A 112,338-nucleotide genomic window follows, 5' to 3' on the forward strand; every position below is an offset into this window, starting at 1 on the left:
AGCGCAGGTCGGGAAGACGGGCGGCCGCAAGGGCGCTCGTTTAGATAGATAGTGCGGCCTCGCGGCCGCCCGTCCGGTGTCTTAAGGCTTCAAACCGCTCCGCTTTCATCGACCCGCCGTGTCCCCTCACAGGCTCTCCGAAAAGATGCCGCTGCTAAGGTGAGGGCGACGCTCGGCAGGCCTAGCGCGTCCCCTTTCAACGCTGCACAGGGCGCAACCGGCCCCTTCGTGGGGGAGCAGCCAAACCTCCCCGGAACAAGACCACGTTAGCCTCGCCTCCGGGGCACCGGCCCCTTCCCACGCAATCACCGTCATGACCGGTACAGAGCCGGCAGCACGGAAAGCAAAGTGGACAGGATCGNGCCCCTTCGTGGGGGAGCAGCCAAACCTCCCCGGAACAAGACCACGTTAGCCTCGCCTCCGGGGCACCGGCCCCTTCCCACGCAATCACCGTCATGACMGGTGTTCCCGGCGGAAGGGACAGAGGCAGATTATGCGTGGGGTCGCGAAGGGTGTGGATGAACCGGCGCGAAATTTCTTGCAAGGGCGAGTACAATCAAAGGATTGCTGCGGTGAAGGGCATGAAATTGTCCACGCCCTGCCCTCAAATCCTAACCGGACGTGCCGTTACTCTTCCACCTCGCGGCTCAGCCACAAGAGTGCCGCGATCAGCACCAGCCCGCCAAGCGCAACCCACGGCAGCACCTGCTGCATGAACTCGATTTCGCCGCTGCGGACGGGAATTTCCTGGGCGGCGCGCCGGGCAATCTGGACTTGCGCAATGGCTTCCGGAAGGAGGCGCCATGAGAACGCCAGAGAGATTGCCGTAGTCGCCAGTGCCGCAAATGTCGCCAGTTTGGCGCCACGCACAAATTGCAGGACCAGCGCACCGGCAGCGACATAGAGCGCGCCCGTTGCCATCAGGATGCCTGCCTTCAGCGGCGTCGTGCCGACCATGCCGAAGACCGGAATGACGGCTTCAAGTTCCGTCCAGCGCACCATCTGCTTGAAGCCGTCCAGCATGAGGAAAGTGCCGAGGACGAGATTGGGCCACAGGCGCGGGTGCATCTCGTCATCGGCCAGATCCGCCGCCGGCTCGAGCAGCCACTCGCCAGCCGAAAGGCCCAGCGCGCGGCCAAGGCCCACCAATGCAAACGAGACACCCAGCTCGGCATACCAGGGCGTGCCTTCGCCGGAGATGTAGTTCCATGCCTGACCAAGGAAGAAGCTTGCCAGCCCGACGACCGCATTGACGATGATGAAATCGATATAAAGCGCGAGCAAAGGCAGGACGTAGCGGCGCATCGGGAGCTTCCGTTTGTGGAGCCAGCAGACCGGGAAACGATACGACGAAGAAATGAACAGGGCTTTTTCACAAGCTGGGCAATTTGATTGGCCTCTTCTGACGCCCTTGCCGCAAGCTTTGAGACAGAGAGGTCGGAATTGTCTTGGGAGAAACCGCAACCGGCCTTAAACTGAGATGCAAACGACCGGCTGGACTGTCATCGCCATGACTGCCGTACCAGACAAAGCTGCCGCCCAGGAGGTCGGGCGGGAACAGCATTGGAACAGCGCCTACCGAACCAAGGGCGAAACCGGCGTAAGCTGGTTCGAGGAAACGCCGGATTTGTCGCTGCAATTGATACTCGAAACCGGAGCCGGGCCGGAATCTCCGCTGATCGATATCGGCGGCGGAGCCTCGCGCATTGTCGATGCATTGCTGCGGAAAGGCTGGAGTTCGCTTGCCGTGCTCGACGTGTCACGCGCAGCGATCGAAACGGCGCAGGCGCGCCTTGGCAGGGACGCCGCGAAAGTCGACTGGGTCGTCGCCGACGTGACAGGCTGGACACCGGAGCGCAGCTATCGGGTCTGGCACGACAGGGCGGCCTTCCACTTCCTCACCCAGCCTGCGGAACGGGAAGCCTATGTCGAGCGCTTGCGTCTGGCGCTGGCGCCGGGCGGCCACGCCATCATTGCAACCTTCGCGCCGGATGGGCCGGAGCGGTGCAGCGGCCTGCCGGTGCAGCGCTACGCCCCGCAAACGCTGGCCGACACCATTGGCAAGGGATTCGAACTTGCCGGGTCCCGCCGCCATGTCCATACAACGCCATGGGGCTCGACGCAGGCGTTCCAGTTCAGCCTATTGCGCCGCGTCTAGAGCGTCTCGCAGCGGAGCCTAGAGCGTTTCACGGCTAGATGGAATCATTCTGTTTGTCGTGCGGCGAGGTGATCCACGCGAAGGGTTGCGAAGGTCGATGTGGTTCATCGGCCGAGCAGGCCGACAAAGTGAGCGCCCGCCGCAGGCAAACCCGAAGGGCCCGGCAGGTTTGGGCCAAGTCCTTCGGCCTTCGTCTCGACCGCACCACCAGTGCGCTCTTCGCCGAAGTCCTCGACCTTGCCCCAAACCATCACCGGCAGAATGGTTCTATCTAACCATGAAACGCTCTAGTGGAGAACAAGCACGTCGCCGGACGAGAAGCTGATCTCGGCCTTTTCGCCGACCACCGGAGGCGGCGTGGTCGAATTGTTGAAGGTGTCCAGCGAGACGCTGCTTTCCCCGATGCCGACGCGCACGCGGATGACGGAGCCGAGGAAATGAACGTCGGAAATCTGACCCGACAGGCTGGCGTCGTTGCCGGGCCGGCGTCCAAGTGAAATCGCTTCGGGGCGAAGCGCCAGCGAGAGCATGTCGCCGGTCTTGGAGCCGTTGAGCTTGCCCTTCAGCGAAATCTCCTCCGTGTTGACCTTGACCTTGCCGCTGGCCGCATCGCTGACGGTGCCTTCGAGCACGTTCAAGGTGCCGACGAAATTGGCGACGAACTTGGTTGCCGGGCGGTTGTAGATCTCGAACGGCGCGCCGACCTGCTCTGCCTTGCCGCCGTACATGACGGCGATGCGGTCGGAGATGGAGAGCGCCTCTTCCTGGTCATGCGTGACGAAGATGGTGGTGATGCCGAGCTGCTTCTGGATGGAGCGGATTTCCTCGCGCAGCGACACGCGCACCTTCGCATCGAGCGCCGAAAGCGGCTCGTCGAGCAAGAGCAGCTTCGGCTTGGGAGCGAGCGCACGGGCAAGCGCGATGCGCTGCTGCTGGCCGCCGGAAAGCTGGTAGGGATAGCGGTCGCCGAACTGCGGCAGCTTGATCATTTCGAGCATCTCGGCGACGCGCTTGTCCGCATCCGCCTTGGCCACGCCTGCGACCTTCAACCCGAAGCCGATGTTTTGCGCGACCGTGAGGTTGGGGAACAGCGCGTAGGCCTGGAAGACCATGCCGACATTGCGCTGGTTCGGCTTGAGATAGGTGATGTCCTTGCCGCCGACATAGATGCTGCCGGCGGTTGGCTCTTCAAAGCCGGCAACCATGCGCAGCACCGTGGTCTTGCCGCAGCCGGACGGCCCGAGGAAAGAAACGAACTCGCCACGCTCGACGTCGAGGTTGAAGTTTTCCACCACCGTGGTTTGACCGAACGCCTTGCTGACGCCCTGGATGCTGAGAAACGGATCGGCCATGGGTCAATATCTCCGGATCAGTTCGGACGGTTAGCCGACTTGGGGGCAAAGCGCGACAGAACCTGGATGACCGACATGCAGCCCCAGGTTATGGCAAAGGCGATGATGGCAAGCGCCGCAGGTTCATAGGCCCGGTTGGCGCCGACGAGCTGCATGTAGGGACCGAAGGCCGGGCGGTTGAGCAGGCTGGCAAGCGTGAATTCGCCAATGACGATGGCGAAGGTGAGGAACGCTCCCGACAGAACCGCGATCAGCACATTTGGCAAGATGATGCGGCCGATGATCGTGGTCCAGCCGGCGCCAAGGATCTGCGCAGCTTCGGTAAGCGTCCTGACGTCGATGGTTCGAAGGCCGGTGTCGACGGCGCGGTACATATAGGGCAGCGCCAGCGTCGCATAGCCGATGATGAGCAGGACATCGGTGCCGCGCGCCGAAGCGAGGAACGGCAAGGGCGAGTTGGAGCCATACATGCGGATATAGCCGAACACGATGACGATCGCCGGGATGATGAGCGGCAAAAGCGTGATGAACTCGACGATGGGGCGCAGGTGCGGCATGCGCAGCCTGATCCAGTACGCGGTCGGCACCACGATCAGCACGCCAAGGATGATGGTGAAGACGGCCACGATGACCGAGTAGCTGAAAGTCTGCTGGAAACGCGCATCGCCCAGCACCACCGAATAGGCGTCGAACGAATATTCGCCGCGGCGCATGCGCAGCGAGAACTCGAACGTCGCGATCAGCGGAATGAAGAAGTAGCAGGCCCCGAGGATGAAGGTCACCCAGGCCCAGAAGCGGCCGGTCTTCATTTGAGCCACCTTTCGCTGCGCACGCGGAACCAGATGTAGAACACGTTGGCGATGCCGGTGATGACGATCATGCCGAAGGCAAGCGCGTAGCCGAGGTTCGGGTTGTGCAGCACGTCGCCGCGCATCTGGGCATAGAGCTTGATGGGGACGATGCTGAGCGAGGAACCGGTGAAGGCATAGGCCGTTGCGATGGCGCCGAACGCGTTGGCGAACAGCAGGATGACCGTGCCGAGGAAGCTCGGCCACAACACGGGGATGACGACCATGCGCCAGTATTGCCAGGTTGTCGCGCCGAGGGTGGCGGCGGCCTCGCCCCATTCCTTCTTCAGCCCGTCGATCGCCGGCGTGATGATGACGATCATCAACGGTATCTGGAAATAGAGGTAGACGGCGATCAGGCCCCACGAGGTCAAAAGGTTGAAACCCATGCCGTAGATGTTGAGGCCGAACACGTCGCGCAAGATGACGGTGACGAGGCCGAGCCGTCCGAGCGTGGCAAGAAACGCGAAGGCCAGCGGCACGCCGGCGAAATTGGAGGCGACGCCGGAAAAGGTCATGGTGGTGGAGCGCACCCAGTTGGGCAGCCCCCCGCGCACGATGGCGATCGACATGGCAAGGCCGATGAAGGCGCCGATGGTCGCCGACCAGAAACTGATCTTGATAGACACCCAGTAGGACAGGCGGATGCTTGGGTCTTGGAACAGGAGCCAGATGTTTTCGAGCGTGTATTCGCCCGCCGCGTTCTGGAACGCGCCCATGACGAGGTAGAGCGTAGGCAGGATCAGGAACATCAGCGCGAAGATGAAGAACGGCGCCACGCCGATCCATTGCGTCGCCATGCGCAGGCTCGAACGCCTGGCGGGCGGCATGACCCCGGTGGTTTCGCTGGTCGCGGTTGCGCTGATGTTCGCCATCCTGGTATCCGGCCCGCCGGGAAATGGAGAGACCGGGCGGCGCTGGCCGCCCGGTCTCCGGTTGCATTACTGCACGTTGGCGCCGACCACCGAATCCCAGTTCTTGGTGATGGCTTCCTTGGCGGCACCCTGCTCATCGAGAGTGGGGAACACGGCAGCTTCATAGGCTGCTGCCGGCGGCAGCTTGTCGAGCAGGTCCTGCGGGATCACGCCGCGCTTGGCCATGTCGTTGAAGCGGATCGGGTGGCAGTAGCCCTTGAGCCAGCCGAGCTGGCCTTCGTCGGAATAGAGATACTCCATCCACAGCTTGGCGGCGTTCGGGTGCGGCGCATAGGCGCTGATGGCCTGAACGTAGACGCCCGCGACAACGCCCGTGGCGGGAACGATGACGTCGACCGGCGGGTTGCCGTTCAGCGTGTCGCGACCGGACAGCGCGTTGTAGTCCCAGGTGATCAGGATCGGGGTCTGGCCCTGGGCCAGCGTTGCCGACTTGCCGATGACCGGCACGAAGTTGCCCTTGGCGTTGAGCTCCTTGAAGAACTCGAGGCCGGCGGTACCGGCGGCTTCGCCGGCTGCGGCACCCTTCGACAGGCCGGCGGCGTAGACGCCCTGGATGGCCTGGTTGGAGGCGCGCGGATCGCCCGCGAGTGCAACCGAGTTGGCATATTCCGGCTTGAGCAGGTCGGCCCAGTCCTTCGGCGCTTCCTTGACGAGGTCCTTGTTCACCTCGAAGGCGAGAACGCCGTAGTAGTCGCCGTACCAGTAGCCTTCGGCGTCCTTGGCCGAATCGGGGATCGAATCCCAGGTCGAGACCTTGAAGGGCTGGATCAGGCCGTCGGCCTTGGCCTGCGGGCCATAGGACAGGCCGACGTCGATGACGTCAGGCGCCTGCGGGCCCTTGTTGTCCTTGTTGGCCTTGATGGCTTCAACCTCGTCGCTGGAACCAGCGTCCGGGTTGAGTTCGTTGATCGTGATTTCCGGATACTTCGCTTTGAAGCCCGCGATCACGTCGCCGTACCCGCACCAATCGTGCGGCAGGGCGATGGTCGTGAGCTGACCTTCCGCCTTAGCGGCGGCAACCAGTTCGTCCATCGACTGGGCGGACGAAATGGCCGAGGTCACCATGAGGGTGGCCGCCGAAAGGGAAAGCACCTTCCCCGCAAACTTGAACATTGTGTTCTCTCCGTTGAACTGACGCCGTAAGACGCCTGCGATGCGGTATCGGGTTCATGTGACGGTTAGATGAAACCTAAATGAAGCCAACCCGCCGCAGTACGAAAATCTAACTCTATTTAAGCGGTTGTAGCAATTAGCCCGGGCTTATTTTTCCGGCTAATTGTTTATGATCCTCCCCTATCACCTTTCGTTGATTTTCGTTTTGACTGGCAGGCACTCAGACCGTGCCCTCGATTGCCTTGTCGAGCAGCGTAAGCGCGGCCTTCTTGGTGAGCTTGATCGGGTTGCCGCCGGCGGTCGGATCGACCACCGCCATGTCGGCGATCAGGCTCTTGCGCTTCTTGTCCATGTCGAGACCCTTGATGAGGCCCGGCAGGGCATGCGGCACCTTGAGTTCCTTCCTCAGCTTGATGATCGCCTTGGCAAAACCGTCGAAGCCGCCCTTGATGCCGCAATAGGCGGCAAGGCGCACGATCTTGTCCTCGATGGCGTCGCGGTTGAAGGCGATGACGTAAGGCATGAACACGGCATTGGTCATGCCGTGGTGGGTGTCGTAGAGCGCGCCGATGGGATGCGACAGCGAGTGGATCGCGCCAAGGCCCTTCTGGAACGCGGTTGCGCCCATGGCGGCGGCGGCCATCATGTTGGCGCGCGCGGTCAAATCCTTGCCGTTGGCAAAGGCCTTGGGAAGGTTCTCGAACACCAGCCTGACGCCTTCGACGGAGATGCCGTCGGCCATCGGATGGAAGCCCGGCGCGCAATAGGCTTCGAGGCAGTGGGCCAGCGCATCCATGCCGGTGCCGGCGGTGATGAAGGGCGGCATGCCGAACGACAGTTCGGGATCGGCGAGCACGATGCCGGGCAGCATCTTGGGATGGAAGATGACCTTCTTGGTGTGGCTTTCCTCATGCGTGATGACGCCGGCGCGGCCGACTTCCGAACCGGTGCCGGCAGTGGTCGGTACCGCGACGATCGGGGCAATGGCGTCGGAATTGGCGCGCGTCCACCAGTCGCCGATGTCCTCGAAGTCCCACACCGGGCGGGTCTGGCCGGCCTGGAAGGCGATGAGCTTGCCGAGGTCGAGCGCGGAGCCGCCGCCGAAGGCGATGACGCCGTCATGCTTGCCTTTCTTGAAGGCGGCGATGCCGGCGGTGAGGTTGGATTCGACCGGGTTCGGCTTGACCTCGGAGAAGACGCCGTAAGGCACCTTGGCGTCTTCGAGGATCTTCAGCGTCGAGGCAACGACGGGAAGCTTGGCAAGGCCGGGATCGGTGACGAACAGCGGCCGCTTGATGCCGGTGGCGGCAAGTGCATCGGGCAGTTCCTTGATGCGGCCGGCGCCGATGCGGACGGTGGTCGGGTAGTTCCACTTGGAGACAAATTTGGACATGTCTTTTTCTTTCGACAATCAGATCGTTTCGCGCAGGTGATAGGATTTCGGCCTTGTCAGGTAGTCGTAGCCGATGGCCGAGAGCGCCGCGCCCTTGCCGGTGTCCTTGACGCCGGTCCAGACGAGCGCCGGATCGAGATAGTCGCAGCGGTTCATGAATACGGTGCCGGTCTCGACGCGGTCGCCGATAGCCACCGCATGGTCGGTATCGCGCGTCCAGATCGAGGCGGTCAGCCCATAGGGACTGTCGTTCATCAGGGCGATGGCTTCCTCATCGTTGCGCACCTTCATGATGCCGACGATCGGGCCGAAACTTTCCTCGCGCATGACGCTCATCTGGTGATCGACGCTGGTCAGCACTTCGGGCGCGAGATAGGGCGAGCCGGCGACGTCCTTGTCGACCTTCATGTTGATGTGCGCCTTGGCACCCTTGCGCAGCGCCTCGGCCTTTTGCTCGCGGATCAGGTCGGCAAAGCGCGCCTGCGCCATCGGACCCATCGTGGTGGCCTGTTCCAGCGGATTGCCGACGACATAGTTCCTGGTCTCGGCGATGAAGCCTTCGACGAACTCGTCATAGACCTTCTCGTGCACGTAGACGCGCTCGATGCCGCAGCAGCACTGGCCGGAGTTGAAGAAGGCGCCATCGACCAGATTGGCGACGGCGTGGTCGAGCCTGGCGTCCGGCAGGACATAGGCCGGGTCCTTGCCGCCGAGTTCGAGGCCAAGCGTCATGAAGGTGCCTGCCGCAGCCTTTTCGATGGCGCGGCCGCCGGCAACCGAACCGGTGAAATTGACATGATCGATCTTGCCCGAGCCGAGCAGCTTTTCGGTCTGGGCGTGATTGAGGACGAGGTTCTGGAAAACATGCTTCGGCAGCCCGGCCTTTTCGAAAGCCTGGGCGAAACGTTCGCCAACCAGAAGCGTTTGCGCAGCGTGTTTCAGGATGACGGTGGAACCGGCCATCAACGCCGGGACGATGGTGTTGACGGCGGTAAGGTAAGGATAGTTCCACGGCGCGATTACCATGACCACGCCAAGCGGGTCTTTCCGCACATACCGGCGGAAGCCGTCCTTGGGGTTCGACGCCAGCACCGGCTTCAAGGCCTGCTCGGCGATTTCGACCATGTAGTTGACGCGTTCCTTGACGCCGCCGAATTCGCCGCCATAGCGGACCGGCCGCCCCATCTGCCAGGCGATCTCGGGAACGATGTCATCGGTCATGGCGACAAGGTTTTCCAGCATGGCAAGCATGTACTTGCCGCGCTCGGCAATCGAGGTCTGCGCCCAGGCAAACTGCGCGGCGCGGGCGCGTTCGACCGCTGCATTCACGGCCTGATCCGTCGCAACCGGGCGCTCGACATAGATCGAGCCATCAATGGGGGATTTCAGCTTGACCGTTTCGGCCATGTTTTTCGTCCTTCAGTCAGTGTTTGGGGCAGTTGGGGAGGCGTTGGCTGCCCAGTTCCATTGATCAATCAATAGCGCTCGAAGCCGCGATGCAATTCCCAGTCGGTTATGCGGCGATCGTATTCGAGCTGTTCCCAGCGCGCGGTATGAACGTAGTGCTCGACCACTTCGTCACCCAGGGCCTGCCGCAGCATCTTCGACCTGGAGAATGCTTCGGTTGCGTCGCGCAAAGTCTTCGGGATTTCCGGCAGGCGAGCAGCCTGATAGGCATCGCCGACGAACGGCTTTTGCAATTCCAGCTTCTCGTCGATGCCGGCAAGACCGGCGGCGATAAGTCCGGCAAATGCAAGATACGGATTGAGGTCCGCGCCACCGATACGGCATTCCATGCGGATGCCCTTGGTGCCCTCCCCGCACAGGCGGAAGCCCGCGGTGCGGTTGTCTTCCGACCACATGATCTTGGTCGGGGCAAAGGTGCCGGACTGGAAACGCTTGTAGGAATTGATGTAGGGCGCCAGAAGCAGCGTAAACTCCCTGGCATACCTAAGCTGCCCGGCCGACCATTGCTGGCCGAGTTCCGACAGCGTCCAGGGCGCGCTCTTGTCGAAGAACAGCGGCGTCTTGCCGTCGGCGCTCCACAGCGAATTGTGGATATGGCTGGAATTGCCGGCCAGCCCGTAATTGTACTTGGCCATGAACGATACGGCCTTGCCCTCGATGTCGGCGATTTCCTTGGCGCCGTTCTTCAGGAACACATGCCGGTCCGCCATCTCGAGAGCTTCGGCGTAACGGACGTTGATCTCCTCCTGACCGGGCCCCCACTCACCCTTGGAATTCTCGATCGGAATGCCGGCAGCGTTCATGTCGTTGCGCAGCCGGCGCATATAGCCTTCTTCCTTGGTGGTGATGCTGATGAGGTAGTCACCGATATAGGGAGAGGCAGTGTTGAGGTTCTGCCAGTGCTTGGCCCGAGCGGATTCATAGGTTTCGGAAAACAGGTAGAATTCCAGCTCCGAGGCGAAGAAGCCCATATAGCCGCGCTCGGCGAGCCGCTTGATCTGCTTCTTCAGGATGCCGCGCGGCGAGTGGGGCAGGTCGTCGTGGGTGTGGTGGTCGAGCACGTCGCACAGCACGAGCGCCGTCTTTTCCAGCCACGGCACGAGGCGGATGGTGGAAAGATCCGGCTTGAGGACAAAGTCGCCATAGCCCTTCGACCAGCTTGCGGCCTTGTAGCCCGGAACCGGCTCCATATCGATGTCGTCGGCCAGCAGATAGTTGCAGCCATGCGTTTCATCATGCGCGGACTCAACGAAGAACGAGGCCAGAAACCGCTTGCCGATCAGGCGACCCTGCATGTCGGCGGCGCAGGCCAGAACCGTGTCGACGGCTCCGCCGGCAACCGATTTCTTCAACTGATCGAAAGTGACGTTTCCGGTCATTCTTTTCCTGCTCCGGCGCCAGCCTGGCGCATCGAGTTTCAACACGAGAGCCGGCCGCTGGAGCGGCCGGCCTGCACTTTCAAATCAGAATCGCATCAGCTGTAGCGATACGGAGCGCCAGCCTTGACCATGGATTCGTTGTACTTCTTGATGATGTCGACGACCTTGGCCGAACGCGGGCTCTGGCCGGCGACCTCATCCCAGAACTTCACGGCTTCGTCTTCCACCTGTTTCCACTCGGCGTCAGGTATCGTCGTCAGTTCCAGCTTGCCCTCGTTGCGGTACCTGGCTTCACCGGCCCAATACCAATGCTGGCGATAGTAATGCGAGCTGTCGATCGCCAGGCGATAGAGCTGCTGCAGATGTTCCGGAACGGCATTCCACTTGTCGGTGTTGACGAAGTAGGAACCGGCCCAGGCACCGGAGACAGGGTTGGTGAGGTAGTACTTCAACACATTGGCCCAGCCCACCGTGTGCATTTCGGTGATGCCGCACCAGCACACGCCGTCGAGCTCGCCGGTTTGCATTGCCGGCTCGACGTCTTCATAAGGCAGCGAGACCGGCACGACGCCGAACTTCGACAGGAACTGGCCGCCGGTCGGGAAGGTGTAGACGCGCAGGCCCTTGAGGTCTTCCAGCGACTTGATCGGCTTGGTGGTGCCGAAGTTGCAAGGATCCCATGCGCCGGAGCTCAGCCAGGTGACGCCGGGGATTTCGGCGTAAGCCTCCTCCCAGATTTCCTTGAGGCCGTGCCAGTGCCACAGCGCCGGAACGTCGAGCGAGTAACGCGAGGCAAGCGGGAAGTAGGCGCCGAAAACCTTGACGTCGACCGGGGCGGCGGCGGAGTCATCGTCGCTCTGCGCGGCATCGATGGTGCCCGACTGGACGGCGCGGAACAGTTCGCCCTGCGGCACAAGCTGGTCGGCGGTGTAGAGCTCGATCACCATCTCGCCGTTGGCGGCCTTGTTGAACCAGTCGATCGAGTTCTTGATGACATGCTCGGCAAGGGCCGGGCCGGCATAGGTCTGCAGGCGCCACTTGATGGGGCTCTGCGCCTTCACGTAAGGCGTGGCCAATGCGGTGGCGCCGACTGCGCCGGCACCCGTCAGGATCGATTTGCGCAGGAAATCGCGTTTGTTAAGAGTGGTTTTGTCGGTCATCTCACAAGTCTCCCGTTGTTAGTCAGGTTAGATTTCGAAAGGAGGCGGAATACCCGCCTCCCGGCGCTTCTGTGTGTCGTGCATCGATCCCCTTTTTTCTTTTTGTCTTGTTGTCGGCGTCCGTCGCTACTGACCCTTGTAGACCTGGGGCAGCCACAGCGCGATCTCCGGAAAGATCATGATAATCACCAGCGACAGCACCATGAGGAAGAAGAATGGAATGATCGAGCGATAGATGTCGATCAGCGTGACCTCGGGAGGCGCCATCGCTCGCATGAGGAACAGGTTATAGCCAAAGGGCGGCGTGATGTACGCGATCTGGCAGGTGATGGTGTAGAGGATGCCGAACCAGATCGGGTTGAATCCGAGGCTGATGACCAGCGGGATGTAGAGCGGCGCGACGATGACCAGCATCGCCGTGTCGTCCAGGAACATGCCCATGACGACGAAGGAAAGGAGCATCAGGATCAGGATGGTCCAGGGCGAGAACTCCCAGGTGTCGAGCAGCAGCGTCTTGACCGCCTTCACCGCGCCCAGCCCGTCATAGACCGAGCTGAAGCAGAGCGCGCCGAGGATGATCCACATGAACATGCACGAGATACCCAGCGTGTTGCGCGTGGAATCTTCGAACACCTTCCAATTGAGATTGCCCGCCCACCAGGCGGCCAGCATCGAGAGCGCGGCGCCGACGGCCGAGCTTTCGACGAGGCTCGTTGTGCCGGACATGAACAGGCCCATCATGACGAAGAAGATGGCAAGCGGCAGGATGCCCTGGCGCAGCAAGGTGAACTTCTCGGCGCGCGTGATCTGCGCCCGCTCCTCTGCCGGCAACGCCGGGCCGATGTCGGGCTGCAACAGGCAGCGGATATAGACATAGGCGCCGAAAATAAGCGCCATCAACAGGCCGGGGCCGACGCCGGCGAGCCACAGGTCCAGCACCGGCTGGCGCGCGATCATGGCGAAGAGCACGAGCACGACGCTTGGCGGGATGAGGATGCCGAGCGACGATCCGGCCTGGATGACGCCGGTGACCATGACCTTGTCGTAGCCGTGGCGCAGCAGCTGCGGCAGCGCGATGGTGGCGCCGATGGCCATGCCTGCGACCGACAGGCCGTTCAGCGCCGCGATCAGGACCATGAGGCCGATTGTGCCAAGCGCAAGGCCGCCGCGCACCGGTCCGAACCAGACGTGGAACATGCGGTAGAGCCCGTTGGCGATGCCGGATTCCGACAGCATGTAGCCCATGAAGATGAAGAAGGGCACGGTGATCAGCGGATACCAGTTCATCACCTGGAACGAGGCGTTGAAGGGCATCTCGAAAGAGCCCTGCCCCCATAGCCAGAGCGCTGCGGCGGAACCGACGAAGCCGATGACGCCGAACACGCGCTGGCCAGTCATCAACAGCACCATCATGGTGCCGAACATGAAGAGTGTGATGAATTCGGAACTCATGCGATCGGCTTTCCGCGCGCGATGGCGACATCCTTGATGAAGGTGGAGATGAGTTGCAGAAGCATCAGGAAGATGCCTCCCGTCATCACGACCTTGATCGGCCACAAAGGCGGGGCCCAGGCGGTGTAGTTTTTCTGGCCATAGACGATGGCGTAGTTCGTGCTCGACAGGCCGCCGCCGACCAGCACCACCAGATAGAAGATCACGAAAAGGATGGTGATCGCATCGGTGACTGCGCGCCGGCGTGCCGAAAGCCGGCCATAGAACAGGTCCATGCGCACGTGCTGGTCGAGTTGCAGTGCGTAGGCGCCACCAAGAAGGTAGTAGGCCGAGAGCAGGAACTGCGACATCTCGAGCGCCCAGTTGATGGGTATGCCGATCGCAAGGCGCGAGATCGTGGAAGCGAGCAGGATCGCACCCATGACGTAGAACAGGTACATCGCAACCCGGCCCACCCGGTAGTTGAGGGCATCGACATATCTGACGAAGAGCTGAGCCATCCTGGTCTTTCTTGTCGCCTAGACGGTTGACGGGCGTTTGTGCTTCTCGGCCGCATCGGCCGGCGGCGGTCGCGACCGTTCCGATACGGGCGGAGCCTTGTCGGTCGCGGCAATGCTGATCTTCGGCAGGATCGCAGCCAGAAGCTCGGCCCATTTGGCCTGTCCTGCCCCGGCGGCGATTTCGTTGTTGCGGATTTCTATCATGGCGCAGGCCAGCCCGCGTGATCGCGCATGGCGCTCGAGCGTATAGTAGACCAGATCGGCCGGCGAATAGGGTTCGTTGGCGCCGACGACGATGCCGGCGACGGCATTGAGCGCCCGCAGCAGCGGCACCGCGACGCGCTCGTCCTCGTCATGGATGATGCCGATATGCCAGGGCCGCGCCTTTGAGAGGTAGACTGGCGTGTAGGAGTGCACCGAAACCAGGCGCGTTTCGCGGCCCGCGGCGATGCGCGCGTCGATGGTGCGCTCGATGGTGTCATGGAACGGACGCCAGGCCAGATCGATGCGGGCCTGCCGCTCGGCCTGCGTGAGATTGGCGTTTGCCGGAATACTCGTGGTCTCGCTGACCTCCGAAATCAGGTTCGGCGCATCAAGCGGACGGTTGCAGTCGATGACGAGGCGGGAAACGCAGGTCTCGATCAAGGTGGCGTCGAGCGCCTGCGCCAGAAGCTGCGCAACGGGCAGCGCGCCCGGGTCCCAGGCGATGTGTCGCGTGAGCTCGCTCGGGTCGAGGCCAAGCGTGCCGAATTCAGCCGGAATGAAATTGGAAGCGTGGTCGCAGGTGAACAGATACGGGCTCGATCCGCCCGGATTCGTCACCTTGACCGTCGCGGCCGCTGCAAGGCTGTCTGGCTCTCTCCCCATAGCCAAATAGTCTCCCGAGGCGCCGTATCATATGTTACGTATTTTGTTCGGTTGCGCCACTGTGGATGATTTCATACACATTGTTCGAGTTTGTCAAATGTGTTTTGTGGGAATGGGGCCATGATCAGGGCCCTATGCAGCGGGAACGGGACAACATGGCCTCCAGTATCGCCGAACTGATAGCCGAACGCCTCGATGCGATGCCCGCCGGAGAAAGGCGGGCGGCGCAGACGCTGATTGCCAACTACCCGCTGATCGGCCTCAAGACCGTGGCTGATTTCTCGCAGCAGGCGGGCGTATCGTCGCCGACGATCCTGCGCTTCGTCGCCCGGCTTGGTTTCCACAACTATCCCGAGTTCCAGTCGGCCCTCCAGGACGAACTTGCCGCACAATTGCAGTCGCCGGCATCGCGGACGCTGGCACCTGCCGCCTCGGGCGGGGGAAAGGCATCGCCCATGCTGGAAGCCACGCTGGACAATCTGCGCGAGACGTTCCGGCACGTTTCAGACCGCCAGCTGACCGATATCGCCACGAAACTTTCCGACCGGCGCGGCCACATGTTCCTGATCGGCGGGCGCTTCACCGATCCGCTCGCCCGCTACATGGCGGCGCATATGGCGATCATACGCCCCAACGTGTTCCACCTTTCAGGACAGGAGAGCATCTGGCGCGACCGGCTGATCGACATGGGCAAGCACGACGTGCTCCTGATCTTCGACATACGCCGCTATCAGGAAAGCCTCGTCCGCTTTGCCGAAAAGGCGCACCAGCGCGGGGTGCAGATCGTGCTGATAACTGATCAATGGCTGTCGCCCATCGCACGCTTCGCCAGGCATGTGATCGCCGGACGCACCGCCATGCCCTCGGCCTGGGATTCCTCTGCCTCGCTGTTCGTCATCGCCGAAACGCTGATCGACGCGGCGACGCGCCAACTCGACACCGAAGGCACGCGCCGCATCCGCGAGATGGAAGAACTGCGCTGAGACACGCGCGCCAACCTTACGCAGAATTAATGTGCTTTGAGACGGGACAATTGTCATAACGGCTCTGTGCCGCGCATTAATCGCGATTTGCCGGTATAATGCGTCGTTGTATTTCGGTGTTACGAACCGGCGAACGCAATATCAGATTGCATACCGGAGCCCCGATGACCGCCTGGAAGCAGCTATTTTTGGCCCTTGTGATCCTTGCCGCGGCGGCCGCCGCCTGGGTCAGCTTTTTTCCGGGCGCCCCCGAAGTGCTGGCCCGCTGGGGCATAGAATGGGCGCATGCCTCGACGCCGAGGACCGAAACCGGTTCAATTCGGCGTGATCCGCAAGGCGGAAATACGGATCGCCAGCAGGTCATGGTCGTCGCCGCGCCGGCAACCGCCGCCACCATCAACGACCGCCTGCAAGCCATCGGCACTGGCCGTGCCAAGGCAACCGTTGCCGTCACGCCCTATGGGTCGGGGCGCCTGACGGAAATCCTCGTCCAGTCCGGCGCACATGTCGAAAAGGGCGAGATTATCGCCGAACTGGATTCGGCAACCGAGGAGATCGCCGTCGAGCGCGCCAAGGCCGAACGCGACGACGCCGTGGCCAAGGCCGAGCGCATGCGCCAGCTGCGTGCCTCCAATGCGGCTACGCAGGTTCAGTTGACCGACGCCGAACTGGCACTGCGCAACACCGAGCTTTCGCTGCACGACGCGCAAGTGGCGCTGGAGCGGCGCTCGATCACCTCGCCTATTTCGGGTGTCGTCGGCATCTTGCCGATCGAAGCCGGCAACTACGTCACCAGCCAGTCGTCCATCGCCACCATCGACGACCGGTCGAGCATTCTTGTCGATTTCTACGTGCCGGAGCGCTTTGCCGCCGCGATCAAGATCGGCGCTGCGATCAACGCAACGCCGCTGGCCAATCCGGACAAGCAGTATGACGGTTCGGTTTCGGCCATCGACAACCGCATAGACGAGAAAAGCCGCACTTTGTGGGTGCAGGCCACCATCGCCAATCCGTCGGATTCGCTGCGCGCCGGCATGGCTTTCCAGATCGGCATGCAATTTGCCGGCGACACCTATCCGGCGGTCAGCCCACTGGCCGTGCAGTGGGGCACCGATGGCGCCTTCATCTGGACAGTGGATGACGGCAAGGCCAAGCGCGTGCCGGTGCGCATCGTCCAGCGCAACACCGAAAGCGTGCTCATCGACGGCCCGATCAAGCCGGGCACCATCGTCGTGACGGAAGGCGTGCAAAGCGTTCGCGATGGCGGCGGCGTGAGCGTTGCGGCAGGCGGCGCATCGCCAGCCGCCGAAGCCGACGGCTCGTGAGCGGAAAGCCGCGATGAAGGAAGAAACCAAAAACGGCGAAACGGGACTGACGGCGCTCTTTATCCGCCGCCCCGTGCTGGCCTTCGTTCTCAACACGCTGATTGCCGTTGCCGGCCTTGCCGCCTTCTACGGCGTGGAGGTGCGCGAACTGCCCGACGTCGACAGGGCTGTGATTTCGGTCAACACCAACTTCACCGGCGCAGCCGCCGAAACCGTGGACCGCGAACTGACCGACATCGTCGAGGGCGCGGTTGCCCGCGTATCGGGCGTCAAGTCGATCTCGTCCCGCTCGACCTTCGGCTCCAGCCGCGTGACCATCGAGTTTAACGACGGTGTCGATCTCAACGTAGCGGCCTCGGATGTGCGCGATGCCGTCGGGCGCGTCGCCAACCAGATTCCGGAGGAAGCCGACCCGCCGCGCATCGTCAAGGCGGACGCCAACTCCGATGCCGTGATGCGGCTGGCGGTAACCTCCGACACCATGTCTGTCGAGGATATGACGGCGATCGTCGAAGACCAGATCGAGGACACGCTGGCAGCGGTGCCGGGCGTTGCCGACGTGCAGGTCTATGGCGACCGCGAGAAGATTTTCCGCATCGACGTCAACCAGGCCAAACTTGCGAGCCTCGGCTACACCGTTGCCGACCTGCGCCGCGTGCTGGCCTCGGTGGCCTTCGATTCCCCATCCGGCTCGATCACCACCAGCGATCAGAACCTGATCGTGCGCACCACCGCCGACGTGACCACGCCCGAAGCTTTCGAGCAGATCGTCATCGACGGCACGACCCGTATCGGCGATGTCGCGACCGTCACGCTCGGCCCCGACATCGGCCAGAGCACATTGCGCTCGGACGGCAAGGCCGGCATCGGCATCGGCATCGTGCGCGCGGCGGAATCCAACACGCTCGACATCTCCAACGGCGTGAAGGCAGTGGTCGCCAAGCTTCAGCAAAGCCTTCCGCAGGGCATGAACATCAAGGTCACCAGCGACGACGCGGTGTTCGTCAACGGCGCCGTGCACGAAGTCGAGATCGCGCTGATGCTGGCTGTTTCGATCGTGCTGATCGTCATCTACGTGTTCCTGCTCGACTGGCGCGCAACGCTGATCCCAGCCCTGTCGATGCCGGTGGCGATGATCGGAACCATCGCGGCGATCTACCTTGCCGGCTTCTCGATCAACATCCTGACGTTGCTGGCGCTGGTGCTGGCGACAGGTCTGGTCGTGGACGACGCCATCGTGGTGCTGGAAAACATCGTGCGCCGCCGCAACGAAGGGCTGGGACCCCGCGCTGCCGCCGTGCTGGGCGCGAAGGAGGTGTTCTTCGCCGTCATCGCCACCACGGCCACGCTGGTCGCCGTGTTCGTGCCGATTTCGTTCCTGCCCGGCCAGACGGGCGGCCTGTTTCGCGAGTTCGGTTTCGTGCTCGCCATGTCGGTGCTGCTGTCCTGCGTCGTGGCGCTGACGCTTTGCCCGATGCTGGCGTCGCGCATGCTGAGCGGCGCTTCGCTACACCAAGAAGGCAACCGCGGCATTGGCGGCAGGATCGGCAAGAAACTTGGCGATCTCTACCGCCGCAGCTTGCGCATGTGCCTCAACGCACCGTGGCTGGTCGTGCTGGTGGCGCTGCTGTTTGCCGGCACCGCCTTTGCGCTTTTCGGCACCATACGGCAGGAATTGACCCCCACGGAAGACCGCTCGGTCGTGCTCTTGCGCATCAATGCGCCGCAGGGCGTGAGCCTCGACTACACCGCCTCGCAGATGCGCGAGATCGAAGCGCTGATGCAGCCGATGCGCCAGTCGGGCGAGATCCAGAGCACCTTCCAGTTCGCCGGCAACAACGGTGCCTACAACAGCGGCTTCATGGTGGTGACGCTGGCGCCGTGGAACGAGCGCACGCGCAGCCAGCAGCAGATCATGGCCGAGATACGCAAGCTTGCGGAACAGGTTCCCAGCCTGCAGGTGTTCCCGGTCCAGCCGAACAGCCTTGGCATACGCGGCGCCGGCAACGGCTTGCAGTTTGCGCTGGTAGGCAACGACCGCGCGGCGCTCAGCCAGGCGGCGAACAAGATCATCGATGCCTTGCATGACGATCCACGCTTCGAGCAGCCCCGGCTGTCTGTCGACCCGACCCAGCCGCAACTGGCGGTCGCCATCGACCGGCAGCGCGCCTCGGACCTCGGCATCGACATCACCGGCCTTGCCAACACCATGCAGGCCATGCTGGACGGCAACGACATCGGCGACGTCTATATCGGCGACCGTTCCTTTGGCGTGAAGCTGGTATCCACGACCAATCCGATCAACGACCCGACCGATCTCGAAAACGTATTCCTCAAGACCGGCGACGGCCGCTACGTGCCGATGTCGACCATCGCGACGCTGACGGAAAAGGCGGTTCCGCCGACGCTGGAGCGCGAACAGAAGCAGCCTTCGGTCGCCGTCACCACCAACCTTGCCCAGGATTTCGCACTGGGCGACGCGCTGAACACGGTTGAGGACATCGCCAACCCGCTGCTGCCGGCCGGCGCGCGGCTGCTGCCGCTTGCCGAAGCGGCAACGCTCGGCGAAACCAACAGCGGCATGATCACCATTTTCGGCTTCGCGCTCGTCATCATCCTGCTGGTGCTGGCGGCGCAGTTCGAAAGCTTCGTTTCAGCCGTCATCATCATGGCGACGGTGCCGCTGGGCCTGGCCTGCGCCATCATCGCGATGATCATGACCGGCACCAGCCTCAACGCCTACAGCCAGATCGGCCTGGTGCTGCTGGTGGGCGTGATGGCGAAGAACGGCATCCTGATCGTGGAGTTCGCCAACCAGTTGCGCGATCGCGGGCTTGGCGTGCGCGAGGCGATCGAGGAAGCGTCCAACATCCGGCTGCGGCCAGTGATGATGACGATGATCTGCACCGTGCTTGGCGGCTTGCCGCTGGTGCTGGCGAGCGGCGCGGGCGCGGAGGCGCGCATTGCCCTTGGCTGGGTGATCGTCGGCGGCCTCGGCCTTGCGGCGGTCTCGACGCTGTTCCTGACGCCTGTCGCCTACCTGCTGCTCGGCCGGTTCGTGCAGCCGAAGTCGCATGAGGAAGCGCGCCTGAAGCGCGAACTCGAGGAAGCGGCCTACACCAACATGGAGCCGGCGGAGTAGGGTCGGCATACCCGGATTTCCGTTGCGCCGGATGACAAGCCCGGCGCAACCCTCTATTGGTGCCCGCGCAAGCGACAGGGCCCAAGAAGAGAAGCGATCCGAATGACCCCGATCACACTTGAGCAACTTCTCGACAGCGTCGGCAAGGAAGTCGGCGTATCCCCCTGGCGCGTGGTTTCCCAGACCATGATCGACCAGTTCGCCGACGCGACCGATGACCATCAGTTCATTCATTGCGACCCCGAGCGCGCGGCGCTGGAGACGCCGTTCGGCGGCACCATCGCCCACGGCTTCCTGCTTTTGTCGCTGCTGTCCGCAATGACGTTCGAGACGCTGCCGCCGCTGGAAAAGGGCAAGATGGGCGTCAACCACGGTTTTGATCAGATCCGCTTCCTCGCCCCGGTCAAGACCGGCTCGCGCATCCGCGCCCGTTTCCTGCTTGCCGACGTAAAGGCCCGCCCCTCCGGCTGGGTGCAGGTGACGCATGACGTGACCATTGAAATCGAAGGCGCCAGGAAGCCGGCGCTCAACGCCCGGTGGCTGACCCTGACCTTTGCCGAACCTGAAGCCCGGCAGTCTTGACGCCACTTTTTGAAAACAGGTTGATGCGCATCAACCATGTTCCCCTACGGCATCTTGCCCCCTCTCCCACGGCCTTTATATAGGAATCCGGCGGCGGGAATGAGAAAGGTGACCGGGTGTTGCATAACGCCAAGCAGCGTCGCGAATTGCACAAGGTGAATCTACGCTCCGAACTGATCGCCGCTGCGCATAAACTCGTGCAGGAGGAAGGCTACGACGCCTTGACCATCCGCAAGCTGGCGAAGCGCGCCGGCATGGCCCCGATGTCGGTCTACTCCTATTTCAACGACAAGCAGGAAATTCTCTACGCGCTGGCCGAAGACGCCTTCTACGCGCTGGCGCAACGCATCGAGCGAAACCAGCCTGACGACCCGCTGGAAGCGCTGCGCGCAGTGATGGTTGAATACGCCGCATTCGGGCTCGGCAATCCGAACGAATACCGCATCGTGGCATGCACCGAACAGGTAACGCCGCCCGAGAAGCTGGAACCCGGACAGCCGGACGAGCGCAACCCTGCAATGGAACTTTTGATCGGACGCATAGAAGCCTGCGTGAAGGCGGGCAAGCTGAGCGGCGACCCACGCGCCATCGCAACCATGATGTGGGCGATCGGGCACGGCACGATATCGCTGCTGATCTCGTTTCCGAACTACAAGTTCGGTGATCCGCAGGCATTTGCCGAGCGCATGTACGACCTGGCGCTGGCAGGGTTCAGCACCCAGCACATCCCCCCGTTGAGCGACGAGCCGGCAAGCTGCTGAGCACGTAAAGACAGGCCGCGTTCCCAAGCTGCCTGCGGGGCCGATCTCCTGACCCTTCATCTTTGGACATGCGTTGCGCAACGCCTCGTTGCCGTTGCGTAAGGAAAAAGTCGTACATGTACAATTTCCCTTGAATCCGACCTTACGTAAGGTTAGATTTTCATCCGTACACGTACGAAATTTACCACCACCCGAACGGAGAATGACGGTGAAGACAACCGCTCTCGCCCTTGCGGCCTTGCTTGCCCTGTCCAGTGGAGCAATGGCTGCTCAAGCCAAGCAACCCGCAGCGACCAATGCCGACCTGGCAACGACCTGCGCCCAAAGCGCTACCAAGCTTGATTGTTCCTCGACCGGATCGTTGGAAAAATCGAAGCCTGCCCCTGCTCCAAGCGAGGGGCCGAGGCTTGGCATCGGGGTCAACCCCTGGATCATGCCATCGACGTTCTGACGGCAATCATTTCATGCAGGATGGACAACGGGGCGGACCGCCGCATGGCCGCCCTGTTGTCGCTTGTTCACGCGGCCTCGTCTGCAGACGGCTAGCGCCCCGGCTTGCGACCCTTCACGGTCTTGGCCTTGCCGGGCTTGGCCGGCCCGCCGGGAATGGCGCTGGAGGTTACGGAGACCGGATCGCTGGCGGGGAAAGTGTCTTCGAGACCTTCTTCCAGCTCTTCTTCGTCGATGTCCTCGCGCCGCTCCTTTTCGAAGGATTTCACCGCAGAAGTCTTGCCGCGTTTAGCGGCATCTGGTTTTGCGTGACCGGCCATCGTCATATCTCCGTAGAGTTTGCAGGAGGTTATGACCCCAGAAGGCTGGCGGCAAGACGGTAGCAACCAGTTGCCAGACAAGCGGGCGGCAGACCGTGAACAAAATCCAGCGAATACTCAGGCTGCCGCGTCGCGCGCCGCTTCCGTCAGGAACGTAAAGACATAGTCGGAGAAGGAACGCCAGCACTCGACCCGGAAGGCGTCTGCCGCCGGGCGATAGAGCAGGATTTCCGACTTGCCGAGCACGGTGCGCGAACAGGCGCCGACCGGAAACGCATCGAGCGACAAATCCTGCGGACAGCCGGCACTGACGGTTGCTTGCGCACCCGCGCCTGAAACGGCGAAGGCGACGTTGCGATGCGAGACGCCAACGGCCGAATGCAAGGCCTTCGCGTTGGTGCAATCGTCAAGCGGATTGCCGCCTGCTTCATCGATGACGAACCATTCGTCCGGGCCAAGCCACAAAACGGTGCGGCCGTTCTTGCTGGCCGATGTCTTGGGCTTTTGCGGCAAGGTCACGCCGAGCGCACGAGACAGTGCAGCGACGGATGCTTCCGGTGCCCTCAACGAAATGCGCTCGGCCGGCGGCAACACGCTGACCTTGACGTTGGAACCGGATGCCTCGCGGCCTGCCAGTGCAGGGCGGCACTCGACCAAGGCCGTGGCCGGTGCGGAGGCCGGTTTTTTTACAGCAGCCTTAGCCATTGAGATGCTCTCCCTTTTCGTCGAAGAACACCAAGCCGGTCACTTCGACTTCGATGGTGCTGTCGGGCATCGGCACATAAAGCGTTTCACCCATACGATCCTGACCGCCGGCGACCAAAGCAAGAGCGATCGAGCGCCCGCAATTCTCCGACCAATAGCTCGAGGTAACGTGGCCGAGCATTTTCATCGGGATCGGCTGCTTCGGATCGGCGACGATCTGAGCGCCCTCCTCCAGCACGACATTCGGGTCCTTCGTCTTCAGGCCGACAAGTTGCTTGCGACCCTTGGCAACGAGATCCGGGCGCTTCAGGCCGCGAATGCCGACGAAGTCGGTCTTCTTCTTGCCGACTGCCCAACCGAGAGCGGCGTCATCCGGGGTGACGGTGCCGTCCGTGTCCTGGCCGACGATGATGTAGCCCTTTTCGGCACGCAGCACATGCATGGTTTCCGTGCCGTAGGCGCAGGCCCCATGTTTCTGGCCTTCGGCCCAAAGCGCCTCCCAAACGGCCTCGCCGTAATCGGCCGGTACGTTGACCTCGAAGCCGCGCTCGCCCGAAAACGACATGCGGAAAAGACGGGTCGGCACACCGCAGATCTTGCCTTCGCGCACTGACATATGCGGCATGGCGGCATCCGAAATATCGATGCCTTCAAGCAGCGGCGCGATGATGTCGCGGGACTTCGGGCCCTGCACGGCAATGACGGCCCACTGTTCCGAGATGGAGGTGAGCCAGACGTTGAGGTGCGGGAATTCGGTCTGCAGATAGTCTTCCATGTGGTTCATGACGCGGGCAGCACCACCGGTTGTGGTGGTGACGTGGAAGCGGTCGGCGGCAAGACGGCCGACGACACCGTCATCATAGATGAAGCCATCCTCGCGCAGCATGACGCCATAGCGGCAGCGGCCGACTTCCAGCTTCTCCCATGGATTGGTGTAGAGCAGTTCCATGAACTTCGCCGCATCCGGGCCGACTACCTCGATCTTGCCGAGCGTCGACGCATCGAACAGGCCTGCGGTCTTGCGGACGGTAACGCATTCGCGGTTGACGGAGGCGTGGATGTCTTCGCCCGACTTGGGGAAATACCACGCGCGCTTCCACTGGCCGACATCCTCGAATACCGCACCGTTGCGCTCCGCCCAGCCATGTGTGGCGGTGCGGCGCGTTGGGTCGAAAAGCTTGCCGCGGGCATGGCCGACAATCGAACCGAAGGTGACTGGCGTATAGGGCGCACGGAAAGTGGTCAGGCCGACTTCGGGTATCTGCTTGCCGAGCTCGTCGGCTGCAATGGCAAGGCCGTGCATGTTCGAGGTCTTGCCCTGATCGGTCGCCATGCCGTTGGTGGTGAAGCGCTTGACGTGCTCGATTGAGCGCATGCCTTCATGCACAGCCTGGCGGATATCCTTGGCGGTGACGTCGTTCTGGAAGTCCACGAAGGCCTTGACCGTGGTGCCGGGACCGGCACCGGGTGCAGCGCCCAGCATGCCGCGCGACCAGCTTTCACTGGCTTCCACCTTCGGCTTGGTGGACTTGGCGGCTTTGCCGCCGGCATCCTTTGCTGCCTTGACGCCAGCCGCATAGGCTTCGTCGAGGCACGCGGACAGGCCGTCGGTTCCGTTGCAAGCACCTGCCGAAACACAGTCCTGCGCATAGGTGCCGGGCAGGAAGCGTTTGACTTCGTCGTTGAACGCGACCTTGCCGCGCGACTGCGAGAAAAGGTGGACGGAAGGCGTCCAGCCAGCCGACATCAGCACTGCATCGACCGGGATGGTACGCTCGCCACCGCCGTTCTTGGGCTGCACGGTCATGGAAGTCACGCGCAGCTTGCCGCCGACGCGAACCACGGCGCGACCGCCATGGATTTCGATGCCCATCGCGCGGGCTTCATCGATGATCGAACCTGCCGGATTGTCGCGCAGGTCCACGATGGCGGCGATGTTGACGCCTGCCTTCTTGAGGTCGATTGCGGCAGCATAGGCGCTGTCATTGGCGGTGTAGACGCCGACATTGCGGCCAACCGCGACACCGTAGTGGTTGAGATAGGCACGCGCCGCCGAAGCGAGCATGACGCCCGGACGGTCGTTGTCGGCGAACACCATGTGGCGCTCGATGGCGCCGGTGGCGATGACCACACGCTTGGCCCTGACCTGCCACAACCGCTCGCGCGGCAGATCGGGATGGGGGGCCTGCATATGGTCGCTGACGCGCTCGACCAGCCCAACGAAATTCTGCGCGTAGTAGCCGAATGCGGTGGTGCGGGACAGCACCCGCACATTTTCCATGGCAGCCAACTTGGCGACCGAGGCCTGCGCCCAGTCCCAGCCGTTCTGGCCGTCGATGACGGAGCCGCTTTCAAAGCGAAGCGCCCCGCCAAAATCGGCCTGTTCGTCGGCAAGGATAACGCGCACGCCCGTCTCTGCGGCGGCAAGCGCAGCCGCAATACCAGCCGCACCGCCGCCAAGCACCAGCACTTCGCAATGGGCAAAGCGCGCTGCGTAGTGGTCGGGGTCCGGCAGCTCCGGCGAAACGCCAAGGCCGGCAGCTTCGCGAATTTTCGGTTCGTACAAGCTCTTCCACGCCGCCTTCGGCCACATGAAGGTCTTGTAGTAGAAGCCGGCCGAGAAAAACGGCGAAGCGAGGTCGTTGACCGCGCCGACGTCAAAAGAAAGCGATGGCCAGCGGTTTTGCGACACTGCGGCCAGCCCGTCATAAAGTTCCTGCACGGTGGCGCGCACGTTCGGCGTCTTGCGCGCCGCATCGCGATGGATGCCGACCAGCGCATTGGGCTCCTCCGCACCGGCCGAGAGGATGCCACGGGGACGATGGTACTTGAACGAACGGCCGACGAGATGGACGCCGTTGGCCAGAAGCGCGGAAGCCAGCGTATCGCCGGCAACGCCGGAATAGGACTGGTCGTCAAAGGTAAAGCGGGCCGTCTTGGCCTGGGTCAGCCGGCCTTTGCCGGGGACGCGGTAGGATACGCTCATTTGCCCGCTCCCGGCAGTTTCTTAGGCTTCGGCTCGCCGGCCTTGTAGGTCATGACAAACTTGTCGGACACGGAATCGCGCACCGCGTTGAAGAAGCGGGCGCAGCCATGCACATGCCGCCAGCGCTCATAGACGAGGCCCTTGGTGTTGTCGCGAATGAAGAAGAACTTTTCGAAATCCGCGTCGCTGATCGAGGCGATGTCCGAAGGGCGCGCGATATGCGCTTCGCCGGCATTGCGAAACTCGATCTCGGGACGCTCTTCCTCGCAGTAGGGGCAATGGATCAGAAGCATCAGACGTGAACCTTGGTTGCGGCAGTTGCTGGATCGCCGGTGTTCGGCGTTCCGGCGGGCTCGATGAGCAGCAGATGCGTCTCTTCCTCGGCGACCGGACAGTGCTCGACGCCTTTCGGCACGACATACATCTCGCCGGGTCCAAGCACGACGTCCCCGTCACGGAGCTTGATGGTCAGGCGCCCCTTTAGGACAAGGAAGAAATCGTCGGTATCCGGATGCGAGTGCCAGTTGAACTCGCCCTTCACCTTGACGACCATGATGTCGTTGCCGTTGAAGCCGGCCACGATCTTCGGCGACCAGTGCTCGGAGAACAAGGCGAGCTTGCTAGCAAGATTGACGGGACCGGTCATAGCAGCCTCAGTGCGCCACGGCGGCGGCTGCCGCCTCGTCGATCAGGCGCCCGGTGCTGAAGCGCTCCAGCGTGAATGGCGCATTGATCGGATGCGGCTCGTCGCGGGCAATGGTGTGGGCAAAGACGTTGGCCGAGCCCGGCGTTGCCTTGAAGCCGCCGGTACCCCAGCCGCAATTGACGTAGAGGCCCTTGACCGGGGTCTTGGCCAGGATCGGCGAGCGATCCGGCGTGACATCGACGATGCCGCCCCAGGAGCGCAGCATCTTCATGCGCGTGAAGATCGGGAACATCTCGCAGATGGCGTCGAGCGTGTGCTCGAGGATGTGGAGGCCGCCGGTCTGCGAATAGGACGTATACTGGTCGGTGCCGGCGCCGATCACCAGTTCGCCCTTGTCGGACTGGGAGATGTAGGCGTGCACGGTGTTCGACATGACCACGCAGGGAACGATCGGCTTGATCGGCTCCGACACCAGCGCCTGCAACGGATAGCTTTCGAGCGGCATGCGAACGCCAGCCATGTTCATCAGCACCGAGGTGTGGCCGGCAGCCACGACACCGACCTTCTTCGCGCCGATGGTGCCGCGCGTCGTCTCCACGCCGGTAACCTCGCCATTCGGTCCGCGATTGATGCCGGTGACCTCGCAGTTCTGGATGATGTGGACGCCGCGCGCCGAAGCGCCGCGGGCATAGCCCCACGCGACCGCATCATGACGGGCAGTGCCGCCGCGCCGCTGCAGGGCGGCGCCCAGCACGGGATAGCGGGCATCCTTCGAGATGTTGAGCGGTGGGCAGAATTCCTTGGCCTGCTCCGGCGTCAGCCATTCATTGTCGATGCCGTTCAGGCGATTGGCATGAATGTGGCGCTTGAATACCTGGATGTCGTGGATGTTGTGCGCCAGCATCATGACGCCGCGCGCCGAATACATGACGTTGTAGTTGAGGTCCTGGGAAAGCCCGTCCCACAGCTTCACGGCATGGTCGTAGATGCCCGCCGATTCGTCATAGAGATAGTTGGAGCGGATGATGGTGGTGTTGCGGCCGGTGTTGCCGCCGCCGAGCCAACCCTTTTCCAGCACCGCGATATTGGTGATGCCGTGCTCCTTGGCGAGATAGTAAGCGGTGCCAAGACCGTGGCCGCCGGCCCCGACGATGATCACGTCATATTCTTTCCTGGGCTCTGGCGAGGACCATTGTTCCTCCCAACCCTTGTGGCCACGCATGGCCTCACGGGCGATGGCGAATACCGAATATTTTTTCACGTGTTCCAAGCCTCGCGGATGAGGAGCGGCGTTCGATACGCCTGTCGCGCGAGGTGTACCACTAGCGAAACCATGCGGCCATCCTTGCGCTGTTTGCGACGACTAGTGCCGCTTTGCGTCATACGCAAGCATCGCGGCAAACGGCCTGTGGGTATTGCCGCTTCAAAGCTTCGCAATGACCGAACTGCGGTGCTAGAGCCTTATTTCCGTAAAGGAGCGATGCGTGAAGGTAGATATAGACATGGGAGCGGCCTCCCCCGGGAAGCCTGCCATGCTGGATCTGGAGGAATTGCTGGCAACCCGTTTGCTCGTCCAGGGCAATTCGGGCTCCGGCAAGTCGCACCTTCTGCGCCGCCTGCTGGAACAGAGCGCACCTTGGGTGCAGCAGTGCGTGATCGACCCGGAGGGCGATTTCGTCACGCTCGCCGACAAGTTCGGTCACGTCGTCGTCGATGCCCAGCGCACGGAAAGCGAGTTGACCCGCATTGCCGGCCGCATCCGCCTCCACCGCGTGTCGGTCGTGCTCAACCTGGAGGGGCTGGATGTCGAGCAGCAGATGCGCGCGGCAGCCGCCTTTCTTGGCGGCATGTTCGATGCCGAACGCGACCATTGGTACCCGGTGCTGGTCGTGGTGGACGAAGCGCAGCTTTTCGCGCCGGCAGTGGCCGGCGAAGTATCTGATGAGGCGCGCAAGGTCTCGCTTGGCGCGATGACCAACCTGATGTGCCGTGGCCGCAAGCGCGGCTTGGCGGGCGTCATCGCAACGCAGCGGCTGGCAAAGCTTGCCAAGAACGTGGCGGCGGAAGCTTCCAACTTCCTCATGGGTCGCACCTTCCTCGATATCGACATGGCGCGCGCCCCCGACTTGCTCGGCATGGACCGCAGGCAGGCCGAGATGTTCCGCGACCTGGCGCGCGGCCATTTCGTGGCGCTCGGCCCTGCGATCTCGCGGCGGCCTTTGCCGGTGACGATCGGCGCGGTCGAGACCTCCGCCCGCTCGGTAAGCCCCAAGCTGATGCCGCTGCCGGAAACGACGGAGGACACGCTCGGCCTGATTTTCACCCCCGGCCCGGAAGAAATGCGGCAGCCGGTGCGCCGCCCACCGCCGGCACCCACGCCGACGGCCGACATCATCGCCCAGTTGTCGCGCCCGCAACCGGCACCGGAGCAACCGGCGGAACCGGTTTTCGCCATCATCGACGAAGCCGAGCGCGCCGCCGGTATAGACGCGGTAATGCGCGAAATACTCGAAGACCCCGATGCGGCGTTCCGCACCGATGCGGTGCTTTATCAGGACTTCCTCGTACGCTGCCGTATCCGCCGCGTCGCCGGCGAACCTCTCCAGCTTGCCGCTTTCCGCCGCAAGCTGGCGGTGGCGCGCGCCGGCGTCGACCGCGAGACGGCGGGCGGCGAGACATGGGCAACGGCGCTCAGCCTGTCGGAGAGCCTGCCGGAAGACCTGCAAGGCGTGTTCCTCGTCGTCGCCCAGGCAGCAGTCTCCGGCGCACCCTGCCCCTCCGATGCCACGTTGGCCCGCACTTATGGCAGTCATTCGCCGCGCCGCGCGCGCCGGCTGATCACTTACTTCGAGGAACGAAACCTCCTGGTGGTGCGCACGGACTTCCACGGCAAGCGGGTGCTGGCTTTCCCAGACCTCAGCTGCGAAACCGCTCCCGGCGACCCCAACGCGCCGGATGAAGCCGGCGCCTCCAGCGACGCCGCGGAATAGGCGTACGGATTTGATCAGTTTTGCCACTCTTTATGTGGACATCCCGCGCCGTTTCTGATATCAGCCGCCAAAATTCGTGGTGGAGCCCGCCACGGAGGCTTGTGGCTATGGCCGCTTGCAAGATGGTCTCAAACCCGAAAGACAGGATTGCCCGTGCAGGTACTCGTCCGCGACAACAATGTTGATCAGGCGCTTCGCGCGCTGAAGAAGAAGATGCAGCGCGAAGGCATCTTCCGTGAAATGAAGATGCGCGGGCACTATGAGAAGCCGTCGGAAAAGCGTGCTCGCGAGAAGGCCGAGGCCGTCCGCCGCGCCCGCAAGCTCGCTCGCAAGCGCGCCCAGCGCGAAGGCCTCATCCCCGGCACTCCGCGTCCGGCCGCAGCTGCAGCCGGTGCTGCACGCGCACCGCGCTGATCACGCCAGTTTTTTGCCCCTTTCGGGGGATATTTGAGGTGGCGCGATGCTCAATCGCGGCCACCTTTTATTTTGGGTTGGAATGAGCGGACGCGTGGCGGCGCGGGGCTGAGCCAGCTAGAGAGACGAGGATAAGACAGCGATGGATGCTTTGAGCGAAAAGCGCAGGACCTCACATAGTGGTTTTGCGCTGGCGGCGGCCTTTACTTCCCTGCTGGCGCTGGCCGCATGCCAGTCCGGTCCGGCAGGTGAACTCGCCAGTATCGACACCGCGCAAGGCTCGGCGGAAAATATTTCCTCGCTGACCCAGGTCATCAACTCGAATCCTCGCGACCCGGAGGGCTACAACGTTCGTGGCTCCGCTTACGGCAGGGGCGGCAAGTACCAGCAGGCGCTGAAGGACTTCGACACGGCAATCGAACTCAACCCGAATTTCTACCAGGCCTATTCGAACCGCGCGCTCATCTATCGCTTCATGGGCGACCAGGCCAAGGCGCTAGCCGACTACAACCGGTCGATCCAGATCAACGCGAATTACGATGCCGCCTATATCGGGCGCGGCAATCTTTACCGCAAGGCCGGACGGACGCAGGAAGCCTTCAACGATTTCCAGAAAGCCATCCAACTCGATACGACGGACGCGCGCGCCTATCACAACCGCGGCCTGATCTATCAGAGCCAGGGCCAGCACAACTACGCCATCGAGGATTTCTCGACCTCGATCTCGCTCGCGTCTGACGCTTCCGAGCCTTACAACGGGCGCGGCCTGTCTTATCTGGCCTTGAACCAGGAAGACAACGCCTTCGCCGACTTCAACATGGCGATCAAGCTCGATCCGAAGAACGCCGAAGCCTGGACCAATCAGGCGCTTGTCTATGAACGGCGTGGCGACAAGGCAAAGGCAGCAAAGGCCTATGCTGAAGCTGTGCGGCTCAGCCCCACCTACCAGCCGGCCAAGGACGGGCTTTCGCGCACACGCGTTGGCTGATAGCAGCGCTTAGGCTTCAAGGAATGCCCGGAGGCGCTGCCGCGACCGTCTTTGGCGGCAACGACATCGATCATGCCATCATCACGCCACGGTTGCAGGGAACGGTCCCGAGCGTGGGGCGTTCTTCAGGGTATCCAGCGCTCCTCGCGTTGCCCTTGTCCTGCTTCAGGAGAGATTTCATGATCAAGAAACTTACCCTCGCCGCAGCTTTTGCCGCCCTTGGCCTCGCAACATCGGCGAATGCCACTGGCCGGTTTGAACTCGGCGTACTCGATTGCTCGATCGACGGCGGAACCTCTTATGTCGTGACCTCGAACAAGGGCGTGTCGTGCACATTCAAGCCATCGAACGGCGGACCGTCCGAAATCTACACCGGCGTCATTTCCAAGCTCGGCGTTGACCTCGGCTCCACCCATCAGGGTCAGCTGGTCTGGTCTGTGCTCGCCGCATCGCGCGACTATGACAGCGGCAATCTGGCCGGCAACTACTACGGCGTGAACGCCGAGGCGAGCGTTGTAACCGGCGGCGGCGCAAACCTGCTGCTTGGCGGCTTCCAGCGTTCCTATGCATTGCAGCCGCTCAGCGTGCAGGCACAAACCGGCCTCAATGTAGCGGTCGCGGTGACATCGCTCGAGTTGATGCATTCACTGAAATAGCTTTCCCTCGCACAGTTCAGGTGCGGCTTACCCTTCCAGGCGGCGCGTCAGCGCCGCCTTTCCATCGGATCAGGCCTTGGCAGCTACGTTTGCCAGCTTCTCCGCGATGAGTGCGGCGAGCCGTTCGGCAACCTGTTCCTTGGTCATCTCCGGCCAAGCGTCCACTCCGGCACGTGAGACGATGCGCACGCTGTTTCGGTCGCCGCCCATGACGCCGGAAGAACCGATACCGCTGTCGTGCGAGACATCGTTGGCGACGATGAAGTCGGCACCTTTCTTGTTCAGCTTGGCTTCTGCATTCTGCAGGATGTTCTGGGTCTCGGCCGCGAAGCCGACGACAAGCGAAGGCCGCTTCTCATGATGGCCAACCCCGGCCAGAATGTCGGGGTTCTCCACCATCTGCAGCGCGGGCGGTCCCTCGCCAGCGACCTTCTTGATCTTTTCGCCGGCTGAGTTTGAAGTGCGCCAGTCGGCAACCGCCGCGACGAACACGGCGGCGTCAGCGGGCAGCAATTCCTCGACCGTAGCCTGCATTTCACGGGCGCTTTCGACATGCGCCGTCTTCACGCCGGCAGGGTCGGGGATCGTCACCGGGCCGGAGACAAGCCGGACGTCGGCCCCCAGCCTTGCGAGCGCGGCAGCGATGGCGTGGCCCTGCTTGCCGGACGAGCGGTTGGCGATGTAGCGCACCGGATCGATCGGTTCATGCGTCGGACCCGAAGTGACAATGATCTTGCGGCCCGCCAACGGCTTGGCGCCGGGCCTGAACATTGCTTCGATCGCCGCAACGATCTCCAGCGGCTCCGCCATGCGACCTTCGCCAGCCTCGCCGCTTTCGGCCATCTCGCCGCGCGCCGGGCCGACGAACCTGACGCCGTCCTTTTCAAGCTGGCTGCGATTGCGGCGCGTTGCCGGATGCGCCCACATCCTTGGGTTCATGGCCGGCGCCATCAGCACCGGCTTGTTCGTTGCGAGAAGGACGGTAGAAGCAAGATCGTTGGCAAGACCGTTGGCAAGCTTGGCCATGAGGTCGGCGGTGGCCGGGGCAACGACGATCAGATCCGCCTCGCGGGACAGGCGGATGTGGCCGATGTCATGCTCGTCCTTGCGGTCGAACAGATCGGTGAAGACGTGATCGGCGGCAAGCGCTCCGACCGACAGCGGCGTGACGAACTCCAGCGCCGCAGCGGTCATGACGGGCCGCACCGCAGCCCCACGCTCGCGCAGGCGGCGGATGAGATCAAGCACCTTGTAGGCAGCGATGCCGCCGCCAATGACGAGCAGGATGCGTCTGTTCGCGAGACTGCCGGACCGGTCTTTGACCGGCAGAGGAGTCTTTGAATGAGACTTGGCCTTTTCGCCTGCAAGCTCGCGCAACGTCGCTTCGATCTGCTCGATGCGGCTCGCAGGACCAAGCTGGCCTTCGACAGCGGCCCGGATCATGAGCCGCGCCTGCTCTTCCATGGAGAGATTGTTCTGCGCCGCCAACTGGCGAAGCAGTTCCTTCACCTCGTCATCGAGATTACGGATCGTGATATTTGCCATGATAGCACACCGCTCGCGCTTTTGATGGCAATGATAGCATTGCCATCAATTTGAACAAGTCAGAACAGCCGCCACGCGATGTAGACAAGCGCAAGCGCGATGACCCACAGCGCAAGCCGCCCGGAGCGCGAATGGCGCGCCTCCGCTTTGCCGATAGCCTGGGCCGTGGCCTCATCGATGCGCAAGCCGTTCTCGGCCATGAGGTCGATCTCACGCGAGAGCCGTTCGGTACGCGCTGCCATGTCCGGCAAATGGCGGGCCAGAGACGACAAGGCGTGCAACCCCTCGCGCGCATCGGCCAGCATGCCGCGCGGGCCAAGATTGTCGCGGATCCAGTTGCCGACCACCGGCTCCGAGGTTTTCCACATGTTGAAAGCCGGATCGAGCGTGCGGGCAACGCCTTCAACCACCACCATGGTCTTTTGCAGCAGCACCAGCTCGGGCCGCGTCTGCATGTCGAAAAGCTCGGTTACTTCAAACAGGAGCGTGAGCAGCTTGGCCATGGAAATGGTTTCGGCCGGCTGACCGTGGATCGGCTCGCCAATGGCACGGATAGCCTGCGCAAAAGCGGCAACATCGTGCTTGTGCGGCACGTAACCGGCCTCGAAATGCACTTCGGCCACACGCAGGTAATCGCGCGTGATAAAGCCAAAGAGGATTTCGGCGAGGAAACGGCGTTCCTTCTTGCCAAGACGGCCGGCGATGCCGAGGTCGACAGCGACAATGGTGCCGTCGGCTTCGACGAACAGGTTGCCCGGATGCATGTCGGCATGGAAAAAGCCATCACGCAGCGTGTGGCGCAGGAACGACTGGATAAGGTTCGCGGCAATCGCCTTGAGGTCGTGGCCGGCGGCATCAAGCGCTGCAACGTCGTTCATCTTGATGCCGTCGACCCATTCCATGGTGAGCACGTCGCGACCGGTGCGCTCCCAATCGACGGCAGGCACACGGAAGCCGGGATCTCCCTTGATGTTTTCGCCAAGCTCGGAAAGTGCCGCCCCCTCAAGCCTGAGATCCATTTCGATGCGCGTGGTCTGGGCAAGCGTCTGGGTAACTTCGACGGGCCTTAGACGGCGCGAAGAGGGTATGTACTTTTCCTGCAGCCGGGCAGCGAGGAAGTAGCTTTCAAGGTCATGCTGGAAGCGGCGGCGAACGCCCGGCCGGATGACCTTCACGGCAACCTGCTTGCGCCCCCTGGCCTCATCGACTTCGGCCGGATGCACTTGGGCGATGGAGGCGGCCGCAACCGCATCGCCAAAATTCAGGTAAAGATCACCGACCGACCGGCCAAGCGAAGCTTCGACAGCTGCAATGGCCTCCGACTTCGAGAAGGTCTGCATCTTGTCCTGCAGCAGCGCGAGATCGAGCGCGATATCGTTGCCAACCACGTCAGGGCGGGTTGCGAGGAACTGGCCGAGCTTCACATAGGAGGGGCCGAGCCGTGCCACCGCTCGCGCCAGCCGGTCCGTGCGACGCTGGCTGAGAGCCCGGCGCCGCGTAAACATAACCGCAACGCGCCAGCCGAATTTGGGCAGGCCCGACAGTTGGTCGCCGGGGACGGCAGCCACCACGCCCTCCCGCACCAGAACCCAGCCAGCCCGCACAAGGCGGAACGCGGCACCCAGACTGCTCATGAGGCCGATCCCGTCAAAGCTTCCAGCCCGAATGCAACGCGGCAATGCCGCCGGAATAGTTGCGGAACGTGACGCGGTCGAAGCCGGCTTTCGAGATCATTTCGGCGAAGTTCTTCTGGTCAGGGAACTTGCGGATCGACTCGACAAGATAGGAATAGGGTTCGCCGTCACCGGTCACCATCTTGCCGATGCGAGGGATGGCATTGAACGACCACGCTTCATAGACACGGTCGAGCAACGGCATGTCGACGTCGGAAAATTCCAGACAGAGAAAGCGTCCACCGGGTTTGAGGACGCGGTAAGCTTCCGACAATGCCCTATCGATGCGCGGCACGTTGCGGATGCCGAAGGCGATCGTATAGGCGTCGAACGTTCCGTCGGCGAATGGCAGTTTCTCGGCATTGGCTTCGACAAAGTCGGCATTGGCCGCAAGGCCGTTCTTGGCAGCGCGATCCCGGCCGACATCGAGCATGGAGCCGTTTATATCGAGTACGGTTGCATGTGCGTTTCGCTGGCTGGCCTCGATGATGCGGAACGCGATGTCGCCGGTGCCGCCGGCAACGTCGAGCACCTTCCAGCCGGGGCGCCTTGAAGGATTGAGCCAGGCGACCATGGCGTCCTTCCACAACCGGTGCATGCCTGCCGACATGAGGTCGTTCATCAGGTCGTAGCGGTTGGCGACCTTGTGGAACACCTCGTTGACCAGCGGCTGCTTGTCGCCGGCTCCAACCTGGCGGAAGCCGTAAGACGTTTCCATGCCGCCCTGAGCGGTCGTTCTTTCAACTGACATGATTTTGATCCGCCATAAAACCGGCGGGACCATAGCCGATCAGGATACCGGGCGCTATGTCTTTAGGCGCGGCGCTCAGCCGCTGCAGATGAAGGAAAACCGATGCCGCTGAAAGCAGAACTGCACTGCCATATCGAAGGAGCAGCATCGCCCGAACTCGTCATCCGGCAGGCGCAAAAATACGGCAAGGACCCTTCTCCCTTCATTCAAGACGGCTCGTTTGTCTGGCACGATTTCACAAGCTTCCTTGCTGCGTATGACTTTTCGGCAGACCTTTTCCGTTCCGAGGACGACTATGCCCTTCTGGCCGATCACTACCTGACAAGCCTTGCCCGCGACGGAGCCATTTATTCGGAAGTTTTCACGTCCCCCGACCACGCAATCCGCGCCGGACTGTCGCCGCAGGCCTATACCGATGCGCTGGGCGAAGGCATGCTGCGCGCCAAGGCCAAAACCGGTATCGAGGGCCGGATGATCGTGACCGGCGTGCGCCACGTTGGCGTCGAGGCAATCGAGCAGGCCGCGCGTTTCGCCGCCAGATGCAACCATCCGCTGGTGACCGGCTTCGGCGTTGCGGGCGACGAGCGGATGGGCGATTTCGAGGACTATGTCCGCGCCTTCGAGATCGCCCGCGAAGCGGGGCTGGGCATCACCATCCATGCCGGCGAACTTATGGGCTGGGAAAGTGTTGCCGCAGCGCTCGACCATATCCGGCCTTCGCGTATTGGCCACGGTGTGCGAGCCATCGAGAATGCCGACCTGGTGCGTCGCATCGCCGAGGAAGGCATCGTGCTGGAATGCTGCCCCGGCTCAAACATCGCGCTTTCGGTGTTTCCCGATTTCGCCAGCCATCCATTTCCGGCACTCAAGGACGCAGGCTGCAAGGTAACCCTGAATTCCGACGATCCACCCTATTTCTGGACCTCGCTGAAGCGCGAGTACGACATTGCGCGCGAGCATTTCGGCATGGACGACAAGGCGCTTGCTGCCGTTACGCGAACTGCCATAGAGGCCGCCTTTGTCGACCGAAAGACGCGATCGGACCTGCTTTCCCGGTTGAACAGCAGCACTAGTCGTTGATTCTGCCTGTGAAAGCTGTGATTGGCACCTGAGCGGCGGTTTCTTGCGCAACTGCCACTCGCTAGTATGGCTGCCAAACACGGAGAAACATCATGAAGGGCGTCACCGTCGTCGACCATCCGCTTGTGCAGCACAAGCTCAGCATCATGCGAAACAAGGAGACTTCGACGGCCGGCTTCCGGCGTTTGTTGCGCGAGATTTCGCTTTTGCTCTGCTACGAAGTGACCCGCGACCTCGAACTGACGACGACCAAGATCCAGACGCCCATCGAAGAAATCGACGCACCGATTCTCGAGGGCAAGAAGCTGGTGTTTGCCTCCGTACTGCGCGCAGGCAACGGCCTTCTCGAAGGACTGCTTGATCTGGTGCCGGCAGCGCGCGTCGCCCATATCGGGCTTTACAGGGACCACGACACGCTTGAAGCGATCGAATACTTTTTCAAGGCGCCGAGCGATCTTGCAGACCGTCTAGTCATCGTCGTGGACCCGATGCTGGCGACAGCCAATTCGGCAATTGCGGCCATCGACAAATTGAAGGCGCGCGGCGCCACCAATCTTCGCTTCTTGTGCCTGCTGGCAGCGCCCGAGGGCATCGAGCGTTTCACCACGGCGCATCCGGATGTGCCGGTGTTCACCGCCTCGATCGATCGGCAACTGAACGAGAAGGGTTACATCATGCCCGGCCTCGGCGATGCCGGCGACCGCATGTACGGCACCAAATAGCCGCTGTTTACCGGAAATTTACGCAATTTGACGGTGGAAGCGCCGTTTTAAACCGCTGGATACCATAAGCTGGCTAGGCTGACCGCTCTGATCGGGGCGAGCACATGCTGCGCAGTCTGCTTTTTCTCGGAGCTATTGTCGGCGTATCCACGACGATACCCGCGCTCTACCAGTCGAATCCGGAAGCCTTCGAGGCCGTGCTGAAATCGGTTACGGGGACCAGCGAGCCGACGGAAACTGTAGCGTCGGATATCAAGCTGACTGCCCCGGCTCCAACCGATGTGGAACAGCCACTTGGCCGCAAGGTCCTGCTCCAGCAGGATCAGGCAGGGCATTTTTCAGCGCCGTTCAGGGTAAATGGACGCCAGATCGACGCGCTGGTCGATACCGGCGCGACATTGGTAGCACTTACGACGTCGACGGCACGCAGGGTTGGAATTTCGTTGAACCCTTCCGATTTCCGCCACGAAGTCAGTACCGCCAACGGCAAGATCCGGGGCGCTGCGGTCACCATCGCCCGGCTACAGATCGGCAAGATCAACCTGGACAATGTCCAAGCCATCGTACTCGATGACCGGGCCCTGCAGACCAACCTGATCGGCATGAGTTTTCTCGGGCGGCTTGCCAGCTACAAGGCCGAGAACGGCACACTGCTGCTGGCGCAGTAAAATAGAAGCATCAATCGCGCGGGAGTACGCGGCGCAGGATCGCCTTGTCCGGTGACGACCGCGCCGGCCCGATTGTGTAGGCGGCGAGCACTGCAGCGGACGCCCTGTCCGCCTGATCTTCGCTTCGCGCATGCACCAGGGCCAACATATCGCCCCCGCGGACTTCGGCGCCGACCGGCAACAGGCTGGTGAGGCCGACAGCATGATCGACCTTGTCTTCCGGCCGAGTGCGACCACCGCCCAATTCGACCACGGCAAGCCCGATGGCGCGCGTGGCAACACCAGTGACAAAGCCGCCTCGTTGCGCTTTGACCGGTCGCTCGACGGGCGCTTTCGGCAGATATTTTTCAGGCTTGTCGATGAAATCAGCGGGACCGCCGAGCACGCTGACCATGCGCGCGAACACGGCAGCCGCGCGCCCACCTTCCAAAGCCTCGCCGGCGCGGCGAAAGCCATCCTGGTTAGATGAGGCAAGGCCCGCCAGTTGCAGCATTTCGGCGGCAAGCGCCAAGGTGACATCCTCCAGCCGCTTGTCGCGCGAACGTCCCGTGAGGAAATCGACTGCGTTCTGAACCTCGACGGCATTGCCGGCTGCGGAGGCAAGCGGCTCGTTCATGCCGGTGATCAGCGCGGAGGCTTTCAGGCCGGCACCGTTCGCGACCTCGACCAGGCTGGTTGCCAGAGCCGTCGCATCGCGCGACTTTTCCATGAAAGCACCGTTGCCGACCTTGACATCGAGAACGAGCGACTTGAGGCCGGCGGCCAGCTTCTTCGACAGAATGGACGCCGTGATCAGAGGAACCGACTCGACCGTCGCGGTGACATCGCGGATGCCATAGAGCCGCCTGTCGGCCGGAGCGAGATCGGCGGTCTGGCCAATGATCGCGGCACCGGTTTCGACAACAGCCTTGCGAAACAGCGCAAGGTCGGGCTGCGAAACATAGCCCGGAATGGAATCCATCTTGTCCAGCGTACCGCCGGTGTGGCCAAGGCCGCGACCGGAGATCATCGGCACATAGGCTCCGCAGGCTGCAACGATCGGCGCCAGCATCAAGGACACGTTGTCGCCGACACCACCGGTCGAGTGCTTGTCGCTGACTGGACCCGGCAGGTCCGACCAGTCGAGCACATCGCCAGAGTCCCGCATGGCGAGCGTAAGCGCAACAACCTCGTCGCGGTTCATGCCGTTGAAGAACACGGCCATGGCAAAAGCCGCCGCCTGCCCTTCCGTAACCGTGCCGGAAGCAAGACCTGCGATGAACGCTGCAATCTCACCAGCCACCAGCTTGCCGCCGTCGCGCTTGGCGCGGATGATCTCCTGGGGCAGCATTATCGACCCTCGCCGCCTTCTTCCTGCCAGCGTGAGAGAGCGCTAGCCATCAAGCAGGCCCTTGCGAAAGACGTATTTGAGAACAGTTGCCAGACGCGCACCGCCAAGTGGCGCCATGTCCTTGGTTTCCTGGTGCGAAAGCTCAGCCCCAGTCATGCCGGCGGCAAGGTTGGTGATAACCGAGCAGGCGGCAACGCGAAGCCCGAAGAAGCGGGCAAGGATAACCTCAGGCACTGTGGACATGCCCACCGCATTGGCCCCGAATAGCCGAGCCATGCGTATCTCGGCCGGCGTCTCGAAGGACGGTCCCGAGAACCACATGTAGACGCCTTTATGCAACTGGGTGTGGGTAGCCTTTGCAGCCTTTTCAAAGGCCGAGCGCATACCTGCGTCATAGGCTTCGGTGAGACCGACGAAGCGGCGGTCGCTCGGCTCGCCGAACAATGGGTTCGAGCCGGAAAAATTGATGTGATCGGTTATCAGCATGACCGATCCGGGCGGCATGTCGGGGTCCAGCGAGCCCGCCGCGTTGGTCAAAATGAGCTTGTTCACGCCAAGGCCGGCAAGCGTCTCGATAACCGGGCGCATGACAGCGGCGTCGCCGTGCTCATAGTAATGGGCACGGCCTGAGAGCATCAGCACCGGCTGTCCGGCAAACTTGCCGGCAACGACCTCGCCAACATGGCCGGTGACACCGCTTTTGGGAAACCCCGGCAATTCGGAATGCGGGACGCGGATCGCGTCCTCTACCTGTTCGGCGAGATTGCCAAGACCCGAACCCAGCACCAGCGCCGTCGTCGGCATCAGCCCGTCCAGCCGTTCCGTGAGACGGTCGATTGCCTGCTTCATTTGAGGATATCGCCACGGAAGCCGCAGGGCAGCATGTCGCCCATCGTCACGGTTTCAGCTACGCCGGTTTCGTCACACAGATAGAGCCGGGTGTCGGGACGGGTAAATTCCGCCAACCGCTGGCGGCATCCGCCGCAGGGGGAACATTTGGCCATGCGTTCGGCGATCACCGCGATTTCGACAATCTTGCCGCCTCCGCCCATGATGTAGTGACCAAGCGCCGTGGTTTCGGCGCACCAGCCTTCCGGATAGGAAGCGACCTCGATATTGGCGCCGGCGAAGATGCGACCATCCTCGGTGCGGATGGCAGCGCCGACCGGGAACTTCGAATAGGGCGCATAGGCCTTGGCCATGGCCGCTTTCGCGGCAAGGTAGAGGTCATGCGACATTGCTTGTTTCCTTGCGCATGATCTTGACCAAAAACCGGCATCCACTTTTTTGGATCATGCTTATCGTTCCTTCACGTAAGGCACGCCGCCAGCGCGTGGCGGGATCGCCTTGCCGATGAACCCTGCCAGCAATACGACCGTCAGTATGTAGGGCAGCGCCTGCATGAACTGCACCGGCACCTTGCCGATGATGGGCAATGGTGTGCCCTGGAGACGGATGGCCAACGCGTCGAGGAATCCGAACAAGAGACAGGCAAACATGGCATTGACCGGCTTCCACTTGGCGAAGATGAGAGCGGCAAGCGCGATGTAGCCCTTGCCGGCAGTCATGTCTTTCACGAAGCCGCCGTTCTGAGTCATCGACAGATAGGCGCCCGCCAATCCCGTCAGCACACCGGTGCACAGCAACGCGCGATAGCGCAGCCACGTAACCGAAATACCGGCTGTATCGACAGCGGCCGGGTTCTCGCCGACGGCGCGCAGGCGAAGGCCGAAGCGTGTGCGGTAAAGCACCCACCAAGTGATCGGCACCATGGCAAAGGCGATGTAGGCGATCAGCGAATGCCCCGACAACAGCTCGGAATAAAGGTGACCGAGCACCGGGATATCCTTGACCGCATCGGCTCCGGGCAAGGTGATCGGCGAGAACCGTTCGCCTTCAGCCAGCGCTGGCGTGCGCCCACCTTGCTGGAACCATGCCTGACCCAGAATGACTGTGGAACCCGCGGCGATGAAATTGATGGCGACGCCGGACACGATCTGGTTGCCGCGATGGGTGATCGAGGCGAAGCCGTGGATCATTGCGAAGGAAATGGAGATGAGGATCGCCATGCCAAGCCCGATGAAGGCGGAGTGGAAAACCGACGCGGCGGCGGCACCGGCAAAGGCGCCGACCAGCATCTTGCCTTCAAGGCCGATGTCGAAGATGCCGGAGCGTTCCGAATAGAGCCCGGCAAGGCAGGCAAGCAACAGCGGCACAGACAGGCGCAGCGTTGAATCGAGCGTCTGGATGATGATGTTGAAGATATCCATCTACGCCCCCTTGCCCTTGGTCGCAGCCATGCCGACGGACTTCGGGCTGAACGAAGCGAACAGCGCCTGGATCGACGGTCGGAACATGTGCTCGAGCGCACCGGCAAACAGAATGACCAGTCCCTGGATAATGACGATCATGTCGCGGCTGATCGCAGGCATCTCAAAGGCCAGTTCCGCGCCGCCCTGATACAGCATGCCGAACAGGATTGCGGCCAGCACGATGCCGACGGGATGCGAGCGCCCCATCAGCGCCACCGCGATGCCGACGAAGCCGGCGCCGCTGACGAAATCGATCGCCACATTGTGCTGGTCGCCCATTGTTGGGTTGAGAGCCATCATGCCGCCCAGCGCACCCGAGATCATCATGGTGATGATGATGATGCGGGTTTCCGAAATGCCGGCATAGCGCGCTGCTTTGGGGCTGTGGCCATAGGTGCGGATCTCGTAGCCGAGCCGCGTGCGCCAGATCAGCACCCATGTCAGGAACGCCATTAGCAGCGCGAGGAGGAAGGAAATGTTGAGCGGAGCCGAACGCACCCGCGCGCCGAACAGTTCGATGACCCAGTTGAGCTTTGGCAACTGCGCTCCCTCAAGGAAGATGCGCGTCTGCGGCGCCATCGAGCCCGGCGGCTTCAGCATGCCAACGAGCAGGTAGACCATGATCGAGGCGGCTATGAAGTTGAACATGATTGTGGTGATGACGATGTGCGAGCCGCGCTTGGCCTGAAGATAGGCCGGAAGCAGCGCCCACAGCGCTCCCATCGCCGCCGCCGCGAGCGTTGCCAGCGGAAAGGTCAACCACCACGGCAAGGTGGCATCGAACGTCAGACAGACGACCGCCACGCCGAGGCCGGCGATGTAGGCCTGTCCTTCCGTACCGATATTGAAGAGGCCGCAGTGGACGGCCACCGCAACCGATAGTCCGGTGAAAATGAAGGTGGTGGCGTAGTAGAGCGTAAACGCAATGCCCTGCCCGCGCCCAAAAGCGCCTTCGACGAGGATGGCCGCGGCCCGCAATGGATTCTCACCGACCAGGAGGACGACGAACCCGGCAACGATGAAAGCGACAGCCAGGTTGATAAGCGGGATCAGGCCATAGTCGGCCCAGGCAGGAAGCTTGGCATATGGGGTGCTCACTCTGCGGCCTCCCGCTGTTCGACGCCCGCCATGAGCAGGCCAAGCTCGCCTTCGCTCGCCTCGGGTCCGCGTTCGCCAACGATGCGGCCGGCAAACATGACCAGGATGCGATCGGAAAGCGAACGGATCTCGTCAAGCTCGACCGAGATGAGCAGCACGGCCTTGCCTTGGTCGCGCATGGCGATGAGACGCTTGTGGATGAACTCGATGGCGCCGACATCGACACCGCGCGTAGGCTGGCCGACGATCAAGACACCGGGGTCCTGCTCCATCTCGCGCGCCAGCACGATCTTCTGCTGGTTACCGCCGGAAAAATTGGCCGTCTTGAGCCGACAGTCAGGTGGGCGGATATCGTAGCCTTCGATCTTCGACTTCGCGTCGTTGCGGATAGCGTCTATGTCGAGAAGCAGGCCTTTCCGGTAGCGTTCGTCGTCATGATAGCCGAGGATCGAATTCTCGTTTTCCTCAAAAGCCAGAACCAGCCCGACATGATGGCGGTCTTCCGGAACGTGGGCAAGACCACGGTCGCGCAATTCGCCGGGGTCGGCGGTGCCGGTGACGTCGATCGGCTTGCCATCGAGCAGAACGCTGCCCGAGACAGCACGCCTGATGCCTGAGATCGCCTCGATCAGCTCCGATTGCCCGTTGCCGGCAACGCCCGCGATACCGACGATCTCTCCGGCGCGCACCTCGAACGAAACATCGTCAACCATGGTGACGCCGCGCTGATCCCGCACAGTCAGATTGGAAACTGCCAGCTTAACCGCTCCTGTATTGGCAGCGCCCTTTTCGACGCGAAGCAACACGCGCCGCCCGACCATGAGTTCGGCGAGTTCCTCGACGGTAGTCTTCTTGGTCTCGCGCGTCGCCACCATAGTGCCTTGCCGCATCACCGAGACGTTGTCGGTGATCGCCATGATCTCACGCAGCTTGTGCGTGATCAGCACGACGGTTTTGCCCTGTTCCTTCAATTGCTTGAGGATGCGGAAGAGATGGTCGGCCTCGGCCGGCGTAAGAACACCGGTGGGTTCGTCGAGGATCAGGATTTCAGCGCCGCGATAGAGCGCCTTGAGGATTTCCACGCGCTGCTGGATGCCGACCGGCAACTCCTCGATGATGGCGTCGGGGTCCACCTCAAGGCCGTATTCCCGCTCAAGCCTTTGAAGTTCGGAGCGTGCCTTGGCGATGCTGGTCTTGAGCAGCGCCTCGCCCTCGGCACCCAAGATGATGTTTTCAAGCACGGTGAAATTCTCGACCAGCATGAAGTGCTGGTGGACCATGCCGATGCCGGCTGCGATGGCGTCGTTGGACGTCTTGATTGCCGCCGGTTTGCCGTTGACCCTGATCTCACCGCTGTCAGCCTGGTAAAAGCCGTACAGGATCGACATCAGCGTCGACTTGCCCGCTCCATTTTCGCCGACGATGCCATGGATGGTGCCGCGCGGGATTTCGAGATTGATGTCGCGATTGGCATGGACAGCGCCAAAGCTCTTGTTGATGCCAATCAATTCGATGGCGGCCTGGCCCATGCGGGTGTTCCCATTGTTTTTATCGCTTGGTCAAAAATGACTAGCATGGCCCAATGACGGTGCCAATCGGGTCCACTCTCGACAAAAGGCAGACCGCTTGTCAATTTCCCTCACCACACCGTGCCGTGATAATTGCTAGAGCAGGTGCCGGCGGATGTTTCGTGCCGGGTAGATGACAAGACGAAGGATTCAGCGGATGATCACGACCGAAGATCGGCAGACGGCGCTGGAAATCCGTTCGGCCGAACAGGAAAAAGTCATCGAAGAGCTATCCGGCCAGATAGCCGAACAATGGAAAGTGATCGAACGCCTTCAGCATAAGCTCGACGCGCTGACTGAGCGCTTCCTGGAGTTGGAAGAGCAGTCGGCCGGCGAGATACCGGTAACAAAACCGCCTCACTGGTAAATAGACGCGACCGGATCGACAGGTCCTGCCTCTGGGGGACAGTGGCAATGACAGGTGAACGAGACCGCAGCAAGCGGGCCGGCAGCTATGTGCTTGGCCTGATGGACGAAGAGGAACGGGAACGCGCCGAGCGTGACCTGGAGCTTGACCCGGCATTTCGCGATGCGGTTCTCCAGATGGCCGAGCGGGCGCATGTATTCGATCTCGGCGACAACAACGCCAATCACGCCGACAAGGGCTGGAACTCCGTGCTCAACCGGATATCCGCGTTGCCGCAGATGCAAGGCAGTGCCCGGGAGACGGGCGGAAATTTTGCACCCTCTGGAGTTCCCGTTTCCAACACGGGACGGAATGTGGTGGACACCGGAGCCAGTGGAAAAAGCGCGATGCGCGGCCTGATTGTTGCGCTTGGCCTAATCTTGATGTTTGCGCTCGGCTATCTGGCCGGAAAGCTATGAACGCAAGCGACGCGACATGAGCATCATCGGCTCATCGTCCTGGACGAACGTTTCGACGCCCTTCCAGCCGAGCCGGGCATAAAAATCGCGCGCTTCCCACGTGTAGAGATAGAGCGTTTCGACGCCGAGCGATCGAGCCTGGGTTTCCAGCGCCCTGACCAGAGGCGAACCGATGCCGAGATGCCGGTGATCTTCGGCGACCACAAGGCCTGCCAGCCACGGCGTGAGATCGTGTGCGGCGTCGAGTTCGTGGCGAACAAGCAGCACCGAGCCCATGGGTTTCTCGTCCACAAGCGCGACCAACGCCGTTTCAAAATCGTTGTTCTCGACAAGCGCGCATAATTCGCCTGCATCCTGTTCCGGGGTGCGGTCGCTGCCTTCAAAGAAAGCGGAGAATCGCAGAAGCGAAACGGCACGCGCGTGCTCCTTGCGCATCGGGACAATCGTCGGCGACATCGCTTCCCCCAAAAGAAAACCGCCGGGATGATCCCGGCGGTCTCGATACCATTTCGCGCGGATCAGTAAGGGCAGGCGCTATCCGACGTGTAGTCGTGAACCTCGACCGTGCCGGCGATGATGTCGGCCTTGGCCTTTTCGACGGCAGCCTTCATATCCGCCGTAACGAGGTCCTTGTTGTTGTCGTCCATGGCGTAGTCGACGCCGCCTTCCTTGAGGCCGAGATTGTTCAGGCCCGCGGTGAACTTGTCGTCCTTGGCATCCATGAACGAATTGTAGACGGCGACGTCGACGCGCTTGAGCATCGAGGTCAGCACTTTACCGGGCTGCAGGCCGTTCTGGTTGGAATCGACGCCGATACCGAGCTTGCCGGCATCGGCAGCGGCTTGCAGCACACCGACGCCAGTGCCGCCCGCTGCGGCGTAGATGACGTCCGCACCCTGGTCGATCTGGGTCTTGGCGATTTCACCGCCCTTGGCCGGATCGTTCCATGCAGCAGGCGTATCGCCGGTCATGTTCTGGATCACGTCCGTGGCCCCCGCCGCCTTCGCGCCGCCGACATAGCCGCAGCCGAACTTGCGGATCAGCGGAATGTCCATACCGCCGATGAAGCCGACCTTCTTGGACTTCGACGCGATCGCCGCCATCACGCCGACCAGATAGGAACCTTCATGCTCCTTGAACACCAAAGAGCGCACATTCGGCAGGTCGACCGCGTCATCAATGATCGCAAACTTGAGTTCAGGATACTCGGCGGCAACCTTCTTCAGGGAATCCACCCAGGAGAAGCCTGCCATGACGATCGGGCTGCGGCCATCTTCGGCAAAGCGGCGCAGTGCCTGCTCGCGCTGCGAAGCGTTGGAAACTTCGAACTCGACATAGGCAATGCCGGTTTCGGTCTTGAACTTCTCGGCTCCGTTATAGGCAGCCTCGTTGAAGGATTTGTCGAACTTTCCGCCGAGATCGTACAGCAGAGCCGGCTGGATGTCCGCGGCGAAAGCCGGGAAAATCATGGCTGTAGCGGCCAAAAGGCCGAGGACGATACGTTTCATGTGGTCCACACCCTGTCGGTTGTTTTTCCGTTGTAGTGCAGCGCACCGGGCACTTTCAGCGCCGGCGCGCAGATTGGGCGGGAACTTCGGCCCCCGCCAAAGCCAATCTGGCATGGCCGGAAACAAAATTCATCCTGAATTTTTGACCTTTTGGAAAATCGCAATCACCAAACCGCGATGATACGATCTGGTGTTACCTTCGTTACATCAAGCCGAAGCCGCAGCCGGAATCGGGCATGCCACGCCTGTTCCCTGCAGGCCGCAATAACCATTGGGATTCTTGGCCAGATACTGCTGGTGTCCTTCCTCGGCGAAGTAAAACTCGGGCGCTGGCGCGATCTCCGTGCTGATCTGACTGCGACCGGCACTGCGCAACGAAGCGTCGTAAGCGTCACGCGACGCAATCGCCGCCTGATATTGAGCCTCGTCATAGGTATAGATCGCCGAGCGGTAGGTGGTGCCGACATCGTTGCCCTGGCGCATGCCTTGCGTAGGATCGTGGCTTTCCCAAAACAGCTTGAGCAACTCGCTGTACGAAACGATCTTCGGGTCGAAGACCACCAAAACGACCTCGGCATGACCGGTCAGGCCGGTGCAGGTTTCCTGATAGGTGGGATTAGGCGTGAGGCCACCGGCATATCCCGCTGCGGTTACCCATACGCCTTCCGTTTGCCAGAACAGCCGCTCGGCACCCCAGAAACATCCCATGCCAAACAGGGCCCTCTCCAGCCCTTCCGGATAGGGTCCCTTGAGCGGATGCTTGGACACATAGTGTTTCGCCGCTGTCGCAATAGCCTTGTCGCGACCGGGAAGCGCCTCGCCAGCTTTCGGCAAGGTAATTTTCTTGTTCAAGATATCGCTGAGAAAAAACAAGTCGTCTTCCTTTCATTGTGCCGAAGCACCGGAAAGATCAGGTCGCAACGTATCGTCCGGCAACTCGCTCGCGCCTGTAGCCAATGGCGTAGAATGCGAGAGCCAATCCGGCGAAAATCACGCAGCCCGGCAAGCTGAGCAACCAGTCGGCGCCGACGTCCCACAAAACAGGCGCCATTTTTTCGCGTACAAATATTTCAGCAGCACTCATCGTCTGCGGTGACACGGCATTCCAGCTCGTCTTGAGCGGCGTCAGGACCAATTGCGAGGCGGCGACGGTACGCGTTGCATCGAGTACCGCCATGATGACGGCAATCGAAAGCGAAATCATCGCAGCCAAACGGAACACAAAGCGAAACATCCAGATCTTTCCAATGTCTGTTTCGGATAGACAGATATGGCGGACGACGCTTCGGCGCAATCGTTCAAACGAGAAATTGAAGAGCCGCGCCGCGAACCTCCACGCCACCCCGATTAGCGAATTCTTGAGCTTCTTGTGCAAAGCAGGGAACATGAAAACGGCAGCGACGCATCTCTTTCCCGCGGAGGCTTTCGTCCTCAGGGTATCCGCGACGGTGGCATTGATCGACGTCGCCTTGATCCTCGTGCGAGGCCCACGGGTGGACCTTGCTGCTTACGGAACCCTTGCGGCTTTGGTGTCAGCGCTTCTTGTGCTGGGTCTTTTCTACCGCCGCTCGGGACGTAGCGACACGATTGGCGCTATGGCAACGAGCGCCGGGCTCTTCATTTTCTTCACGGCGGTCATGTCGCTGTTCAATTACCTTTTGACGCCAAATTCGAATCCGACGATCGACCATTGGCTTTTCCAGATCGATGCAGCGATGGGTTACGACTGGCCCGGAATGCTTGGATGGGCTGCGCACCATCCGTGGTTCAACGAACTCATGCGCTTTTCCTACGCATCCACCTTGCCACAGATTGCCCTGCTGCTGGTGGTGCTCAGCCTGAGTTCGCGCATGGACGACCTGCACGGCTTGATGATCACCGTGGTGGTTGCAGGGACGATCTCCGTGATGTTCTGGGGTCTGTTTCCGAGCGCCGGCGCGAAGGCCTACCACACGCTGCCGGATGAAGTCATGCGCGCGGTGCGGCCAATAGTGGATCCGGCCTATGGCCTGGAAATCCTGGCGCTGTTGAAAAACGGCTCCCCATTTCTCAGCCCGAACGAGTTGCGCGGGTTGATCGCTTTCCCATCGTTCCACATCGTACTGGCGGTTACCGCCACTTACTATGCCCGCAACGTGAAGTGGCTGTTTGCGCCCTATCTGGTCATCAACCTTATCGTTTTGCCGGCAGTTCTTGTTCACGGTGGTCACCACCTCGCCGACATTCCGGCTGGCCTTGCGGTATTTGCCTTTGCGGCTTTCTGCACGCAACTGGCGGTTCGCCGACAGAGCCTTGCACCAGTGACCGCGTAAGCGACACACCTCGCTGCCTCATTCAGGCTCGACTGCCACCGCCATGAAGGGCCAGCCTTCATGGTTGTGCGAAAGCCAGTTTCCGCGAGCCTAGCTCGGCGCAGTCGATAAGCCACGGCCCGACCTTTGACGGGGAGACAACCACCCCACAATAGGAAGCATTTCTATATTAACCTGCCGATTTCATTCGGCATTTGTTAAGCACGCGCCACACTACCTTTCGTTTACCATTCCCTTTAACGCAACCGAAATCGGTTCCCTGCAAGGTTAGGCCACGGTTCGACAAGAGACCGTCTTACGGAAGTCACAACCTGGGCAAAAGGAATACTCTCATGACCAAGCTTCTTTCGCGTTTCGTCAAGGACGAGTCGGGCGCCACGGCTATCGAATACGGCCTTATCGCAGCTCTGATCGCTCTTGCCATCATCGTTGGCGCTGGCGCGCTCGGCTCCGCTCTGAACACCAAGTTCCAGGCTGTCGCAGATTGCGTTGGCGACACCGACAGCTGCCGTTAATCAGTTCATTCACGTTGCCCAGGAGGCAACGAGGGTAAGGAAGGCCGCCGAAAGGCGGCCTTTTTCTTTTCCGGCGCACCGCAAGACGGCCGGTCGGTTCATATTCTAGGAAGCCATTTTCGAACGCCGCATTCCACTTTTCGCAATCGAGCCCTATATATTCGGCATAGTAGGTTGAAGCCGCCATGCAACGAACCCAAAAGCTGACGATTGCTCTTTGCACAAGCCTGGCGCTGCTTCCCGCCGTAATTGGTGTCGCACAAGCAGCAGAACCCGTGACTTCGATCAACCCCGGCCTCTCCGCAGCTCAGGATCGGGCGACGGAACTGATGGTTCTGCAGAACCAGTTGCAGCGGCAGCAGTTCCAGCAGCAACAGCAGCAATTTCGCCAGCAGGACAGGCAGCAGGTCGTGCCGCTCCAACTGCAGCGGCCGAATGTGCCAACGATCGGATCGAACTGCCGAACCGAAGTATTCGGCAACACTTATGTGAAGAAATGCCGCTAGCGCGGTTTGCCTGAAATAATTAGCCGTCTATCTTGTAGCAACAGAATCGGTGCGCAAGCGTCATTCTGGTGAACAGCGATGGCCTATACGGGCGACGAACGAGATAGTCATATGCCGACACCTAAAAAAAGAGCCATACGCAAGGCCAAGAAAGGCGAACGGGTCCGGCAGGTCGCCGCCATTCCGTTTCGGATCGGCGATACCGGCGAGATCGAGGTGATGCTGGTTACGTCGCGCGAGACCAAGCGCTTCATCGTACCCAAGGGCTGGCCGATGAAAGGCAAGAGCGGGCGCAAGGCGGCAACGATCGAGGCAATGGAAGAGGCCGGCGTTGTCGGCAAGACGCTTAAAGCTCCAGCGGGTGGCTATTCATACTGGAAGCGCCTGTCGGCGGGCTTCGTGCGCGTCGATGTGACCGTTTATCTGCTCAGGGTCGAGGATCAATTGCCTAAGTGGAAGGAAACGGCAAAGCGTCAGCGCGCGTGGCTGTCTCCTGTGCAGGCGGCAACCTTGATCGACGAACCAGAACTGTCGAGCCTGCTGAAGACGCTGAAGGTACCTGCGGAAGCGTAGCGCGCTAACCGCCTGTGTCGTCCTCGTCAGGCAGCCCACGCTTCAGGGCACCGGAATAGGCCCACAGCCACTCACGCGGCAGCGGCCCCTTGTTGCGCTCGCCACGTTGCGACTGCTCCCATGCATGGGCAAGGATGCCGACAGAACGCGACAACACGAACAGGCCACGCGTCAGCGGCGGCGGAAATCCGAGTTCGCCATAGATGACGGCCGTGGCACCGTCGATGTTGAGCGGGATCTGCTTGCCTTTCCGGCGCGCGATTTCCGCCTCTATCGTTTCGGCAATGGCCGCAAATCGGCCACCAACCACACCACGGGCGGCAAAGTTCCGGGTGATCTCCAAAAGACGCGGGGCGCGGGGATCGATCGGATGGAAGCGATGGCCGAAGCCGGGCACATAGCCGCGATCCTCCGCAAAGAACTTGTCCAAGCTGGAGGCGACGGCCTGCTCGATTGCCGCGCCGGCATCCATGGCTGCTGCAATATCCCCATAGAACGCCAGCGCCTGTTCTCCCGCCCCGCCATGCACATCGCCGAGGACGTTGATGGCGGAGGCCATGGCGCTGTTGATGCCGACGCCGCAGGTAGCTGCCATACGGGCAATGGCGATCGACGGCGCTTGCGGACCGTGATCCACAGCAGCGCCAAGCGCGATGCCCAGAAGCTCGGCCTGCTGTTCGCCCGGCAGTTCGCCACGCAGCATCAACCAGATCATGGCAGGGAAACTGACGCGCCCGATGAGATCCTGGATCTCGTAGCCGCGCAAGCGGATGATGCCGGGCATCATCTCGATGATGGAAGTTTCCCACCACTGCTCGCCACGGCTGCGGCCTTCATCCTTATCCCGCTCACTCATGCCGGCGCACCCGCGCGCTTGGGCAGGCTTGAGAAGAGCTCATCCATGTGTTGGCCAAGAGCAGGTGGCGGCACGGCGGGCGATGGGGCCTCTCCATCAACGAGTACCCCGCCACGAACAACGGTCAACGGTCCTTCGACGCCCGGAACCGTTTCAAAACGGGTTGTCAGCTTGCGCTCCATAACTTGCGGCTCGGTGAGGACTTGCGGAATTGTCAGCACGCGACCGGCAGGAATGCCGGCCCGGTTCATTCGTTCCTCCCAAATCGACGCCGGCTCGGCGACAAGCGCAGCTTCGATCAGGACCGTCAGGGCCTTGCGGTTGAGTTTGCGCGCCTCGCGCTCTGCAAAACGCGAATCCTGCGCCAATTCCGGCGCTCCAATGAGCCGGCACAAGGCGACGAACTGCTCCTGTTTGTTAGCGGCGATATTGAGCAATCCGTCGGCCGTTCGGAACGTACCGGAGGGTGCAGCGGTCATATTGTCATTGCCCATGGGGCGCGGATCGACACCGGCTGTGAGGTAATTGGAGACCGGCCAGCCCAAGGCCGACAGCGTGCACTCAAGCATCGACACGTCGAGGAACGCGCCCTGCCCGCTCGTCTTCTGCCGTACCAGTGCGGCAGCGATGGAAAACGCGCCGACTAGCCCGCCAAGTGTGTCTGCCACCGGATAACCAACACGAAGCGGCGCAGTCTCTGGCGTGCCGGTGATGCTCATAATGCCCGACAGGCCTTGGATGATCTGGTCATAGGCCGGATTGTCGCGCATCGGGCCGGTCTGCCCGAAACCCGAAATCGCACAATAGACGAGGCTTGGCCGAACTTCCCTCAAGGTTTCGTAGCCCAGGCCAAGTCGCGCCATGACGCCCGGCCGGAAATTTTCCACCAATGCATCCGCCGTCGCGACAAGATCGAGAAAGCGCTCCCGGTCGCCGGCATCCTTGAGATCGAGCACGACGGAGCGCTTGCCGGCATTTTGCGCGAGAAAGGATGCGCCCATGCCGGCTTCATTGAGCTTGGCGGAGGCACCGAGTTGCCTTGCCAGGTCACCACCGGACGGGGCCTCGACCTTTATGACATCAGCTCCGAGCAACGCCAATTGATAGGCGCAATAAGGCCCGGCCAACACATTGGTAAGGTCGAGAACCCGTATTCCGGCAAGCAGGTCTATCACGTCAGCCTACCGCTCAGGCGTCGCCCGGGACATGTTCGGGTCCACGCAACCGTTTGCGGTCGTAGTAGGACCAGACCATCGGCCCGAACATGCCGAGCGCTGCCAATGTCAGCAGGAACAGTGACAGCGGGTGAGTGAAGAATACCGTCCAGTCGCCATTGGAGATGGTCATGGCGCGACGGAACTGCGCTTCCGCCAAAGGTCCGAGGATCATGCCGATGATGACTGGCGCCGTCGGGAAGTCGAAACGGCGCATCAGGAACCCTGCCGCACCAAGCAGGTAGAGCACGACCAGATCGGTGACCGACCGCGAGATACCGTAGGTGCCGACGGTGGCGAACACCAGGATGCCCGCATACATCTGCGGTGCGGGAATCTTCAGCAAGCGAACCCAAAGACCGATCAGCGGCAAGTTCAGGATGACGAGGATGACGTTGGCGATGAAGAGGCTGGCGATCAGCCCCCAGACCAGGTTGCCCTGCGTTGTCAAAAGCAGGGGTCCGGGATTGATGCCATAGCTCTGGAACGCGGAGAGCATGATCGCGGCCGTCGCCGATGTCGGCAGGCCGAGCGTCAGCATGGGGACCAGAACGCCCGCCGCCGAAGCGTTGTTGGCGGCCTCCGGGCCGGCTACGCCTTCGATGGCGCCAACAGTACCGAATTCTTCCTTGTGCTTGGAAAGCTTCTTTTCCAATGCGTAGGAGAGAAAGGTCGGGATTTCAGCACCGCCCGCCGGCATTGCCCCAATGGGGAAACCAATGAACGCGCCACGGATCCAGGCTTTCCATGAACGACCCCACTCCTGCGCGGTCATGTAGAGCGAACCGCGCAGCGGCACGATTTCGTCCTTGCCGGCATAGCGGCGCGAGGCAACGTAAAGCGTTTCGCCGACAGCGAACAAGCCAACCGCACCGATGATGACATCGATGCCGTCAAGCAGTTCCGTCGAGCCGAACGTGAAGCGTGGCTGTCCGGTCTGGAGATCGACGCCGATCAACCCGATGACGAACCCGATGAACAGGCTGGTAAGGCCACGCACCGCCGAGGAGCCCAGCACGGCGGAAACCGTTATGAAAGCCAGCACCATCAGCGAGGTATACTCCGCCGGCCCAAAAGCCAGCGCGATGCCGACGACGACTGGGGCAAGGAATGCAACGCCCAGCGTGCCTATCGTGCCTGCCACGAAGGAACCGATGGCGGAGGTGGCAAGTGCTGCACCGCCTCGCCCCGAGCGGGCCATCTTGTTACCTTCCAGTGCAGTGACGATCGTGGCGCTTTCGCCCGGCGTGTTGAGCAGGATCGAGGTGGTCGAACCGCCATACATGGCGCCATAGTAGATGCCGGCAAACAGGATGAACGATGCTTCTGGCGCAACCTGGTAGGTGATGGGCAAAAGGAGAGCGATGGTAAGCGCCGGCCCCAGACCCGGCAGCACGCCGATGGCCGTACCGAGCGTCGTGCCAAGCAGGCACCAGAGCAGGTTGACGGGCGTGAAGGCGACTGCAAAGCCGTGCGCCAGTTGGCTGAGAGTGTCCATGTGTCAGGCTCCCAGCAGGTTTTCGATGAAACCGGCGCCGATATTGACGCCGAGCGCCTTGGCAAAGCCGAAATAGGCGGCGAGCGCCAGCACCAGTCCGATCAACGCATCGCGCAACGGGTTGCGGCTGCCAAAGCCGTAACAGACCAGCACATACATCGCGACCGATGCAACGGTGAACCCGAGCGGCTGGATCAACACGAGATTGGCGACCAGACCGGCAACGACAAACCCCATCGCTTTCCAGTCAGTCGGTGTTTCCTTTTCTTCCTCGGGCTGCCAGCCACCGCGGAGCGCCTTCACGATCAGCAGCACGGAAAGCACCGTCATGCCCACGGTGGTGATATAGGGAAATACTGTCGGACCGACCTTAGAGTAGAGCGGCGAAATCGGGATCGCCAAGGTCTGCCAAAGGGCTGCGCCTGACGCCGCCAGCATGCCAAGGCCGATCAAGAATTCAGGGACCGCAAGGCGCGGTTGTACGGCAGGCTGTTCGCCGTTGCTCATTCTCACCTCCCGAGACGACCGCGCCCTGGCGGAGTATCCGACTCAGCACCAACGACGCGGAGACATGTCGTCGGGCAACTGCAGGAAAAGATTGAGGGGCGGCATTCCGCCGCCCCTCCACTTTCCTATGCGAGGCCAAGATCCTTCAGGATCGCCTCGATACGCGTCCTGTCCTCGTTGACGAACTTCACGTAGTCGTCCCCGGTGAGCAGGATCGACGACCAGTTGCGGTTCTTGCACTCTTCGGCCCACGCGGCCGAACCCGCCATTTTCTCGACCAGCGCAATCATGGCTGCCTTGTCGTCGTCCGAAATACCGGGAGGCGCGAACACGCCACGCCAGTTGAACAGTTCAACGTCGATGCCGGATTCTTTCAGCGTTGGCGCATCAATACCTTCCTGGCGTTCTCCGGAAGACACTGCAAGCAGCCGCAGCGTTCCAGCCTTCACCTGTTCTGCAAATTCGCCGTAGCCGGAAATGCCCGCAGCGACCTGATTGCCGAGCAAGGCTGCCAATGCCTCGCCACCACCGGCGAACGGCACATAGGAGAGGCTGGTTGCCGGAACGCCGACAGTCTTGGCAATCAGGCCGAACAGGATATGGTCTGAACCACCAGCGGAACCGCCGGCGACTGGGACCTTGGTCGGGTCCGCCTTAAGGGCGGCCGCGAATTCCTGCACCGTCTTGAACGGCGATGCCGCAGGCACGACGATCGCCTCGAACTCACCGGTCAGGCGGGCAATCGGCGTTACCTGGTCCAACGTGACAGGCGACTTGTTGGTCAGCAACGCGCCAACCATGACCATGCCTGCCACCATCAGCGAATTGCCCTTGCCTGCCCATTGGCTGACGAACTGTGGCAAGCCGACGGCGCCACCGGCGCCGCCCACATTGGTGATCTGCGAGCCCGAAATCAGGTTTTCCTTGCGCATTACCTGATCCATCGTGCGGGCCGTCTGGTCCCAGCCACCGCCAGGAGCGGCAGGCACAAAGATCGAAAGCTGCGGCGCATCCTGCGCAAGTGCGAGCGTAGTGTGCGATGCTACCAGCCCGGCCACACCAGCCATAGCGGTGCCCGCCAGGAATCGGCGTCTATTCAACATGAGGTTCCTCCAGTCTGTGGCGCCTCCTCCTGGCGCCTGCGAAACGTACCCGCGATAGGGCCCGTCGTCAAAAAATGTGCAATCCCGACCTCGTTCTGTCAAGCGGAACATCATTCTGCTAGACAGAACGCACATTTACAGGAAAACTATATGAAAACGAGGAAAGACCGTGGACACACGCCGCAAATCCAAAGGGCAGGACAGACCGGCTGGCGAAGGCGTCGCCGCCCTGGATCGCGCCATCGCGATTCTTGGCGCATTCACGGCATCCGATCCATCGCTCAGCCTTGCTGAAATCGCGACACGCACCGGTTTCTACAAGAGTACGATCCTGCGGATATGCGGATCACTTTTGCGTGGACAATTGCTGGAGCGGTCGGAAGATGGCCGCTATCGTATCGGTCAGGGGGCATTCCGCCTCGGCACCCTTTACCAACGGTCTGTGGTAACGGCAGAAATCCTGTTGCCCGTTATGCGCGATCTGGCCGAACTAAGTTGGGAAAGCGTTGCCTTCTACGTTCGCGCGGGCGACGTGAGAACGTGCCTGTACCGGATCGAATCCAAGCACCCTATTCGCTATACCGTACGCGAAGGCGATACGCTGCCACTCGGTCTCGGTTCAGGCGGAAGGGTGCTGTCGGCCTTTTCAGGTGAACAGGGTGCGGAAAACGACAAGATTCGCTCCGCCTATTGCTGGCTGTCGATCGGCGACCGCGACCCTGAGACTTCCGGCATCTCGGCCCCGGTATTCGGTCCGGGCCGCGCATTGCTGGGGGCCATGACACTGGCCGGGCCACGTTCCCGCGTGGATCGGGCGTTCCTGCTGCGTATGACGCCTCCCCTGCTGGAAGCGGCAGCACAGGCAACACGCGCTTTCGGCAACGATGCCCACGATCTCGAGCAGGCCGCTCAAGATGCCAGGGCAAGGCTATCAGAAAAATAGATCCTGGAAGCCGTGCCGCTCAAGAACGGCCGGTCCTTTCGAGCAGGATCGTATCATGCTCGTTGTAGAGGGTACGCAGGACCTCCCGGTAGCCGCATTTTTGCGCGACATTCAGTGATGCGGTGTTCTCGGGGTCGACAATGCAGACGGTCCGCACACGGCCGAAAACCTCATCTCCCCATGCGAGAAACCGGCTGACCACCTCGGTGGCAATTCCTTTGCCATGAGCATCGGACACAAAACCCCAACCTGCTTCGGGTACACCCTCGATCGAAGGCACGATATCCCGCTTCAAATCGTGGAACCCGGCTTCGCCGATGAAGCGTCCGCTGCCCTTTTCCTCGATGGCCCAGAACCCGTAGCCTATCAACGACCACATGCCGCCATGCCGGAGCAGCCTTTGCCAACTCTCCTCGCGTGTGCGCGCTCTGCCGCCGATGAAGCGAAAGACGGCTGGCTCGGTTCCCATGGCGCAGTATGCGTCGAAATCGTCAAGCTTGTGAGGCCGCAGGATCGTCCGCTCCGTTTCCAGGACCGGAGCGCTGGTACGCGATAACGTCATCGAGTTCATACTCCAGGATTGAAGAAGACTGAACGTTCAGCCGCGCCAGACCATGTTCATGTAAACGCCGCCGCGCTGAAGCTCATCCAGCATCTGGTCGACGCGTCTCTGGCGCGTTTCAGCTCGTTTGGCGCGGGCGATCCAGCCAAGATAGTCGTTGCGTTGATAGGCTGGACGCTCGGCGTAGGCTTGCGCCAGCCCGCGCGCATCAAATAGCGCACGCACGTCCTGCGGCATGACATTGATGGCACGCTTCAATCCGGTCATTCGACAAAGGTAGGTTGTCAGCAGATGGCGTCAACATCCAGCGGATGGCGTTTCCGTATGGGCTTTTCACGTACGGCTGCTAACTTCCCCCTCGCATCCAAGCCAAGCCGGAGCTAGCCATGGACACCACCGATCTCATCCTCGCCATCCTCCACCACCTTCTGGTGTTTTCGCTGGCAGGCATCATCGCGGCGGAATTCGTTCTGATACGCAACACGTTGGACGCCTCGACCCTGCGGCGTCTCGGACGCATCGACCGCCACTACGGCATGATCGCAATGCTGGTCATCATTGCTGGGCTGGCGCGTGTTCTCTACGGCCTGAAAGGTTGGGAATTTTACGTCTACAACTGGGTTTTCTGGGCAAAGATCGCAGCCTTTGCCATCGTCGGGTTGCTGTCCATCAGGCCAACCATGCGGATTATCGCATGGAATCGCCAAAGTGCCGGCAATGCGGCCTTCAAGGTGCCGGACGACGAACTCGCCTCCGTGCGAAAGGCAATTCTGGCGCAGGCGATTGTTTTTTTGCTGATTCCCGTTTTCGCTGCAGCGATGGCGCGCGGCTACGGCCTATAGGGCCGCCAATGCCATCGGCTCAGTTGGTCCGAGTTCGACAAGCGGCGCTGGGATGCTGGTGGTCTTCTCGGCGGCTTTGCAGATGTCGGCAATAACGCACGAAGGACAATCCGGTTTGCGGGCCTTGCATACATAGCGTCCGTGCAGGATCAGCCAGTGGTGGGCATGGCGCATGTATTCATCGGGAATGATCTTGACCAACCCGCGTTCGACCTGTTCGGGCGTCTTGCCCGGTGCAAGGCCAAGCCTGTTGCCAATGCGGAATATGTGCGTATCGACCGCCATCGTGTGCTGGCCGAAAGCCATGTTGAGCACGACGTTAGCCGTCTTGCGCCCGACCCCCGGCAACTTGACCAGCGCGTCGCGGTCATCTGGGACCACCCCCTCGTGATCGCGAATAAGCGCCTCGGAGAGGGCAATCACGTTCTTGGCCTTGTTACGCCAGAGACCAATGGTCCGGATGTAGTCGCCGACCTTCGCATCCCCAAGCGCAAGCATCTTTTCCGGCGTATCCGCGACCTTGAACAAGGCGCGCGTCGCCTTGTTGACGCCAATGTCTGTCGCCTGCGCCGACAGCACCACCGCCACCAGCAGCGTAAAGGCGTTGACGTGTTCCAACTCGCCTTTCGGCTCAGGTCTCTGCACAGAAAAGCGCCGGAATATCTCATGCACTTCGGCCGCGCTGTAGAGCGACTTCGATCGGACGCTACGGGTGCTGGCCTTGGCTTTCGTTGCGACGCGCGACGCCGACGCCGGGTCGTTTTTTGAGGCCGGACTATTTTTGGGCTTGGGCTTGGTCATGCCCTTCCTATAGTATCGCCGCATGACCGAGACAAATGCCGACTTCGCCGCTGACGAGCCCTTTTTCAAGGCGCTTCTGACGCCGCACAGATCGCTCGGCCGCACCGGTTTCATGATCCTTATAGGCGCGCTGCTGGCAGGCTGGGCCGTAACCGGCATTTTCTTCCTGGCACATGGCGCATGGCCCGTATTCGGCTTCTTCGGATTGGACGTGCTTGCAATCTACGTTGCCTTTAGGCTGAACTATCGTGCCGCCCGAGCCCGCGAAGAGGTTTCGGTGTCGCGCACCGCACTCGATATCCGTAAAGTCGCGCCTTCCGGCAAATCTGAAGCCCATCGCTTCAATCCGTTCTGGACCCGCTTTTCGGTGGCGCGCCACTCCGAAATCGGCATCACCCGCATGGCCGTGGAAGCGCGGGGCAAGACTGTGCCAATCGGCGGCTTTCTCAATCCCGACGACCGCGAAAGCTTTGCAACGGCATTCTCGCATGCTCTCTCCACCGCGAAAATGCGCTGAATAATCCTGCTTTCGTGCAGGAATCGGGTGGAGAAACCACCTCATCACATCGATATTGGCGCTCAAGGAGAAAATCCATGAACGCACAGACACAGATGAAGCCGTCCGCCATTCTCGAAAAAGACATCACGCCTTCCGGCAACGACTACGAGGTCGTGCGCAGGGCGATTGAAAAGATCAGCCTCGACTATCGCGATCAACCCTCTCTGGAGGTTCTGGCCGAGGAAGTCGGCGAGACGCCGACCGGCCTGCAGAAACTGTTTACCCGTTGGGCCGGCCTGTCGCCCAAGGCGTTCCTGCAAGCGGTGACACTCGACCATGCCCGCAGGCTTTTGGACAGTGGTCTGCCGTTGCTGGAGGCTTCGCTTGAGGTCGGCATGTCAGGTCCCGGACGCCTGCATGATCTGTTCGTGACCCACGAAGCGATGTCGCCCGGCGACTACAAGATGCGAGGCGCAGGGCTCACGATCCGCTACGGCTATCACATCTCGCCCTTCGGCATTGCCTTGATCATGGTGACGGACCGTGGCCTCGCTGGGCTTTCGTTCAACGATCCGGGCGAAGAGCAGGCGGCCTTCGCCGATATGTCGGGTCGTTGGCCAAACGCCAACTATGTCGAGGACATGGGGGCAACCCAGCCTTACGCCGCCCGCATCTTCGATCCGGCGCGCTGGCGGGCCGACCAGCCCCTGCGCGTCGTCATGATCGGCACCGACTTCCAGGTGCGTGTCTGGGAAGCGCTGTTGCGCATTCCGCTGGGGCGCGCCCGCACCTATTCGTCTCTAGCCGCCGATATCGGCGAACCGAAAGCCTCGCGCGCCGTCGGTGCGGCTTGCGGCGCCAATCCGATATCCTTCGTGGTTCCCTGCCACCGGGCGCTGGCCAAGTCAGGCGCCTTGACCGGCTATCACTGGGGCCTGACCCGCAAGCGCGCGATCCTCGGATGGGAAGCAGGACAACTTTCCGCCGGTTGATTTGTCGCTGCGTCCCACGCACCATATTTCCAATTGGTCTCCTACGCGATAAGCCTTCGGGTGAAACCCGGAGGCTTTCTCGTCCATGATCATCGTCATCGGCTCGATCAACCTCGACCTGATTGCCAATCTCGAGCGCCTGCCGGCTGCCGGCGAGACGTTGCAGGGAACCAGCTTCACCACCGCGCCCGGAGGCAAGGGCGCCAATCAGGCGCTTGCGGCAGCGCGAGCGGGCGCTTCGGTGCGCATGATCGGCGCTGTCGGCAAGGACAGTTTCGCCGCCGAAGCGCTAGCCCTTTTGCAAGGCGGCAACGTTGACCTGACCGGCGTTACGGAAAGTTCTGCATCCACCGGAACAGCCCTGATCCTCGTAGGCGGCGATGGCGAGAACATGATCGCGGTGGTGGCCGGCGCCAATGGCGCCGTCGTGCCGGGTGATCTTGCGAAGGCAAGGCTGGGCAAGGGCGATATCGTGCTTTTACAGCACGAGATCCCGCTCAACACTGTCGATGCGGCGCTGGACACTGCCCGAGAGGCTGGTGCCGTCAGCGTGCTCAATACCGCACCGTATCGCGACGAGGCGGCGACCTATCTGGCCAAGGCCGACTACGTTGTGGCGAATGAAACCGAGTTCGACCTGAACTGCGTTTTGCTGAAACTCGGAGATGGCGACCGCGCCGATCGCATGCGCGCTTTCGCTGCCAAGACGGGCCACACGATTGTCGTGACACTGGGCGGTGAAGGCGTCCTGGCCGCGACGCCTGACGGCTTCCATCAAGTGCCGGCACTCAAGATCAAGCCCGTGGATACGGTCGGCGCCGGCGACACGTTTTGCGGTTACTTCGCTGCTGCTCTCTCCACTGGACTACCCTTGGAACAAGCCTTGGCGCGGGCGGCGGCGGCAGGGTCGCTGGCATGCTTGAAGCCGGGCGCGCAACCGGCGATCCCTCTGGCGTCCGACGTGGACAAGGCCCTCGGCTAACTGACATGAGCATCGTATCTCCGGCGACAAAGCACGCAGTACCGCCAGCCAGTTCAATTTGCCGCCAGCCTGCAACCGAACTCGCAGCAGCGATAAGGCAACGCGACCTCTCGGTGCGCGAGGTGGTGACCTCGTTTCTCGACCGTATCGAGGTGGTTAACCCTTTCGTGAACGCCGTCGTCTCACTGCGCGACCGTGCAGATGTCCTGCACGAAGCGGACACGGCCGACAGCCACCTTGCGGGCGGAGGCGAAGCCGGACCTCTGTTTGGCCTGCCGATCGCGATTAAGGACCTCGCCCTGACGAAAGGGCTGCTAACCACGTTCGGCTCGCCGATCTTCGCCGATTTCATGCCGGAAGAAGACGAGTTCTTCGTCGAGCGTATCCGCAAAGCAGGCGCGATTATTGTCGGCAAGACCAACGTGCCTGAATTCGGACTTGGCTCCAACACCTACAACCCGGTGTTCGGTCCGACCTTAAACGCCTTCGATCCAGCGCTTACAGCCGGTGGATCGAGCGGCGGTGCGGCCGTTGCGCTCGCGCTCGACATGCTGCCGGTGGCCGATGGAAGCGATTTTGGCGGCTCGCTTCGTAACCCGGCCGCATACAACAACGTCTTCGGTTTTCGGCCTTCCCAGGGGCTGGTCCCGGGAGGGCCCAACCCGGAAGTGTTCCATGCGCAGATGGGCGTGGAAGGGCCGATGGGCCGCACTGTCCGCGATCTTGCGATGCTGCTGGACGTGCAGTGCGGCTATCATGCGCAAGCGCCGCTGTCCTATGAAAAGCCGGCATCTTTCCTCGATGGCCTCAAGGCGCCCGCGCAGAAAGGCCATATCGGCTGGTTGGGCAACCTTGGCGGGCATTTGCCGATGGAGCCGGGAATTCTTGACCTGTGCGAAGCTGCGCTGATCCGGTTCCCGGGCTTTTCGACCGAACCCTTGGTCCCCGATTTCGACTTCGAACTGCTATGGCAGGCGTTTGTCACGCTACGCCAGGCTTCAAGTGGCGCAGCTCTGAACGTGCTCTATGAGGATGCAGACAGACGTCAGTTGCTGAAGCCGGAAGCGATATGGGAGGCAGAGGGCGCGCGTGTCCTTACGGCTCCCGAAATCTACGCCGCTTCGGTTACCCGCTCGGCCTGGTACCGGACGCTGCTATCGCTATTCGAACGATTTGACTTTCTGGCGCTGCCAACGGCTCAGGTGTTCCCCTTCGACGTGACGCTGCATTGGCCTCGCGAAGTGGCCGGACGAGCCATGGACAGCTATCATCGCTGGATGCAGGTCTCGGCTTTCGCCACGCTTGGCGGCTGTCCTGCCGTCAATGTCCCGGTGGGGTTCGATGTTCAAGGCAGGCCGATGGGCATGCAACTGATCGGCCGCCCACGTGGCGACCTGGCGGTGCTCAAGGCAGCCGCGGCATACGAGGCCGCCATGTCTTGGCATGCAGGTGCGCGCGCCGGCTGAGCCTACAAACGGCCCAGCCTTTCAGTCAGCAGCGCAAAAAAGCCGTCTGAATCGATGTCTCGTATGACCAGAGCGTTTTTCTGCCGCTTTGTGACACCCCACCAATCGATGACGGTCATTCCCATCGTAAGTTCCGACGCGGTCTCGACCGTCACGTTGCAGGAGCGGCCCTTGAACAGGTCCGGCTTCAAAAGATAGGCGATCACGCAAGGGTCGTGCAGCGGACCGCCATCGGTACCGTATTTTTCCTCGTCGAACCGTTCGAAGAATTCCAGCATTTGAGCGGTTGCTTCGCCGACGCGAGTGCCGAGCGCACGAACAGCTGCGATACGCTTGGCCGAAGTCAGCGCCTTGTGTGTAACGTCGAGCGGCATCATTACGATCGGTATGCCGGACCGCAAGACGACATCGGCGGCGTGTGGATCGACGTAGATATTGAATTCGGCGGCCGGGGTAACATTGCCCCCTTCGAAGAACCCACCGCCCATCAAAACGATCTCCTTGATGCGCGATGCGATTTTCGGCTCGCGGATGAGCGCCAAGGCAATGTTGGTGAGAGGACCAAGCGGGCAAAGCGTGATGGTGCCGCTGTCTTCCTCCATCAGAGCACGGACGATGAAATCGACCGCATGCTCATCTTGAAGCTTCATCTTCGGTTCCGGCAATTCCGGTCCGTTCAACCCGGTCTTGCCGTGAACCTCCTCGGCGGTGACCAGATGGCGCATGAACGGGCGAATGGCGCCCGCATAAACCTTGACGTCCGGGCGACCTGCAAGTTCGCAGATCTTGCGTGCGTTCTTTTCGGTCAGCTTGAGCGGCACGTTGCCGGCAACAGCTGTAATACCTACGACTTCCAGTTCCGGGCTGCCCAACGCCAGGAGAATGGCCACGGCGTCATCCTGGCCGGGGTCGGTATCGATGATGATCCTGCGTTTGTCGGACATTTCAATTCCTTGTGCAGCGAAAGCCTGGTCGCTTGAATTTGCCGTCTTGGCGGACCATATCAACAACAATCGGAAGAATGCCAACAGGGTTTTTCCGGGTGATGTCGCTCTAAAGAGGACAGGAATGCGATGACTCGAATGACGCCCTTTTCCAGCCCTCTGCTTCTGGGCTTCGATGCGATGGAAAAGACACTGGAACGCCTGGCGAAATCCGGTGACGGCTATCCGCCTTACAATATCGAACGTCTGCGCGGCCCTGACGGGTCGACCGAGAAGCTGCGGATAACGCTGGCGGTGGCAGGGTTCGCCGAATGCGATCTGGATGTCACCACCGAGGAAAGTCAGCTGGTCGTGCGTGGCCGCCAGAGTGACGACACGGAACGGGAATTTCTCCACCGCGGAATCGCGGCGCGTCAGTTCCAGCGCTGTTTCGTCCTGGCCGACGGCATGCGCGTGATCGGAGCGGACCTAAAGAATGGACTGTTGTCGATCGATCTCGACCGCCCGGAGGCCGAAAGGCAGGTACGGAAAATAAACATATCGGTGAAAGACTGATCTTTGCCGATGGCTCTCAAGCGGGACGGCCGATGAAGGCGCCTCGCGGATAGGAGGCTTAAAATGACCAGAACTGCTGCAAGAAGCATTGAAAAAATGGCCATGACCAACGGTGAATTCGCTCATCTCGGCGAAGGATCAGTGGCTTATCTGAGGAAAGTGTCGAGCGACGACCTGCGCGGACGGTTTCCGGGCCTCGATGAAATTGCGCCCGGACTGGAACTGTGGGCCCTCTTCTCGGCAAATGGCCAGCCGATCCTGCTGTCGGACGCGCGTGACCGCGCCTTGGCAGGTGCCATGGAAAACGACCTGACCACGGTCGCGATCCACTAAAGCGCGTCAATTCGGGCGCGCAACGAAAGAGGGCCGCTGTTCACGGCCCTGGAAAACTCGTTATTTTATTCTGTTTTTCAGGCGGCGTGTGACGCCGGCGTATCCGACAAAAGCGCATGGATAGCCGCTGCATCGCGGGTTCCGCGAATTTTAGCCACGGTATCGCCATCGCGCAGCACGCGGGCAATGCGCGACAGCGCCTTGAGATGATCGGCACCCGCCCCTTCCGGCGCCAGAAGCAGAAACACCAGATCGACCGGCTGATCGTCGAGCGCCTCGAAATCGACCGGCGTTTCAAGACGTGCGAACACGCCGGTAATGCGCTTCACTCCGGCCAGCTTGCCGTGCGGAATGGCAATGCCGTTGCCGACGCCGGTGGAACCCAACCGCTCGCGCTGCAGGATCGTGTCGAATATGTCGCGTTCCGGGATTCCGGAAATCACGGCCGCGCGCTCCGACAAAAGCTGCAAAAGCTGCTTCTTGGAGTTGGCCTTCAACGCCGGCAAGATTGCCGGAACGTCGACAAGATCGTTCAGAGCCATTCTTGAAATTCCTCTGCTTCGTCTACCGCAGCCGGCCGCCTTTCGCGATGCCGGCTGTCTCTCCTGTCCCTACGCGGTCTTGACCGCTGCCGGATCGATCCAGCCGATGTTTCCATCCGGCCGGCGATAGACGATGTTGAGATGTTCGTTGCCGCCATTGCGGAACACCAGAACGGGGCTGCCCGTGGTGTCGAGTTCGATGACAGCCGAGGCGACCGACATGGTCTTCAGCGTCATCGTCGATTCTGCAACGATTGTGGGAGCGAAATCCGCAGGGATGTCTTCGTCGTCATCCGCCAGCGGCTCCATCACCGCATAGGCGATGTTGGTGGAATCCATCACCGAATTAACCGGTGAATGCGACTTCAAACGACGATTGTAGCGTCGAAGCCGTGTTTCAAGGCGCTCGGCCGCAGCGTCGAAAGCCAGCGACGGATCCTGAGCCTCCCCGGTAGCATGCAGCGACGTCCCCGAATCCAGCCGAATCATGCAATCGGCCGAAAAGCGAGAGCCCGATTTGATGACAGTGACCTGTCCTGAAAATCCGCGATCGAAATATTTTCCGATCGCTTCACCGACACGGTCGTTGATGCGTGTGCGAAACGCATCGCCGATATCCATATGTTTTCCCGCTATGCGCAGTACCATCTGAATACTGACCTTCCTTGTCCAGGCTTCAAACTATCCGGAGTTTATACCCGTGGTTCGTTCGTACAAGCCGCACGGCGCTCCTTGCGCCGAATTTACGTCCGAACTTTGCGACGGTTACAGACAGCCTGTTGCCCACGCTTTACTGGCCATCCCTGTGCGGACGCCCTGCCCGCTTCATGCGGGCGGGCTTCTAGCCACTTCACTGCGGCTTGTCAACGAAACCCCAGACCTGTGGAAAGAACACAAGCGCTAGCGCGCAGCGTTGGCGATCGCCTTTTTCTCGCGACGACGCTGGACCGACGAAGGAATATTCATACCTTCCCGATACTTGGCGACCGTACGCCGGGCAATGTCGATGCCGTCGGTCTTGAGCAGATCGACGATCGTATCGTCAGACAGAACATCGCTCGCCTGCTCCTCATCGATCATCTGCTTGATGCGGTCGCGCACAGCCTCGGACGAATGCGCTGCGCCGCCGCTGGAAGCCGCAATCGCCGCCGTGAAGAAATAACGCAGCTCAAACACCCCGCGCGGTGTCAGCATGTATTTGTTGGCTGTTGCCCGGCTGACGGTCGATTCATGCATACCGATGGCGTCCGCAACATTTTTCAGGTTGAGCGGCTTCAAGTGGCGCACTCCATGGACGAGAAAAGCGTCCTGCTGGCGTACTATCTCGGATGACACCTTGAGGATGGTCTTCGCCCGCTGGTCGAGGCTGCGCGTCAGCCAGTTGGCGCTTTGAAGGCATTCGCTGAGGAAATCTTTCTCGCCCTGGCTTCTGGCATGGCTGGAAACACGGGCGAAATAGACCTGGTCGACCAGGACGCGCGGCAAGGTATCGGGATTGAGTTCGACCGCCCAACTGCCATCGCTGGCGGGTCTGACTTCAACATCGGCAACGATGGCATCGCTGACGCCACCCGAAAACGCCAAGCCCGGGCGCGGGTCGAGTGCCTTGATATCGGCCAGCATGTCGAGCAGATCTTCCTCGTCGACGCCGCAGATACGCCGGAGGGCTTGGAAGTCCCGGCGCGCCAAAAGGTCGAGATTGGCCACCAGCGCCTGCATTGCAGGGTCCAGCCTGTCGCGCACTGCAAGTTGCAGCGAAAGACATTCAGCAAGATCTCGTGCAAAGATGCCGACTGGATCGAATGACTGGCAGGTGGATAGCACCTGCTGCACCGTGGCAAGATCGGCGCCAAGCCTTTCCGCCACTTCATTGAGCTCGGCACGCAGATAGCCGGTTTCATCAAGGCTGTCTGTGAGTTCAGCAGCGATCAGCCGATCTGCGGGGTCGTTGAAGGCAAAGGCGATCTGCTCTCCGATATGGTCGCGCAACGTCACCGCTGCCGCAGCCATATCCTCCATGTCGAAGCCTTCGGAGGCTCCGCCGGAGCCGCCGCTTGCGGTCGATTTCCACTGGGAGGCAAGGTCGGGGCCGAGATGTTCGCTGGTGCCGGGATCGTCCGGAAACACATTTTCCAGTGAAGTGTCCAGCTTTTCGGAGATCGCTTCGGACGTCCAGGCAACCTCATTGTCGAACCAGTCGCCGTCGGTTGCCGCTTGAGGAAGCTCCGCAACAGGTTCCGGATCGTTGAGAGTGGAGTCTTGCGGTTCAGCACGCTCCAGCAACGGATTGCGCTCGATTTCCTCGTCGATGAACCGCTCAAGCTCGGTCTGCGTGAACTGCAGCAGACGAATCGACTGCATCAGTTGCGGTGTCATCACCAGCGACTGCGCCTGTCTCAACTGTAGCTTGGCCGCGAGCGCCATCGTTACGGTCAATGCCTCCTTGTCGGCAGATCGCCGAGCAACCGACTAATTTTTCGGATCAATCAATGAAACTGGCCCGCCTTTTGCTTGTCAAGGCAATGGCTAGCAGACGCCGCTTACCGGAGTGTTAGCCAAGGGGCAATTCTGAAAGCAAGGCGGCAGCAGCGTTGCAGACGCTCGCCTAGAGCGTAAAGCCTTCGCCGAGATAGAGCCGGCGCACGTCGGGATTGGCGACGACTTCCTCCGCGCGCCCATGCGTCAGCACTTCGCCCGCATGAATGATGTAGGCACGGTCGATCAGACCCAGGGTTTCGCGCACATTGTGGTCGGTGATGAGGACACCGATACCGCGGGCGGTAAGATGGCGCACAAGCTGCTGGATGTCGGCCACGGCGATGGGATCGATACCCGCAAAAGGCTCGTCCAGCAGCATATAGGCCGGGCGGCTCGCCAAAGCGCGGGCAATTTCCAGGCGTCGCCTCTCGCCGCCCGAAAGCGCCATGGAAGGTGCGGTGCGCAGATGGCTGATATGGAATTCCTCAAGCAGTTCGTCGAGGTTCTTCTCGCGCTCCTTGCGGCTTTTCTCCACCACTTCGAGAACGGCACGAATGTTTTGCTCGACAGTCAGCCCCCTGAAGATGGAGGTCTCCTGGGGCAGGTAGCCAATGCCAAGCCTTGCACGGCGATACATCGGCATGGAGGTGACGTCGTAGCCATCGATTTCGATGGTGCCTTCATCGACAGGGACGAGGCCAGTCACCATGTAAAAACAGGTCGTCTTGCCAGCGCCATTGGGGCCGAGCAGGCCGACAGCCTCACCCGCACGAACGCCAAGCGACACGCCGCTCACCACCTTGCGGCCCTTGTAGCTCTTGGAAAGCCCCCTGGCGATCAGGGTGCCCTTCAACTTGGTGGACGAGGACTTGGCTATTGCCGGCGCGTCAGGCCGCGAGGCCCCCAGTTTAGGCAGGCGCAGCTTGGGAAATGAAATCATCAGGGTTTCTGCGAACCCGGCGTGATAGACATCATGACACGGCGTCCGCAGGCGTCGACCTGCGCCAGTCCGGTTTTCATCTGGACGGTCAGCTTGCAACCAACCAGCACGTTGGCGCCATCGGACAAGACTACCTTTTCGCCGGATAGGACAAGCACTTCGCTCTTCATGTCGAAGGTGCCCTTGTCGCCGGTGGCAACCTGCGTGTCGGACTTGATGTAGACCTTTCCGCTCACCTCAAGGTGATCGATGTTGGCGGTCCCGGTCGTTGCCGACCCAGCGGTGCTGGAGCCGGAAGCAGCCCCTTGTTCCTTGGCGTAGTAGACCTTCATGCTGCCGGCCTTCAGCACGGTCGGCCCCTGGACGACATTCACATTGCCGGTGAAGATGGCAACGCTGTCACCCTCGCGCACCTCGAGCTTGTCGCTTTCAATCTGGATCGGCTGATCGCCCGAGAGCTTGAGGCCCGACATTCTGCTGGTCCCGTTCGACTGAGCGAATGCGGGAGCCATCGCGACAAGGGACAAGACCGATGCAAGGGCCAGAAGCCTCATCGAATCACTGCGTTGCATTCGGATCTCCGCTTGTCTTGTTGGCCGCCTTGGCTTGGGCGGGATCGATATTGACGCGAACACGTTTCTCGAAGATCAACACCTTGCCGTTGTCTTCGACCGACATCGTCTCCGATGTGATACGCGAGCCAGCACGGCTTATATCGACGGGTTCGGTTGTCTTCATATTGCCTTTGCCCATGTCGAGAAAGGCCGATTTCAACTTCGCGACCATTCCATCCGTAGTCGTGATGGTGATGGCGCTATTCAGATCGAGCGTATTTTTCTCGCGGTCGTAGGTTCCCGTCGAGGCATTGACGACCGCGGTGGTCTTGGCATCGATGGGAAGCCGGGCATTGATCCCTTCCAGCGCGATGACATTTTCCTTCGATACTTCCTGGATGGCTCTTACCGCGGTCATGGCATACGGAAGGTTCTGCTTGGTGAAGCCTTCCAGCTTGGGATTGGCCATAACCAGCTTGCCGTCAGAAAACGCACTGTCGTCGGTCTTGACGGCTACCGTGACCGGCGTAACCAGGTAGGAATAGACCGGAAAGGCAACGGCGATCACCACCGCCATCAGCGGTAATGCGAATTTCAACCGCCGTACCCGGCGAGAATGTTGCTGGGCACGATCGAACGCAACGGCGCGATCCGCTCCGGAACCGGCTTCAAAATCGTCGTTGGCCGATGGCGCGACATGTATGTCACGCTGACTGGCCGCTTTTGTCGATCGCGCCACTATCGCTGCTTTCTCAAGCGTATAAGCCCCTCAAATGCCGACCTATAGTTCGGCACGCCGAGGCGTTCAAACAAGCACAAGCGAACTAAAACTGCAAAAATATGACGTTCTCCGGTGCATAAGCACAGGAAATACCGCCTGCAAAGATACACGATACAGAAAAACCTGCGCAAGGGGATGGTCGAGAGCGCCAAAGCGACGCATTGATGCCGGAAAGCGGTGGCGGCAGCCTTGCGCATGCTCTAAATGTGTCTGGCCAAGTTCCCAACGAGGTTGGACATGCCGCTGAGAGCCGATGACTTGATCGACCGCCGCCGGTTGCGGCGGAAGCTGACGTTCTGGCGTGCCGCAGCGATGGCTATCGCCGCAATAGGTCTGATTGCCTTTGCGACGTGGGTCTACGACGACGAATTCACCGGAACCGCCGGCACGCACATCGCCAAGGTCAAGATCGAAGGCACGATCACCGAGGACGAAGAGCTGCTCGAGCGGCTGGAGAAGATCCGTCAGTCGCCCAGCGTCGCAGGCGTGATCCTCCAGATCGACTCTCCCGGCGGTACCACAGCCGGCGGTGAAGCGATCTACGAGGAAGTGCGCAAGATTGCCGCGGAAAAGCCCGTCGTGGCATCCGTAGGCACTTTGGCTGCCTCGGCCGGATATATGATCGCCAGCGCTGCCGATCATATCGTGGCCCGCAAATCATCCATCGTCGGGTCGATCGGCGTGCTGATCCAGTTTCCCGACGTGACCGGCCTGATGGACAAGATCGGCGTCAAACTCGAGGAAGTGAAATCTTCGCCGCTGAAAGCCGAGCCGTCGCCTTTCAATCCAACCACCGAAGATGAACGTACCATGGTGCGCAAGCTCATCATGGACAGCTACGACTGGTTCGTCGGCATCGTCATGGAACGGCGCCAGATGACGAAGCCCGAGGTGCTGGCCTTGGCGGACGGGTCCATATTCACCGGCAGACAGGCGCTGGAGAACAAGCTGATCGACGCCGTCGGCGGCGAAGACGTCGCCGTCGACTGGCTCGCGACCAAGGGCGTGGATGCCAAGCTCAAGGTCATCGAATGGAAGAATACGGACAGCACAACCGGTCTTTTGTTTTCGAAGGCGTTGACTCGCACCGTCGCCCGGGCGCTCGGCTTGCCCGACTACAGTGGCGAGGTGCTTCACGAAATCGGTGCCGACCGCTTGTTCCTTGACGGTCTTGTCTCGGTCTGGCACCCTTGACAGGTCGTTTAACGAGTGAAAAAGACAATAAAATCATCTGCATAATTTTGAACGGCGTTTTTTTGTGGAAGGGGATCGCTCGCATGATCAAGTCTGAACTCGTGCAAATTATCGCCACGCGCAATCCGCATCTTTTCCTGCGTGATGTCGAAAATATCGTCGGCGCGGTGTTCGATGAGATCACTGATGCTCTTGCCGAAGGCAACCGCGTGGAATTGCGCGGCTTCGGTGCCTTTTCGGTCAAGAACCGCCCTGCCCGCACGGGCCGCAACCCGCGCACCGGCGAATCCGTCGACGTCGAGGAAAAATGGGTGCCGTTCTTCAAGACCGGGAAGGAATTGCGCGAACGGCTGAACGGCGACAAATAGCGCCGGATCGACGGGAAACTCATGTTCAATCGCGCTGCCCTGGTTGTCATCATCGTGCCGCTGGCAATCATCCTGATTGCGCTGGCGGTGGCCAACCGCGAACTTGTCGCTTTCACGGTTGACCCGTTCAACCCCGGCAACCCGTCGCTGACCTACACGCTGCCCTTTTTCGTTTTCCTGTTCGCCGCTCTTGCACTCGGAATACTTGTCGGCAGCCTTGCCACCTGGGTCAGGCAAGGACGCTACCGCAAGCTGGCACGCCAGCGCGGCGTCGAGGCCGAAAGCCTGAGACAAGCGGTCAGCCGTCCCGCTGCCCCTCCCCAGCAAAACCCGGCCCTGCCGCGGCCCACCAACTGAGCTGGCAACTGCCAGGCTGATACATCTGTTGCGGAGTTTTCGATGCTCACAATCTCGGCAGCCGATGTCGATCGCGCCCTGACGTTTCCCTCGCTGGTCGAGACGTTGCGCACGGCATTCCGCGAAGGGGCCGTGCAACCGGTACGTCACCATCATACCATCGAGCGGCCTGACGGAGCGGCTTCGACCCTGCTTTTGATGCCGGCATGGACCGATTTCAATGCGGCCGGCAGTTCGGCCAACGGCCATATCGGCGTCAAGATCGTTACGGTATCGCCGGACAACAACGCCATCGGCAAGCCAGCGGTGATGGGGCTCTACCTGTTGCTGAATGGAGGTACAGGCGAACCGGAAGCCTTGATTGACGGCCAGCGCCTGACTCAATGGCGTACCGCTTGCGCATCCGCCTTGGCAGCGTCCTACCTTGCGCGCGAAGACGCTTCGCGGCTGCTGGTGATCGGCGCAGGCGCTCTGTCGCCCTTCCTTGCCAAAGCGCACTCCGCAGTACGGCCCATCAAAACCATCCGCATCTGGAACCGGACCGCGGCCAACGCCGGGAAGGTCGCTGCTCAATTGCGAGCGGAAGGGTTGGTTGCCGAGGCAGCAACCGATCTCGACGCCGAACTCGCCACTGCCGACATCGTCTCGTCGGCGACGATCTCGACCAGTCCGCTGGTGAAGGGCGCGCGGCTGAAGCCGGGCGCACATGTCGATCTGGTCGGAGGCTTTACGCCCGACATGCGTGAGAGCGACGACGACGCCATTTCGCGCGCCGCCGTCTATGTCGATACCCGCGCCGGCGCGACCAAGGAGGCAGGCGATATCGTCCAGCCGCTGGCTTCCGGCCTGCTGAAGCCCGAGGGTATCGTGGCCGACCTGCATGAACTGGCGCGGGGCGAGAAGGCCGGGCGCGACAGCGCCAGTCAGATCACGCTGTTCAAGTCGGTCGGAGCCGCACTTGAGGATCTCGCCGCAGGCATCGCCGTCTACAAGACGCTGCGTTCCTGACGCAGTTTGTTGCGGAGGCTCCACGGCTGTGCCAAAAGCGGCGCTGTCGTCCGGAGATGCACGTCCTTGAAATCCTTTCGCGATCAACGCCGCGACAGCCGCCAGCACCAGAACGCCAAGCCGCGCGCCGCACAGGCGGCCCAGCGCGACTCCCGCCCGGAGCCGCAACGCGTGGCGGCAAAGGCCGAGGAGCGGCAACAGCCGAAGCCGGAACCTCGCATTCTCGCCCGTCGCGAAGGCCTGCTGCCGGCGGAGCGATTGCCGCTGATCCTTGAGGTCGCGCCCAATGCCGACTACGCGCTGCTGGACAGCGGCAGCGGCGAAAAGCTTGAGCAATACGGCCCCTACCGCATCATCCGCCCCGAGGGGCAGGCGATCTGGCAGCGCGCGCTGCCGGCAAAGGAATGGGACCGGGCGGATGCGGTCTTTACCGGCGACACCGACGAGGAAGGGATGGGCCGCTGGCGCTTTCCCAAGTCGCCGCTTGGTGAGACGTGGCCGATGAAGCACAACGGCATCGACTATCTCGGCCGCTTCACGTCTTTTCGCCATGTCGGCGTGTTTCCCGAACAGGCCTCGCACTGGGATCACATGGCTGGGCTGATTGAAAATGCCAGACGTCCGGTCAAGGTGCTGAACCTGTTCGGCTATACCGGTCTTGCCTCGCTGGTGGCGGCGCGCGCCGGCGCAGAGGTCACCCATGTCGATGCCTCGAAGAAGGCTATCGGCTGGGCGCGGGAAAACCAGGAAATCGCCAGGCTGGCCGACAAGCCGATCCGCTGGATCGTCGAGGATGCGATGAAGTTTGCCGAGCGCGAGGAGCGCCGCGGCAGCCGTTACGACATCATCCTGTTCGATCCGCCCGCCTATGGCCGTGGCCCGAAGGGCGAGGTCTGGCAATTGTTCGAACACCTGCCGGCCCTGACCGACATCTGCCGCTCGATCCTGACGCCCAAGCCGCTGGCCGTGGTGCTGACCGCCTATTCCATCCGCGCCTCGTTCTTCGCCATTCATGCCTTGATGCGCGATACGTTTGCCGGCATGGGCGGCAGAATTGAATCGGGCGAGCTGATCATCCGCGAGAAATCGGCCGGGCGGGCGCTTTCGACCTCCCTGTTTTCCAGATGGGTAGCGCAATGAGCAACCATCACGGCAGCGAACATCAAGGCCGCCGCGCGGTCGGACAGGTGAAGGAAGTCACCAGCCTCGCCAATCCGCTGGTCAAGGACATCAAGGCGCTGGCGTTGAAGAAATTCCGCGACCAGCAGAACGCCTTCATGGCCGAAGGGTTGAAGCTGGTCATCGATGCGCTCGACCTCGGCTGGGAAATCCGCACGCTGGTGTTCGCCAAGGCCGGACGCGGCAACGCGGCGGTCGAGAAAGTGGCCGCCCGCACGGTGGCTGCCGGAGGCACGGTGCTGGAAGTCTCGGAAAAGGTGCTTTCCGCCATCACCCGCCGCGACAATCCGCAAATGGTGGTCGGCGTCTTTGCCCAGCGCCTCGTGCCGCTGAAGGAAATCCGCCCCAAGGGCGGTGACGTCTGGGTGGCGCTCGACCGGGTACGCGACCCGGGCAATCTCGGCACCGTGATCCGCACCGTCGATGCGGTTGGCGCCAAGGGCGTCATTCTCGTGGGCGACACGACCGATCCGTTCTCGGTCGAAACCGTGCGCGCCACCATGGGATCGATCTTCGCGGTTCCGGTCGCCAAGGCGAACGCAGAGGCGTTTCTCAACTGGCGCAAGGGTTTTTCCGGTCTCGTCGCCGGTACGCACCTGAAAGGCGCGGTGGACTATCGCTCGGTCGATTTTTCCGGCCGTCCGGTGCTGCTTCTGATGGGCAACGAACAGCAGGGCCTGCCGGACGATCTGGCGGCAAGCTGCGATCGCCTGCTGCGCATTCCGCAGGAAGGCCGCGCCGACTCGCTCAATCTCGCCGTCGCGACGGGGGTGATGCTGTTTGAGATCCGGCGCGGGGCGTTGAAACTGGAAACGACGCATACATGAAGCTGGGCATTTTGAAATCGCTGACGCCCTACGCCCTGCTGGTCATTGTAGCGATGGCGGTGGACCAGTGGATAAAATACCTGGTCGAAACCGGCCTGCCGTTCCAGGAGAAGATCGACCTGTTGCCGTTCCTGGGGCTTTTTCGCACCTACAACACCGGCATCGCCTTTTCGATGCTGTCGTCCTTCGGCGACACCGGCCTGATCATCGTGTCGCTTCTGGTTTCAGCCTTCGTCATCTTCCTCGCCACCCGCACAGAACCGGGACAGGTGCTGGCCCGCGCCGGCTTTGCCTTGATCGTCGGCGGCGCGCTCGGCAACCTGATCGACCGCAGCGTCTACGGCCATGTGATCGACTATATCCTGTTTCACACGCCGAGCTGGTCGTTTGCCGTGTTCAACCTTGCCGATGCGTTCATCAGTGTCGGCGCTGTGCTGGTCATCCTCGACGAATTCGTCGGCTGGCGTCGGCAGACACGACCTTCGGACGATTGATTTCCGCAGATTGACGCCGCATTGTCCCGCGCAAAAAAGGGACACAACATGCCGGACACATTCAAAGCCATCCTCGTTTCGCGCGACGCGGACAAGAACCAGTCGGTTGCGGTCACGGACCTTACCGAAGCTGACCTTATGGAAGGCGATGTCACCGTTGCCGTCGAGGCGACGACGGTGAACTACAAGGACGGCCTCGCCATCACCGGCAAGGCGCCGGTGGTGCGGCGCTGGCCGCTGGTGCCCGGCATCGACTTTGCCGGCACGGTGCTGTCCTCGGACCATCCCGACTGGCGCAAGGGCGACAAGGTCATCCTCAACGGCTGGGGCGTCGGCGAAACCCATTACGGCGCCTATGCCGGCCGCGCCCGCGTCAAGGGTGACTGGCTGGTGCCGCTGCCCGACGGCATCAGCGCCCATGACGCCATGGCGGTGGGCACCGCCGGCTATACGGCCATGCTGTCGGTGATGGCGCTGGAGCGCCACGGCATCGTGCCGAAGCGCGGCCCGGTCGTGGTGACGGGCGCTGCCGGCGGCGTCGGCTCGGTTGCCATCGCGGTCCTTTCCGGCCTCGGCTATCACGTCATCGCATCGACCGGACGCAGCAGCGAGGCCGATTATCTGCGCGATCTCGGCGCGGCCGAAATCATTGCGCGCGAAGAACTTTCGGGACCGGGCAAGCCGCTCGCCAAGGAGCGCTGGGCCGGCGGCGTCGATGCAGTCGGAAGCCATACGCTGGCCAACGTGCTGTCGATGACGGCCTATGGCGGCGCGGTCGCGGCCTGCGGGCTGGCCGGCGGCATGGATTTGCCGTCCTCGGTCGCTCCCTTCATCCTGCGCGGCGTTTCCCTGCTTGGCATCGACTCCGTCATGGCGCCGAAGGAACTTCGGCTGGAAGCCTGGCGGCGCATCGGCACCGATCTCGACGTCGGCAAACTTGCGGCACTTTCGACCACCATCGGCTTCGACGGCATTGTCGATGCCGCGCGCGACATCGTTGAAGGCAGGATCAGGGGCCGCGTCGTCGTCGATATGTGAGGCGGAAAGCGCACGCTTATCTAGCACCACGCCCGCTTCGTCTTTTCCTCGTCATCCTCGGGCAAGCCAGAGCGTAGCGACAGGCGCGACCCGAGGATCCATGCCGTGAAGATTGTGTGGTGCAGGGCGGCTCAGAATGGGGGGCCTTCTTTTGCGCCCTTTCCACGCTGCCGCTCGGTTACGGCATGGATCCCAGGGTCTTCGCAACGGCCTTCGGCCTGCTCCGCCCTGGGATGACGAAGAGATGGTTGCGCTTATTCATCGCCACGCCCGCTTTCGCGTCTGGCCATTGTCAAAGAACTGACCTCTGATGAGGTCGGGAGGACGGGCGGCCGTTTGGTCGCTCGTTTAGGTAAGTAATGCGGCCTTGCGGCCGCCCGTCCGGTGGCTTCCCTCAACCGATACACCGGCCATGCCGCAGATCCAGCCTCAATGGCCGGCAACTGCGGGCAACACTGCGCCCGGTTCGAGGGCCGAACTTAGGGGTTCATCACCCAGCCGTCTACCGCAGACGACCAGCCCGGCACCGACGCCCCTCCCTGATACCCGGTGCGCACCAGGTCTCCCGCAAGGGCGATGGCATGAGTATGGGGGAAGCACAGAGGGTGGGGATAAGTGGGGTGCGTGTTTTTGTGGGAAGTGAGTGGGGTCAAGGGGTTATTGAGGCGACATAAGTGGATTTGTCCACCGTTGAGCCCAATCTCGCAGGACCGACACCCCCCTCTGGCCTGCCGGCCATCTCCCCCTCAAGGGGGGAGATGACCCGAATGCCATGCTTTCATCCGATGCTGAAGTCGCAGAGGAGGCTGTAGCTTGAAGCTGCTGATCTCCCCACCTGAGGGGGAGATGGCCGGCAGGCCAGAGGGGGGGTGCCTGACAATGCACCCGATCGGCAACCGGATCGACCCTCTCTCGGTCGGGGAGGATAAGAGACGGCACGGCCACCCAGAATGCTATAGCCAATTCGCGAAGCGAGCTCCGGACATTCCTTTCTCGCTTCCGGGATGACGAAGCGGGAAGTTGCGATCAAAAGGAAGGGAACTTGCGCCCCCCTCATCCGACCACGAACGCGGGCGTAAAATCGCCTCTCTGTTACGTCGGTAACGCAAACTTCCGCAGGATCGATAAAATTCGACCGATCCCCCGAAATCTTCCCTAATGTCTGTGTGCCATGCATTGAGCCATGAACGCACGGCCCACTCTTGAACTGGTGAAGCAGATCGAAAGCAGCGGCGAAATTCCGCCGCCGCAACTGCGTCGCCTGCAAGTCGAGCCGCCGCCGCTGGCGCCGAAACTGCCGCGCTTCGTTCCGGACGCCCTGCCACTATTGACCTATGCCATCATTCTCATGCTGGCGGGCCTGGGCCACCTGAGCGGCGCGCCGCGCTACGTCACATTGAGCCTTCTTGTAACGGTTGCCTGCGGCCTGGCGATGCACTGGCGTATCCGCCACACCGAGAACAAGGCCAATCGCATCCGCGACACGAACGTCGCCCGCAGCCGCGCCGAGGTCGAGACGCTCGCCGACCGCATGTGGGAGATGCAGGAGAGCGAGGAGCGCTTTCGCGGCCTGATCGACGCGCTGGGCGATCTCGTCGTCCATCGCGACCGGCAGGGCAACATCGTCTACACCAACAAGGTTTTCGCCGATCTGGTCGGCGTCGATGCGCACGACCTGCCCGGCATGACGCTGGCCGAACTGGGTATCGACATCGGCATCGTTCCCGATGCCGCCTTTTCGGATCATGACTGCCTGAGTTCCACCGATGTCGGCATCCGCACGCCGAACGGCCAGCGCTGGTTCTCGTGGATCGAGCTTTCCGTACGCGACAAGGAGAGCGGCTCGGTATCGCACCGTGCGATTGCGCGCGACATAACGGACAGGAAGCGCGCCGAATCCTCGCTCATTACGGCGCGCGAGCGGGCCGAGTTCGCAAGCCAGGCCAAGTCCCGCTTCCTCGCCACGGTGAGCCACGAAATCCGCACGCCGATGAACGGCATCATGGGCATGGCGAAACTTCTGGCCGACACCGACCTGTCGCCCGAACAGCGCACTTATGTCGGCGCGGTTTCCACTTCGGCCAGCGCGCTTCTGGCGCTGATCGAGGACCTGCTCGACTATTCCAAGATCGAGGCCGGCCGCTTCGACCCCGAGCCGCAGACGATGTCGGTGCGCGAACTGGCCGACAACATCGTCGAGCTCTTGGCCTCGCGCGCTTATTCCAAGGGCATCGGCCTCGGCTGCCACGTCGCGCCGAACGTACCGCAGACGATCAGCGCCGATCCGGGCCGCGTGCGCCAGGTGATGCTCAACCTGATCGGCAACGCCATCAAATTCACCGACAGCGGCGGCGTGTTCTTGAGCATCACGCGCCAGATGGCGGACGGAGCCGACCGCATCCGCTTCACCGTGACCGATACCGGACCGGGCATGCGGCAGGTCGACCTTGAGCGCATCTTCGACGAGTTCGAGCAGGTTGACGGCACATCGACGCGCAGGCACGGCGGCGCGGGGCTGGGGCTTGCCATTTCCAAGCGGCTGGTAACGGCCATGGACGGCACCATCTCGGTGTCGAGCACCATCGGCAAGGGCGCCGAGTTCGTCTTCGAAATCCCCGCGACGGAGGCGACAGAGCCGCCGCACAATCGCGACAACATGCTGGCCGGGCGCAGCGTGGTGATCGTGTCCAGGAACACCGTCGAGGCCGAAGCGATTGCCAGCACCATCCGTGCCTATGGCGGCACGGTCATCCTTGCCGAGACGCCGGCAAGGGCGAGCGCGCTGGCAAGCGGCTCCAACGTGCTGATGGTCGATGCCGCAATCGAGGAAAGCGACGGGCGCGTGCTGAAGCAGTTGCGGCAGGCCGGTTTCGCAAAGAGCGAAGCCGTCACGCTGATTGCGCCGACGGATCGCGGCCGGCTGGGCGAATACCGCGCCAACGGCTATGCCAGCTTCCTGGCGCGGCCGGTTCGCGGCGAAACCCTGCTGCGCGTCCTCGTGGCGGGCCAGACCGCAGTGGTGGCAGCCGCCCACCCGCAGAAGCGGGGCATTGCGCGCGGCAAGGCCCCGGCAAAGCGCGGCCCCGGCCTTTCGGTGCTGATTGCCGAGGACAACGAGATCAACGCCATGCTGGCCCGCGCCACATTGCTGAAGGCCGGCCATCGGGTGGACGTGGTGGGCAACGGCAAGGAAGCCGTCGAGGCGCTGGTCAGCATTGGCCGCCGCAACCGCTACGATGTCGTTTTGATGGACCTGCACATGCCTGTGATGGACGGCATGGATGCCATCGCCATCATCCGCAGGCACGAGGAAGAACAGGGCCTGCCGCCCATCCCGATCATGGTGCTGTCTGCCGACAGCCAGGAAAAGACCCGCCACGCGGTGCTTGCGCATGGGGCTTCGGGCTTCGTCACCAAGCCGCTCGACCCGCAGGCGCTGGTCGACGCCATCCAGGAACAGATCACGGCCTGACTTCCCTGAAGTTCGTTGCGCATGCGTTGATGCCCGGCTCAAAAGTGTAGCCGGCTGGCCTTGTTCATTTCCCGGCCAATCATTGCCCCTCACGCGGTATCACGCTACTGTCACAATCCTGTTGCACCACCATCGTATCCCCGCGCCAAGAGGGATGGCTCGAAGGAGAATCACTCGTGCAGTCAGCGATTCGGCAAGGTGACGCCACGCCCGAAGCCGGCCCGGCCCTGGTATCGGCGCAGAAATCCGCGCCCATCGTGCCCGGCGCTCCGCTCGGCCGTATCGGCAATCTGGAAGTGCGGCTCGCCCGCAACGACGCGGAGATCGCAGCCGCCCAGGAAATCCGCTACCGCGTCTTCTATGACGAGCTTGGCGCCGGCAAGGGCCGCCTGCATCTGCTCGACCAGCGCGACATCGACCATTTCGACCCGTTGTGCGACCACCTGCTGGTGTTCGATTCCAGCCTTCCCGGCCCCGAGCATCGTCGTATCGTCGGCACCTACCGCCTGTTGCGGCAGGAAGCGGCGGTGGCGGCTGGCGGCTTCTATTCCGAAGGCGAGTTCGAGCTGACGCGGCTGGTGGCGCGCCATCCGGGCCAGCGCTTCCTTGAGCTTGGCCGCTCCTGCGTCTTGCCGGACTATCGTTCCAAGCGCACCATCGAGGCGCTGTGGCAAGGCATCTGGGCCTACATCAACCACTACGAGATCGGCGTGATGACCGGCTGCGCGTCCTTCCACGGCACGGTGCCGGCCGCGCATGCCGAGGCGCTGACCTATCTCGCCCACCACTGCCGCACCGATGCAGCCTGGGACGTGCGCGCCCTGCCCCACCGCTACTGCCCGATGGACCTGATGCCGATCGAGGCGGTGAACGCCAAGGCTGCGATTGCCGCGATGCCACCTCTGGTGAAGGGCTACCTGCGCGTTGGCGCGCGCATCGGCGACGGCTGCGTCATCGACCACGATTTCTCGACGGTCGATGTGCTGGTGGTGATGCCGGTCAAGGAGATCGGCGCGCGCTATGTCAACTATTATGGCGGCGAGGGCCAGCGCTTCGCGGCCTGAGTTTTTCGAGCGTTACGGGATGTCTTCGGGATTGCGGCCGGGCCGGCTCTTGTAGGCCGGAAACGACCAGCCGAATTTCAGCGCCCCGCCACGCACGGTGAAGGCTGCGAGGAAGCCTCCGATCTCGGACATTAACGGCGGCAGGCCGGCAAGATCGCCGAGCGTATAGGCAGCCGCCCCGACGAGCGCCGCCGTGACATAGACCTCGGGCTTGAGCAGAACCGAGGGTTCGCCGGCCAGAAGGTCGCGCAATATGCCGCCGAACGTGGCAGTCAGCATGCCGGTGATGATCGCGACCAACGGCGAGCCGGTGATGGCCAAACCCTTGGCCGCGCCCATGACCGCAAAGGCGGCAAGGCCGATGGCGTCGAGCCAAAGCAGCAGCTTGTAGCGGGACTCGACCCGGTGCGCCGTGAAGAAGACAAGCACCGCAACCGCCGCGCAGATCAGCACGTAGTCGCGGTTGCTGACCCAGAACACCGGCACGTTGAGGATGAGGTCGCGGAAGGTGCCGCCGCCGATGCCGGTGACGCTGGCCAGGAAAAGGAAGCCGATGATGTCGAGCTGCTTGCGCGAAGCCGCCAACGCTCCCGTCGCCGCGAACACGGCAACGCCGGAATAGTCGAAGAGCGTGATGGCGTTCATGGGACGCTCAGCAGTAGGGCAGTAGGGCAGTAGGGCAGTCAGGATTTACCTGATTCTGCCGCATCGCAAGCCCTAACCCTCACGCGTCCTTTTCGGCCTGCTCGTTGACCGGGCCCGGTTCGGCGGCGCTGGCTGCAGGCTTGGAACCGCCCTTGGAAACACCCACCATGGCCGGGCGCAGCACGCGTTCGCCGATCGAGTAACCGGGCTGGACGACTTCGACCACCGTGCCTGTGGCGACCTCGGGATTGGGCACCTCGAACATGGCCTGGTGGAAGTTCGGATCGAACTTCTCGCCCTTCGGTTCGAGCTTTTTGACGCCATGGCGCTCAAGCGTGCCGAGCATGCCGCGCGCGGTGATATCGACGCCTTCGATCAACGCCTTGAAACCGGCGTCGCCCGAGGCCTTGGCTTCGGCTGGAATGGCATCCAGCGCGCGCTGCAGATTGTCGGCCACTTGCAGCATGTCGCGTGCAAAATTGGCAATTGCATAGGCGCGCGCATCCTGCACGTCGCGCGCGGTGCGGCGGCGCAGGTTCTCCATCTCGGCGGCCGCGCGCAAGGCGCGGTCCTTCAAGTCCTCGTTTTCCTTCAGAAGCCGCATCAAGGCTTCATAATCGCCTTCGACGCCACCTTCGGTGCGTTCGGCAGCGGCTTGCGTGGCCTCGATCTCTTCGGGCGCGCGTTCGTCTTTTGCCTGGTCGCTCATCGCGTGTTCCATCATCTCAACGGTTTGGAAGTTGCGCCCGATATCGAGGTTCGGCAGCCAAAAATCAAGGGGTGCAGTGTGTTGGGCAGCCCTATCGGACATTGAACTCGCCCTGCCGGGACAATGTTCCGAATTAAATCAAATTTTACCGTGTTCGCGGCTAGCGTTTGCATTCGCGCTGCAATGCGGGAACCATCTGCGACAAAAGGGAGTTTCGAAGCCAGGTAAAGGATTTGAAACGATGACCCGCACAGCCAGCGAGAACACTGCCGGCGACAGGCTAGGCGAACTGGCCCGCACGATCAGGAAGCAAGCCGCAGCGCCGTCCACGCGGAGGCACTTGCGCGGCCTGCCGGGATTTGAGGTGGTCAAGGATGTCCCCGAGCACCTGCAAGCCCTGCTCGACGAACTGAAGGACGCGGAGGGAAAAGCCAACGTCTAGCGCGTGCCGTCCAGTCCGGCCTGCTTTCGCCGAGGCGATCATTTAAGGCACGCGACAATAAGACCATTTGCCGACCATGTTTCACCTTGTGGGACACAGGCTGGCTGTCTAAGCTTTCTGATGAACATGATTTCCCCTGAGGCGGTTGCAAGCAGCAAGCGCGCCTGGATCAAGATTCTGGCGCGCTACAAGAATCCCGACCGGCGGCGCAGCGCCCTTGAACTTGCCATCACCTTCTTCCCGTTTGCGGCCATCTGGGCCTTGACGTGGGCGGCCTATGCCCATGGCTACTGGTGGGGCCTTGTTCTGATCATTCCGGCTGCCGGCTTCCTCGTGCGCCTGTTCATGATCCAGCACGACTGCGGCCACGGCTCTTTCTTCGCCAACCGCCATGCGGATGACTGGACAGGGCGCGTGCTCGGCGTTTTGACGCTTACGCCCTATGATTGCTGGCGGCGCGCGCATGCGGTCCACCATGCCAGTGCGGGCAATCTCGACCAGCGCGGCATGGGCGACATCAAGACGCTGACGGTGGGCGAATATCGCGCACTCCCGCTGCGCCGCAAGATAGTCTACCGGCTCTACCGGCACCCGCTCGTCATGTTCGGCATAGGACCGACCTGGCTGTTCGTTTTCGAGCAGAGGCTGCCCGTGGGGATGATGAAGGCCGGCATTACGCCGTGGGTTTCGGCCATGGCCACCAACGTCGCCATCGCATTCACGGTTGCTTTCACCGTCTGGTTCGTCGGCCTTGGCGCATTCCTCGTCGTCCATCTGCCGATCGTCATTCTGGCCGGTTCAATCGGCATATGGCTGTTCTACGTGCAGCACCAGTTCGAGGAGACGGAGTGGGCAAGGGAGCCGGACTGGGAGTTCCAGCACGCCGCCCTTTACGGATCGTCGTACTACGACCTGCCGGCCCTACTGAGCTGGTTCACCGGCAATATCGGCATCCACCATGTGCACCACCTGTCCGCCAAGGTGCCTCACTACCGGTTGCCCGAAGTGCTGCGCGATCATCCGGAACTGAAAACCATCGGCCGCATCACGCTGATGGACAGCTTTCGTTCCGTCAAGCTGGCGCTGTGGGATGAAACGCGCGGAAAACTGGTGAGCTTCCGCGAAGCACGCGTGGCACGCTGACGCCCGGTCAAGACATCAGGTGCCGGGCGTGCGCCGCCATGAATATTTGCCGCTTGGCGAGGCGGGCTTTGCCGCGGGCTGGTAATAGAGCGGAAGGCCACCGACATCGCCGCTTTCCAGCCGCTTCAAAAGCACCGGGTTGGAAATCTCGAATTCGGTGAAGCCGACGCGCAGCATATGCGGCAACTGGTCAACCAGAACCTTGCCGACGGCGCGCACCGCCCCCTCGAAGCCATGACGGCTGCGCAAGAGTTCGGCCTTTGAAAAGCTACGGCCATCGGTGAAGGCGGGAAACGCCAGCGCCACCAGCGAAAGCGTATCGAGCAGTCCGGCAATGGCGTCCAGCTGGTCGCCGGGCTGCAAGACAACGCCAAGCCGTTCCCTGGCGAGTTCGCGCTCCTTCGGGTCGAGGTCGAGGAAAGCCTGCAAGGGCAGGATGAAGCGGCCATTGCCTGAGAGCGCTTCCGCGCTTTCGGCATGGGTCCACTCGTCCTCGCGAAAACCCTGCGGGGTCCAGAGGCGGATTTCTGTCTCTGGTTTCTGGTCAGTCATGCAAGCGTCCCTAGCATTTCTTCAAGCATGATCTTGTCCGAAAACCGGCGCCCGCTTTTCGGGATCATGCTCTATAACGAGGCGTCGGTCAGTGATTTTTCCAAGCCGGAAAGATGAATACCGCATTCGGTCTTGGCATGACCAGCCCAGCGACCGCTGCGCGCATCCTGACCCTGTTCGACCGGCTTCGTGCAAGGAAAGCAGCCGATCGACAGATAGCCGTAGGCGACCAGCGGGTTCGACCGCAAGGCATGCGCCCGCATATAGTCCGCCTGATCCGACGTTGTCCAATGCGCCAGCGGATTGATGCGGATGCGCGGACCGACAGCCTCGAACACCGGCAGTGCGGCGCGCGTCGAGGCCTGGTGGCGCTTGCGGCCCGTGAACCATGCACGGAACGGCTCGACGCCGCGTGCCATCGGCTCGACCTTGCGCACGTCGCAGCAGGCATCGACATTGGTTTCGTGCAGGCGGCCGGTCGGATCGACACGCGCCAGCGCCGCTTCGTCTGGCGCAACCACGCGGATATCGGTCAGCCCGAAATCGGCGGCGAGCGCGTCGCGATAGGAAAGCGTTTCCTCGAAATGCTTGCCGGTATCGAGAAACACGATCGGCAGGCTGCGGTCCACCTGCGCAATCAGGTGCAGCAGGACCGCCGAATCCGCTCCGAACGACGAAACCGCTGCGATCCGTCCCCTGAACAGCTCCGAGACCGACCGTTCGATGATCTCGGCCGCCGTGAGGTGGCCATAGAGCGCATCGAAACCCGCTGCCTCGGCAACGATGCCACTTTCGGCTTGGGCAACGCCATCAAGCGGCCCTGGCTTCTGCTCCATAGAGGACCTCCTTGAACGGTGCCGGACCAACCCGGCGGTAGACGTCGAGGAAGCGTTCCGATGGATCGTTGCGAATGGACAGGTAGGCCTCGACCAGCGTTTCGACCGCATCGACGATCTCGTCCGGGCCGAAGCCGCGGCCGATGATCTCGCCGACTGTGGTGTTCTCGTCGGCAGAGCCGCCAAGCGTGATCTGGTATAGTTCGGCGCCCTTCTTCTCGACGCCGAGAATGCCGATGTGGCCGACATGGTGATGGCCGCAGGCATTGATGCAGCCCGAGATCTTGAGCTTCAGCTCACCGATGTCGCGCTGGCGTTCGAGCGAGGAAAAACGCCTGGCAATCTGCTGCGCCACCGGAATGGAGCGGGCATTGGCAAGCGCGCAATAGTCGAGGCCGGGGCACGCGATGATATCGCTGATGAGGCCGGCATTGGCGGTTGCCAAGCCGATTTCCACCAGCCCGTCATAGACCGCCTTGAGGTCGGCGCGCGCGACATGCGGCAGCACGAGATTCTGCTCGTGCGTGACACGCACCTCGTCATTGGCGTAGCGCTCGGCAAGGTCGGCAACCGCCTCCATCTGGCTGTCGCTCATGTCGCCGGGGGTTTCGCCGATGCTTTTCAACGAGATCGTCACCGCTGCATAGTCGGGATTGCGATGCGTGGTGACGTTCTGGCCGAGCCATTCGCCGAAGGCGCGGGAATCGAGCTTTGCCAGACGCACTACCTCGTCGCCCTCGGGACGCGGTGCAAGCGCAGGCGGCGCGAAATAGGACTGGATGGCAGCGACATCCTGTTCGGGCAGCTTGAGTTCGCTCTCCTTCAGCGCCTGCCATTCGGCCTCGACCCAGCTAGCCAGCTCTTCCGTGCCGGTCTCGTGGACGAGGATCTTGATGCGGGCCTTGTATTTGTTGTCGCGTCGGCCATGCAGGTTGTAAACGCGCAGGATCGCTGTGACGTAGGACAGCAAGTGCTCCTGCGGCAGGAAATCGCGAAGCTTCTTGGCAACGATGGGCGTGCGGCCAAGCCCACCGCCGACATAGACGGCAAAGCCAAGCTCGCCCTGCTCGTTCTTCTTGAGGTGAAGCCCGATGTCGTGCGTCTTGATCGCGGCACGGTCGCGTTCGGCCCCTGTCACCGCGATCTTGAACTTGCGCGGCAGGTAGGAGAACTCGGGATGTACCGACGACCATTGACGCAGGATTTCGGCGTAGGGACGCGGATCGGCGACCTCGTCGGCGGCGGCGCCGGCGAAGTGATCGGCGGTGACGTTGCGGATGCAGTTGCCGCTGGTCTGGATGGCGTGCATCTCGACGGTGGCCAGATCGGCAAGGATAGCCGGCACGTCAGACAGCGCCGGCCAGTGGAACTGGATGTTCTGGCGCGTGGTGAAGTGGCCGTAGCCCTTGTCGTAGGTGCGCGCGACGTGGGCCAGCATGCGCAGCTGGCGCGGATGCAGCGTGCCGTAGGGAATGGCGATGCGCAGCATGTAGGCGTGCAGTTGCAGGTAGACGCCGTTCATCAGCCGCAGCGGACGGAACTCGTCCTCGGTGATCTCGCCAGCCATCCGGCGCTCGACCTGGTCGCCGAACTGCGCGACGCGGGCGTTAACAAACTCGTGGTCGAACTCATCGTAGCGATACATGGTCGTGGTTCCGTTGGCCGTTTGTTTGCTGCGTTTCCCGAGCATGACCTTGTCCGAAAACCGGGGCCACTTTTCGGGGTCATGCTCTAGGGTCAGGGCCTATTAATCTGGCTGAAATGGTCGGAGCGGATTTGTGCGGATACGAGGAGCGAAGCCGCTGGAAGGCTGAAGCCTTTCAAGGCTTTGCGACACTGTAGCCCGTGCAAATCCGTCCGATCCGAAGGACGATCGAACTGGCGCCGAACTGCTGCGTCAAAGCCCTTGACCGGGGGAACCACCCCGCTCTGCGGACTTTTCCTTGCATCTCTCGCCATTTCGAACGCCATTTCAGTCATATTAATAGGTCCTGACCCTAGGCGGCTTGTTGGATGCGGGCCTGCTTGCCGAGGTCGTTGCGGATGGTCGGGCCGGCAGCGCGGATACGCTCGCGCAACCGGGTCGGATGGATCGAGCCGTCGATGATCTCGATGTCGATGAGGTTGACGTCGACGACCAGATTGTCGGCGAGCGCCTTGTTGCCGATGACTTCCAGCGCCTCCGCGCTCTCCTTGTCGTGGGCAATCAGCGCCTCGGCGATCGTCTCGACCCACAGGCCGTCGGCATACCAGACGGCCTCGCCGTCGCTCAGCCGGTTCGCGGTCAGAAGCTTCATGCGTCCACTCCTTCAAGATGGGGGTGAGCGTGCCGGATCTTGCCGGCGGCAAGCGGTTCGGAATGGTCGAAATTGGCGCCGGCAACGGCGTCGCCAATGATGGTCATGACGGGGCCGTCGAGATCGTCACGCGCCTGCAGCGACGGCAGGTCGGCCAGTGTGCCGTGGAATTTGCGGCGGATGCCGAGGCTGGCGTTCTCGACCACGGCGACGGCGGTGTCGGATGCAAGGCCGGCGTCGATCAGGCGGCCCGCGACCTCGGCGGCAACCGAGCGGCCCATATAGACGGCGACGGTTGCGCCGGAGATGGCGAGCCGTGCCCAGTCCGGCAGCGAATTGCCCTTGAGATCATGACCGGTGGTGAACACCATTGAGGAGGTGACGCCGCGCAGCGTCAGCGGCAGTTCGAAATCGGCGGCGGCGGCGAAGGCGGCAGTGACGCCCGGCACGACCTCGTAGGAGATGCCGGCATCGCGCAACGCCGCCATTTCCTCGCCGGCGCGGCCGAACACCAGCGGATCGCCGCTTTTCAGGCGCACGACACGCTTGCCCTCGTGGCCAAGCTCGACCAGCAGGGAATTGATCTCGGCCTGCGTCTTGGAGTGGCAGCCCTTGCGCTTGCCGACCGACACGCGCTCGGCATCGCGCCGGCCCATGGCAACGACCGCTTCCGGCACCAGCGCGTCATAGAGGATGACGTCGGCCTCCATCAAAAGGCGCTGCGCGCGAAGCGTCAAAAGGTCTTCCGCGCCAGGGCCGGCACCTACAAGCGCAACATGGCCCGAGGAACGGCCGGAGGTGACGAGCAGATGCGAGGCGGCATCATGCGCCTCGGCAAGACGGCCCGCGGCAAGGGCCTGGGCCGGCGCGCCGGTGAAGAACTCGCTCCAGAAGCGGCGGCGGGCAGCGCCCTTGGGCAACAGCTTTTCGGCGGCGTGACGGAAGGAAACGGCAAGCGAGGCAAGCGTACCGAGCGACGGCGACAGCATCTGGTCGATGCGGGCGCGGATGATCTGGGCGAGCACCGGCCCTGCCCCTTCGGTGCCGATGGCAATGGCAACCGGCGCGCGGTTGACCAGAGCGGGCGTGAAGAAATCGCACAGGTCGGGACGGTCGACGGCGTTAACCGCAATGCCGAGGCGGCGCGCGTCTTCCGCAACGCGGCGGTCGAGGCTTTCTTCGCCGCTGGCCGCAAAGACCATGACCGCGCCTTCGAGATGGGCAGGCTCATAGGGCGCGGCGACATGAAGCGCGCCGTTGGCGGCGATCCAGGCAGCGAGTTCGGCAGAAGCGTGTCCGGCAACGATGCGAAGCCCAGCCGACGACTGGCCAAGCAGCCGCGCCTTGGCAAGGGCTTCCTCGCCGTCGCCGACGATGGCTACGGTTTTCCCTTCGACCCGCAGGAACACGGGGAAAGCATTCAGCTTGGGTGTGTCATGCGGCATTGCGGTAAAGTCCTGAACAGGCTGGCATTTTTAGCCGTGTGCAGGAAAGATCAGAAGAAACGCACTCGCGCGCGGCTCAAACGAATGCAATCTGTTTTCTGAAAGCGGCGAAGGGCGAAGAATAAATTTCCCATATGGCGCGAAAGTGCCCTGCCCGGCCCGCCACGGGGATGGCCATTGCTGCATAAAACAGAAAGGCCACCAAAGCCGCAAAGGCGATTTTTCTAAATTCTACCTTTTTTGTAGAATTAAGCCGGACCTTGAGGCTGCCTGGATTCGCCGTGGCTTGTCAGACGTGCTGGCCGCCATTGATGTGGATTTCCGAGCCGGTCACGTAAGACGACTGGCCGGAGCACAGGAAGAAGATGATGTCGGCCACTTCGGCCGTGGTGCCGAGACGGCGCAGCGGAATCGTCTCGACGATCTTTTCCGTGCCCGGCGACAGGATTGCCGTGTCGATTTCGCCCGGCGCGATGGCATTGACGCGGATGCCGTGCGGTCCGAAATCGTGCGCCATCTCGCGTGTCAAAGAGCCGAGCGCGGCCTTCGAGGTCGCATAAGCGGTGCCGGCGAACGGATGGACGCGGCTGCCGGCAATCGAGGTGACGTTGACGATCGAGCCCTTGGCCGTCGCCAGTTCCCTGAACAGGCCGCGCGCCAGCATGATCGGCGCGAAGAAGTTGACCTGGAACACATCGCGCCAGACATGCATCGGCGTATCGATGGAATTCATGCGGCCGCTGCCCGAGAGCTTCGGCGAAATACCGGCATTGTTGACCAGCGCATGCAAATGGCCGCCATGCGATTCGAGCCGGTGACGGATCTCCGAGACGGCGACGCCGACGTCTTCCTGGTCGGCAAGATCGACCTTGATGTGATCCTCCGGTCCGGCCGGCCACGGACAATCTTCCGCGAACGCCTGGCGCGAACAGGTGATGACCCGCCACCCTTCGCGCGAGAAGCGCTTGACGGTGGCGTGGCCGATGCCACGGCTGGCACCGGTCAAAACAATGGTCTTTCGTGCGTCGATATCTGCCATTCGTTGTTCTCCGGCGCACACATGTAGCCGAACCGACCGGCGCTGGCGAGAGGGCGGCGGCGCTGTCCCAGCGTACAGGTGGGGCTGGCTTGCAAAGGTCCGAGAGAAAACCTGAATTCCGTTACATGGGGTTGACGGTAGCCGCCGTCCCTCATCCGCCTGCCGGCATCTTCACCCCGTAAACGGGGAGAAGAACCATAGATCAACCGCCGGTGAGCAGGTCGAAGATCGAGCCTTTGCCCTTTTTCACCGGACCACCGACATCGCCGGGCGGCACCGGCCGCTTGATCGAGGCGGTTGAACCGTTGTCGCTCGGCATTGCAAGCTTGCCGCCATTGTCAGCCACCGGCACATTGCGTGGCGGCTTGTTCGCAGGAACCAGCGGAGCAGGGTCCGCGCCGACATCGACGGACGGAACCTTGCGTATCGACCCACCGTCGACGATTGCATCGGCAGGCTTCGATTTCCAGGTGCCGGGCAATGGTGCGACCGGCACGCCTTCATGTGCCGCAACCATGAACTCATGCCACGCCTGCGCCGGCAGCGCACCGCCGGTGACCTTCTTCATCGGATGGCCGTCGTCGTTGCCGAACCAGACGCCGGTGGTGAGGTTGGCAGTGTAGCCGACGAACCAGGCGTCGCGCGAATTCTGGCTGGTGCCGGTCTTGCCGGCGGACGGCCAGGCGAACGCGGCCTTGCGCGCGGTTCCCACCTCGACCGTGCCGGTCATCATCGAATTCATCATGCCGACGATTTCCGGCTTGATGACGCGCGGCGCGCTGCCGCCGGAATTTTCGTAAAGCACCTTGCCCTTGGCAGTGGTAACGCGGCGGACAAAATGCACCGGCGGGCGATACCCGCCATTGGCGAACGGCACGTAGGCGGCCGTCAGCTCAAGCGGCGTGACCTCGGACGTGCCGAGCGAAATGGTGACATTGTTCTGCAGGTCGGACTGGATGCCCATGCGCCGGGCAGCCTCGGCCACAGCGTCTGGGCCGACTTCCATGGTGAGCTGCGCCGCAACGGAATTCAGCGACTTCGCCAGCGCCGTCGCCAGCGTGACCTTGCCGTAATATTTGCCGCCGTAGTTTTCCGGCTTCCACTTGCCGATGCGGATCGGCGCATCGTTGCGCACGCTGTCTGGCGTGCGGCCGGATTCCAGCGCGGCCATGTAGACGAACGGCTTGAAGGCCGAGCCCGGCTGGCGGCGCGCCTCCGAAGCGCGGTCGAACTGGCTGGTGGAATAATCGTAGCCGCCGACCATCGCTCTGACCGCGCCGGAATTGTCGATCGAGACAAGCGCGCCCTGGCTGACGTCGAGCTTCTTGCTGTTGGCATCTATCAACTGGCGGATCGATTTTTCAGCCAGCCGCTGCAAGGTAAGGTCGATGGTGGTATCGACGATGATATCGCCTTCCACCTCGCCGATCAGGTCCGGCAATTCCTCCATCACCGTGTCGGCGACATAGTTTTCCGAACCGGTCCAGTAGGACGGCGAGCGGTTTGCAGGCGCGCTCATGGCATAGGTAAGTTCCTTTGCCGAAATCATGCCTTCGTCGCGCATGGCGGCCAGCACCAGTTGCGCGCGCTGCTCGGCGGCCTTGGGATCGCGCGCCGGCGACAGCCGTGACGGCGCCTTGAGCAGGCCCGCGAGAAGTGCTGCCTCCGGCAGCGACACATCGCGCGCGCCCTTGCCGAAATAGCGGCGCGAAGCCGCCTCGACGCCATAGGCTCCCGAACCGAAATAGACCCGGTTGAGATACATGGCGAGAATCTGGTCCTTCGTGTGCTTGTGCTCCAGCCAGAACGCCAGAAGCACCTCCTGCACCTTGCGCTCAAGCGTGCGGTCCGGCTTCAGGAACAGGTTCTTGGCGAGCTGTTGGGTGAGCGTCGAGCCGCCCTGCGAGAAGCGGCCGCTGAGCACGTTGGTGACCATCGCGCGGGCCAGCCCGATCGGATCGATGCCGAAATGCGAATAGAAGCGGCGATCCTCGATGGCGATGACCGCTTGCGGGATATAGGGCGACATGCCTTTGAGCCCCACCGCTTCGCCGCCGCTCATGCCGCGATTGGCGATGAGCTGCCCGTCGACGGAAACGATCTTGATGTTGGGCGCCCGCTCGGGAATGGACCAGGTGGTGGCCGACGGCATCTTGGCGCCGTAGTAGACCACCATGCCGGCCGCAGCGATGCCGCCCCAGATGGCAAGCACGAAGCACCAGTAGGCGAGCCGCGCGAAAATGCCGAACAGCCCGCGCCGCGAGCGGCGGCGGCTTGAACGCGACGATTTCGCCTTGGATGACTTGCGCTTTGCGGGGGCCTTGCGGGTGGGCACGACGCGATCCTCCTCGCGCACCGAAAACCCGAGCGACGCGGCGCCGCGCGCCGGTTCATCAAAGCTGGGCTCGATACGTCTGTTCCTGCGGTCCGCCATGCCTCGATATTGCCCGTCCCCTGCCGATGGCGATCGACGTGAAGGCTAGATGCGGCGATTTAAGGGCACGTTAAAATCGTTAAAATTAAAACAACTTGATTTCAGATGCTTAGGTGGAAGCCGACCCTCATTTCAAGAAGGCGCGTGCCAATCGTCTCTCTGCTCTGTCGGCTTAACTTTGTCGCCACTCCAAAAGCCTTTGACGATAGCGCCGATAATCACAAGAAAACCAGCGATTGCCAGGTAGCTCAGCACGGCATCGGCCTCATCGTTCGCGCTTTGCAATCGAAGCACAATCGTCAAGCGCCGCAAAGCGGCAGGGCCAATCAGACAATGGGGAATTTGTGGGCCGCGATCCGTGGCGACATCAAAAAATGCAGTTCCCTACAATTTCCCGGAAATGGTGCGCTCCGGCACCGCAAACTGCAATTTGCCAGTCAACAACCTCTTCCGCATCGCGAGGGAGGAACGGTGCGCCATCAGGCCGAGTAGCCACTTTTGCAAGGCGAACATGGCCAAGCCCGAGAGGATGCCAACGGCTATAGCCAGCGCCGTGAAAACCGGCGTGGACAGCGTAGGATGTGGCAACAGCCATTCGGGCACGATCCGGTGAAACAGGTAGATGTGGTAACCGGCAGCCGAGACCGGCAGCACGCAGTTCACCAACCAGCCCGGTAAGGCGATGCGGGGCACATAAAGCAGGACGATCACCGCACCGAACACCGATGTGAACTTGACCCAGGACCCGGTCCAGTTGCCTCCCCACCAGGCAAACAGCGCACAAAGCGAGGCCGCCATCAAAGCCAGCACGTGTCGCTTGGAAGAAGAATTGGCAAAGTAGACACACCAGCCGAGCACAGCCAGATGGAACACGTCGGGCAAGGTGAATATCCGCGCGCCGCCGATGTTCCAGACAAAGGGCGTCAGCAATTTCACCGCGACCGACAGGGCAAGCAGGATCACGCCAAACATGAATGGCAACGAACCGGCGAAGCGCCTCAGGGGCGCAATACAAAACAGGGCGACCCACAACAGCACGATCTGGGCATAGGCTTCGACGAACCAATAGAGATACGGCATCATGTGTTCGGGCTTGACCAGGCCAAGGTTGCCGATGAGCAGGAACGACGGCCACAATATTTCGCCCCGGACCAGCGAGAAGCCGACGACAATAGGCAGGTAGATTGCAAGGTTGGCGGCCAAAGGGCTGAGCACGCCGGCCATGTCGCCAGCGAACAGGCGCTGGCGGTGAAAACGCGCCAAGCCGTATCCGACCATCATGACCAGGACCGCCGCACCGCCGGGGATGGGCCACAAGGTTGCGTGGTGCATGACGATGAGCAGGATAGCCGCAGCGCGCAGCGCCAACTGGCTGTCGATAGAAGAAGACTTGCTGTTGCTGCGCTGCATCTGCCCGAGTGCGGCAACGGGCGTGGTTTCCCATCCTTCCGGCAAGTGCCCGAGTTCGCGCTCGAGGGTGAGCGAAAGCTGCACGTAGAGCAGGGAATTGCCTCCCAACCCTTCGAAAGTGTCACCGGCCCCGACCTGACGCGGATAGAAGGCGCGCTGGAAGGCAGCGAGGATGCCAGTTTCCGGCTTTTCCCGCAGCGCGTCGAGCCGGGCGGAAATGGCGGTATAGTCGATCTTGCCTGAAGAAAGCCGCGGCAAGGCCCTGGCCCGGCCGACCTCGAGATGCGACCGCGGCAGCCCGCTTGCCGCCATCATCGCCTTCAGCACCTCGGCATCGCAATGAGGCGAAGTAACCAGCGCGAAGATGCGCTCGTCATTGCCGGCCACGGCGGCCGTAATCCCGGCCTGTTCGAGCGTCGCCTCGACCGCGCCGTGGCTGATGCGCAGGCCGGCGATCTTCGACATGCGCCGGCGGCGGCCAACGATGCGATAGAGGCCGTGGCTGTCGCGCTCGGCCATGTCGCCGGTGCGAAGCTCGGTGATCTCGGGGCCTTTCGCCAGATCGGCCCGGGCAAGCGCATAGCCCATCATCACATTGCGTCCGCGATAGACCAGTTCCCCCGCTTCGCCGGCGCGCTCGATCGGCCGGCCGTTGTCGTCCACCAGGCTGAGCGAGCCGCCCAGAATGGCGATGCCGATCTTGCCGGTGTTGCCGGCAAGCTGCCCGGGCGGAACATAGGCAATGCGTGCCGTTGCCTCGGTCTGGCCGTACATCATGAAGAAGCGGCGGCCGCCGGCGGCAAGGTGGCGCCGGAAGGTTTCGGCGAGCGCCGGCGCCATGCGCCCGCCGGCAACGGTCATGAAACGCAGCGACGGCAACTCGTGGCTGCGAAAGCTGGTTCTTTCCATCAACTCGAATGAGTAAGGCACGCCGCTGATATTGGTGCAGCCGGCGTCGCGCATCTCCTCGGCAAAACCCACGTCGGAAGCGCCGTTTTCAGGAAAGTAGACGCTGCCGCCGGTCGCGAGATGCGAATTGAGGACCGACAGCCCGTAGGAATAGTGGAACGGCAGAACAAGGGCTGCCCGGTCATCGGCCTGGAGTTCCAGATAGCTACCGATGGATCCGGCATTGGCCTCGACCGCAGCGGCGGAAAGCCTAACATAGCGTGTCTTGCCGGTGCTGCCCGAAGTGCCGAGCAAAACCGCCAGATCGGCGTGGAGATCGTCGCGCACCTTGCGCGTCTCGGCCAGGCAGCGCCAGCGTCCGTCGACACGCCGGCAGACGATGTCGGGCGAAAAATCCTCGACGAAGCCGTCCAGCGCCTGCCAGTTGCATGACGGCAGCAATGCGACCGCATGCTTGCCCCTGAGCGCTACGAGATAGGCGATGACGGCATGTTCGGTCGGCTCCGCCACCACGGCGACGAGCTTCTTGTGCGAGCCGAAATCTTTGGCTTGCAAGGCGACCCGCCGCGCCAGCTCGGCATAGGAAATTGGCGCACGGCCGGGGAAAATCAGCGCCGGTCGATGGCCGAGTTCTTCGAACCTTTCAAAGCACTGCATTCCCCCGGCTCCCGGCAACCAGGCCGGCAACGGCCCCAGACATGATCGGGAAAGCGGCTACCCTAATTCTTGACTGATTGCATCACGTTTCGTGCGATGACGCCTGCAATTTTTGTGCACTGAAGCCGGTTTCAAACACGCGGCGTGCCGCGGATGCCAAGTGCCGGTTGGCGATGGCTTTACAGGCGCAGTCGAGGTGCAAGCAAAACCGGAGGCTGGATTTGCGGTTTCACGCCGCCGCGTGCACGTGCCTGCCTTTTCCGTCCGCCTTGGCGCGGTAGAGGGCAGCGTCGGCCGCATGGAGCACTGCCATCGCCTCGGTCAGGGAGGCATCGATGCAGGCGCTGCCTATGCTGGCGCCGATGGTGACGATCTCGCCGTTCGGCAAGGTGAACGGCGCGGTCATGGTCTCGATCAATCTGGATGCGATGCGGGCGCAATCCTCATCATTGGCCTTCGGCAGCAGGAACAGGAATTCGTCGCCGCCCATGCGGAAGATCGCATCACCGAGGCGCACGCTGTCGAGCATGCGGTGTGATGCCGCCCGCAACAGGGAATCGCCCGCCGGATGGCCATACTTGTCATTGACCTCCTTGAACCCGTCGAGATCGAGGCTCAGGAAGCAGTAGCCTGCCTTGGGAGGGGCGCGAGAGTCGAGTTTGACGCGACGCTCCGCAAAATGCATGCGGTTGAAGAGCCCCGTCAGTTCGTCGGTTATCGCCATTGTGTGAGCACGGCGCTCCGCCTTGATCATGCGCAGCATGGAGGCATGGTTCTGTTCGATGAACAAATAAAGGCTGGCGATCCAGGGAATGATCAGCATGGAGGCGACAGTCATGCCGGGGATCGGAGAACCGGCAAGTCCTGCGGCGAAGGGTACGGCGATAATGATGAGAAGAAGCAACGCATGCCGGGGCATTGCCGCATTTCGCGATGTGACGACGCAGGCTGCGGCAGTGCCGATGATGGCCGACACCACGATGAGGGGCACGATACCGCTTGCCATGCAAAGATAGATGGCAACGCCCAGAAGCAGGCTCCACAGGGTCCCAAACACCAGAAGCTTGTTGGCGCTCTCCCTGCGCTTTTCAGGGGGAGCGTTGTTCGCCTCCACCATGACTTTCCATCGAATGGCCGTGAGCACAAGCTCCGCTATCACCCACAATAGCGGCCACCACGCCGAGGTGTGATAGACGACCATGGCGGCCAGTGCGACGGTGCTGATCGGCGCGATAAGGATGGCTGCACGCCGATCCAGGATGGTCTGGAAAAGCTGGTCGCGCTCGTAAGGGTCGGACGTCAGCGGCGACGCCATCAGATACTGGAAAACTATCCGCACCGTTCTGCGGATCGGTATGAACCTGTTGTGCATGTCTCGCGGGCAAATATCCGTGGGGCTGAAATGGGCGAACGGACCGTCCGGTCCAGACCATAATGAGGCCGGAGCGCCCGGGGTTCCATCCAAATCGCCTGCTTGGGTTTACGGTCCGTATAGAGCGGGTTTGGCTGGCCTGAGCACGAGCGTGTAGAGCATGCCCAGGAAGGTCACGGTCCAGGCAGCAATTGCCGCGTAGAGGAAGGCGCGAGCAACCGGCCCTAGAAAATTGAACTCCATGGCGCGGTCGAGCCGGAAGGTGCAGGCCGCATACATGCCGAGCGGGAACACCGCGCCCCAGTAAAGCGGATCGTAGGCAACCGGAAAGCGGCGATAGACATAGCGCCAGACACCGAGCAGCAGCAGCATCGGGATCCACCACGTTCCCGTGGCCCAGTAGAGCACGGTGAACCCCTTGATGAACGGCAACAGCGACACCAGAAAATGCGCGCCAGCGGCGTTTTCGACCAGCAGGGACCCCGCCAGCGTCGAAATCGCCATTGCGCCCATATTGATCCAGTAAGGCGGCTCGAGATCGCCCGGCGAAAGCGAAAAGAAGGTGTAGCGGTAGAAGATCAGCGCCATCAGCCAGATGTAGAGCATGCCGCCCCACAGCCACATCGACAACGCGAGCAGGTTGAGTTCGAGCCGCCACGGCTGATCCACATGCGCCGCCAGAAGGACGCTCGAAACGGCGACCGATTGCGTCGCCACCACCGCCAGCAGCCAGCCGCCATTGATGCCGGTGCCAAGCGTCGGCTTCTCGCCCTTGACGGTAAGCGCGGTGAAGACCGTGTAGGTCAGCCCCAGCCACAGCACGACCGTGGCCAGCCACAAAAGCGTGCCCATGAAACGGTCTTCGGCAAGGATGATGAACTGGCTGGCCATGATGCCGGTGGCGGCGACGGCAGTGAAATAACCGGGACCCGACAGGTGGCCGATCATGTCGCCGAAAAAGCGGCGGGGATGATGCCAGGCGCGCAGGAGATAAAGAACCCAGAGCACGCCATATTGCAGCCCGTTGAGGTAGAACAGCGCCCAGGCAAGGCCCGGGAAACCCATCATGAAGGCAGACAGAGAGACGATGCCGGTGGCCATCACCAGGCCGAAATAGCCCGGCGAGATATCTGCCAGACGATCGAGCCAGCTTGCTTTGGCTTGAGACTGAGACAATGCGAGAATCTCCCCCCGCATTCCTTATCCGGCTTGGCGGCCAAGGCAAACAGGACATTGCCCCTGCAGCCGGCCATAGCGCTCTACAGAAGACCCGAAGCTTCTTCTCATCAGAACCGGCCCCAAAAAGAAAAGGCCGCCCGAAGGCGGCCAAGGAAGGGTATGGGAGCTGCTGGACCAAGAGAAGGGATCAGCAAGTACTCATTATGCATATTTCCTGACAGGAAGCAAGTTTTCATTTGGATATAATTTCAAAAAATTTCCTGCGCTTTCGACAGGCATCGCCGGATGCGCAGCGAGTTGTGGCCGCCGCCCGCAATCCAGCCGACGACGCCGATGGCCTGCCGCGGCAGGCCTTCCTCGTGCGGGTAGCGGTGAAGATTCTAGCGGACGACGAGCACCGGGATCTTGCTATGGGCGAGAACCTCGGAGGTCTGGCTGCCCAGGATCAGGCGGCCGAGCCCGCGACGGCCATGCGAAGCCATGACGATGAGGTTGCAGCCTCGCGCCTCAGCCACCTCGATGATGGCATCTGCCGGCCAACGGTCAGGCACATGCAAGGTATCCGCCGCGACGCCAGCCCGATCCGCAGCCGCCTTGGCCGATACGAGCACGCCCTTGGCGAAGGATTCCTGGCCGGCCTCATAGCGGTTGATGTCCTCGGGACCGGCCACCCATCCGGTTGCCGTTGCACCAGCCATCAAAGGGAAAGGCTCGGTCACGGTCACGATGGTAACCTTGCTCGACAGGGCTTTGGCCAGCGACAGGCCGTGGTCGAGTCCGTTTTTGGCGACATCTGATCCATCGGTGGCGATAAGGATGTGAGTGTACATTGCCTGCCCTCGTTTCCGTATCAGCGAGCAAACCAGAGCAAGTCTTCGACGGCAAGCCGGCAGGCCGCGTAAAATTGCCTCGGCCGGCAAGCGCAGACAAAGCGGCGACGCAGGCCGATCTGCATACGCCGCCGCGAGTTTGCCAAACTCCAAATGCTTTGGCTGCTCGACGCTAGCTGAACGTCTCCCGCAACCCGGCGAAGAAGCCGCGTCCCGTCACAGCCGCCCTGACGCAGGACGCAGCCCTCGATGCCTGCATCGTCGCGCCGACATGGCAATAGCAGACGATTTCATGGAGCTGGTTGTCCGTCAGCTCGAAGAAGCGCTTGGCCTCGCCATAACTGTCGTCCTGAAGCCCCTGTTCGCGCAGGAGTTCATCCTCGAAGGCAACGGAGATCGGCGAATTGTCACCACGCATGGAATCGCGTTCCAGCGGAGCCCGATATTCCGTTCCCGTAAGCGCGGTAAGCAGTCGTGTCGGTTCACGTTGAAGCAAATCCGACCAGCGCTCAAGGCGCTGGGTGCGGTCCATTGTTGGCCGCACCGGATCAATTCGGACCTCGGCTATCGCCTGTAGCTGGTCCTTTGTTTGGTGTCTCATGGCAACCTCCTTTCGAAAGGTGGTGGCCCCAAGTCCGTGCCTCGAATTATACTGCGAACACGCTGAAAGGTCATCAGCATCGCCGATCACATTCGTGGTTCCGCGGTCCCAGCCAAGCCGATTCCAATCAATTTGATCCGCTTGGGCGGGCCACGCATTATTTTTGCCATTAATTGGCTTTTGATTGGAACCTTAAGGCGTAGCCGTCGTTATATCCGGTTGCCAGCCATAACAATAAAAGTCGGTATCGACTATCGAAGGGAGGTGTTTGATGGATCGCCTGCAATTCTTCTCGCCTGTCCGCGTTTCACGAGGACCCGGTCAATCGGTCGAGGAGATCGATAATGTCGTAGAAGCGATGGTATTCCTGCGCGAATGGCCCGTTGGCCGTCGTGGTCCGGTCTATCGTTGTGCCTTGAACTGCTGTTCCGCGGCAATGGCTGCCCAGATGAGCGCCGAGGAGGCGAGGAAATCATTTGCCGGCTTCGCCCGCATCACCGGGCTTTTGATCGACGGCGGACCGTCACCGGTCGTGGCCGACCGGTACGCCGGGCAAAGACGCGCGGTAGGCTAGGAAAAAGACAAGGGTGCGCCGCACACCAGGCGCAGCAATATCGCCGCCTTAAGGCGGCGAAATTTTATTCAGTTCTGCTGTATCGATATACCGCTGTCGTCGATCTTGAGTTCGACGCCGGACGGCTTCGATTCCTCGCGATATACGTAGACGCCGAGAACGATGACCGCGACGACGAGCGCGCCGATGACGAGGTAAAGCGTATTCCTGTTCAAAGGCGCGCTCCTTCGCGGATAATTCAGGCGGATTTGACCAGTCGGATCAGGAACAGCAGGATCACCGCGCCAAGGGTGGCGTGAATGATTGCTGCTACGATACCGCCGCCAAAGGCAAGGCCGATTGTCGGGAACAGCCAGCCGGCGATGAAAGCGCCGACGATGCCGACGACGATGTTTCCGAGCAGGCCGAAGCCGTAGCCCTTGACGATGAGACCGGCCAGCCAGCCGGCAATCGCCCCGATGATAAGGAATATGATGAGACTTTCCGCACCCATTGCATTCCCTCCGAGAACAAACGGTTGAGGCGAAGCAGCGCTCCGAATCAACCTCCAGTTTCAACAGTCATAAGGTATGGGAAAGCTGGCAACGCCGCCAGCACTTACATTCGGCGATCCGGACCGCTATGGATCACTAGTCTTCCTCGTCATCGGACGAAGCGGGACGCCAGCTTGTCGGCTCGATTTTCTTTTGCGTGCTGCTGTCGGTATAGGCCCACCACGCACCATCGGCGGCATCAAAGCGCGCCGGCGATTCGTTCATGACGCCATCGCCATCCGTCCAGTAGACGGTGACCTTCGACCCGTCCTTGGGCGCGGTGGAAATCGGCTGACGCTCGGGCATGTTCATCCCCCTCTTCTGACCGGCACACAACGCCACAGCGTAAAAGAAGTTCCGCCCTCAGCTATGGGCGAAGATATCTTCTTCTTCCCAGCCCATCAGGTCGAGCTTCGCACGGGTCGGCAGGAAGCGGAAACAGGCTTCGGCCTCCTTGGTGCGGCCATCGCGCGCAAGGCGCCCGGCCAGCACATCGCGCAGTCGGTGCAGGTAGAGCACGTCGGAAGCCGCATATTCGAGTTGTTCGGGCGAAAGCGTCTCTGCCGCCCAATCCGACGACTGCTGCTGCTTGGACAGGCTGACGCCCAGCAATTCGTTGCAGATGTCCTTCAACCCGTGGCGATCAGTATAGGTGCGGGTGAGCCGCGAGGCGATCTTGGTGCAGAAAACCGGCTCGGCCATGACGCCGAAGGCCTGGTAGAGCACAGCGATATCGAAGCGCCCGAAATGGAACAGCTTGGTGACCTTGCGGTTGCGCAACAGGCTGACGAGGTTCGGCGCGCGTTTCTGACCTGCCGCGATCTGGATGACGTCGGCGCTGCCGTCGCCCGGCGAAATCTGCACCACGCACAAGCGGTCGCGATGCGGGTTCAGCCCCAGCGTCTCGGTGTCGATGGCAACCGCATCGACATCGTAGTTGGAAAGGTCGGGAAGATCGCCCTTGTGGAAGCGGATATTGCTGCTCGTCATGACCATCTCACCGTGTCAGCGCGTCGAGGATGCGCGCCCAGGAACGCTGCCCCTTGTGGAATGAAGAAAGCTCATACTTCTCGTTGGGCGAATGGATGCGGTCGTCGGAGAGGCCGAAACCGACGAGAAGCGATTCCATGCCGAGATAGGTCTGGAAGTCGCCGACGATCGGGATCGAGCCGCCCATGGCGATCATCACGGCGGGCTTCGGCCACTCGTCCGACAGGGCCTGCTTGGCCTTAGTCAGGAAAGGCGAGTCATAGGAGAGCTGGATTGCGGGCGAACCGCCATGCTTGTGAAATTCCACCGAGCAATCGGCCGGCAGCCGCTCCTCGACGAACTTGCGGAAGGCGGCGCGGATCTTGTCCGGGTTCTGCTTGTGGACGAGGCGGAACGACACCTTGGCCGACGCCTGCGCCGCGATGACGGTCTTGAAGCCCTTGCCGGTGTAGCCGCCGGTGATGCCGTTGAACTCGGCGGTCGGGCGGGCCCAAACCAGTTCGAGCACCGAGCGGCCTTTTTCGCCGGCAGGAACCGAAAGCCCGATGGGGCCGAGGAAATCGTCTGCCGTTTCGCCGAGCGATTCCCACGATTTCAAAACCTGCGAGGGGGTTTCCTCGACGCCGTCATAGAAGCGGGGAATGGTGACGCGACCCGTGTCGTCGTGAATGTCGGCGAGAATCCTGGCCAGGATGCGGATCGGGTTGGCGGCGGCGCCGCCGAACTCGCCCGAATGCAGGTCGCGGTTAGCGGCGTGGATGGTGATTTCCTCGCCGACGAGACCGCGCAGCGCCGTCGAGATGGCAGGCGTATCGCGGTCCCACATGCCCGTGTCGCAGACCATCGCGAAATCGGCCTTCAATTCAGCCGCATTTGCTTCAAGGAACGGCTTCAGCGATGGCGAGCCGGACTCCTCCTCGCCTTCGAACAGAAGCGTGATCTTGCACGGCAGGCCGCCGTGCACGGCCTTCCAGGCGCGGCAGGCTTCGACGAAGGTCATCAACTGGCCCTTGTCGTCAGCCGAACCGCGACCGGTAATGACCTTGTGGTCCGGCCCGATTTCCTTGATCGCCGGCGCGAACGGGTCGCTATCCCACAACTCGAGCGGATCGACCGGCTGGACATCGTAGTGACCATAGAAGAGCACATGCGGGCTGCCGGCAGGACCGTCGTGATGGGCGACGACCATCGGATGACCGGGCGTGTTGCGCACACTGGCATCGAAGCCGATGGTCTTGAGATCCGCGACCAGCCATTCTGCACCCTTGCGGCACTCGGCTGCGTAGGCCGGATCGGTCGAGATCGACTTGACCTTCAAGAGATCGAACAAGCGACCGAGCGACTGGTCCAGCGACTGGTCGAGGCGATCGAGTACGGGTGCAAGTGCGGACATTTTTGGAAAAGCCTTTCGATTCTGCGGCGGCACCCTAAAGCGACATCGCGAAAACGAAAAGCCCACCGGCATTGAGCCAGCCAACAAGGCTGCGTGGAGGGCAAAAAAATGCCGCCGTGGCGGAGGGGGAAACCACGGCGGCGTTACTCAAACGGTGCGGCAGCCCGGAGAGGGGGATAGGCTGCCGCATTGTCCGGTATCGGCGGGGGACGGGCCTAACTCCGGACTTCGGCGAAAATTGCCGATGACATCTATCTGTGGATTCGAACGTGGCGATTCAAGGGCACGAAGATTACAAGTTTGTAACATGGACGTGATTGAGTTTTTGCTGTCAGGAAGTTGACGGCTGGCTACAGCGAAACTGCCTTTGCGATGGACCGCGAAGCAGCATCACGCTATCCATTCGGCCATGAAAAAAGGCGATCATCTCTTCCTTGTCGACGGCTCCGGCTACATCTTCCGCGCCTACCATGCGCTGCCGCCGCTGAACCGCAAATCCGACGGCCTGCCGACCAATGCGGTGCTCGGCTTCTGCAACATGGTGTGGAAGCTGATGCGCGACGCCCGCGACACCGAGGTGGGCGTGACACCGACGCATTTTGCCGTGATTTTCGACTATTCGTCGAAGACGTTCCGCAACGACCTTTACCCCGAATACAAGGCGAACCGCTCGGCTCCGCCCGAAGACCTGATCCCGCAATTCGGCCTTATCCGCCATGCCACGCGCGCCTTCAGCTTGCCTTGCGTCGAAATGGAAGGCTTCGAGGCCGACGACCTCATCGCAACCTACTGCCGCATGGCGGAAGAAGCCGGCGCGGATGCCACCATCATTTCGTCCGACAAGGACCTGATGCAGTTGGTGCGGCCGACGATCTCGATGTACGACCCGATGAAGGACCGCCAGATCTCGATCCCGGAAGTGATCGAGAAATGGGGCGTTCCGCCGGAAAAAATGATCGACTTGCAGGCGCTGACCGGCGACTCGGTCGACAATGTGCCGGGCGTGCCGGGCATTGGCCCGAAGACGGCTGCGCAATTGCTGGAGCAGTTCGGCGATCTCGACACACTTCTGGCCCGTGCAGGCGAGATCAAGCAGGACAAGCGCCGCCAGTCGATCATCGACAATGCCGACAAGGCGCGCATTTCGCGTCAACTGGTGACGTTGAAGCGGGACGTTCCGGTAACGGAACTGCCGGACAGCTTCCAGTTGGAGCCATCCGACGGGCCGAAGCTTGTCGCCTTCCTGAAGGCCATGGAATTTTCGACGCTGACGCGCCGCGTGGGCGAGGCGACGGGCACCGAGGTGAGCGAGATCGAGGCGGCGGATGTGCCGGTCGAGCGCGCCGATACGGCACATGGGCCGGATGTGGGCGCAGGCTCTACCCCCCCCTCGCAGGAGGGCCGTGCCGAAGACACCGGCGGCGGCAGCGACAATGGGGATGCCACCCCCAGCCCGGCGCTGCGCAGTGAAGGCGGCGACACCCCTTCCCTGCTTTCCGCGCTTCGTTCCGAAGCAGCGGTTGCGGCAAAGATCGACACCAGCGCGTATATCGCCATCCGCGACTTGGCCACCCTGAAGGTATGGGTTGCGGACGCACTGGAAACCGGGCTCGTCGCCTTCGATACCGAGACGACATCGCTCGATCCGATGCAGGCGGAGTTGGTCGGTTTCTCGCTTGCGACCCGTCCGGGCCGTGCCGCCTATGTGCCGCTTGCCCACAAGAAGGGGCAGGACGACCTGCTCGGCGGTGGGCTGGTTGAAAACCAGATCCCCATTCGCGAAGCGCTGGCGGCAGTGAAGCCGCTGCTCGAGGACAAGTCGGTCCTCAAGATCGCGCAGAACCTGAAATACGACCTCGTGATCATGAACCGCTACGGCATCGAGGTCGCGCCCTACGACGACACGATGCTGATTTCCTACGCTCTCGACGCCGGCACGTCCGGCGGCCACGGCATGGACGCGCTGTCGGAAAAATGGCTCGGCCATAAGACCATCCCCTTCAAGGACGTGGCGGGCTCCGGCAAGAGCTTCATCGGCTTCGACCAGGTCGATATCGACAAGGCGACTGCCTATGCGGGCGAAGATGCCGATGTGACGCTCAGGCTATGGCAAGTGCTGAAACCGCGCCTCGCCGCGAAGGGACTGGTCTCCGTCTACGAGCGGTTGGAACGGCCTCTCGTGCCGGTGCTGGCCAAGATGGAACAGCGCGGCATAACGGTGGACCGCCAGATCCTGTCCAGGCTTTCCGGCGAACTGGCGCAAGGCGCGGCGCGGCTGGAAGAGGAAATCTACGGACTGATCGGCGAGCGCATCAACATCGGCTCGCCCAAGCAGCTTGGCGATATCCTGTTCGGACGCATGGGCCTGCCCGGCGGCTCCAAGACCAAGACGGGGCAATGGTCGACCTCGGCGCAACTGCTGGAAGACCTCGCCGCAGAAGGCCACGAGTTGCCGCGCAAGATCGTCGACTGGCGCCAGTTGACCAAGCTGAAATCGACCTACACGGACGCCCTGCCCGGTTTCGTGAACCCTGAGACCAAGCGCGTACATACCTCCTATGCGCTCGCGGCGACGACGACCGGGCGGCTGTCCTCATCGGATCCCAATTTGCAGAACATTCCGGTGCGCACGGCGGAAGGGCGCAAGATCAGGACCGCCTTCATCGCGGAAAAGGGCAACCGGCTGATTTCCGCCGACTACAGCCAGATCGAGCTGCGCGTGCTGGCCCATGTCGCCGACATTCCGCAACTGAAGCAGGCCTTCGCCGACGGGGCGGACATCCACGCCGCCACCGCGTCGGAAATGTTCGGCGTTCCGATCGAAGGCATGCCGTCGGAAGTGCGCCGGCGTGCCAAGGCGATCAACTTCGGCATCATCTACGGCATCTCCGCCTTCGGCCTCGCCAACCAGTTGTCCATTCCGCGCGAGGAAGCGGGCGCGTATATCAAGAAATACTTCGAACGCTTCCCCGGCATTCGCGACTATATCGAGACGACGAAGGCCTACGCCCGCGAAAACGGCTATATCGAAACCGTGTTCGGCCGGCGGGTCCACTATCCCGAAATTCGCTCGTCCAACCCCTCAGTACGGGCCTTCAACGAGCGGGCCTCGATCAATGCGCGCCTGCAAGGCACGGCAGCCGACATCATCCGCCGCGCCATGGTGCGCATGGACGACGCGCTTTCCGATGCGGGTTTGTCTGCGCGAATGCTTTTGCAGGTTCACGACGAACTGATCTTCGAAACCGCCGAAGCCGAAGTGGAGGCGACGATACCGGTGGTGCGTTCCGTCATGGAGAATGCGGCGATGCCGGCTGCTTCTCTTTCGGTGCCGCTGCAGGTCGATGCGCGCGCCGCCGACAACTGGGACGAGGCGCATTGAGGCCGATTTGCTAGCTGTCTCGCCGGAAACCCTTGCCTCCTTTGCACTGGCGTCATTCCTGATCGAACTGACGCCGGGCCCTAACATGACCTATCTGGCATTGGTGTCGGCGCAGGATGGCCGCCGCGCTGGCTTTGCGACCGTGGCGGGCATCGCGCTCGGACTGGCGATCATTGGTGCGATTGCAGGTTTCGGCGTGGCCGAGCTGATCCAGGCATCGACTCTTGCCTATGAGACGCTGCGCTGGGCCGGCGTGCTGTTCCTGCTCTACCTCGCCTGGGAAGGCTGGAGCGCGGGAACAGATATCGTCTCGGCAAGCAGCGTCGATCACGAGCGTTATTTCATTCGCGGCCTGATGACCAACCTGCTCAACCCGAAGGCGGCCGTATTCTACGTCGCGGTGCTGCCGACCTTTGTCGAGGCGGGCAAGCCGGTGCTGGCCCAGACCGCCCTGCTGACGGCGATCTATGTCGCGGTAGCAACGGTCGTTCACGCCGTGATCGTCATTCTTGCCGGCTCGCTGGAACCCTTCCTCAACGATCCGAAGCGCGAACGCATCGCGCGGCGCGTGCTATCGGCGCTGCTGGCTATTGTCGCGCTATGGTTTGCGTGGACGACCGCGCGCTAGAAGGCCGTCAGGCAGCGGCCTTCTGGCATTTGGCGCAAGTGCCGCGAAATTCGATCACCGCTTTCTTGGCGGCAAAGCCGGTCGAGCGCACCCAGTCATCCAGTTTGTGACCGACATCATGGTCGGAAAATTCGGTGACCTGCCCGCAGGTGTCGCAAATGGCGAAGGCAGTCATCGAGTGGTTGTGGTCATGCGGTTCGGCGCAGGCAACGAAAGCATTGAGGCTTTCCAGCCGATGCACTAGCCCTTCCTTCACCAGCGTGTCGAGCGCCCGGTAGACCTGCAGGGGAGCGCGGAAACCGCGCTCGCGAAGTTGGTCGAGCAGCGTGTAGGCGCTGAGCGGTGCGCTCGCAGCCTCAAGCTTTTCCAGCACGCAAAGCTGGTTCTTTGTCAGAGCATTCCTTGCCGCCATGATCCTGCCTTCGGGTCCAGCCACGACACGCAAGGCGCGTGGCTCAACCTGACATAACCATTCGCGGCACTTTTTGCCACCGTTTCAGGGCAGTGACGACTTTCAGGCTTGTGGAAGCGCGTCTATTTGCGCGGCGGACCTTCGCGCTCTGCCGACCGCGCCCACAGGTTGATGTTGGCATCGCGAGCGTAGGTGTCGATCTCGGCCAGTTCGCTGTCCGAGAATTCCAGATTGGCGAGAGCGGCGACGCAATCCTCGACCTGCTCGGGGCGGCTGGCGCCGATCAGCGCCGAGGTGACCCGGCCTTTGCGCAGCACCCAGGCCAGCGCCATCTGCGCAAGCGTCTGGCCACGGCGTCCGGCAATCGCGTTCAGCGCCTTGATGTTGGCAAGCGCCTGTTCGCTGAGGAAAGACTGGCGCAGCGATTTGCCTTGCGCCGCGCGGCTGTCTTCGGGAACGCCGTTCAGATATCTGTCGGTGAGCATGCCTTGCGCCAGCGGCGAAAACACGATCGAGCCGACGCCAAGCCCATCCAGCGTATCGAGCAGACCGTCTTCCTCGACCCAGCGGTTGAGCAGCGAATAGCTGGGCTGGTGGATGAGGCAGGGCGTTCCAAGTTCGCGCAAGATGGCCGCCGCCTCGCGGGTGCGCTGCGAATTGTACGATGAGATGCCGGCATAAAGCGCCTTGCCCGAGCGCACCGCCTGATCGAGCGCGCCCATGGTTTCCTCAAGCGGCGTCTCGGGGTCGAAGCGGTGCGAATAGAAGATATCGACATAGTCGAGCCCCATCCTTTTCAGGCTCTGGTCGAGGCTGGAAAGCAGATATTTGCGGCTGCCCCACTCCCCATAAGGACCCGGCCACATATCGTAACCGGCCTTGCTGGAGATGATCATCTGGTCGCGATACCCGGCAAAGTCCGTGCGCAGGATTTCACCGAAGGCAAGCTCGGCCGAGCCGGGCGGCGGGCCGTAGTTGTTGGCAAGGTCGAAATGGGTGATGCCGAGGTCGAACGCCTTGCGCACCAGGGCCTGCTTGGTGCGATGCGGCGTGTCATCGCCGAAATTGTGCCAGAGGCCGAGCGAAATCGCCGGCAGCTTCAGGCCTGAGCGCCCGCAGCGATTGTAGATCATGGCGCTGTAGCGGTTTTCGGCAGGAATATACCGCATGGAGTTCACCTTCAGGTTTGATGCGACTGTCGATTTCGGACGTGCGGGCGGCTTATAAAGCTCTTCGTAGCAATGCGGCAGCCTGCCTGACGCCAAGCGCGGCGGGACGTTCGCAACTTGTCTGCATGGCGACGAACTTGCCGGTCTCGCCGGATTTCAGCAGGCCTGTCATCACCTCGACCGTATGCAGCGCAAGCTCGAGCGAGCAGCGATGTGGACGGCTTTCCAGGATTGCGAGCGCCATGTCGGCAAGCCCGGCCGTGCGATAATTCGCCATCATGCCGTGAGGATGCCGCTCATTGGCAATGCCGAACGGATGCGGCCACTTCGGCGGCGTCTTCACCGGCTTTTCGCCCTTGGTGTAGACCACCTCGCCGCCGAAGAAATTCGGGTCGGGCACGAAGATGCTGCCGGTTTCGCCGTAAAGCTCCATCGGAGCATGGCCGTGACTCCAGACGTCCCAGCTTGAATCGAGCGAAATCACCGCACCGTTCTCGAAATGCAGGATGCCGTGCACGGTGGTGGGCGTGTTGACGGGGATCTTTTCGCCGGCGCGCGGCTTCGAGGTGATCGTGCGTTCCTTGGCCGGGATCGAGGTGACTGCGGCCACCTGCCTAACCGGCCCGATGAGCTGGATCAGGTCGGCAATGTAGTAAGGTCCGAGATCAAGCACCGGGCCGGCCCCCGGCTGAAAGAAGAAATCCGGGTTCGGGTGCCAGCTTTCCATGCCGTGGCTCATGACATGGCAGGTGCCGCTGGTGATCGCGCCGACCTTGCCGGTATCGATGAGATGGCGGACCAGCTGGTGCGAGCCGCCAAGGAAGGTATCCGGAGCGGAGCCGACGCGAAGGCCCTTCCTTTCGGCCCGCTTCTTGAGATCGACACCATCCTTGACCGACAGCACGAACGGCTTTTCCGAATAGACGTGCTTGCCGGCGTCGAGGATCTGGCGCGAGACCTCATGGTGCACCGCCGGGATGGTGAGGTTGACGACGATGTCGATATCCCTGGCCGAAAGCAGACCTTCGACCGTTTCGGCGCGAAGCGAAAACTCCTTGGCTCGGGCCTTGGCGGCAGCCATGTTGAGATCTGCGCAGGCACGCATTTCGATGCCGCGAAACAGCGGCGCGAACTTGAAATAGGTCGCCGAAATATTGCCGCACCCGATAACGCCGATGCCAAGAGCTTTTGCCAATTATGCCTCCTGCCAAGTCCAAAAGCGGTTCTTGCTCAAAGAATTCGCTGAACCGCTTTGTCTCTCTGTTTTAACCGCATTTCCGAACGCAAAACCGCTTCACACTTTTGCTGGAAATGCTCTGGCGGCTGCGATCGAGCGGCGCGCGAACCGCGCTATATCGTTCGGGTTGTCCTGTTCCATGACATAGTGACCGGCATTGGTTCTGGAACGCACGGCGGCAAACAGCGCAGGCCAGTCGATCATGCCATGGCCGACATCGGCCCAGCCGTCTTCATCCAGTCCCTCGCCCGGCCTTGCCATGTCCTTGACATGGATCGCCACGATGCGCGCGCCGTAACGATCGAACCACGGCATCGGGTCGGTGCCGCCGCGCACAACCCAGGCAACGTCCATTTCCCAGCCGATGTCGGGAGCGGCATCAAGAATGTGGTCCATAGGCACGGAACCGTCCGGCAAAGGCGCGAACTCGAATTCGTGATTGTGCCACGCGAAATCATAGCCATGCCGCCTTGCCGTCTCGCCGACCTTGGCCAGACGTTCACCGAAGTGCCGCCAGCCGGCAGCGTCCTGGGGCCGCTGGTCCGCCTCCAGATAGGGACAGATCAAGAGCTTGATGCCGAGCGTATCGGCAACGGCGCGCACGCCATCGAAATCGCCTTCAAGCGCTTCGATGCCGAAATGGCCGCTCGGCATGGCAAGACCTGCCCGGTTCATGGCGGAACGGAAAGAGGAAGGCTCGTCATAAACGCCGCCGTACCCTTCGACCTCGCGATAGCCGAGGCTGCCAAGCAGGTCGAGCACCTTCTCCCATGGCTGGAAGTTGCGGGCGCTGTAGAGCTGGAACGACCATGAAACAGCGGACCCGGCCGAGCCCCGTTCGGCTTTTCCCATCACGATCTCCAAGTTCCGCAAACGCCGAATTCATACCCGGCAGGCTATCTTTGAGCGGAGCGAAAGCTGCCGTCAACACGTCAACTGCGCCGTTCACCGTAAATTTCAATCGATTAACCTATCTGGATCAATCGAACTTGGTCGGAAAATACCTTCAAGGGCGGATATCGATCGGACCTTCGACCTTCGTCATCTCGAAGTCGGAAACGAGAATGTCGATGCGCGCATTCCAGCTTCCGGCGATGGGAATGACGAGGTTGTCCACGCGCCACGTCCCGTCGCCGGGCTTGGTTGCTGGCCGCTTCAGCGGTTCTATGCCGGAATCGGGCTTCGACAGGACAAGCGTCACTTCCTTGGCATCGAGCGGGCCGAAATCGCCGTCGAACATCAGGATCGAGGCCGCGACTTCACCGGTGTGGCCCGGCGTGATCGTCAGTTCAGCCATGGCCTGCGGCGTATGGAAATGCGCGATCGCCGGTTGTGCGGCTGCGATGGCCAGCGCACGCGGCGGCGGCGTGAAACGCCAGCCGGCGGCAACGCCGAAGATCAGCACGGCGAGCAGGATTTCCACGCTGATTGAGCGGGCCAGGCGGGTACGGGCGGGCGCATCGCCGCTTCCGGCCGGAGCGGTCAACCGCCAGCGGTTGAAGGCGGCAAGCGCGAACAGAACGGCGAGCAGCGCCAGCTTGGCGACAAGGAGCCGTCCGTAGGCCGTATCGATGAGCGCCGACGGCTTCTCGACCTGAATGACGGCGAGCACGACGCCTGCGCCGACCAATATGGCGAACACCGGCAACACCGAACGCGAGAAGCGTCGCAGGAAGATGCCGGCCATAGATGTCTTGCGCCACAACGCAAGACCGAGCGGCACCAGCGCGCCGGCCCAGAAGGCGATGGCGACGCCATGCAGGAACACCATCGGCCGCGTCAGCCACTGCGGGTCGGCGGCGCTGGCATGGCCGCTGGCCGCAAGCGCGGCACCCGCCCCGGCAAGGGCAAGAAGCGTCAACGGCCTGCCGAGGCGCGGCAAGACCAAACCAAGCAGGGCCGCCGCCAGCGCGGCCAGCGCGACCAATACTGTCCAGCCGAAGCTGGTCGCAAAGCCGGTTTCCCATACTGCCGGCAGGACGATGCCGTGCAGCCGTGCGCCAAGCGCGTCAAGGCCCTGCAGGCCGAGCGAAGCGGGCGCCGCCAATAACCCGGCAAGCAAAGCCGCAACCACAAAGCGCTGCCCTTCGCGCCCGCCCTTGGCCAGCCATGCAATGGCGAACGCACCGCCGATGCCGAGGAAAAGCCCGATGTAGAGCGCCACCTTTGCGCTCCATAAAAGCGAGCGGACCAGCCAATCCACCGGCTCCGCAGGTTGTGGCGCGGCACTGGGAGCGCCAACGGAAAACAGCAGCGAACCGGCGACCGGGTGGCCGTCTTCCGACACGACCCGCCAGCTCAATACATGCGTACCCGAGGCTAGCGGCTGCGGGTTGGCGATCACCACTGTCTGGCTGTCGAGGCGCGACGAGGTCAGCGCCAGCGAACTTCCGTCGGGCTGTAGCAGCGTCAGCACCAAGGGCGACACCGGCTCACTGAAGGTAAGCGAAAACGCCGATGGGCTGGTCGCGATGACCGTGCCATCTGCCGGCTCGGCTTTGATGAGTGCAGCATGCGCCGCCGCCGGGTTCGGCGCTAGAATGACCGCAGAAAGCAGCAGCGACGCCAG

At 61.9% G+C, this 112,338-nt stretch carries 113 protein-coding genes (1 of these 113 only partly in view); 43 read left to right on the top strand and 70 right to left on the bottom strand.

Going from position 1 to position 112,338, the window contains the following annotated elements:
* Positions 1-627: 627 nt before the first annotated feature.
* Positions 628-1,305, bottom strand: coding sequence for a hypothetical protein (locus tag ASD50_RS00005; protein WP_056233926.1), 678 nt, complete (start codon positions 1,303-1,305; stop codon positions 628-630).
* Between the two features lie 205 nt (positions 1,306-1,510).
* Here ASD50_RS00005 and ASD50_RS00010 point away from each other — a divergent pair, with 205 nt between their 5' ends.
* Entirely contained in the window at positions 1,511-2,158 is a 648-nt protein-coding gene (locus ASD50_RS00010) for a class I SAM-dependent methyltransferase (RefSeq protein WP_056234667.1), read from the top strand.
* A gap of 287 nt (positions 2,159-2,445) precedes the next feature.
* Here the strand turns inward: ASD50_RS00010 and ASD50_RS00015 are convergent, their stop codons facing one another.
* The 11 genes from ASD50_RS00015 to ASD50_RS00065 all read right to left on the bottom strand — a co-directional run bounded on the left by ASD50_RS00015 (position 2,446) and on the right by ASD50_RS00065 (position 14,624).
* A complete protein-coding gene (locus ASD50_RS00015) occupies positions 2,446-3,510 on the bottom strand; it encodes an ABC transporter ATP-binding protein (protein WP_056233932.1) in 1,065 nt (354 codons plus the stop codon).
* A 17-nt stretch (positions 3,511-3,527) separates the two neighbouring features.
* The gene (locus ASD50_RS00020; protein ID WP_056233935.1) at positions 3,528-4,319 is read right to left on the bottom strand and encodes an ABC transporter permease; all 792 of its coding nucleotides are present in this window, start codon (positions 4,317-4,319) and stop codon (positions 3,528-3,530) included.
* Positions 4,316-5,188 (bottom strand): ABC transporter permease, encoded by an 873-nt coding sequence (locus tag ASD50_RS00025; protein ID WP_200952363.1) that lies wholly within the window; start codon positions 5,186-5,188, stop codon positions 4,316-4,318. The genes ASD50_RS00020 and ASD50_RS00025 overlap by 4 nt, the downstream gene beginning before the upstream one ends.
* Before the next feature lie 111 nt (positions 5,189-5,299).
* Complete coding sequence (locus ASD50_RS00030; RefSeq protein WP_056233945.1) at positions 5,300-6,406, bottom strand: ABC transporter substrate-binding protein; 1,107 nt, start codon at positions 6,404-6,406, stop codon at positions 5,300-5,302.
* 220 nt (positions 6,407-6,626) lie between these two features.
* The gene (locus ASD50_RS00035; RefSeq protein WP_056234672.1) at positions 6,627-7,799 is read right to left on the bottom strand and encodes an iron-containing alcohol dehydrogenase; all 1,173 of its coding nucleotides are present in this window, start codon (positions 7,797-7,799) and stop codon (positions 6,627-6,629) included.
* Positions 7,800-7,817: 18 nt separating this feature from the next.
* Positions 7,818-9,206, bottom strand: a complete 1,389-nt coding sequence (locus ASD50_RS00040; RefSeq protein ID WP_056233948.1) for an aldehyde dehydrogenase family protein — start codon at positions 9,204-9,206, stop codon at positions 7,818-7,820.
* A 68-nt stretch (positions 9,207-9,274) separates the two neighbouring features.
* On the bottom strand, positions 9,275-10,645 hold the full coding sequence (locus tag ASD50_RS00045) for a glutamine synthetase family protein (RefSeq protein WP_056233951.1): 1,371 nt from the start codon (positions 10,643-10,645) through the stop codon (positions 9,275-9,277).
* Positions 10,646-10,740: 95 nt separating this feature from the next.
* A complete protein-coding gene (locus tag ASD50_RS00050) occupies positions 10,741-11,805 on the bottom strand; it encodes a TRAP transporter substrate-binding protein (RefSeq protein ID WP_056233955.1) in 1,065 nt (354 codons plus the stop codon).
* A 126-nt stretch (positions 11,806-11,931) separates the two neighbouring features.
* Positions 11,932-13,257 carry a TRAP transporter large permease gene (locus ASD50_RS00055; protein WP_056233958.1) on the bottom strand — a complete coding sequence of 442 codons (1,326 nt, stop codon included), beginning with the start codon at positions 13,255-13,257 and terminating at the stop codon, positions 11,932-11,934.
* A complete protein-coding gene (locus ASD50_RS00060; RefSeq protein WP_056233961.1) occupies positions 13,254-13,757 on the bottom strand; it encodes a TRAP transporter small permease subunit in 504 nt (167 codons plus the stop codon). Before ASD50_RS00060 ends, ASD50_RS00055 begins: the two co-directional genes overlap by 4 nt.
* Positions 13,758-13,775: 18 nt before the next feature.
* The gene (locus tag ASD50_RS00065; protein WP_056233964.1) at positions 13,776-14,624 is read right to left on the bottom strand and encodes an N-formylglutamate amidohydrolase; all 849 of its coding nucleotides are present in this window, start codon (positions 14,622-14,624) and stop codon (positions 13,776-13,778) included.
* Between the two features lie 155 nt (positions 14,625-14,779).
* Between ASD50_RS00065 and ASD50_RS00070 the strand changes: the two genes are divergently transcribed.
* From ASD50_RS00070 to ASD50_RS00095, 6 genes are all read left to right on the top strand, one after another.
* Positions 14,780-15,607: a MurR/RpiR family transcriptional regulator gene (locus ASD50_RS00070; protein ID WP_056234674.1), complete on the top strand. Its 828-nt coding sequence runs from the start codon at positions 14,780-14,782 to the stop codon at positions 15,605-15,607.
* Positions 15,608-15,771: 164 nt separating this feature from the next.
* A complete protein-coding gene (locus ASD50_RS00075; protein WP_056233967.1) occupies positions 15,772-16,932 on the top strand; it encodes an efflux RND transporter periplasmic adaptor subunit in 1,161 nt (386 codons plus the stop codon).
* 13 nt (positions 16,933-16,945) lie between these two features.
* Positions 16,946-20,074, top strand: a complete 3,129-nt coding sequence (locus ASD50_RS00080) for an efflux RND transporter permease subunit (RefSeq protein ID WP_056234677.1) — start codon at positions 16,946-16,948, stop codon at positions 20,072-20,074.
* Between the two features lie 102 nt (positions 20,075-20,176).
* Entirely contained in the window at positions 20,177-20,656 is a 480-nt protein-coding gene (locus ASD50_RS00085) for a MaoC family dehydratase (RefSeq protein ID WP_056233970.1), read from the top strand.
* A gap of 116 nt (positions 20,657-20,772) precedes the next feature.
* Complete coding sequence (locus ASD50_RS00090) at positions 20,773-21,417, top strand: TetR/AcrR family transcriptional regulator (protein ID WP_056233972.1); 645 nt, start codon at positions 20,773-20,775, stop codon at positions 21,415-21,417.
* 202 nt (positions 21,418-21,619) lie between these two features.
* On the top strand, positions 21,620-21,868 hold the full coding sequence (locus ASD50_RS00095; protein WP_244484388.1) for a DUF680 domain-containing protein: 249 nt from the start codon (positions 21,620-21,622) through the stop codon (positions 21,866-21,868).
* Positions 21,869-21,959: 91 nt separating this feature from the next.
* Here ASD50_RS00095 and ASD50_RS00100 read toward each other — a convergent pair whose 3' ends face one another.
* From ASD50_RS00100 to ASD50_RS00125, 6 genes are all read right to left on the bottom strand, one after another.
* Entirely contained in the window at positions 21,960-22,187 is a 228-nt protein-coding gene (locus ASD50_RS00100) for a hypothetical protein (protein ID WP_056234685.1), read from the bottom strand.
* Between the two features lie 117 nt (positions 22,188-22,304).
* Positions 22,305-22,892, bottom strand: a complete 588-nt coding sequence (locus ASD50_RS00105) for a sarcosine oxidase subunit gamma (protein WP_056233973.1) — start codon at positions 22,890-22,892, stop codon at positions 22,305-22,307.
* Positions 22,885-25,878 carry a sarcosine oxidase subunit alpha gene (locus ASD50_RS00110; protein WP_056233977.1) on the bottom strand — a complete coding sequence of 998 codons (2,994 nt, stop codon included), beginning with the start codon at positions 25,876-25,878 and terminating at the stop codon, positions 22,885-22,887. The genes ASD50_RS00105 and ASD50_RS00110 overlap by 8 nt, the downstream gene beginning before the upstream one ends.
* Positions 25,875-26,171 carry a sarcosine oxidase subunit delta gene (locus tag ASD50_RS00115; RefSeq protein WP_056233980.1) on the bottom strand — a complete coding sequence of 99 codons (297 nt, stop codon included), beginning with the start codon at positions 26,169-26,171 and terminating at the stop codon, positions 25,875-25,877. Before ASD50_RS00115 ends, ASD50_RS00110 begins: the two co-directional genes overlap by 4 nt.
* Entirely contained in the window at positions 26,171-26,524 is a 354-nt protein-coding gene (locus tag ASD50_RS00120; protein ID WP_056233982.1) for a cupin domain-containing protein, read from the bottom strand. The genes ASD50_RS00115 and ASD50_RS00120 overlap by 1 nt, the downstream gene beginning before the upstream one ends.
* Positions 26,525-26,531: 7 nt before the next feature.
* Positions 26,532-27,785, bottom strand: a complete 1,254-nt coding sequence (locus ASD50_RS00125) for a sarcosine oxidase subunit beta (RefSeq protein WP_056234688.1) — start codon at positions 27,783-27,785, stop codon at positions 26,532-26,534.
* Positions 27,786-28,008: 223 nt separating this feature from the next.
* Between ASD50_RS00125 and ASD50_RS00130 the strand changes: the two genes are divergently transcribed.
* The 4 genes from ASD50_RS00130 (at position 28,009) to ASD50_RS00145 (ending at position 31,572) form a co-directional block, all read left to right on the top strand.
* Positions 28,009-29,514 carry a helicase HerA domain-containing protein gene (locus ASD50_RS00130; protein WP_413813855.1) on the top strand — a complete coding sequence of 502 codons (1,506 nt, stop codon included), beginning with the start codon at positions 28,009-28,011 and terminating at the stop codon, positions 29,512-29,514.
* 153 nt (positions 29,515-29,667) lie between these two features.
* Positions 29,668-29,928: a 30S ribosomal protein S21 gene (gene rpsU / locus ASD50_RS00135; protein ID WP_056233987.1), complete on the top strand. Its 261-nt coding sequence runs from the start codon at positions 29,668-29,670 to the stop codon at positions 29,926-29,928.
* 142 nt (positions 29,929-30,070) lie between these two features.
* Positions 30,071-30,916 carry a tetratricopeptide repeat protein gene (locus tag ASD50_RS00140; RefSeq protein WP_056233990.1) on the top strand — a complete coding sequence of 282 codons (846 nt, stop codon included), beginning with the start codon at positions 30,071-30,073 and terminating at the stop codon, positions 30,914-30,916.
* A 179-nt stretch (positions 30,917-31,095) separates the two neighbouring features.
* Complete coding sequence (locus ASD50_RS00145; protein WP_056233993.1) at positions 31,096-31,572, top strand: DUF992 domain-containing protein; 477 nt, start codon at positions 31,096-31,098, stop codon at positions 31,570-31,572.
* A gap of 69 nt (positions 31,573-31,641) precedes the next feature.
* Here the strand turns inward: ASD50_RS00145 and coaBC are convergent, their stop codons facing one another.
* The 3 genes from coaBC to ubiE are packed head-to-tail and all read right to left on the bottom strand — an operon-like array spanning position 31,642 to position 35,541.
* A complete protein-coding gene (gene coaBC, locus ASD50_RS00150) occupies positions 31,642-33,117 on the bottom strand; it encodes a bifunctional phosphopantothenoylcysteine decarboxylase/phosphopantothenate--cysteine ligase CoaBC (protein ID WP_056233996.1) in 1,476 nt (491 codons plus the stop codon).
* 59 nt (positions 33,118-33,176) lie between these two features.
* Positions 33,177-34,751 (bottom strand): 2-polyprenylphenol 6-hydroxylase, encoded by a 1,575-nt coding sequence (gene ubiB / locus ASD50_RS00155; protein WP_056233999.1) that lies wholly within the window; start codon positions 34,749-34,751, stop codon positions 33,177-33,179.
* 13 nt (positions 34,752-34,764) lie between these two features.
* Complete coding sequence (gene ubiE, locus ASD50_RS00160) at positions 34,765-35,541, bottom strand: bifunctional demethylmenaquinone methyltransferase/2-methoxy-6-polyprenyl-1,4-benzoquinol methylase UbiE (RefSeq protein WP_056234001.1); 777 nt, start codon at positions 35,539-35,541, stop codon at positions 34,765-34,767.
* Between the two features lie 102 nt (positions 35,542-35,643).
* Here ubiE and ASD50_RS00165 point away from each other — a divergent pair, with 102 nt between their 5' ends.
* From ASD50_RS00165 to ASD50_RS00175, 3 genes are all read left to right on the top strand, one after another.
* Positions 35,644-36,621: an adenosine deaminase gene (locus ASD50_RS00165; protein ID WP_056234004.1), complete on the top strand. Its 978-nt coding sequence runs from the start codon at positions 35,644-35,646 to the stop codon at positions 36,619-36,621.
* Positions 36,622-36,713: 92 nt separating this feature from the next.
* A complete protein-coding gene (upp, locus tag ASD50_RS00170; protein ID WP_056234007.1) occupies positions 36,714-37,343 on the top strand; it encodes a uracil phosphoribosyltransferase in 630 nt (209 codons plus the stop codon).
* A 104-nt stretch (positions 37,344-37,447) separates the two neighbouring features.
* A complete protein-coding gene (locus ASD50_RS00175; protein WP_056234010.1) occupies positions 37,448-38,011 on the top strand; it encodes a TIGR02281 family clan AA aspartic protease in 564 nt (187 codons plus the stop codon).
* A 10-nt stretch (positions 38,012-38,021) separates the two neighbouring features.
* Here the strand turns inward: ASD50_RS00175 and deoA are convergent, their stop codons facing one another.
* Genes deoA through ASD50_RS00205 form a run of 6 tightly spaced genes read right to left on the bottom strand, consistent with a single transcriptional unit; the run spans position 38,022 to position 44,280 of the window.
* A complete protein-coding gene (deoA, locus tag ASD50_RS00180) occupies positions 38,022-39,341 on the bottom strand; it encodes a thymidine phosphorylase (RefSeq protein WP_056234012.1) in 1,320 nt (439 codons plus the stop codon).
* Positions 39,342-39,383: 42 nt separating this feature from the next.
* Positions 39,384-40,190 carry a purine-nucleoside phosphorylase gene (locus ASD50_RS00185; RefSeq protein ID WP_056234016.1) on the bottom strand — a complete coding sequence of 269 codons (807 nt, stop codon included), beginning with the start codon at positions 40,188-40,190 and terminating at the stop codon, positions 39,384-39,386.
* Entirely contained in the window at positions 40,187-40,579 is a 393-nt protein-coding gene (gene cdd, locus ASD50_RS00190) for a cytidine deaminase (protein ID WP_056234019.1), read from the bottom strand. Before cdd ends, ASD50_RS00185 begins: the two co-directional genes overlap by 4 nt.
* Positions 40,580-40,639: 60 nt before the next feature.
* The gene (locus ASD50_RS00195) at positions 40,640-41,611 is read right to left on the bottom strand and encodes an ABC transporter permease (RefSeq protein WP_056234023.1); all 972 of its coding nucleotides are present in this window, start codon (positions 41,609-41,611) and stop codon (positions 40,640-40,642) included.
* A complete protein-coding gene (locus ASD50_RS00200) occupies positions 41,612-42,751 on the bottom strand; it encodes an ABC transporter permease (RefSeq protein WP_056234026.1) in 1,140 nt (379 codons plus the stop codon).
* Positions 42,748-44,280, bottom strand: a complete 1,533-nt coding sequence (locus ASD50_RS00205) for an ABC transporter ATP-binding protein (protein ID WP_056234029.1) — start codon at positions 44,278-44,280, stop codon at positions 42,748-42,750. The genes ASD50_RS00200 and ASD50_RS00205 overlap by 4 nt, the downstream gene beginning before the upstream one ends.
* Positions 44,281-44,476: 196 nt before the next feature.
* Here ASD50_RS00205 and ASD50_RS00210 point away from each other — a divergent pair, with 196 nt between their 5' ends.
* Together ASD50_RS00210 and ASD50_RS00215 are read left to right on the top strand one after the other, a co-directional pair.
* On the top strand, positions 44,477-44,686 hold the full coding sequence (locus tag ASD50_RS00210) for a SlyX family protein (protein WP_056234033.1): 210 nt from the start codon (positions 44,477-44,479) through the stop codon (positions 44,684-44,686).
* 47 nt (positions 44,687-44,733) lie between these two features.
* Positions 44,734-45,144: a hypothetical protein gene (locus ASD50_RS00215; protein ID WP_056234036.1), complete on the top strand. Its 411-nt coding sequence runs from the start codon at positions 44,734-44,736 to the stop codon at positions 45,142-45,144.
* Here ASD50_RS00215 and ASD50_RS00220 read toward each other — a convergent pair.
* From ASD50_RS00220 to ASD50_RS00235, 4 genes are all read right to left on the bottom strand, one after another.
* Positions 45,139-45,600: a GNAT family N-acetyltransferase gene (locus ASD50_RS00220; protein WP_056234039.1), complete on the bottom strand. Its 462-nt coding sequence runs from the start codon at positions 45,598-45,600 to the stop codon at positions 45,139-45,141. The genes ASD50_RS00215 and ASD50_RS00220 overlap by 6 nt on opposite strands.
* A 62-nt stretch (positions 45,601-45,662) precedes the next feature.
* Complete coding sequence (locus tag ASD50_RS00225) at positions 45,663-46,652, bottom strand: BMP family lipoprotein (protein WP_056234042.1); 990 nt, start codon at positions 46,650-46,652, stop codon at positions 45,663-45,665.
* Between the two features lie 207 nt (positions 46,653-46,859).
* A complete protein-coding gene (msrA, locus tag ASD50_RS00230; protein ID WP_056234047.1) occupies positions 46,860-47,525 on the bottom strand; it encodes a peptide-methionine (S)-S-oxide reductase MsrA in 666 nt (221 codons plus the stop codon).
* A gap of 37 nt (positions 47,526-47,562) precedes the next feature.
* Positions 47,563-47,886, bottom strand: a complete 324-nt coding sequence (locus tag ASD50_RS00235) for a hypothetical protein (RefSeq protein WP_056234691.1) — start codon at positions 47,884-47,886, stop codon at positions 47,563-47,565.
* Positions 47,887-48,037: 151 nt separating this feature from the next.
* On the opposite strand from ASD50_RS00235, the gene ASD50_RS00240 reads away from it, so the two are divergent.
* The 4 genes from ASD50_RS00240 (at position 48,038) to ASD50_RS00255 (ending at position 50,558) form a co-directional block, all read left to right on the top strand.
* On the top strand, positions 48,038-48,964 hold the full coding sequence (locus ASD50_RS00240) for a phosphatase PAP2 family protein (protein WP_056234052.1): 927 nt from the start codon (positions 48,038-48,040) through the stop codon (positions 48,962-48,964).
* A gap of 332 nt (positions 48,965-49,296) precedes the next feature.
* A complete protein-coding gene (locus ASD50_RS00245; protein WP_056234057.1) occupies positions 49,297-49,479 on the top strand; it encodes a Flp family type IVb pilin in 183 nt (60 codons plus the stop codon).
* A 185-nt stretch (positions 49,480-49,664) separates the two neighbouring features.
* On the top strand, positions 49,665-49,985 hold the full coding sequence (locus tag ASD50_RS00250; RefSeq protein WP_056234060.1) for a hypothetical protein: 321 nt from the start codon (positions 49,665-49,667) through the stop codon (positions 49,983-49,985).
* Positions 49,986-50,096: 111 nt separating this feature from the next.
* The gene (locus ASD50_RS00255; protein ID WP_056234694.1) at positions 50,097-50,558 is read left to right on the top strand and encodes an NUDIX hydrolase; all 462 of its coding nucleotides are present in this window, start codon (positions 50,097-50,099) and stop codon (positions 50,556-50,558) included.
* A gap of 4 nt (positions 50,559-50,562) precedes the next feature.
* Here the strand turns inward: ASD50_RS00255 and ASD50_RS00260 are convergent, their stop codons facing one another.
* The 5 genes from ASD50_RS00260 to ASD50_RS00280 form a co-directional block, all read right to left on the bottom strand.
* Complete coding sequence (locus ASD50_RS00260) at positions 50,563-51,414, bottom strand: citryl-CoA lyase (protein WP_056234063.1); 852 nt, start codon at positions 51,412-51,414, stop codon at positions 50,563-50,565.
* Complete coding sequence (locus tag ASD50_RS00265; RefSeq protein WP_056234067.1) at positions 51,411-52,589, bottom strand: CaiB/BaiF CoA transferase family protein; 1,179 nt, start codon at positions 52,587-52,589, stop codon at positions 51,411-51,413. Before ASD50_RS00265 ends, ASD50_RS00260 begins: the two co-directional genes overlap by 4 nt.
* A 13-nt stretch (positions 52,590-52,602) precedes the next feature.
* The gene (locus ASD50_RS00270) at positions 52,603-54,126 is read right to left on the bottom strand and encodes a tripartite tricarboxylate transporter permease (protein WP_056234069.1); all 1,524 of its coding nucleotides are present in this window, start codon (positions 54,124-54,126) and stop codon (positions 52,603-52,605) included.
* Positions 54,127-54,129: 3 nt separating this feature from the next.
* On the bottom strand, positions 54,130-54,633 hold the full coding sequence (locus ASD50_RS00275; RefSeq protein WP_056234074.1) for a tripartite tricarboxylate transporter TctB family protein: 504 nt from the start codon (positions 54,631-54,633) through the stop codon (positions 54,130-54,132).
* A 125-nt stretch (positions 54,634-54,758) separates the two neighbouring features.
* Positions 54,759-55,700 (bottom strand): Bug family tripartite tricarboxylate transporter substrate binding protein, encoded by a 942-nt coding sequence (locus tag ASD50_RS00280; protein ID WP_413813859.1) that lies wholly within the window; start codon positions 55,698-55,700, stop codon positions 54,759-54,761.
* A gap of 205 nt (positions 55,701-55,905) precedes the next feature.
* Here ASD50_RS00280 and ASD50_RS00285 point away from each other — a divergent pair, with 205 nt between their 5' ends.
* Complete coding sequence (locus ASD50_RS00285; RefSeq protein ID WP_056234083.1) at positions 55,906-56,679, top strand: IclR family transcriptional regulator; 774 nt, start codon at positions 55,906-55,908, stop codon at positions 56,677-56,679.
* Between the two features lie 19 nt (positions 56,680-56,698).
* Here ASD50_RS00285 and ASD50_RS00290 read toward each other — a convergent pair whose 3' ends face one another.
* Both ASD50_RS00290 and ASD50_RS00295 read right to left on the bottom strand, forming a co-directional pair.
* Positions 56,699-57,241: a GNAT family N-acetyltransferase gene (locus ASD50_RS00290; protein ID WP_413813856.1), complete on the bottom strand. Its 543-nt coding sequence runs from the start codon at positions 57,239-57,241 to the stop codon at positions 56,699-56,701.
* A 36-nt stretch (positions 57,242-57,277) separates the two neighbouring features.
* Positions 57,278-57,508, bottom strand: coding sequence for a YdeI/OmpD-associated family protein (locus ASD50_RS00295; protein ID WP_056234091.1), 231 nt, complete (start codon positions 57,506-57,508; stop codon positions 57,278-57,280).
* Positions 57,509-57,627: 119 nt separating this feature from the next.
* On the opposite strand from ASD50_RS00295, the gene ASD50_RS00300 reads away from it, so the two are divergent.
* Entirely contained in the window at positions 57,628-58,083 is a 456-nt protein-coding gene (locus ASD50_RS00300; RefSeq protein ID WP_056234094.1) for a DUF2214 family protein, read from the top strand.
* Here ASD50_RS00300 and nth read toward each other — a convergent pair.
* The gene (gene nth / locus ASD50_RS00305; RefSeq protein WP_056234097.1) at positions 58,078-58,884 is read right to left on the bottom strand and encodes an endonuclease III; all 807 of its coding nucleotides are present in this window, start codon (positions 58,882-58,884) and stop codon (positions 58,078-58,080) included. The two genes, ASD50_RS00300 and nth, sit on opposite strands and share 6 nt — an antisense overlap.
* A 22-nt stretch (positions 58,885-58,906) precedes the next feature.
* Between nth and ASD50_RS00310 the strand changes: the two genes are divergently transcribed.
* The 4 genes from ASD50_RS00310 (at position 58,907) to ASD50_RS00325 (ending at position 62,823) form a co-directional block, all read left to right on the top strand.
* Entirely contained in the window at positions 58,907-59,401 is a 495-nt protein-coding gene (locus ASD50_RS00310; RefSeq protein WP_056234102.1) for a DUF2244 domain-containing protein, read from the top strand.
* Positions 59,402-59,478: 77 nt separating this feature from the next.
* Entirely contained in the window at positions 59,479-60,375 is an 897-nt protein-coding gene (locus tag ASD50_RS00315) for a methylated-DNA--[protein]-cysteine S-methyltransferase (RefSeq protein WP_056234106.1), read from the top strand.
* An 85-nt stretch (positions 60,376-60,460) separates the two neighbouring features.
* On the top strand, positions 60,461-61,357 hold the full coding sequence (locus ASD50_RS00320) for a ribokinase (RefSeq protein ID WP_056234109.1): 897 nt from the start codon (positions 60,461-60,463) through the stop codon (positions 61,355-61,357).
* Positions 61,358-61,362: 5 nt separating this feature from the next.
* Positions 61,363-62,823, top strand: coding sequence for an amidase (locus ASD50_RS00325; protein WP_200952361.1), 1,461 nt, complete (start codon positions 61,363-61,365; stop codon positions 62,821-62,823).
* A 2-nt stretch (positions 62,824-62,825) separates the two neighbouring features.
* Here the strand turns inward: ASD50_RS00325 and ASD50_RS00330 are convergent, their stop codons facing one another.
* Entirely contained in the window at positions 62,826-63,767 is a 942-nt protein-coding gene (locus ASD50_RS00330) for a nucleoside hydrolase (protein WP_056234699.1), read from the bottom strand.
* A gap of 129 nt (positions 63,768-63,896) precedes the next feature.
* Between ASD50_RS00330 and ASD50_RS00335 the strand changes: the two genes are divergently transcribed.
* Positions 63,897-64,322: an Hsp20 family protein gene (locus ASD50_RS00335; RefSeq protein WP_056234112.1), complete on the top strand. Its 426-nt coding sequence runs from the start codon at positions 63,897-63,899 to the stop codon at positions 64,320-64,322.
* 63 nt (positions 64,323-64,385) lie between these two features.
* A complete protein-coding gene (locus ASD50_RS00340; protein WP_056234115.1) occupies positions 64,386-64,655 on the top strand; it encodes a DUF1150 family protein in 270 nt (89 codons plus the stop codon).
* A gap of 77 nt (positions 64,656-64,732) precedes the next feature.
* On the opposite strand, the gene ptsN is transcribed toward ASD50_RS00340, so the two are convergent.
* The 6 genes from ptsN to lptC form a co-directional block, all read right to left on the bottom strand.
* Positions 64,733-65,197 carry a PTS IIA-like nitrogen regulatory protein PtsN gene (ptsN, locus tag ASD50_RS00345; protein WP_056234118.1) on the bottom strand — a complete coding sequence of 155 codons (465 nt, stop codon included), beginning with the start codon at positions 65,195-65,197 and terminating at the stop codon, positions 64,733-64,735.
* A 69-nt stretch (positions 65,198-65,266) separates the two neighbouring features.
* Positions 65,267-65,845, bottom strand: a complete 579-nt coding sequence (gene hpf / locus ASD50_RS00350) for a ribosome hibernation-promoting factor, HPF/YfiA family (protein ID WP_082549444.1) — start codon at positions 65,843-65,845, stop codon at positions 65,267-65,269.
* Between the two features lie 252 nt (positions 65,846-66,097).
* Complete coding sequence (rpoN, locus tag ASD50_RS00355; RefSeq protein WP_056234125.1) at positions 66,098-67,621, bottom strand: RNA polymerase factor sigma-54; 1,524 nt, start codon at positions 67,619-67,621, stop codon at positions 66,098-66,100.
* A 181-nt stretch (positions 67,622-67,802) separates the two neighbouring features.
* Positions 67,803-68,615 carry an LPS export ABC transporter ATP-binding protein gene (lptB, locus tag ASD50_RS00360; RefSeq protein WP_056234129.1) on the bottom strand — a complete coding sequence of 271 codons (813 nt, stop codon included), beginning with the start codon at positions 68,613-68,615 and terminating at the stop codon, positions 67,803-67,805.
* Positions 68,615-69,187, bottom strand: a complete 573-nt coding sequence (locus tag ASD50_RS00365) for an LptA/OstA family protein (protein WP_056234134.1) — start codon at positions 69,185-69,187, stop codon at positions 68,615-68,617. Before ASD50_RS00365 ends, lptB begins: the two co-directional genes overlap by 1 nt.
* Entirely contained in the window at positions 69,174-69,911 is a 738-nt protein-coding gene (lptC, locus tag ASD50_RS00370) for an LPS export ABC transporter periplasmic protein LptC (protein ID WP_056234137.1), read from the bottom strand. The genes ASD50_RS00365 and lptC overlap by 14 nt, the downstream gene beginning before the upstream one ends.
* Before the next feature lie 276 nt (positions 69,912-70,187).
* Between lptC and sppA the strand changes: the two genes are divergently transcribed.
* The 10 genes from sppA to ASD50_RS00420 all read left to right on the top strand — a co-directional run bounded on the left by sppA (position 70,188) and on the right by ASD50_RS00420 (position 80,951).
* Positions 70,188-71,144 (top strand): signal peptide peptidase SppA, encoded by a 957-nt coding sequence (gene sppA, locus ASD50_RS00375; protein ID WP_056234141.1) that lies wholly within the window; start codon positions 70,188-70,190, stop codon positions 71,142-71,144.
* An 83-nt stretch (positions 71,145-71,227) separates the two neighbouring features.
* Positions 71,228-71,512: an integration host factor subunit beta gene (locus ASD50_RS00380; RefSeq protein ID WP_056234146.1), complete on the top strand. Its 285-nt coding sequence runs from the start codon at positions 71,228-71,230 to the stop codon at positions 71,510-71,512.
* 21 nt (positions 71,513-71,533) lie between these two features.
* Positions 71,534-71,869, top strand: coding sequence for a hypothetical protein (locus ASD50_RS00385; RefSeq protein ID WP_056234150.1), 336 nt, complete (start codon positions 71,534-71,536; stop codon positions 71,867-71,869).
* Positions 71,870-71,911: 42 nt separating this feature from the next.
* The gene (locus tag ASD50_RS00390) at positions 71,912-72,877 is read left to right on the top strand and encodes an ornithine cyclodeaminase family protein (RefSeq protein ID WP_056234153.1); all 966 of its coding nucleotides are present in this window, start codon (positions 71,912-71,914) and stop codon (positions 72,875-72,877) included.
* A gap of 66 nt (positions 72,878-72,943) precedes the next feature.
* On the top strand, positions 72,944-74,017 hold the full coding sequence (locus ASD50_RS00395) for a class I SAM-dependent rRNA methyltransferase (RefSeq protein WP_056234158.1): 1,074 nt from the start codon (positions 72,944-72,946) through the stop codon (positions 74,015-74,017).
* Entirely contained in the window at positions 74,014-74,883 is an 870-nt protein-coding gene (locus ASD50_RS00400) for a TrmH family RNA methyltransferase (protein WP_056234161.1), read from the top strand. Before ASD50_RS00395 ends, ASD50_RS00400 begins: the two co-directional genes overlap by 4 nt.
* 11 nt (positions 74,884-74,894) lie before the next feature.
* A complete protein-coding gene (lspA, locus tag ASD50_RS00405; protein ID WP_056234703.1) occupies positions 74,895-75,377 on the top strand; it encodes a signal peptidase II in 483 nt (160 codons plus the stop codon).
* A gap of 48 nt (positions 75,378-75,425) precedes the next feature.
* Positions 75,426-76,415 (top strand): MDR family oxidoreductase, encoded by a 990-nt coding sequence (locus tag ASD50_RS00410; RefSeq protein ID WP_056234165.1) that lies wholly within the window; start codon positions 75,426-75,428, stop codon positions 76,413-76,415.
* Positions 76,416-77,598: 1,183 nt separating this feature from the next.
* Complete coding sequence (locus ASD50_RS00415) at positions 77,599-79,887, top strand: ATP-binding protein (protein ID WP_056234169.1); 2,289 nt, start codon at positions 77,599-77,601, stop codon at positions 79,885-79,887.
* A gap of 227 nt (positions 79,888-80,114) precedes the next feature.
* Positions 80,115-80,951: a GNAT family N-acetyltransferase gene (locus ASD50_RS00420; protein WP_244484392.1), complete on the top strand. Its 837-nt coding sequence runs from the start codon at positions 80,115-80,117 to the stop codon at positions 80,949-80,951.
* A gap of 12 nt (positions 80,952-80,963) precedes the next feature.
* On the opposite strand, the gene ASD50_RS00425 is transcribed toward ASD50_RS00420, so the two are convergent.
* Together ASD50_RS00425 and grpE are read right to left on the bottom strand one after the other, a co-directional pair.
* Positions 80,964-81,596: a trimeric intracellular cation channel family protein gene (locus ASD50_RS00425; protein ID WP_056234176.1), complete on the bottom strand. Its 633-nt coding sequence runs from the start codon at positions 81,594-81,596 to the stop codon at positions 80,964-80,966.
* Positions 81,597-81,675: 79 nt separating this feature from the next.
* Complete coding sequence (gene grpE, locus ASD50_RS00430; RefSeq protein ID WP_413813860.1) at positions 81,676-82,317, bottom strand: nucleotide exchange factor GrpE; 642 nt, start codon at positions 82,315-82,317, stop codon at positions 81,676-81,678.
* A gap of 229 nt (positions 82,318-82,546) precedes the next feature.
* On the opposite strand from grpE, the gene ASD50_RS00435 reads away from it, so the two are divergent.
* Positions 82,547-82,747 carry a hypothetical protein gene (locus tag ASD50_RS00435; protein WP_056234180.1) on the top strand — a complete coding sequence of 67 codons (201 nt, stop codon included), beginning with the start codon at positions 82,547-82,549 and terminating at the stop codon, positions 82,745-82,747.
* 120 nt (positions 82,748-82,867) lie between these two features.
* Complete coding sequence (locus ASD50_RS00440; protein WP_056234183.1) at positions 82,868-83,890, top strand: fatty acid desaturase; 1,023 nt, start codon at positions 82,868-82,870, stop codon at positions 83,888-83,890.
* A 15-nt stretch (positions 83,891-83,905) separates the two neighbouring features.
* On the opposite strand, the gene ASD50_RS00445 is transcribed toward ASD50_RS00440, so the two are convergent.
* The 12 genes from ASD50_RS00445 to ASD50_RS00505 all read right to left on the bottom strand — a co-directional run bounded on the left by ASD50_RS00445 (position 83,906) and on the right by ASD50_RS00505 (position 99,451).
* Positions 83,906-84,442, bottom strand: a complete 537-nt coding sequence (locus ASD50_RS00445; RefSeq protein WP_056234188.1) for a DUF934 domain-containing protein — start codon at positions 84,440-84,442, stop codon at positions 83,906-83,908.
* 71 nt (positions 84,443-84,513) lie between these two features.
* A complete protein-coding gene (locus ASD50_RS00450) occupies positions 84,514-85,278 on the bottom strand; it encodes a phosphoadenylyl-sulfate reductase (RefSeq protein ID WP_056234192.1) in 765 nt (254 codons plus the stop codon).
* Positions 85,253-86,923: a nitrite/sulfite reductase gene (locus ASD50_RS00455; RefSeq protein ID WP_056234713.1), complete on the bottom strand. Its 1,671-nt coding sequence runs from the start codon at positions 86,921-86,923 to the stop codon at positions 85,253-85,255. The genes ASD50_RS00450 and ASD50_RS00455 overlap by 26 nt, the downstream gene beginning before the upstream one ends.
* Positions 86,924-87,275: 352 nt before the next feature.
* Positions 87,276-87,575, bottom strand: coding sequence for a DUF2849 domain-containing protein (locus tag ASD50_RS00460; RefSeq protein WP_056234196.1), 300 nt, complete (start codon positions 87,573-87,575; stop codon positions 87,276-87,278).
* Complete coding sequence (cysG, locus tag ASD50_RS00465) at positions 87,572-89,020, bottom strand: siroheme synthase CysG (RefSeq protein ID WP_056234200.1); 1,449 nt, start codon at positions 89,018-89,020, stop codon at positions 87,572-87,574. The genes ASD50_RS00460 and cysG overlap by 4 nt, the downstream gene beginning before the upstream one ends.
* 289 nt (positions 89,021-89,309) lie before the next feature.
* Positions 89,310-90,059 (bottom strand): SDR family NAD(P)-dependent oxidoreductase, encoded by a 750-nt coding sequence (locus ASD50_RS00470; RefSeq protein WP_056234204.1) that lies wholly within the window; start codon positions 90,057-90,059, stop codon positions 89,310-89,312.
* Between the two features lie 202 nt (positions 90,060-90,261).
* Positions 90,262-92,493, bottom strand: coding sequence for a transglycosylase domain-containing protein (locus ASD50_RS00475; protein ID WP_056234207.1), 2,232 nt, complete (start codon positions 92,491-92,493; stop codon positions 90,262-90,264).
* 384 nt (positions 92,494-92,877) lie between these two features.
* A complete protein-coding gene (locus ASD50_RS00485; RefSeq protein ID WP_056234214.1) occupies positions 92,878-95,469 on the bottom strand; it encodes an AMP-binding protein in 2,592 nt (863 codons plus the stop codon).
* Positions 95,470-95,698: 229 nt separating this feature from the next.
* On the bottom strand, positions 95,699-96,841 hold the full coding sequence (locus ASD50_RS00490) for a sensor domain-containing diguanylate cyclase (protein ID WP_056234217.1): 1,143 nt from the start codon (positions 96,839-96,841) through the stop codon (positions 95,699-95,701).
* 108 nt (positions 96,842-96,949) lie between these two features.
* Entirely contained in the window at positions 96,950-98,017 is a 1,068-nt protein-coding gene (locus ASD50_RS00495; RefSeq protein ID WP_244484389.1) for a tellurite resistance/C4-dicarboxylate transporter family protein, read from the bottom strand.
* A 383-nt stretch (positions 98,018-98,400) separates the two neighbouring features.
* On the bottom strand, positions 98,401-98,850 hold the full coding sequence (locus tag ASD50_RS00500; RefSeq protein ID WP_056234223.1) for a universal stress protein: 450 nt from the start codon (positions 98,848-98,850) through the stop codon (positions 98,401-98,403).
* A 172-nt stretch (positions 98,851-99,022) separates the two neighbouring features.
* On the bottom strand, positions 99,023-99,451 hold the full coding sequence (locus tag ASD50_RS00505) for a hypothetical protein (protein WP_056234225.1): 429 nt from the start codon (positions 99,449-99,451) through the stop codon (positions 99,023-99,025).
* Positions 99,452-99,722: 271 nt separating this feature from the next.
* Here ASD50_RS00505 and ASD50_RS00510 point away from each other — a divergent pair, with 271 nt between their 5' ends.
* Positions 99,723-100,025 carry a DUF982 domain-containing protein gene (locus ASD50_RS00510; protein WP_056234228.1) on the top strand — a complete coding sequence of 101 codons (303 nt, stop codon included), beginning with the start codon at positions 99,723-99,725 and terminating at the stop codon, positions 100,023-100,025.
* Between the two features lie 68 nt (positions 100,026-100,093).
* Here ASD50_RS00510 and ASD50_RS23455 read toward each other — a convergent pair whose 3' ends face one another.
* The 5 genes from ASD50_RS23455 to ASD50_RS00530 form a co-directional block, all read right to left on the bottom strand.
* A complete protein-coding gene (locus tag ASD50_RS23455; RefSeq protein ID WP_156464880.1) occupies positions 100,094-100,240 on the bottom strand; it encodes a hypothetical protein in 147 nt (48 codons plus the stop codon).
* Between the two features lie 23 nt (positions 100,241-100,263).
* The gene (locus ASD50_RS00515; RefSeq protein WP_056234232.1) at positions 100,264-100,518 is read right to left on the bottom strand and encodes a GlsB/YeaQ/YmgE family stress response membrane protein; all 255 of its coding nucleotides are present in this window, start codon (positions 100,516-100,518) and stop codon (positions 100,264-100,266) included.
* A gap of 136 nt (positions 100,519-100,654) precedes the next feature.
* On the bottom strand, positions 100,655-100,864 hold the full coding sequence (locus ASD50_RS00520) for a hypothetical protein (RefSeq protein ID WP_056234717.1): 210 nt from the start codon (positions 100,862-100,864) through the stop codon (positions 100,655-100,657).
* A gap of 57 nt (positions 100,865-100,921) precedes the next feature.
* The gene (locus tag ASD50_RS00525) at positions 100,922-101,548 is read right to left on the bottom strand and encodes a ribonuclease D (RefSeq protein ID WP_056234720.1); all 627 of its coding nucleotides are present in this window, start codon (positions 101,546-101,548) and stop codon (positions 100,922-100,924) included.
* Positions 101,549-101,555: 7 nt separating this feature from the next.
* Positions 101,556-102,941 carry a M20/M25/M40 family metallo-hydrolase gene (locus ASD50_RS00530; protein WP_056234235.1) on the bottom strand — a complete coding sequence of 462 codons (1,386 nt, stop codon included), beginning with the start codon at positions 102,939-102,941 and terminating at the stop codon, positions 101,556-101,558.
* Between the two features lie 409 nt (positions 102,942-103,350).
* Between ASD50_RS00530 and polA the strand changes: the two genes are divergently transcribed.
* Complete coding sequence (gene polA, locus ASD50_RS00535) at positions 103,351-106,323, top strand: DNA polymerase I (protein WP_056234238.1); 2,973 nt, start codon at positions 103,351-103,353, stop codon at positions 106,321-106,323.
* 7 nt (positions 106,324-106,330) lie between these two features.
* Positions 106,331-106,951, top strand: coding sequence for a LysE family translocator (locus ASD50_RS00540; RefSeq protein ID WP_244484390.1), 621 nt, complete (start codon positions 106,331-106,333; stop codon positions 106,949-106,951).
* Between the two features lie 7 nt (positions 106,952-106,958).
* On the opposite strand, the gene ASD50_RS00545 is transcribed toward ASD50_RS00540, so the two are convergent.
* From ASD50_RS00545 to ASD50_RS00565, 5 genes are all read right to left on the bottom strand, one after another.
* A complete protein-coding gene (locus ASD50_RS00545; protein ID WP_056234247.1) occupies positions 106,959-107,363 on the bottom strand; it encodes a Fur family transcriptional regulator in 405 nt (134 codons plus the stop codon).
* 122 nt (positions 107,364-107,485) lie between these two features.
* On the bottom strand, positions 107,486-108,532 hold the full coding sequence (gene mgrA, locus ASD50_RS00550) for an L-glyceraldehyde 3-phosphate reductase (RefSeq protein WP_056234251.1): 1,047 nt from the start codon (positions 108,530-108,532) through the stop codon (positions 107,486-107,488).
* A gap of 52 nt (positions 108,533-108,584) precedes the next feature.
* Positions 108,585-109,727 (bottom strand): Gfo/Idh/MocA family protein, encoded by a 1,143-nt coding sequence (locus tag ASD50_RS00555; protein WP_056234254.1) that lies wholly within the window; start codon positions 109,725-109,727, stop codon positions 108,585-108,587.
* Positions 109,728-109,826: 99 nt separating this feature from the next.
* Positions 109,827-110,621, bottom strand: coding sequence for a sugar phosphate isomerase/epimerase family protein (locus tag ASD50_RS00560; protein WP_056234723.1), 795 nt, complete (start codon positions 110,619-110,621; stop codon positions 109,827-109,829).
* Positions 110,622-110,775: 154 nt separating this feature from the next.
* Positions 110,776-112,338, bottom strand: the 3' portion of a protein-coding gene (locus ASD50_RS00565) for a copper resistance CopC/CopD family protein (protein WP_056234726.1). The gene runs 63 nt beyond the window's last position; only the last 1,563 of its 1,626 coding nucleotides appear in the window; the start codon falls outside the window, past its right edge; the stop codon is at positions 110,776-110,778.

Origin of the sequence: Mesorhizobium sp. Root552 (assembly GCF_001427285.1) — a bacterium.
Classification (GTDB): Bacteria; Pseudomonadota; Alphaproteobacteria; order Rhizobiales; family Rhizobiaceae; genus Mesorhizobium.

Excerpts from the sequence above, each read along its gene's own strand:
- ASD50_RS00115 (WP_056233980.1), bottom strand. The coding sequence starts at position 26,171 with ATGCTTCTGATCCATTGCCCCTACTGCGAGGAAGAGCGTCCCGAGATC.
- ASD50_RS00365 (WP_056234134.1), bottom strand. The coding sequence starts at position 69,187 with ATGCAACGCAGTGATTCGATGAGGCTTCTGGCCCTTGCATCGGTCTTG.
- ASD50_RS00280 (WP_413813859.1), bottom strand. The coding sequence starts at position 55,700 with ATGGCTGGTGTGGCCGGGCTGGTAGCATCGCACACTACGCTCGCACTT.
- ASD50_RS00215 (WP_056234036.1), top strand. The coding sequence starts at position 44,734 with ATGACAGGTGAACGAGACCGCAGCAAGCGGGCCGGCAGCTATGTGCTT.
- ASD50_RS00525 (WP_056234720.1), bottom strand. The coding sequence starts at position 101,548 with ATGACGAGCAGCAATATCCGCTTCCACAAGGGCGATCTTCCCGACCTT.
- ASD50_RS00060 (WP_056233961.1), bottom strand. The coding sequence starts at position 13,757 with ATGGCTCAGCTCTTCGTCAGATATGTCGATGCCCTCAACTACCGGGTG.
- ASD50_RS00425 (WP_056234176.1), bottom strand. The coding sequence starts at position 81,596 with ATGAACGCCATCACGCTCTTCGACTATTCCGGCGTTGCCGTGTTCGCG.
- deoA (WP_056234012.1), bottom strand. The coding sequence starts at position 39,341 with ATGCTGCCCCAGGAGATCATCCGCGCCAAGCGCGACGGCGGCAAGCTG.
- ASD50_RS00315 (WP_056234106.1), top strand. The coding sequence starts at position 59,479 with ATGAACGCACAGACACAGATGAAGCCGTCCGCCATTCTCGAAAAAGAC.
- ASD50_RS00455 (WP_056234713.1), bottom strand. The coding sequence starts at position 86,923 with ATGTATCGCTACGATGAGTTCGACCACGAGTTTGTTAACGCCCGCGTC.
- ubiB (WP_056233999.1), bottom strand. The coding sequence starts at position 34,751 with ATGAGCAGTCTGGGTGCCGCGTTCCGCCTTGTGCGGGCTGGCTGGGTT.
- sppA (WP_056234141.1), top strand. The coding sequence starts at position 70,188 with ATGCCGCTGAGAGCCGATGACTTGATCGACCGCCGCCGGTTGCGGCGG.
- grpE (WP_413813860.1), bottom strand. The coding sequence starts at position 82,317 with ATGGAACACGCGATGAGCGACCAGGCAAAAGACGAACGCGCGCCCGAA.
- mgrA (WP_056234251.1), bottom strand. The coding sequence starts at position 108,532 with ATGCGGTATATTCCTGCCGAAAACCGCTACAGCGCCATGATCTACAAT.
- ASD50_RS00485 (WP_056234214.1), bottom strand. The coding sequence starts at position 95,469 with ATGCAGTGCTTTGAAAGGTTCGAAGAACTCGGCCATCGACCGGCGCTG.
- ASD50_RS00045 (WP_056233951.1), bottom strand. The coding sequence starts at position 10,645 with ATGACCGGAAACGTCACTTTCGATCAGTTGAAGAAATCGGTTGCCGGC.
- ASD50_RS00185 (WP_056234016.1), bottom strand. The coding sequence starts at position 40,190 with ATGAAGCAGGCAATCGACCGTCTCACGGAACGGCTGGACGGGCTGATG.
- ASD50_RS00510 (WP_056234228.1), top strand. The coding sequence starts at position 99,723 with ATGGATCGCCTGCAATTCTTCTCGCCTGTCCGCGTTTCACGAGGACCC.
- ASD50_RS00320 (WP_056234109.1), top strand. The coding sequence starts at position 60,461 with ATGATCATCGTCATCGGCTCGATCAACCTCGACCTGATTGCCAATCTC.
- ASD50_RS00340 (WP_056234115.1), top strand. The coding sequence starts at position 64,386 with ATGACCAGAACTGCTGCAAGAAGCATTGAAAAAATGGCCATGACCAAC.
- ASD50_RS00025 (WP_200952363.1), bottom strand. The coding sequence starts at position 5,188 with ATGCCGCCCGCCAGGCGTTCGAGCCTGCGCATGGCGACGCAATGGATC.
- ASD50_RS00300 (WP_056234094.1), top strand. The coding sequence starts at position 57,628 with ATGGACACCACCGATCTCATCCTCGCCATCCTCCACCACCTTCTGGTG.
- ASD50_RS00530 (WP_056234235.1), bottom strand. The coding sequence starts at position 102,941 with ATGTCCGCACTTGCACCCGTACTCGATCGCCTCGACCAGTCGCTGGAC.
- ASD50_RS00020 (WP_056233935.1), bottom strand. The coding sequence starts at position 4,319 with ATGAAGACCGGCCGCTTCTGGGCCTGGGTGACCTTCATCCTCGGGGCC.
- ASD50_RS00330 (WP_056234699.1), bottom strand. The coding sequence starts at position 63,767 with ATGTCCGACAAACGCAGGATCATCATCGATACCGACCCCGGCCAGGAT.
- ASD50_RS00450 (WP_056234192.1), bottom strand. The coding sequence starts at position 85,278 with ATGGAGCAGAAGCCAGGGCCGCTTGATGGCGTTGCCCAAGCCGAAAGT.
- ASD50_RS00410 (WP_056234165.1), top strand. The coding sequence starts at position 75,426 with ATGCCGGACACATTCAAAGCCATCCTCGTTTCGCGCGACGCGGACAAG.
- ASD50_RS00100 (WP_056234685.1), bottom strand. The coding sequence starts at position 22,187 with ATGGCCGGTCACGCAAAACCAGATGCCGCTAAACGCGGCAAGACTTCT.
- ASD50_RS00415 (WP_056234169.1), top strand. The coding sequence starts at position 77,599 with ATGAACGCACGGCCCACTCTTGAACTGGTGAAGCAGATCGAAAGCAGC.
- ASD50_RS00195 (WP_056234023.1), bottom strand. The coding sequence starts at position 41,611 with ATGGATATCTTCAACATCATCATCCAGACGCTCGATTCAACGCTGCGC.
- ASD50_RS00080 (WP_056234677.1), top strand. The coding sequence starts at position 16,946 with ATGAAGGAAGAAACCAAAAACGGCGAAACGGGACTGACGGCGCTCTTT.
- ASD50_RS00520 (WP_056234717.1), bottom strand. The coding sequence starts at position 100,864 with ATGCCCGAGCGTCAGCCGATTTCCACCGCGCCCAAGGACGGGTCGAAG.
- ASD50_RS00085 (WP_056233970.1), top strand. The coding sequence starts at position 20,177 with ATGACCCCGATCACACTTGAGCAACTTCTCGACAGCGTCGGCAAGGAA.
- ASD50_RS00220 (WP_056234039.1), bottom strand. The coding sequence starts at position 45,600 with ATGTCGCCGACGATTGTCCCGATGCGCAAGGAGCACGCGCGTGCCGTT.
- ASD50_RS00240 (WP_056234052.1), top strand. The coding sequence starts at position 48,038 with ATGAAAACGGCAGCGACGCATCTCTTTCCCGCGGAGGCTTTCGTCCTC.
- ptsN (WP_056234118.1), bottom strand. The coding sequence starts at position 65,197 with ATGGCTCTGAACGATCTTGTCGACGTTCCGGCAATCTTGCCGGCGTTG.
- ASD50_RS00040 (WP_056233948.1), bottom strand. The coding sequence starts at position 9,206 with ATGGCCGAAACGGTCAAGCTGAAATCCCCCATTGATGGCTCGATCTAT.
- coaBC (WP_056233996.1), bottom strand. The coding sequence starts at position 33,117 with ATGGCAAATATCACGATCCGTAATCTCGATGACGAGGTGAAGGAACTG.
- ASD50_RS00065 (WP_056233964.1), bottom strand. The coding sequence starts at position 14,624 with ATGGGGAGAGAGCCAGACAGCCTTGCAGCGGCCGCGACGGTCAAGGTG.
- ASD50_RS00275 (WP_056234074.1), bottom strand. The coding sequence starts at position 54,633 with ATGAGCAACGGCGAACAGCCTGCCGTACAACCGCGCCTTGCGGTCCCT.
- ASD50_RS00210 (WP_056234033.1), top strand. The coding sequence starts at position 44,477 with ATGATCACGACCGAAGATCGGCAGACGGCGCTGGAAATCCGTTCGGCC.
- ASD50_RS00545 (WP_056234247.1), bottom strand. The coding sequence starts at position 107,363 with ATGGCGGCAAGGAATGCTCTGACAAAGAACCAGCTTTGCGTGCTGGAA.
- ASD50_RS00075 (WP_056233967.1), top strand. The coding sequence starts at position 15,772 with ATGACCGCCTGGAAGCAGCTATTTTTGGCCCTTGTGATCCTTGCCGCG.
- ASD50_RS00500 (WP_056234223.1), bottom strand. The coding sequence starts at position 98,850 with ATGTACACTCACATCCTTATCGCCACCGATGGATCAGATGTCGCCAAA.
- ASD50_RS00475 (WP_056234207.1), bottom strand. The coding sequence starts at position 92,493 with ATGGCGGACCGCAGGAACAGACGTATCGAGCCCAGCTTTGATGAACCG.
- ASD50_RS00165 (WP_056234004.1), top strand. The coding sequence starts at position 35,644 with ATGCCGCTGAAAGCAGAACTGCACTGCCATATCGAAGGAGCAGCATCG.
- ASD50_RS00505 (WP_056234225.1), bottom strand. The coding sequence starts at position 99,451 with ATGAGACACCAAACAAAGGACCAGCTACAGGCGATAGCCGAGGTCCGA.
- ASD50_RS00235 (WP_056234691.1), bottom strand. The coding sequence starts at position 47,886 with ATGTTTCGCTTTGTGTTCCGTTTGGCTGCGATGATTTCGCTTTCGATT.
- ubiE (WP_056234001.1), bottom strand. The coding sequence starts at position 35,541 with ATGTCAGTTGAAAGAACGACCGCTCAGGGCGGCATGGAAACGTCTTAC.
- ASD50_RS00250 (WP_056234060.1), top strand. The coding sequence starts at position 49,665 with ATGCAACGAACCCAAAAGCTGACGATTGCTCTTTGCACAAGCCTGGCG.
- hpf (WP_082549444.1), bottom strand. The coding sequence starts at position 65,845 with ATGGTACTGCGCATAGCGGGAAAACATATGGATATCGGCGATGCGTTT.
- ASD50_RS00490 (WP_056234217.1), bottom strand. The coding sequence starts at position 96,841 with ATGCACAACAGGTTCATACCGATCCGCAGAACGGTGCGGATAGTTTTC.
- ASD50_RS00440 (WP_056234183.1), top strand. The coding sequence starts at position 82,868 with ATGAACATGATTTCCCCTGAGGCGGTTGCAAGCAGCAAGCGCGCCTGG.
- rpoN (WP_056234125.1), bottom strand. The coding sequence starts at position 67,621 with ATGGCGCTCGCGGCCAAGCTACAGTTGAGACAGGCGCAGTCGCTGGTG.
- ASD50_RS00435 (WP_056234180.1), top strand. The coding sequence starts at position 82,547 with ATGACCCGCACAGCCAGCGAGAACACTGCCGGCGACAGGCTAGGCGAA.
- ASD50_RS00005 (WP_056233926.1), bottom strand. The coding sequence starts at position 1,305 with ATGCGCCGCTACGTCCTGCCTTTGCTCGCGCTTTATATCGATTTCATC.
- cdd (WP_056234019.1), bottom strand. The coding sequence starts at position 40,579 with ATGTCGCATGACCTCTACCTTGCCGCGAAAGCGGCCATGGCCAAGGCC.
- polA (WP_056234238.1), top strand. The coding sequence starts at position 103,351 with ATGAAAAAAGGCGATCATCTCTTCCTTGTCGACGGCTCCGGCTACATC.
- ASD50_RS00175 (WP_056234010.1), top strand. The coding sequence starts at position 37,448 with ATGCTGCGCAGTCTGCTTTTTCTCGGAGCTATTGTCGGCGTATCCACG.
- ASD50_RS00205 (WP_056234029.1), bottom strand. The coding sequence starts at position 44,280 with ATGGGCCAGGCCGCCATCGAATTGATTGGCATCAACAAGAGCTTTGGC.
- ASD50_RS00245 (WP_056234057.1), top strand. The coding sequence starts at position 49,297 with ATGACCAAGCTTCTTTCGCGTTTCGTCAAGGACGAGTCGGGCGCCACG.
- lptB (WP_056234129.1), bottom strand. The coding sequence starts at position 68,615 with ATGATTTCATTTCCCAAGCTGCGCCTGCCTAAACTGGGGGCCTCGCGG.
- ASD50_RS00095 (WP_244484388.1), top strand. The coding sequence starts at position 21,620 with ATGACGGTGAAGACAACCGCTCTCGCCCTTGCGGCCTTGCTTGCCCTG.
- ASD50_RS00310 (WP_056234102.1), top strand. The coding sequence starts at position 58,907 with ATGACCGAGACAAATGCCGACTTCGCCGCTGACGAGCCCTTTTTCAAG.
- ASD50_RS00140 (WP_056233990.1), top strand. The coding sequence starts at position 30,071 with ATGGATGCTTTGAGCGAAAAGCGCAGGACCTCACATAGTGGTTTTGCG.
- ASD50_RS00070 (WP_056234674.1), top strand. The coding sequence starts at position 14,780 with ATGGCCTCCAGTATCGCCGAACTGATAGCCGAACGCCTCGATGCGATG.
- ASD50_RS00560 (WP_056234723.1), bottom strand. The coding sequence starts at position 110,621 with ATGGGAAAAGCCGAACGGGGCTCGGCCGGGTCCGCTGTTTCATGGTCG.
- cysG (WP_056234200.1), bottom strand. The coding sequence starts at position 89,020 with ATGCCGCATGACACACCCAAGCTGAATGCTTTCCCCGTGTTCCTGCGG.
- upp (WP_056234007.1), top strand. The coding sequence starts at position 36,714 with ATGAAGGGCGTCACCGTCGTCGACCATCCGCTTGTGCAGCACAAGCTC.
- ASD50_RS00035 (WP_056234672.1), bottom strand. The coding sequence starts at position 7,799 with ATGTCCAAATTTGTCTCCAAGTGGAACTACCCGACCACCGTCCGCATC.
- ASD50_RS00225 (WP_056234042.1), bottom strand. The coding sequence starts at position 46,652 with ATGAAACGTATCGTCCTCGGCCTTTTGGCCGCTACAGCCATGATTTTC.
- ASD50_RS00010 (WP_056234667.1), top strand. The coding sequence starts at position 1,511 with ATGACTGCCGTACCAGACAAAGCTGCCGCCCAGGAGGTCGGGCGGGAA.
- ASD50_RS00110 (WP_056233977.1), bottom strand. The coding sequence starts at position 25,878 with ATGAGCGTATCCTACCGCGTCCCCGGCAAAGGCCGGCTGACCCAGGCC.
- ASD50_RS00260 (WP_056234063.1), bottom strand. The coding sequence starts at position 51,414 with ATGAGTGAGCGGGATAAGGATGAAGGCCGCAGCCGTGGCGAGCAGTGG.
- ASD50_RS00270 (WP_056234069.1), bottom strand. The coding sequence starts at position 54,126 with ATGGACACTCTCAGCCAACTGGCGCACGGCTTTGCAGTCGCCTTCACG.
- ASD50_RS00325 (WP_200952361.1), top strand. The coding sequence starts at position 61,363 with ATGAGCATCGTATCTCCGGCGACAAAGCACGCAGTACCGCCAGCCAGT.
- ASD50_RS00515 (WP_056234232.1), bottom strand. The coding sequence starts at position 100,518 with ATGGGTGCGGAAAGTCTCATCATATTCCTTATCATCGGGGCGATTGCC.
- ASD50_RS00015 (WP_056233932.1), bottom strand. The coding sequence starts at position 3,510 with ATGGCCGATCCGTTTCTCAGCATCCAGGGCGTCAGCAAGGCGTTCGGT.
- ASD50_RS00030 (WP_056233945.1), bottom strand. The coding sequence starts at position 6,406 with ATGTTCAAGTTTGCGGGGAAGGTGCTTTCCCTTTCGGCGGCCACCCTC.
- ASD50_RS00050 (WP_056233955.1), bottom strand. The coding sequence starts at position 11,805 with ATGACCGACAAAACCACTCTTAACAAACGCGATTTCCTGCGCAAATCG.
- ASD50_RS00105 (WP_056233973.1), bottom strand. The coding sequence starts at position 22,892 with ATGGCTAAGGCTGCTGTAAAAAAACCGGCCTCCGCACCGGCCACGGCC.
- ASD50_RS00460 (WP_056234196.1), bottom strand. The coding sequence starts at position 87,575 with ATGAAGCTTCTGACCGCGAACCGGCTGAGCGACGGCGAGGCCGTCTGG.
- ASD50_RS00390 (WP_056234153.1), top strand. The coding sequence starts at position 71,912 with ATGCTCACAATCTCGGCAGCCGATGTCGATCGCGCCCTGACGTTTCCC.
- ASD50_RS00335 (WP_056234112.1), top strand. The coding sequence starts at position 63,897 with ATGACTCGAATGACGCCCTTTTCCAGCCCTCTGCTTCTGGGCTTCGAT.
- ASD50_RS00055 (WP_056233958.1), bottom strand. The coding sequence starts at position 13,257 with ATGAGTTCCGAATTCATCACACTCTTCATGTTCGGCACCATGATGGTG.
- ASD50_RS00470 (WP_056234204.1), bottom strand. The coding sequence starts at position 90,059 with ATGGCAGATATCGACGCACGAAAGACCATTGTTTTGACCGGTGCCAGC.
- nth (WP_056234097.1), bottom strand. The coding sequence starts at position 58,884 with ATGACCAAGCCCAAGCCCAAAAATAGTCCGGCCTCAAAAAACGACCCG.
- ASD50_RS00120 (WP_056233982.1), bottom strand. The coding sequence starts at position 26,524 with ATGACCGGTCCCGTCAATCTTGCTAGCAAGCTCGCCTTGTTCTCCGAG.
- ASD50_RS00445 (WP_056234188.1), bottom strand. The coding sequence starts at position 84,442 with ATGACTGACCAGAAACCAGAGACAGAAATCCGCCTCTGGACCCCGCAG.
- ASD50_RS00400 (WP_056234161.1), top strand. The coding sequence starts at position 74,014 with ATGAGCAACCATCACGGCAGCGAACATCAAGGCCGCCGCGCGGTCGGA.
- ASD50_RS00380 (WP_056234146.1), top strand. The coding sequence starts at position 71,228 with ATGATCAAGTCTGAACTCGTGCAAATTATCGCCACGCGCAATCCGCAT.
- ASD50_RS00290 (WP_413813856.1), bottom strand. The coding sequence starts at position 57,241 with ATGACGTTATCGCGTACCAGCGCTCCGGTCCTGGAAACGGAGCGGACG.
- ASD50_RS00255 (WP_056234694.1), top strand. The coding sequence starts at position 50,097 with ATGCCGACACCTAAAAAAAGAGCCATACGCAAGGCCAAGAAAGGCGAA.
- ASD50_RS00295 (WP_056234091.1), bottom strand. The coding sequence starts at position 57,508 with ATGACCGGATTGAAGCGTGCCATCAATGTCATGCCGCAGGACGTGCGT.
- ASD50_RS00385 (WP_056234150.1), top strand. The coding sequence starts at position 71,534 with ATGTTCAATCGCGCTGCCCTGGTTGTCATCATCGTGCCGCTGGCAATC.
- ASD50_RS00145 (WP_056233993.1), top strand. The coding sequence starts at position 31,096 with ATGATCAAGAAACTTACCCTCGCCGCAGCTTTTGCCGCCCTTGGCCTC.